Raw genomic sequence first — 112,071 nt, forward strand, 5'->3', positions numbered from 1 at the left:
CTTGGCCAACCCCCTTCTGTGCTCAGCTCGGGATTTCACTCCCGCGAGTTCTATCAATCCATGTGGAGGGCCATTGGTCATAAGGGGCGCTGGGAGGGACTGGTCTGGAATCGGCGCAAGAACGGCGAGACCTATCCACAGTGGTTGATGATCTATCCGGTTGAGCATGAAAACCATCGGTTTTACGCCGGCGTTTTCATGGATGTCGGTGATATGACGGCTGACGATGAGCGCCTCGCCTCGCTGGCCTATTACGACCCGTTGACCGAGCTGCCCAATCGCGCGCTGTTTCAGGAGTTCCTCAAGGCGCGTGTCTCACAGAGGGTAAAGGACGGTCAGGCGTTTGCGGTGCTCTATATCGACCTGGATTTCTTCAAGTCCGTAAACGATTTGCATGGACATGATTGTGGTGACCGGGTTTTGCAGCAGGCAGCTCTATGTATCCAGAGTGTGCTTCGCCGCGGGGATGTCGTGGCCCGCCTGTCGGGTGACGAATTCGCCGCTATCATCGAGCTGCGGAATGATGATGACCTTGAGAGCGTGTGTCAGCGGATGGTTCAGAGCTTCAGGGCGCCAGTGATTGTCGATCATCGCGAGTATTTTTTGTCGTCATCTGTTGGCGCCGCCGTCTATCCGGACCATGGCAGTCAGGCATCCGAGCTTCTGCAGAACGCGGATCGGGCCATGTACGCAGCAAAGCTTGCGGGGCGGGCCTGTTTCCGGATTTACGATGCGGTCGACACCGAACAGGGTCGGCAGGCCGAGCTGCTATCCGAGGCGTTAATTGTTTCACTGAAAACGGCACCGGAGGAGTTCACGGTTGTTTACCAGCCACAGTACCACCTCGATACCGGCAAGATGGCCGGGCTGGAGGCACTTCTACGCTGGACCCACCCCGAATTCGGTGCCGTGTCACCCGCTGATTTTGTGCCGATCGCCGAACAACGAGGCCATATCCACGAGCTCACAGAGCATTTGGTCCGTTGCATTGAGTCGGATCTCTCCGAATTCCCCGCCTCATTTCTCCGTGGTCTGCGGCTTGCTCTCAATATTTCGGCCCGGCAGATCACGGACTCCCGTCTTGAAGCCCTCTTGAATCCACTGTTCGAGAGAATTCGAGCAGTGGGGTGGCGCCCTGAAATCGAGATTACCGAAACCCATTTAATGAATCTTTCACGTCAATGTCTCGACAGGCTGGCGGAATTCTGTGAGCAGGGGGTTGTCGTCGCCATTGATGATTTTGGCACAGGTTACTCTTCGCTTGCCTACCTTCACACGTTGCCAGTTCAGGTGCTGAAAATTGATCGTCAGTTTACTCAAAGACTGGGTGGGGAATCGCGAGATTCACGCATCGTCTCCGCGATTTTGGCAATTGCCGATGCCCTTGAACTGGAGGTGGTCGCTGAGGGAATCGAGAACGCCGAGCAGCACGCAAAACTGAGAGAATTGAAATGCCAGAGAGGACAGGGATATTTGATGGCGCGGCCGGCTCCCTGGAGAGTATGGAGCGCCAATCTGATTGACCACAGTCAAGAGAAGAGCAAATAACCCTAAAATTCACAGGGTTTTGCAAGATATGGCTAGTGGGAAAGTGTTGCCTCCTATAGAAGTAGCCCAATATTTTGTTTCAGGGCTCAAATGAGAAAGACATCTCCAAAACCGGATCTGGACGCGTATTTGAGGCTGAATAACGCCTCATTTGAGGAGTGGATCACCGCTCTCCGCGTGCTGTCTGGCTGCGACGATATAAAATGCCGCCCGCATTCGGGCGGCGGCAGTATTGGTTCTCTCTCTGCTCTTGATAGTGCGCGCGGTCGGGTTATTTCGCTCAAAGCCAGCAAAGGGATAGACGTGTCGGGTTTTCGTTCAACCGAATCTGTCCTGTTGTTACCCCGGGAAGGGGTGCCGGAAATCGCCATTCGGGGAGGCCTCTGGCGGCCTCTGGACCGACTGCTTGTACTTGTTCCACAAGACAGGTTCGAACTTCGTCTGGCACCTGGAACAAAGGTTATGATCCTGAGGCCAGATGTTGGTGCTCTGGGTGACTGGATCGCGCAATCATCTGATCAATGTCTTACCGTTCTTGAAGCAATAATTGACTGTTACCTGGAACGTTTGCCATTTGTTCGGGGAGATGAACAGGCCAGGCAGTTGACGAACCGCTTTTTCGATACGTTGGCGACGCCCTGGACACCCCGGAAGGCAGCTGTGTGTTCGGAACGCAACCTTGACCGCCGTTTGCAGCGAGTGGTCGAAAAAATCATGCAGGATCCTGCCTGGGAGTTCGACCTCAAGGAACTGGCAAGTTACGCCGGGGTCAGCGAGCGGAATCTCTACTACCTGATGAAGCGGGAAACGGGTATTACGCCTTATCGGTTCTATCAGAGGGCTCGTTTGACCCGGGTTCGGGAGCGGTTGGTTGACTGTCAGTGTGAGGTGCCACACATCTCCTGGTACGCCGCGGATGAGGGGTTTTCCCACCTTGGCCGATTTGCCGCCATGTACCGTGAGCATTTTGGGGAGCTGCCCAGCGAAACCGTCCAATGGCGCCGTAACCTGCTGCGACGCAGCGTTGCGTCCGCGGAGGAACTTGTAGAGACGTGATTGTCTCACGCAAAAAAAGGCCCGGCGCACGTTGCCGTGGCCGGGCCTGATACCTTGCTTCTTATCAGTGGGCCGGAGCTGACTTTTCCTCAGGTCCGGAGCCGTTACCGTATTCCTCGGAGGCTGAGCTGTGATGATCACGGCCCAGCAGGATATAGAACGCCGGTAAGACAAAGATAGTGAACAGGGTGCCGATACCAAGACCTGCGCTGATGGTCAGGCCGATGGCAAAGCGGCTTTCTGCACCCGGGCCGATGGCAATCAGCAGAGGCACCATGGCAAAGATCAGCGCCAGTGATGTCATGATGATTGGCCGCAGACGAATGGCGGCAGCCTCGATGACCGCATCCACTTTGTTAAGCCCACGCTCCTTCTGCAACTGGTTGGCGAACTCGACAATCAGGATACCGTTCTTGGACACCACCCCGATCAGCGTGATCAGACCCACCTGGGTATAGATGTTCATGGTGGCAAACCCGAGCACGATGAACGCCATTGCCCCGGCTACCGACATGGGCACCGAAACCAGGATGATGAACGGGTCCCGCCAGCTTTCGAACTGGGCTGCCAGAACCAGGTAGATGACCAGCAGCGACAGGAAGAAGGTCACCATCAATGCGCTGCCCTGGGTGGCCAACTGTCGTGTCTGGCCGGTGTAGTCGTAGGTGTAACCCTGCGGGAACACATCGGCGGCGGTCTGCTCCATGAAATCCATGGCGGTGCCAGCGGCCACCCCGGGCATAACCACACCCTGAAGGGTCAGCGAGTTCTGCTGGTTGAACTGGGTCCGGTTGGACGGTTCAACGTCCTGGGTGAAGCTGACGACGCTGCCCAGCGGCACCAGTTCGCCGTTGTCTGCCCGAATGTAGTACTCATTGAGCGCCTGGGCGTCCAGCCGGAACTGCTGATCTACCTGCGGAATGACCTGGTAGGAACGGCCCTCCATGCTGAACCGGTTGATGTAGCCGCCTCCGAGCATGCTCGACAGGCTCTGGCCGACGTCCTGCATGGACAGGCCAAGGTCCGCCACCCGGTCCCGATCAACGTTGATACGCGTGATCGGACGATCAAAGTTGATGGACTTCTGCAGGAACATGAAGTTACCGCTGCCCATGGCTTTGCCGAGCAGTTCGTCAGCCACCTGGTCCAGCTGTTCATAGTTGTTGCCGGTGGTGATTACGAACTGGAACGGCAAACCGCCGCCGGAGCCCGGCAGTGAGGGGCGCGGGAAGACTGCGGTTTGCAGCCCGGTGACGTTTTTGAGCTCGGCATCAAGTTTGGGCTGGGCCTCAAACTGGCTGATTTCCCGCTCGCTCCAGGGCGCCATCTTGAAACCACCGAATACGGCATTCGGGCCGGTGATCCCGATGATCATGAAGTCTTCGTTGTAGCCCGGAACCGTCGACATACGCTCCTGGATTTCATCGCCGTGCTCCAGCAGGTAATCCAGTGTCGACGTCTGTGGGCCAAGGCCCTGATAGAACAGAATGCCCTGGTCCTCGGTGGGAGCCAGCTCGTTCTGGCTCATGGAGACCATGAAATAGATTGAGCCCAGGACCACGACGGCGAAGAAAACCACGACCGACTTGGTTTGCATCAGTGAACTCAGGGCCGACTTGTAGGAGGCGGCGAGGCCGTTGAACGTTTTCTCTACCAGGTTTTCGAATTTACCCGGGTTGCCGTGGGGTTTGAGAACCTTGCCCGACAGCATCGGAGAAAGCGTCAGGGCAACAATGCCGGAAATAACCACGGTACCGGCCAGCGTGAAGGCGAACTCCGTAAACAGGGAGCCAACAAGCCCGCCCATGAAGCCGATCGGGGCGTACACCGCCACCAGGGTAGTGGTCATGGCAATGATGGGAACCGCCATTTCCCGCGCACCATTGATTGCGGCGTCAAAACGGGATTCTCCCTGCTCAATGTGCCGGTGAACGTTCTCTACCATGATAATGGCGTCATCCACAACGAGACCGATGGCGAGAACCATCGACAGCAGGGTAAGCAGGTTCAGCGAGAAACCGAACATCAGCATGATGAAGGCGCCGCCAATCAGTGACAGAGGCACCGCAACCGACGGAACAATCGAAGCCCGAACCGAGCCAAGGCAGAGGAACACCACCACGAGAACGATGATCATGGCTTCCAGCAGTGTCTGGATAACCTCGTTGATGGAGTCTTCGATAAAGTCTGAGGCGTCGTAAGCCAGGCGAACATCCAGGCCCGAAGGTAGTTGGCTTTCGATGTCCGGCAGCTCGTCCTTCACCAGGCCGGCGACGGTCAGCGGGTTGGCTCCGGGGGCCAGTTCAATCGCCACGTAAGTGGCAGGCTGTCCCTTGTAAAGAGCCAGTTGATCGTAGGTCTCAGAGCCCAGTTCGACTCGGGCGATGTCCTGCAGTCGGATCTGGGTGCCTTCGGACTGTTTGACGACCAGGTTGCGGAACGCATCCGGATCAGCGACGTCGGTGTCGCTGGTCATGCTGATTTCGGTGTAGGTGCCCTTGGTGTTACCTACGGCAGCCTGATAGTTGTTGGCGCGGAGCTTTGCGACTACCTCCTGCGGTGTCATGTCGACGGCCGCCAGGCGCTCCGGATCCAGCCAAACCCGAAGGGCAAATTTACGCCCCAGCAGTTCGGCCTTGCCGACACCGGAAAGCGCCTGCAGTCGGGGCTGGACAACGCGGGTCAGGTAGTCGGTGATCTCGGGCACCGCCAGCTCGTTACTGTAGAAGGCGATATACATCAGGGCGGTTGAGTCACCGGTGGTGGAGGTGATGACCGGGTCCTGGGCCTCCGCCGGCAGCACGTTGCGCTGGCTCGCCACCTTCGCCTGGATTTCAGCAAGGGCTGCGTTGGCGTCATAGTTCAGCACCATTTTGGCTTCAATGGTGGAAGTGCCCTGCGAGCTTGTGGATGTGAGATAGTCAATGCCACTCGCCTCGGCAATGGCCTGCTGCAGCGGCGTGGTAATAAAGCCTTTGATCAGGTCGGAGCTGGCACCGGGGTAGGCCGTTGTTACGGTCACCGTGGTGCTTTCAAGCTCAGGGTACTGCCGAATTTCCATTTCCATGGCCGCGCGGGCGCCCAGGAGCAGTATCAGCAGGCTGACCACCGTCGCCAGCACGGGACGGTGGATAAAAATGTCGGTGAAGCGCATTACTCAGACGCCCCCTGCTTCTGCTCTTCGTCCTGAATGGCAACTTTCTGACCTGCGCGCAGGCGCAGCAACCCCTTCTCTACAACGGTTTCACCGGCTTCCAGCCCGGACAGAACGGCTACGCGGGTGTTGCGGGTTTCGCCGGTGGTTACCGTGCGACGATTAACCACCAGATTCCCGTCGTCATTCTCTTCAACGACAAACACAAAGTCGCCGTAAGTGTTGTAGGAGATGGCGGTGCGCGGCACCGTGACTACCTCGTTGTCTTCCGGTTGCTGCGTCAACACGGTGGCAAACATGCCCGGGCGCAGGAGGTTGTCCGGGTTAGACAGCGTGGCGCGGACTCGGACAGTCCGGGTCTCCGGGTTAACCGAGGTGTTGATTGCGCTGACGGAACCCTCGAAATCCTGCTCCGGAACAGCTGCGACGGTGGCGACCACCGGGTAGCCTGTTGCTACGTTCGGCAGGTTTTTCTCGGAGAGGGTATAGTCGACATAAATCGGATCCAGCATGTTGATCTCGACAATTGGGGTGCCGGTGGCAATGTATTCGCCCTGGTCGACCATCCGGATGCCGAGCGTGCCATCGAAGGGCGCGCGGATGATTTTCTTGCTCAACTGGGCCTCGGCTTCATTGACCCGCGCACGGGCGGCGTCGAAATTGGCCTTGGCTTCATCGTATTGGGACTGCGACACTGCGCGTTTGGGTAACAGGTCGGATACCCGTTTGAATTCCTGCTCGGCCAGTTGCGCCTCGGCACGGCGAGTGCGAAGGGCAGCCTCATCAATGGCGGCGTCGATGCGGATCAATACATCGCCCTGTTTGACCACGTCGCCGGATTCGAAATTGATGGCCTCAATCACACCGGGTACCTCATTGGCAACCCGGATGCCGTTAATGGCTTCAACACTGCCCACGGCCTTGATGGCCGGTGTCCAGGCTTCGTTCTGAGCCTCAACGGCGGAAATCTGCGCCGGCGGTTGGGGCTGGGACATCTGCTCTTGCATCTGGCCAAACTGGTAGAATTTGTAGCCGAAGATGCCTCCGAGCACTACGCCGAGAAATATAATGACGATCAGAAAGCGGGAAGCAGTGCGCATGATTCGGGTCCTGAGGATCTGTGTCAGATTTTGGGAAGCATAGCATCCTACAAAACAGGGTCGCTAATGTCACCGGGTTGTAAGTATTTCTATCTAGACTTCGGATTGGTCAGATTTGACAGATATCATGGTCGTTTTCTTGGCGGGGGGTTTTCCGCGCAGGGCACTGGTAATGTAACAGGCGACAGTGACAGAATTACGACGGTATTCAGGGTGAGGATCAACAATGCAGTGGATTCTGGGAATCGCGTTGGCAGCCGCCGTGTTTGTGATTCTGAAACAATGGGGTGCGTTGTCCGCCGAAAAGAAGAAGGCGGCCACCTGGAAAGTTATCCTGGTCGTGGGCGGCGCACTGCTGGTGTTTATGGTGCTAACGGGCCGGATCCATGTGCTTACAGCGGCGGTGGCGGCCGTTATTCCGCTGTTGCGCAAACTCCCCGCCTTGTTGAAGTTTGCCCCTGAAATCAACCGGTTCATGGGGTCGAAACAGCGGGAAGACGGGCATGCGCAGGGGAACGATCACGCTGGTCCGGGCGCTGATCTGGTCGGCCAGATGTCAGAGCGCGAAGCCTGCGATATCCTCGGCGTGAAAGCCGGTTGTGCCGAGGAGGACATCGTGATGGCCCACCGCCGGCTCATGCAGAAACTGCACCCGGATCGCGGCGGGAACGACTACCTGGCGGCCAAACTGAACGAAGCCAAGCAGGTCCTGCTGGGCAAGCGCCACGCCTGATATCAGGGCAAAACGTCGACCCGCACTTCAAAACTCCGGTTCTCGGACCGACTGCTGTTCACCTGATAGGTAATGCCACTGCGCTCCTGGGTTGATCGGGTTGCGGTGCTTCCCAGTGTTACCCACTGTCCCGGCTCCACACGCCGGATGGTGACTACAGCCTCCGTTTCGTAGCCGTTCAGGTTTGCCGGTTCTTCCTCGAAGGAAACAATGCTCAGTTCGACCGCCTGATCAGAAATAACCTGGGGGCTGACCAGAAAGCCACTGCGCGTTTCGACCTGCTGTAGAAAGGCAGCAGGATTTCGGCCACCACGAACAGCGACGGGGATTGTCCGGACCTGGCCCGAGGTGATGTGTGCCGACTGGCCATCCTGCATGATCACTGATCGTTCCTGAGCGCTGCCGGTACTGGTAACGCGACGCTCTGCGGATATTCCTGCCTGCCCGTTGGACGCGGAGATGCCGGCACCTGAGCGCTTGCCGCCGCTGTCGGTTCTGGAGCGAACGGTGATCCGAACCTGGACTGGCGCTACATCCAGCGTTTCGACAAGCCGTCCGATTTCCTCCAGCAAGGGCGGTTCGCCGCGCACCACCAGTTGTTGCCCCCTTGCAGTCACGGTTACGGGCGAGCCCTGATAGAGCTCGCGGATCTGCACCGCCACATCGTCGCCCGGCCTGTTGTTGAGCTGGTAGGTGCGGGACTCGGCCTGGGCCAGAACCTGGCTGGAGATCAGCCCAAGCAAGAACGCCAGGGCCAGCTGCAGAGGATATCGTCGGACAAAATAGACCATTGATTGCTCCCAACCCTGATGTCGGTGGTGAAAAAACTCCGGCATGCGGGTTGCCAAGGTGAAAACCGTGGGTATATATTGAAAAGCATGAAGACGACACACGCGACCTGTCAATTGAATGTTTTGCAAGCTTTCGGCGCCAAGCCGGCGGCTGCAGTCGCTGCTGTGTTTTTCTGGTGGTTTGGTTATGGCTTTTATTTTAGCCAGAGCCGGGGCCGCCCATAGGATCTTCATCGAACGAATAACGAGGAAGGCAGCCCGGCAGAAAACCCAGGCTGCCACCGGACTCGAAAAGCCCCGACTGGTAGCCCACCAGCCGGGGCTTTTTTGATTCTGACGCAGGGAAACGGAAGCACTGACATGAATATGTCCTTGAACACTGAACTGACACACCAGGTAGTCGGATCACCGGCCACCCACCGGGAAGAAGTGGTTCTGCCAACGCCGGCGGAGCTCAAACTTCAGATGCCGGCCAGCGACGACATTGTCCGGCAGGTCGATGAACACCGGCAGGCAATCCGGCGGATTCTGCAGGGCAGCGACACGAGAACGCTGATCGTCATGGGGCCCTGCTCCATCCACGATGAGGTGGCCGCACTCGAATACGGGGAAAAGCTGAAAGCCCTGGCGGATGAAGTCAGTGATCGCTTCCTTATCGTTATGCGGGCCTACCTGGAAAAGCCTCGGACCACGGTGGGTTGGAAAGGGCTGTTGTACGACCCCGAGCGCACGGGTGCAGGCGATCTGCATGAGGGTCTGCGTCGCTCCCGCCGCCTGCTCCTGAATCTGGCTGCCATGGGGCTGCCACTGGCCACCGAAGCCCTGAGCCCGTTCGCCATGGATTACCTCGGGGATCTGGTGAGCTGGACGGCTATTGGTGCCCGAACCACCGAGTCGCAGGTGCATCGGGAGATAGTCAGTGGGCTACCCATGCCGACCGGCTTCAAGAATGGCACCGATGGTGGTATCGCTGTCGCTACCAATGCCATGAAGTCGGCGTCCCATCCCCATCATCATCTTGGGGTTTCGGCAACAGGCGCGCCGGTGATGATTACCACCCGGGGCAACCCCGACACCCATCTGGTGTTGCGCGGTGGCCGCGGTATCACCAATTACGATGCGGCCAGCATTGAGCAGGCCGTGGGCGCCCTGGCAGAGGCGGGATTGTCCACAGCCGTCATGGTGGACTGCAGTCACGACAACGCCTGCAAGCAGTCAGAACGACAGCTGGATATTGCCCAGGACGTGATGGCGCAGCGCCGCGCCGGTAACCACCATATCCGGGGTCTGATGCTGGAAAGCTTCCTGGAGCCGGGGCGTCAGGACGACGGCGAAGATCTGCGCTACGGCTGTTCGATCACCGATCCGTGTCTTGGATGGGCGCAGACGGAGGCTCTGATCCGCTCACTGTAGACAGCAGTAGCTGTCCGGCCAGCAACAGGAGAACGCCGCCCATCAGCCGGTCGAGCCAGTGCCCGAACCGGTTAAACCCGCGGCGGACGCGGGGCAGGGTAAAGAAAATGGCAACCATGGCGAACCAGAGTGCCGTGGCCAGGGCCATGTAAATGCCATAGCCGGCCTGGAGCACAATGGGTGTGCCTGGGCTGATCACAACAGAGAAAAGGGACACAAAGAACAGCGTTGCCTTGGGGTTCAACGCGTTGGTCAGAAAGCCCAATCGCAGGGCTGCGATACCGGACTGTCCACCCGTCGGATCCTGTTCCACATGAATGCCGCCGGCCCTTGCCCGCAGGCACTGGACGGCAATCCAGGCAAGGTAAAGTGCCCCCAGCACCTTGAGAACATTGAAGAGCACGATCGATTGCTGGATCAGCAGGCCAATGCCCAGCAGTGAATAACACACATGCACCAGAATGCCCCCGCCGATACCAATGGCGCTTAGCAGCGCGTTTCGCCGGGTCTGGCACAGAGCCTGTCTGAGCATCACGGCAAAGTCCGGCCCGGGACTGGCCACTGCCAGCAGGTGGACAAAGGCTACCGTCAGAAATTCCGGCCAGTAACTCTGCATCTTCCCAATTCCTCCGTTGAGACGTCCGTTGCCTGAAAAGTCTGACAGCATAGGCGGAATCGGTGCGTTTTTCATCGTGTGGGTGAAACTTGTCACGGCTTCTATACTGGGGGCACAGCCGTCCCAATCTTCCCTGTTCCCGATTCCGGGAATGCCTGTCAGGAGACCCTTGTATGGAAAAGCGAACCGTAGACGTTGCCATTATCGGAGCTGGAACCGCCGGTATGGTGGCTTACCAGCGCGTGCGCAAACTAACCGACAAGGTTGTGCTGATCGAAGGCGGCCATTATGGAACCACCTGCGCCAGAGTCGGGTGTATGCCGAGCAAGTTGTTGATCGCGGCCGCTGATAACGCTCATCAGATGCAGCTTGGTGAGCTTTTCGGCGTGTCTGCCGGGGATATCAGAATCGACGGAAAGCGTGTGATGGAAAGGGTGCGAAGCGAACGGGACCGCTTTGTTGCTTCGGTGATTGATTCGGTCGAGAAGTTTCCGGATGCGCATCGAATGGAAGGCCACGCCCGGTTTGCCAGCCCGAATCGTCTGGTCGTCGACGGCAATGTCGAGGTTGAGGCGGGGCGTATCATCATCGCCACTGGCTCCCGACCCAATGTTCCCGGGTTCCTGAAAGATGCCAAGGATCGGCTGGTTGTAAACGACGATATCTTCGAATGGCAGGATCTTCCCGATTCGGTGGCAGTCTTTGGCCCGGGGGTGATTGGTCTGGAGTTGGGCCAGGCCCTGAGCAGGCTGGGTGTGCGTGTCCGTATGTTCGGGGTTGGCGGTTCGGTTGGTCCTATCCAGGATGAAACCATCCGGAATTACGCGCTGAAAACGTTTAATGAAGAATTTCCTCTGGATCCGGATTCGGATGTAAAGAAGGTTGAACGTGTTGAAGAGGGCGTTGCCATTACCTTTGAGAGTGGCAACGCCGGTGCAACGACGGAAACCTTCGATTACCTGCTGGCGGCTACCGGGCGTCGTCCTAACGTCGACGGGCTGGATATCCAGAACGCCGGTATTGAGCTGGATAAAAAGGGAGGGCCCCTGTTTGATCCCCATACCCTGCGCTGTGGCCAGAGCCACATATTTATCGCAGGCGATGCCAATAACAGTCTGCCGCTGTTGCATGAGGCAGCCGACGAGGGCCGGATCGCGGGCGATAACGCCGGGTCATACCCGGATGTGCGAACCGGGCTTCGCCGCACGCCGTTGGCCGTGGTCTTCACCGATCCGCAGATTGCGACGGTGGGGCTGACGATTCACCAGGTTGATGAGCGCTGCCGCGGCTGTTTCGCCGTTGGAGAGGTGTCCTTCGAGGATCAGGGCCGCAGTCGGGTTATCGGCAAGAACCGGGGCCTACTCAGAGTTTATGGAGAGCATGGAAGCGGCCTGTTCATGGGCGCAGAGATGTTTGGTCCGGCCGCGGAGCATATTGCCCACCTGCTCGCATGGTCTGCCCAGCGAAGGCTGACCGTCACCGAGATGCTGGAAATGCCGTTTTATCATCCGGTTATCGAAGAAGGCCTGAGGACCGCGCTCAAGGACCTGAACCGCAACCTCAGCATCGGACCGGCGCCAGAGGAGGGTTGCACCGATTGCGGGCCGGGTGTCTGAGCCGGCCCTTAAAAGGAATCAACAGATATGAGGCCTCGCCTCGCTCAGTGTTCCCTCTGGAACCCTTGCATTTCGCTGGCGCCGCGCCCAGATCTTTTCGTGGAAGAAATAGGCAACCGTGTTGATGGCCGGTTCCACCATGGCTATGAGGCTTCCGATGAGCAGGTCACCAGTGAGCAGGTAAGCCACGGTAAAAGCGACGGTAAAATGGGTGAGGGCGAACGTTACCGTCTTTATCAGCGACTGGTCGCCATTCGTGCCATGGTTGTGTACGAATAGTTTTAACGCGCTCATGATTGTCTCCGGTGTCGTTCTTTAATGCGATCATTAGACGCCGGGTGAGAATGATTGTTAAATGAAATGTACTTAGATGATTGATAGGTTAGGGCTATCTTTATTTCTTCTTCTATAGTGTCATTCATCAATCCTATCATCGAGATTAGCAAACTAAACTTCCTGACGTCCGCCGATCAGGCGTATATTCATATATAAACCTGTTATATAACCGCGAAGGAGAAGCGTTATGGGTAAGAATTTCATTGGTCTTGATACCGAGAAAACGGCAAAGCTTGCTGATTCCCTGAATGATCTGCTGTCCAACTATCAGATCTTTTATATGAATGTTCGCGGCTACCACTGGAACATCAAAGGCGACAACTTCTTTGAGCTGCATGTAAAGTTCGAGGAGCTCTACGACGATCTGCTACTCAAGATCGACGAGATTGCAGAGCGGGTTCTGACGCTGGGCCATCGCCCGGCTCATGCCTACAGTACCTACATAGAGCGTTCGGAAGTGCCGGAGCGAAAAGATGTTTCCGACGGCAAGGAAGCGATGGACAACATTGTCGAAAGTTTTGCCAAGCTGATCGGCAAACAGCGGACACTGCTCAGTCTGGCCGGTGAAGCGGACGACGAGGGTACCGTTGCCCTGATGAGCGACTATATCTCCCAGCAAGAGAAGACGGTGTGGATGTATCGCAGCTACCTCGGTCACTGAGCCGAGTGCGCTGAATGAACGGCGACCCTGCGGGGTCGCCATTTTTTTGTCGCTGCAATGCGTTTGTCATCAGATTGTCTTCTGTCTGACGCAGTTATGTCACCTTGCCTCAATAACGTGTGTCGTGAACCAACACACTTTAAAAGACGAGGCGAATATGGAACTGCGTAAATCCCTCCTTGGTACCGCCATACTGGCAACAGTTCTCGGCCTTGCCGGCTGTGACGGCGACGACGGCACAGACGGTGCACCTGGCACCAGTCAGACGCTCATTGAGCTGAATGTGGTGGGCTCCTATCAGGCGGAAGGAGAGGTTTTTGACGAGAGTGCTGCCGAGATTGTCGCCCACGACCCCTCGAATCAGCGACTATTCGTAGTGAATGCCCTCGCCAGTACGATCGATGTGCTCGATATCAATGATCCAGCGATGCCTGTGAAACTGAGCACGATTGACGCCACAGCTGAGGGTGCTGCTGCAAATAGCGTCGCGGTTTATGGTGATCTTGTCGCCGTAGCCATTGAAGCCGAGAACAAGCAGGCAAATGGCAAGGTTGTGTTCTACAACAGCACGGACCTCAACAAAGTTGGTGAAGTTGTGGTTGGCGCGCTGCCCGACATGGTGACCTTCACGCGTGATGGCATGAAAGTGCTGGTTGCCAACGAAGGCGAGCCGAGTGACGACTATAGCGTCGATCCTGAAGGCTCAGTCAGCATTATTGATCTGTCCAACGGCGTAGCGTCTGCCACCGTGACCACCGCCGATTTCACCGGTTTCAATGCTGACCAGGCCGACCTGGTAACCGCGGGCCTGCGGGTCTTCGGCCCAGGCGCCACACTGGCCCAGGACATGGAGCCGGAATACATAGCCGTATCCATCGACAACACCAAAGCCTGGGTGGCCCTGCAGGAAAATAACGCCGTTGCCGAACTGGACATCGCTGCCGGTGAAATCACGGCCATCGTGCCGCTTGGCTTCAAGGACCACAGCATCATCGGCAACGAACTGGACGCCAGCAACCGTGACAGCGGTATCAACATTCGCAACTGGCCAGTGAAAGGCATGTACATGCCCGACGCCATCGCAAGCTACGGCTACAACGGTAAAACCTACTACATCACCGCCAACGAGGGTGATTCGCGGGATTACGATGGCTGGACCGAAGAATTCCGCATGGGCGACCTGACCTTGAACCCAGCCGGTGAGCTGGCGGCCATAACCAATCTGTTGGAAGACGAAAACCTGGGTCGTCTCAACACCACCTCCACCATGGGCATCAGCAACGGCTGCGACCCATCACAGCTGCCCGCTGAACTCGGCGACCTGAACGGTGACACCAATGTGGACGTGGACGACGTCAAGTTCTACGTGGAAAACAGCTGCGAATACGACACCCTGTACAGCTATGGGGCACGCTCATTCAGTATCTGGAGCGCTGACGGCCAGCGTGTTTTCGACAGCGGCAGCGAATTCGAACGAGTCACCGCTAGCCTGATCCCCGACAACTTCAACGGCAACAATGACGAAAATTCCTTCGACAATCGATCGGACGACAAGGGCCCTGAGCCGGAGGCGGTGGCCGTAGGCATAATCAATGGCCAGACTTTCGCGTTTATTGGATTGGAGCGAGTTGGCGGCATCATGGTCTACAACGTTACTAATCCCCAGAATCCGGAGTTTGTCCAATATCTGAATAATCGAGATTTTTCGGTATCCCAGGCGGATCTGGAGGCGGGTATGGCCGGTGATCTTGGACCGGAAGGCCTGGCGTTCATTTCTGCGGATGACAGCCCCAGCGGTAAGCCAATGCTGGCGGTTGGCAACGAAGTGAGCGGCACCACGACGCTGTACAGCATCGACGTAATTGAACTGACTGCAAACTGAGTTCTGACCCTGAAAGAAACCCGGAAGCATCATGATAGGTGCTCCCGGGTTTTGCTTTTCGCCTCAGACAGCAACTTTCAACGGTGGCACCTCCTGGTGCAGGAACCACTTCTCTGTAACCACCTTGCGGGTAAACCAGTGGGAGCGAATCAGGCTGCTGGCCAGAGGCATCTTGACCCAGTCAGGAACCTGCCAGCCCTGGTCTGGCTCGGAGGCGCGAGTGCCGAAGCGTTCGGCAATGGCATCACCGTAAATCTGCAGGGAGGAGGCTGAGTAGTCGGTGGCCTCGCCAATCACATCGGCTGCCAGAAGGGCGGATTCGATCGCCGGCCGTATACCCTCGCCACTCTGGGTGTAGGCAAGGCCAGCGGCGTCGCCAATCAGCATCACACCGTCGTCCACCAGGGGTCTGTCGGCATGGGCGTAGAGCAGATAGGCGTGGCCCTTGAAGCGTCCGGGCAGGTCTTGTGGAATCCGGCCGGTGGATTTCATTTCCTCGACAAACGCTTCCAGATGCCCTGTCAGCTTGTGGTTGTCTTCCCGGCCCAGGCCAATATTCAGGAAATTGCCCTTACGGAACACCCAGGCATAGCCCTTCAGGTCCCGACAGAACCAGAGTTCGGGCGTATCGCCCCGGGCCAGGCAGGCTGAAGCCTGGTCCGGTGTCATTTCAAATTCAACCTCTTTGGCCGCCACAACGGTTTCATGGCCACCGGGGCCATCCCCCAACAATCGCGCAACCGGGCAGAAGTGACCGCCGGCACCGACAATAAGAGGCGCTTCCCAGGTGTCATTGACGACCCAGTTGCCGTCTTTACGAACGATGGATTTGACCGGCGTGGCCAGCTGTTTCGGAGCGTTGACGCGGCTGAGCAGGTAGTCGTCAAATTCACACCGGCGAATACCATAGCTGACTACGTCGCCGTGATCGTTCTCCACGGCCGGCTGGCCCATCATTCCGATGCGAAACCGCCGGATGGGTTGCAGGGTTCGCCCGCGGGAGTATTCCTCCGGGTCAATGTTCAGGGTCTCCATCACGGCAGGCGTAACCCAGCCTGCGCAGGTTTTGTCCCTGGGGAAGTTCTGTTTATCAATGATCAGCACTTTTTTGCCGCTGTTTTCGAGGGCGCTGGCCAGGGTGGATCCAGCAGGGCCAGCCCCAACGATGATCAGGTCGTAGTAGTCCATCAGGCCTCCTCGGGTGCCGCAGGAAAGTCGTAAAGATCCCGTCTGTTCCGGGGAAGTTGGTTATTGTCGCCATGGCTGAAGACCACCTGGAACAGCTGCAGAGAACCTGCCCGGAAGGCGGCGATGGAACCGGCCAGATACATGCGCCAGGCCCGGGTGAAGTGACCGTCGTACATGGCAGTGACCTTGTCCTCGTTCTGGTTGAAGCGCTCCATCCAGTGACTCAGGGTCTGGGCGTAATGCAGGCGCAGGTTCTCGACGTCCAGGACTGAAAAATCGCCGTGCTCACAGATCTGCATGAATTCGCCGATGCTCGGCGGATAGGCACCCGGGAAGATGCGTTTCTCGATCCATGCGTTCATCAGCATCGGGCGGTTGCGGCCAATGCTATGCAGCAGGGCAATGCCGTCAGGCTTGAGGCTGCGTTTGATCAACTCGGACAGAGCCTCGTAATTCTCCTTGCCCACGTGTTCGAGCATGCCGATGGATACGAAGGCGTCGTATTGCCCGCTGATGTTCCGGTAATCGTCCTCGATATACTCCACCAGATGATCGAGCTCCTGCTTGCGAGCTTCTTCTCGGGCAAACGCGAGCTGTTCCCTCGAGATGTTGTAGGAATGGACCTTCACGCCGTAATTGCGGGCCATGTAGCGGGCCAGGCCACCCCAGCCGCAGCCGGCCTCGACCACCGTCATGCCTGGCTTTAACCGGAGTTTGCGGCAAACGTGCTCGAGTTTGGCTAGCTGGGCCTGTTCAAGGCTCAGATCCGGCGTCTCGTAGTAGGCGCAGGTGTACTGCATTTCGGCGCTGTCCAGCCAGAGCTGATAGAACTCGTTGCCCAGATCATAGTGATGGTGAATGTTTTCCTTGGCTTCCGGGATGCCGGTGGATCGGGGGTTGTGGTTGCGCCACAGGGCCTCCAGCCATTTCGGCCACTTCTGACGCGCCTGGTGAACGGACCGGTAAAGGGTTTCCATCAGGTCCGGCAGGTCGCCTTCCACCTCCAGGCGACCGGCGCTGTAGAGGTCTCCGAAAGCCAGGTTGGGATTGGTTACCAGCGCATACAGGGCTTTGGGGTCGGTCAGATGCAGGGTGAACTGCGCGTGTTGGCCCTCCGGTTCGATCACATCGCCGTTCCAGAGCCGGAAGCGCAGCGGCGGTGATCCCGCCATCCGCATGAGCTTGGCGATCAGCCAGCGCTCGTAAGTGTGCGGTGACCGGTCCACGTGGGTATTTTCCAGTGGCAGGGTCAGAACATGGCTTTTGGATTCTTGCCCGTTGTCACGGGTTTTCTGGGCAGTGCTCTGGTTCATGGACTCCGCTCTCCCTTGATAACCTCAACATCAATGTTTTTGTCGATGCGCGCGCGCCAGGGTTCCCGAATACCAGTCTGAGAATCGCCGGTTGTCCGTTCAGTATAGAAAACAGTGAGATTTTGTCAGGTTGGCTGAAAATAGAAGAAAACTATTGGAAGGATAGCGAAGAGCGAAAATAGGCGGATAAAAAAATGCCGGGCCCAGCGCCCGGCATTATTCGGGTCAGTATGAGGAGCTCATACCAAACCATTCAGGGAAAATCACAATCAGCGCCAGCACGAACATCTGTATCAGGATGAAGGGCAGTACGCCTTTATAAATATCGGTCGTTCGCACTCCCGGCGGTGCGACGCCTTTGAGGTAGAACAACGAGAACCCGAACGGTGGCGTAAGGAAGCTCGTTTGCAGGTTCATGGCGATCAGGATGGCGAACCAGAGCATGTTGATGCCCATAGCTTCCGCCACCGGGGCAAGGATCGGCACGATGATGAAAGAGATTTCAACGAAGTCGATGAAGAAACCCAATACCAGAATGACCACCATGGCCAGAATGATGAAGCCCCACTTCTCGCCGGGCAGCTGGAGCAACCATTCTTCCAGCAGATAGTCGCCGCCGGTGTAGCTGAACACCATGGAGAAGGCTGTTGCACCAATCAGGATCGCGAAGACCATGGCGGTCACCTTGACCGTATCCTTGGATGCATCCCATACCATCTTGAAGGAAAACTGGCGGTAGATGATGGCCAGAACCACGGCGCCAACGCCACCCAGAGCGGATGACTCGGTTGGCGTGGCAATGCCGGTGAAGATCGAGCCCAGAACCACCACAATCAGTGCCAGAGGCGGGATGATCGCCAACAGCGCATTGAAGACTTCCTTTTTACGGGAAACGCCTGGCTCATCCGGCATGGCCGGCGCGGTTTCAGGTTTCAGCCTGGTCAGCACCAGGATGTAGATGATGTAGAGCCCCACCAACACAACGCCGGGCCAGACCGCGGCCTTGAACAGATCCCCAACCGGAAGGCCAAGGACATCGCCCAGAATAATAAGGATGATGGATGGCGGCACGATCTGACCGAGGGTGCCGGACGCACAGATGGTACCGGTGGCCAGTCTCTTGTCGTATTTATGCGCCAGCATGACCGGCAGCGAGATCAGACCCATGGCAACTACGCTGGCGCCTACAACACCGGTAGAGGCGGCCAGCAGTGCACCGACCAGAATCGTCGAGATAGCCAGGCCACCGGGCAGGCCACCGAACAGACGGCCCATGGAGGTGAGCAGTTGTTCCGCCAGCCTGGTGCGTTGGAGCACCACGCCCATGAAGATAAACAGCGGTACTGCCATCAGAACGGTGTTCTGCATCACGCTCATGATGCGATAGGGCATGAAGGCAAAGAGATCCATGCCCTCGGCGAAAATTCCGAAAAACAGCGCAACGCCACCGAAGGTGAATGCAACCGGGAAGCCCAGCATCAGCATCAGCAGGGCCACACCGAACATAATCATACCGATCATGCGAGGCCTCCTCCGCTGTGTTCACCTTCATACTCCTTGTCCCCCGCCATCACTCGTACGGCGTAAGTCGCCATATTGAGGCCGGCAATACCGATGAAGACGGCACTGACAGGGATGACGGATTTGATAATCCAGCGGTGCGGCAGCCCGCCCGGATCACCGCTACCTTCACCCATGCTGTAAGAGTCGAGGGCGAAATCGTAGCCGTAAATGCCGATCAGATAAGCGAAGGGAATGACGAAAATGAAGGCGCCAACAAGGTTGACCCAGGCCTTGGCCTTGTTGCTCCATTTGGTGTAGAAAACGTCGACCCGAACATGACCATCCGTGCGCAATGCGTAGGGAATACCCAGCAGGAACACCACAGAATAGAGGTGCCACTCCATTTCCTGCATGCCGATTGAAACGTTGTTAAAAGCGTATCGGGCCACTACGTCGTAAAAGACGTTGGCTGCCATCAGTATCATCGCGACACAGGCAACCCAGCCACAGAAGATGGACAGCCGGGCAAGCCCGTCGTCCAGTTTGATAATCCACCGCATTGATGATCCCCCGCCAGACGGACTGGCGCTTTTATCCGTTGCTATAAACGACAAAACCGGGATCACTCAGAGAGCGATCCCGGCTCCGTTAAAGCCTATATCTTACTCGACTTCGGCCATAGTGTTGAGGTAGGCGCGCTCAGAAATGTTGGTGTAAGCGCGGCTCTGCTCAAGATAGTTCTGCTGGGAGTCGATAATCTTGGCAGCCATATCGCTTTCAGCAGCTGCTTCTTTCAGCAGCTTGTTGTTGGCTTCGTACATGGCGTCAAAGATTTCGTCTGGGAAACGCTTGATCTGGACATTCGGGTACTCTTCGCGAATATTAGCCCAAGCTTCTGCGTTGGCGTGCTGGGAGTGAACCAGCATGTCGTAGGACGCAGTGCGCATGGCAACACGCATGATCTCCTGCAGGTCCGCTGGCAGCTTGTCCCAAACCCGCTTGTTCACAAGGAACTGGAGTTCGGTCGCAGGCTCGTGCCAGCCGGTATAGTAGTAGTCGGCGATCTGCTGGAAGCCGAGACGCAAGTCCAGGGCAGGACCTACCCACTCAACAGCATCGATGGTGTTGCGTTCCAGAGCAGTGTAAAGCTCGCCCGGGGCGATGTTGGTCGGGTTAACGCCAACTTCTGCGAACACTTCACCAGCGAAGCCAGGGATGCGCATTTTCAGACCCTGAAGGTCTTCCAGCGAGTTAATTTCCTTGCGAAACCAGCCGCCCATCTGAACGCCGGTGTTACCGCCCGGGAACGACAGCATGTTGTGCGGCTCGTAGACTTCCTGCATCAGCTCCATGCCACCGCCGTGGTAGAACCAGGCGTACTGTTCCATGGCGTTCATGCCAAACGGCATACTGGTGAAGAACAGGGTCTCTGGAACCTTGCCTTTCCAGTAGTAGGATGCGGAATGGCCCATGTCGTACTGACCAGCCTTGACCATATCAAACACGCCCAGCGGGGCTTTGTGCTTGTTGGCGGAATCGATGCGGACTTTCAGGCGTCCGTCAGACATTTTCTCGACGGTTTCGGCAAAACGCTTGGTGGTGTCACCGAAAATCGGGAAGTTTGGCCCCCAGGTTTCTGCAAGGCGGAGTGTGAAGGTATCTTGGGCGAGCGCCTGCGAGGAGGCAAAGGTTGTTGCCACAGCCAGCACAGCCGCGGAAAGAACAGAACGGATCTTCATTGCTCTTCTATCCTCTTATCTTTTTTGTGGGTCGAGCGTCTCCCCTTTTGGGGAAAATCACTCTTAATGCTAGTTCACGTTAGCAATTATCGTTAACAAACGAAATCAAAAACCGCTTGGTGTACGACCTTGGTCGTACGGCGGATCAGATGTCGTCCATGCGGCTGATCTGGCTCGACAGTCGCATGGCCTCGTGCTCTTCGAGGGAAAGCAGATCCTCAAGCAAGGCCTTGGCCTCGGGAATCTCTGCCTTGCCAATCAGGGAATCGTAGAGATCCATCACCTGGTCGTGGAACTGGAAGATTTCTCTGGCAATATCCTGAAAGCTCATTGACGCGTAGTGCGTGTAGGAGTCAGCACTGGCCCTGATCGGTTTGTGGTTCAGGTAGTCGTACATGCGGGTATTGAGAGCCTTCGGATCAGCCTGTTTCTCGAATTCCCGTACGGCTTTCTCGAGAATGGTTTCGTGGCTGGACACGTAGTCGAGGAGGGCGCTGGCTCGCTCGTCGTTGTTGAGCTTGGCGGACTCTTTCAGGCACCTTGCAAGATGCGCGTGCAGTTGCCTCGTCCATTCGATGAGATCCTCGAACGTTTTTATTTCCATTGATTTGCTCCTTGTCGGGCAGTTCGGTTGTAGTTGGCTTTACTGGTAAGTCTAGTCAAACTTGGAGGTTACAGGGTACCTGAACCGGGCCCGGGAACCAGCGGAGCGGAAATCGGCCATGGCAACGACACTCGGCATCATTGAAGGATTTTACGGCCCCATGTGGACCTGGCAGGAGCGGCGGCAACTGGTTCGCACCCTGGCGCCCCATGGTTACGGATTTTATCTCTATGCCCCGAAGGCGGATGTTTTTCTGCGTCGGAAGTGGCAGCAGCCGCACCCGCCGGCGATGGCCGCGGAGCTGGCCGATTTCTCGCGCTTTTGCCGTAGCGAAGGCGTTCGTTTTGGTGTCGGCCTGAGTCCGTTCGAGGTGTTCAACCGGTTTGACGACGAGGCCAGGGCGGCGCTGGCAGAAAAACTCGCCCTGCTGGAGCGCATCGGGATAGATGAGTTGGCGATTCTGTTCGATGACATGCAATCAGACACTCCGGACCTTGCCGGTACCCAGGCGGACATTGTGCACTGGGTCCGTGACCGTACTTCAATCAAACAGCTGAGTGTCTGTCCCAGCTATTATTCCGATGATCCGGTTCTCGACCGCGTGTTCGGGGAGCGTCCGGCGGATTATCTGGAGACGCTCGGGCGCAAGCTGGACCACTCGGTGAACGTGTTCTGGACCGGAGAGGAAGTGTGTTCCCGGGAAGTGTCACCCGGCCATCTGAAACGTGTCGGAGACCTGCTTGGCCGCAAGCCGGTGCTCTGGGACAACTACCCGGTCAACGACGGCGACCGGATGTCGCAACATCTGCACCTGCGAGCCTTCACCGGGCGACCGGCGGCCAACGCGGCGCACCTTGCCGGCCATGGTATCAATCCGGCCCTGCAGCCAACGCTGACGGCCATCCCGGCTATCACGCTGGCGGAGTCCTATCGCCTGGGGCCCTCCTATCAGTACGGCCAGGCATTCCGCCATGTCGCCCGCGAGGTGCTGGGCAGGGAGTTGGCAGCGCAGCTGCATGCGGATTTACTGGTGCTGCAGGACGCCGGCCTGGGCCGGATCAGTGATGAAAAGCGCCAGAGCCTTCAGCACACCTACGATGCCTTTGACCACCCTGCAGCCAACGAGATTCTGCGCTGGCTGGCGGGTGAATATCAGGTGACCGATGAGATGGTGGCCACGCAGTAGGCGGTTGGCCTAGCGAAGGTAATATTCGACGGTTGAGACTACCCGGACGGTTTTTACCGGCTGTTGCTGCTCCATAATGCCCGGCGCCTGATCCCGGGCCAGAATCTGGAAAACGCCCTGATTGGCGCGTCGCAGCCCCCCGAGTTCCGCTTTCGCATCCTGGGCGAACTGGTCGGCAGCTTCCCGGGCCGATGCCGTTGCCTCGGCAATCATCTCCGGCTTGATGTCGTTGAGCCCGTTAAATACGTACGTCGGGCCGGGCGGGCCGTAGTCCGAAGACAGCATCACTCCGGAGTCCACCAGTTCACTGACACCCTGGGCTGCCTGCCGGATCCGGTCGATGTCAGTACTGCGCACCATCAGCGTCTGGCTGATGATGAACTTCTGCTCTCCGTTGTTGGCCTGGTAGGGGTTGGCCCGGGTATCGGTAACATCCAGGCGCTGGAGTTCGACCGCATTCTGGTCAATGGCCTGCAGTTTGAGGAACGCCATGATCGCGTCCCGGCTGCTTCTGGCCCTTTCCTGGGCTTCACTCAGGGACGCACCGGTGGCGACAAAGCGGATCGGCCACAGGGCCAGATCGGCATTCACTTCCCGTTCAGCCACACCTTTAACGGTCACGTAGCGGTCGCCGGTGCGCAGATCGGTCAGGCCATTGCCAATCAGGGCGGCAGAAATGATGGCACTGACGCCGAGAATCACTGAGGCAAAAAGTTTCATGGGGTGTCCCTGTATTACGTCACCGGAATGTTCCGGAAAGCATCCGGTGTCTGGCTGCTATCCTGAGATCATGGTCAAGATTAGCGTTTCACGCCCCAAGCGAAAAGGAAGGAAACATGACGGTTGTGAAAGTTGAGTGCATCAGAGGAAACATTGCTGAACAGCAGGATATGGATGTGATCGTCAATGCCGCCAACGCCGAACTGTTGCCAGGGAGTGGCGTGGCAGGCGCCATACACAGCGCCGCCGGACCGGGGCTGGCAGAGGAATGCCGGGCTCTGGCGCCGATCAGGCCGGGGCAGGCAGTTATCAGCTCGGCTCACGAGCTGCCAAACCAACACGTAATCCATTGTCTGGGGCCGGTTTACGGGGTCGACGAGCCATCCGACCGTTTGCTGGCCGAGTGTTTCAGAAATGCCCTGTTGCTGGCAGATCGGCATAAGCTGACGTCCATCGCTTTTCCTGCCATCTCCACCGGGGTTTTCGGCTATCCACTGCAGGATGCGGCGGCAGTGGCCATGAAGGCGGTGTCTGACACGCTGGCGGAGCTCAACTCTGTTCGCCTTGTCCGGTTTGTGCTGTTCAGCGACGAGGACCGGAAGGTGTTTGAACAGGCACTTGAGTTGGAATCGGGCCTGTCAGGCCGGTAGCCGGCCGTTTCAGTCACAGCTTTTGTCGGTCGAGCGGCGAAAGCGGGCTGTCATCGCCTCACGTTCCCGCTGGGCGTCCCGGAATTCGTCGGGCAGAGGCTGGATAAAGTAGATGAAATCACCCTTGGCGCGATTATTCTCCAGGGGCGCTTCGTTGACGTCCCAAGGCCAGAAAGCCGGGCTTACGATGGCGACTGAGATTTCAGGCGCGCGCTGTTTCAGAAACGCCACGGTGCCCAGGCCATTTTCACTGTGAAAGGTGCCAGTCACGTGCAGTACCTGGTGCTCCGGGTGCTCTGTCCGCGCCTGAAGAATACGTGTTGCCATGGCGTTGTCCCTGAGCAACTGGGCCTTGTAGGTGTTGTCCATCCGCTCGCTCATGGTGTCGTCTGCCTGGTGGCTTGCACCGATGGCCGCCATGAACTTTTCCCGGTATTCCGGGGTGTCCATGAAGGGTTTGGCGGGTAATTTCTGTCTCAAGGTGTCTGAAATACGGTCGAGATAGCCCGGGCCCTTGCGGCCAACGCAGCGGACCACGTCGGCCGGCGCATTGGACGCGATCACCGGAAGGTCGTGCCGGCGTGCAAACTCCACCAATGGACGATAGGAGGCACGGTAATTGTCCCAGGCTTCGGCGTCTTCGATCATTTCGGTTTCGCCCGTCTCTCCCCGCAGATAACGGTTCAGTTCGTCCTGACGATCCAGGTTGAACTGCTCCATGCTGAGAATCTGCTCCGGCCGCAGCCGAAACAGGGCGCTCTGAAGCCGGGATTGCAGAAGGTGTGAGCCATGGTGCCCGTGGTATTCCCCGACAACCACAACATCGACGTCGGCTAGTTGCTGCGCCAGTTCTTCCGGAGTCAGCGCGGTCTTGTTTGCCGGGTTTACGAGCAGGGCATCGTACTGGGTTTGCGGTGCCGAATTCAGCGTGTCGGGGGCTTTCGATGAAGGCATGGCAGTGCATCCGTTCATAACAGACAAAGTGGCAAACAGCAGGATTGGCGCGATAGGTTTCATCATAGTCTTTACGTAATGAACCCCGTCAGGATTTCTTTTTACGATCTTCGCGCCAGTCCGATCCCAGTCTTTCTTCCACGTATTCCCGAATGAACTGGCGCACTTTCTGGGATGGCGTCACATCTTCCTGCTTGCACAGTTCTTCAAAGGCGGCCTTTTTCTCGGGATCGATCAGCAACGTCAGGCGGGCAGTGCGGTTTTCCATTGGGTTTTTCTTTACCTCGGGTGGCTTTCGATGATGTTAACCGTATTAACATTGAATGCAGATATAATGAGCATATAATTAGTCGTTAAAAGTTGCAATTAACGAGTCACCCATGCCGCATCGAGCCCACCTTTTTTCTCTCCGGATGGCCCACGCATTCCGGGAAGCGTGTATTGATGAGCCCTACCGGGGCCGCCGTTTCCTGCGCGATGTGATGGCGGGTTTGACGGTGGGCATTATTGCCATACCCCTGGCCATGGCATTGGCGATCGCCAGTGGTGTTGCACCCCAGTACGGCCTCTACACCGCCATTATTGCCGGGTTTGTGATCGCATTGACCGGTGGCAGCCGGTTCAGCATCTCCGGCCCCACCGCTGCTTTCGTTGTCATTCTGTACCCCATCGCCCAGAGCTATGGGCTGGGCGGTCTGCTTTTGGCCACCTTGATGTCGGGCGTTTTGCTGATTCTGATGGCTCTGATGCGACTGGGTCGTTTTATCGAATACATTCCAGAATCGGTAACCCTCGGGTTTACCGGGGGGATCGCCGTGGTGATTGCCACCCTGCAGATCCGGGATTTTCTGGGCCTTCAGGTTGGCGATATGCCCGAGCATTATTGGGACAAGCTGGCCCTGCTGACCGGTGCGCTGCCGGAATTTGATGGTATGAGTACCCTGGTGGCCGGTGTCACCCTTGCCTGCATGTTGCTCTGGCCACGCCTGAAAACCCCGGTGCCCCCGCATCTGCCAGCGGTGGTGATCGGAAGCCTGCTTACGCTCTGGTTGAATGCCCAGGGTGCTGCTATCGATACCATTGGTTCAAGGTTCAGTTATCTCCTGCCGGACGGCACCGAGGGAGCGGGTATTCCGCCGTTCTTGCCGGAATTCGCCTGGCCGTGGCAGCAGGCAGGGGCATCGGGCGAGCCCGTCGGGCTGTCATGGTCGCTGGTCCGGGATCTGCTGCCGGCAGCTTTTGCCATTGCCATGCTTGGGGCCATCGAGTCTCTCCTGTGCGCCGTGGTGCTTGATGGCATGACTGGCAAACGCCACAGCGCCAACAGCGAGCTCATGGGGCAGGGCCTTGGCAACATCATCACGCCGTTTTTCGGCGGCATTACCGCCACGGCCGCCATCGCCCGCTCGGCGGCCAACTACCGGGCCGGCGCCGAGTCGCCGGTCTCCGCAATGGTGCATTCGCTGGTCGTTCTGCTGGCGCTGGTTTCGCTGGCGGGCCTGCTGGCGTATCTTCCCATGCCGGCCATGGCCGCCCTGCTGGTGATGGTGGCCTGGAATATGAGTGAGGCCCCCAAGTCCCTGCATCTTCTGAAAACCGCGCCGCGCAGCGACATCCTGGTTTTTCTCACCTGCTTTTCACTGACGGTATTGCTCGACATGGTCATTGCCATCACCACCGGCGTCCTGTTGGCGGCGGTCCTGTTCATGCGGGAAATGGCCCAGATGACCCGGGTTACAGATATCACCCAGAGCAAACGGATTGCAGAATCCCGGCTGCCCGATGGCTGGCAGGTGTTCAAGATAAACGGCCCCCTGTTTTTTGCCGCTGCGGACCGGATTTTCGGGGAACTGGCAGTGCTCGCCCGGAACGCCCGCGGATTCATTCTGTACATGGACGGCGTGACGATTCTCGATGCCGGCGGGCTGTCCGCTTTGAACAAGCTTATTGCTACCTGTGAACGGGACGGTACACAGATTGTGATTGCCGATCTTCAGTTCCAGCCTTTGCGCACCCTCGCTCGTGCCGGGGTTGCGCCGATAGCTGGCGTTAGCCGCTATACTTCCTCCCTGGACGAAGCTTTGCGTCTGATCAGTTGCCCTGCGTCTGAAACTGATCGGGCTTCCGGATAAAAACCTGATTCCATCCGTTTCCGGATGGTCTACCCTGACGCGACGAAAATACTCTCTTCAAGAGGACTGCCATGCTGCCTTTCCGGCTGATCGACCGAGTCAAATTCATACTGGAACGCCAGCTCGTCAAAGGCGCGGGATTTCAGCTTCTCGTGGTCGGTGTCTTCATTGGCCTGATCTCGTTAATCGGTGGCCTGCTTGTGGTTCCCCAGGGCGGCGACTTCGAAGATCCGGGCTCTGCAATCTGGTGGGCGTTTCTTCGGTTGACCGATCCAGGTTACCTGGGTGACGACGTTGGCACCTGGCAGCGCTTTGTTTCGACCCTGCTGACTATTAGCGGCTATGTGGTGTTCATGGGCACTCTGGTGGCGATCCTGACACGGTGGTTGATCGCTAAAATGGCGGATCTTGAGAGAGGCCTTACGCCGGTTACGCTGAAGAATCATGTGGTGGTGCTGGGCTGGACCAGCCAGACCCTCCCGTTGCTCTCCGAGCTGTTGGGCTCCAGTGGCCGGGTGCGCCGTTTTCTGGAAAAGCACGATGCCCAGAAGCTCAACCTCGTGGTGTTGTCTGAGGAGGCGTCTGCAGCCCAGGTTCATGAGTTGCGCACCGAGCCTGGTATCGGGCGCCGGGCCCGCCAGATCATCCTGCGATCGGGATCCGCAATCCAGCCGGATGCCCTGCACCGGGTGGCTTGCCTGGATGCAGCGGCGGTTATCGTGCCCAGCGCGGCCCACGAAGCTGGCAGCCTGGTCACATCGGACGTGGAGACGGTCAAGGCGCTGCTGTCCATAGCCGCGCAGGCAAGGCATTTTCAGTCCTCGTTGCCGTTTGTGGTGGCCGAGATCCAGGACGTCCGCAAACTCCCGGTGATAGAGCGGGCCTACCCCGGGGCCGTGGAGGTCGTGGCAGGCGATGCCACCATCAGTCGCCTGATGGTGCAGAACATCCTTCATCCTGGCCTGTCTGAAGTGTTCAACGAGCTGCTGACAGCCGGTGAGGGTAACGAGATCTATATCCGCGGAGGCGAGTCGCTGGCAGGCATGACGCTGGGCGAGCTGGCGGCCGCCCGGCCCGAAGTCATCGTGCTGGGGCTGTTGAAACCCAGCGGTTCAGGATGGGACGTCCAGTTGCTGGCGCCCTCAGACTCACCCATTGCATCGGCTGATCGGGTGGTCATCATGGCCCGGGATTACTCCGAGACCGAGCCGAATCCCAAAAAGGCGCCCTTGCCTGCCTTGGTGAGAGGGCAGGCGGTGCGGGTTGAGCGGCCCGTGGACCAGATGAATCACCGGGTTCTGGTCTTAGGCTGGAACCGACGCGTGCCCAGCCTGATCGCGGAGTTCCTCAGCTATGGCCACCGTCATTTTGAGGTGGATCTGGTCTCCGTGGTTCCCAAAGCCGAACGGGAACAGGCCATTGCACGCTATGTCGACAATTCGGGCCGCCTGACCTGTCGGCATATCGAGGCGGACTACATGGTGGAGGGGGAGCTCCGCCGGATAGGGCCGGCGGGCTACGATACCGTGATCCTGCTGAGCAGTGACCGGCTGGCTTCTGGTGAAGAGGCCGATGCCCGGGCGATGGTGGGGTACCTGCAGCTTGAGGACATCCTGGCCGATTTTGCCCGGAGGCCTCAACTGATCATGGAGTTGAGCGACCCCGACAACCGGCACCTGCTGGATGGGCATCAGAGCGAGATGATGATCAGCCCCATGATTCTCAGTCATGTTCTGGCGCAGGTGGCGTTGCGGCGCGAGCTTCGCATCGTGCTGGATGAACTGTTCACCGTTGGCGGTGCCGAGATCCAGTTCCGGGATCCGGCGGATTACCCTTTGCCCGCCAGTGCGACGTTTCAGGTGCTGGAAAAAACGGTGGCGGCCGAAGGTGAACTGGCACTCGGGATATTTCGGCACCGTGCCAATGAAAGCGGGCGCCACCTGCAGCTGAACCCGCCCCGCAAGGACTACCTTGAGTTACAGCCGGGTGACCGGTTGGTGGTGCTTTGCATGACCTGAATGCCGGTCAGTCGATGCTGTCGAGCAGGGCCGCCATGATGTCGTCCATGACCACAAAGCCTTTGAGATCATTGTCGGCCAGCACCAGAAGGCGCTTTACCCGGTATTTGCTCATCAGGCTGGCAGCGTGTCGGACGTTCAGATTCTCGCCAACGCTGATGACAGGCTTGGCGCAGGCGTCGTAAACGTTCAGAAGGTCGATGTCGCCGTCTTCGGCAATAACCGTTTTCAGCACGTTGGTATAGGTGATCAGACCCCAGGCATCGTGCTCGCTCGTTTTCTCCACCACCAGCGATTTCACAGAGTGCTGTTTCATCTGTGACAGCGCCTCACGGATGCTGGCAAACGGAGAGATGGTCATTACATCCCGCACCATCACATCTTTGACCAGTTTCATGGCTGTTCTCCGGTTACAGTGAATCTTTCAGATGTTGTTCGAATTTTGCGACCTGGGACATGTCGATCCCGCCCAGGTGTTCCAGGGGAAGTGTGAACACCAGTCCCCTGGAATCGTTATGGTCGGGCATGAGTATCTTCTGGATAACCTTCAGAATATCGAGCGAGAGGCCCTTCTCCAGCACCATCAGCAGAACGCTTTGGCTGCCGTCGTAGGTCAGGCCGAAGAAGGTTTTTTTCGCGGTGTTGCTGATGCCGCGGCCGGGAATCACCGTGATACCACCGGCGCCAAGGTCCCTCGCGGCATTAACGCAGTCCTGTTCCTGATCCTCTGGAACAATTGCTACCAGAACCGAAAATTTCATGAGTCTGTTTTCCTCTGCTTGGCAAGCATTTCAACAATGATGGCGTAGCCCATCACCGTCACGATCGGAAAGATGGAGGCGAAGGCAATCAGGCCGAACCCGTCGATCAGCACGTTACGGCCTTCAATGCTGCTGGCCAGACCAATACCCAGTGCGGTTACCAGAGGTACGGTAACCTCGGAGGTGGTAACCCCGCCAAGATCGTACGCCAGCGGGATGATGTATCTCGGGGCCAGCGCGGTCAGGATGATGACCAGAATATAGCCGCCAATGATGTAATGGTGAATGGAGTCGCCACTGATGATCCGGTGGACGCCGAGGGTGATCCCGACAGCGACCCCGACCGCCACGATAATCCTGATGGCATTGCCGTTTATGGTACCGGCCGCGGCCTGTTCCGCCTGGTGTCCGATTGCGATCAACGCGGGTTCGGCCATGGTGGTGGCGAACCCGATCATGAAGGCGAAGAGATAGACAAAGACGAAGCCCTCCATGCTCATCAGTTGCCGGGCCATACTGGTGCCGATCGGGAACAGGCCGAGTTTCAGACCGACCACGAAGGCATAGAGACCGAGCACCACCAGCGCAAACCCGAACAGGATCTTGCGCGGGTTGGTCAGCCCCCGGCGCAACACCAGGTACTGGAAAAAAAGGATGGTGATAATGATCGGAAGTACATCCCGGATCATGCCGGCAAGATCGAGCAGCATCGTCAGCAGAACGGGAGTCTGATCGGCGGTTCCATTGTGTACCAGGGTTGGCACCGTGGTCGGATCGGTGGTAACACCGGAATAGACAAAAATCCCGTAAAGCTGAACGGTAATCATGGGAACCATCACCGCGAGGGCAACCAGTCCGAAGCCGTCCAACAAGGGGTTTCGACCCCGAATGGAAGCCGCGAGACCAATGCCCAGGGCGGCAATCAGGGGAACGGTGACGATGTTGGTGGTCACGCCACCTGAATCGTAGGCAAGACCAACAATCTCGGGTGGCGCGAACCAGGTAATGATCACCACCACGATGTAACCGATGATCATGAACCAGTGCAGCGGGTAACCAAATATGGTTCTGAACACGCCCAGGGCAACGACGAGGCCAACGGAAACGGCCACCAGTATCCTGAGTGTCAGGGCCTTTATCTTGCCCTCGCTGATTTCCTCCGCCTGCTGGGCCACGGCAATCAGTGCCGGCTCTGCCACCACCGCAGAAAAGCCCATTGCGAAGCCGAACGAGAGCAGAACCGGCACAGAGCCCCTGCGGGCAAACTGATTGGACAGACTTTTGCCAACCGGGAAGATGCTCAGCTCAAGGCCCTGGAGGAACAGGGCAACGCCGACAGCCACGATCAGCAGACCCGCTGCCATCGCAAACGTGTTGTCCGGCATTTGCCGGAGAATAACAAGCTGGAAGAAGACAACGACGGCGATGATCGGAACCAGGTTCTTCAGGGCATGCACAAGGGAGTGGCTGAAAGCTCGCAGGTAGAACACTGTTTGCGCCTGATGGGGTCGGGTGATGCTTGCTCACTGTTAACAGTAACAATAGCCACTTTTCCGATGTTGATCCAACTCAAGAATAAGGGGTTCTTACCATTCACCAGGAAAATGCCGAAAATAGATTATATAAATTTCAATTATAAATTTGAAACCACTAAAGTAACCATCAATGTCAGCGCTTCGCTCAAAAAGTGAGCAGGTTGTTGGCTTCGGAAGTTGCTGTACGCTTCTCCGCATCGACTTAGAAAACCAACGTAGAAAGGATTGAGACAATGCCCTACGCACAAGACGTTGACCAGATTGCTTCCCTGTTGAAGCAGCACCCGACCTGGAATGCTATCAACCCGAAGCACGCCGCTCGCATGCGCGCCCAGAACAAGTTCAAGACTGGTCTGGATATCGCGAAGTACACCGCCAGGATCATGCGCGAAGACATGGCGAACTACGATCAGGACACCGCCCAGTACACCCAGTCCCTGGGCTGCTGGCACGGCTTTATCGGTCAGCAGAAGATGCTGTCCATCAAGAAGCACTTCGGCACCACCAAGCGTCGCTACCTGTACCTGTCTGGCTGGATGGTTGCTGCCCTGCGTTCCGAGTTCGGTCCGCTGCCTGACCAGTCCATGCACGAGAAGACTGCCGTATCCGGCCTGATCGAAGAGCTGTACACCTTCCTGCGTCAGGCAGATGCCTGGGAACTGAACCACCTGTTCCGTGCCCTGGAAGAAGCTGAGAAAGCTGGCGACAACGCCAAGGCTGAAGAACTGATCAAGCAGATCGACAACCACGAAACTCACGTTGTGCCGATCATTGCCGACATCGATGCTGGTTTTGGTAACGCCGAAGCGACCTACCTGCTGGCCAAGCAGATGATCGAAGCCGGTGCCTGCTGCATCCAGATCGAGAACCAGGTGTCTGATGAGAAGCAGTGTGGTCACCAGGACGGCAAGGTAACTGTTCCCCACGCCGACTTCCTGTCCAAGATTAACGCCGTTCGTCTGGCGTTCCTGGAGCTGGGTGTGGACGACGGTGTTATCGTTGCCCGTACCGACTCCCTGGGCGCTGGCCTGACCCAGAAGATCGCCGTAACCGAAGAGCCGGGCGATCTGGGTGACCAGTACAACAGCTTCATCGACGGTGAAGTGATCGAGAAGGCTGAAGACATCAACAACGGCGACGTTGTCATCAAGCAGAAGGGCCAGCTGGTTCGTCCGAAGCGTCTGGCTTCTGGCCTGTTCCAGTTCAAGCCGGGCACTGGCGAAGACCGTGTTGTGCTGGACTGCATCACCAGCCTGCAGAATGGTGCCGACCTGCTGTGGATCGAAACCGAGAAGCCGCACGTTGGTCAGATCGCTGCCATGGTTAACCGCATCAAGGAAGTGGTGCCCGACGCCAAGCTGGTCTACAACAACAGCCCGTCCTTCAACTGGACCCTGAACTTCCGTCAGCAGGTATTCGACGCATGGAAGGAAGAAGGCAAGGACGTTTCTGCCTACGACCGCGACAAGCTGATGAGCGAAGAGTACGACAACACCGAGCTGGGTCAGCTGGCCGACGAGTGGTGCCGTAACTTCCAGCGTGACGGTTCACGCGAAGCGGGTATCTTCCACCACCTGATCACTCTGCCGACGTACCACACTGCGGCCCTGTCTACCGACAACCTGGCCAAGGGCTACTTCGGTGACGAAGGCATGCTGGCCTACGTTGCCGGTGTACAGCGCAAGGAAATCCGTCAGGGTATCGCCACCGTCAAGCACCAGGATATGGCTGGTTCCAACATCGGTGACGACCACAAGGAATTCTTCGCTGGTGACGCGGCCCTGAAGGCCGGTGGTAAAGACAACACCATGAACCAGTTCGGTTAATCGAAGGTTCAGATGTTGTCGAAGCGGGCCCGAGGGTTCGCTTCAATCCCCAAAACCCCGCCTAGAGCGGGGTTTTGTTTTTCTGACACTGCGAATTTCACGTAAGTGTCTGAGACGACGCGATAAAACGTACGTATCCTCCTTTTTGTTTGCCCTCCCTGTTTCATTCCTGAAACAGTTTCAACGGTGCCAGGGCCCGTTGATTTTCGATTGAAAAAAAGAAAACCCTTTAAAAACATGCGCCTGATTCCAGTTTCTCAATTGTGGCACGGGAATCGCTACTTTGTTCTGGCGGGTCTGAACCTTGGCTTACCCGAAGGCTAGCGGGTTGGGTCGGATCCCTTAAAAGCCAATAACTTCAAAGGAAATGACATCATGAACACCAAAAAAACACTGCTAGCAGCTGCCATCGCCATGACAATGGGCGTTTCCGGTTTTGCCTATGCGGACCAGGGCGGAGACGGCGATCCGAATACCAACGCGGACAACACCTCCACCGCCAACAATGACCAATCCGGCAATACCGACTCCGGTAATGACAACTCCACTGACAGCTCGGACAACAGCACAGACGTGGCTGATTCGTTCAAGATTGCGGACAGTGGTAACGACAACTCCACGGATAGCTCCGATAACTCAACCAATGTTGCGGACAGTGCGAACGACAATTCCGACAACAGCACCGATGTGGCTGATTCGTTCAAGATCTCCGACAGCGGTAATGACAATTCGGACAATTCCACCAACGTTGCTGACAGCGGTAATACCGCTGTGGCCGATAGCGGAAATGACAACTCCGACAACTCCACCAATGTGGCAGACAGTGCGAACGACAGTTCGGACAACTCCATTAATGTCGCAGACAGTGGGAATGACAGTTCGGATAATTCCACCAACGTCGCCGACAGCGGGAATGACAGCTCCGATAACTCCACGAACGTCGCGGATAGCGGAAACGACAATTCCGACAACTCCACGAATGTTGCTGACAGCGGCAACACCGCCGTGGCCGATAGCGGAAATGACAACTCCGACAACTCCACCAATGTGGCAGACAGTGGGAATGACAGCTCCGATAATTCCACCAACGTCGCGGATAGCGGGAACGACAACTCCGACAACTCCACCAATGTAGCCGATAGCGGTAATACCACCGTCTCGGATAGTGGCAATGACAGCTCCGACAACTCAACCAACATTGCCGATAGCGGGAACACCACTATCTCCGACAGCGGAAATGACAGCTCCGACAACTCATTGGCCCTTGATCTGGATGTGTTCCTGAACAACGCCGATCTCGATGGCAGTGTATCGGGCTCTTCAACCAACTACGGCGATGCCAACGGCAGAGCGTCCTACACCGATGCCCGGAACCGCAACGAAATCTCTGGCGGTTCCGCGAACTTCACCGGTGTTGGCGCCTTTGCCCAGAATGCAGGCAATGGCAACGTTACACAGGCGAATGTCAGTGTAATGTCCAACCTGTCCACCGGTGGTGGCACCCAGTAAGGAATCCCGGCCGCGCCTTAACGGGTGCGGCCCGGTTATTCCGGGAGAACTGCCATGGGTTACGTCATCAGATGGAAACTGAAGGCTGCCTTGCTGGCGTTACTGTTCGCGGCAGCGGGATTTGTTTCAGCTGAGGAGTGGCTGGATGCCGCGCCGATGTCGGCGGATCAGTTGGCGGATGCAAGTGGTCGCCAGGGAATCCCGATGCAGTGGCAGATTAACGACAACCAGCAAAATGCAAATGTGTCCGATAATCTGCTTTCAGGAAATGTCGTCACAGGTGATAACAGTATTTCCGACAACGCGTTCGGCAACATGAGTGGGGTTGCCACGGTTATCCAGAACACCGGCAACCAGGTGGTCATTCAGGACAGTACCCAGATCAACATACTGATCAATCACTGACGGAGGTGGGCCATGACCAGGAAGGTTCTTGTCGCGGTTTGCGCGAGTGCCGGGCTGCTATGGTCCACCGCATTTGCCGGCTCGGTCATGGTGCCGGGTATTGGCGGTGATGTTCAGGTAAACGTTACCAGTTTTGAGAGTCGCCGGTTTGATAGTGTGATGCGCCAGCAATACGACTTCAGTTGCGGCTCCGCAGCAGTTGCTTCCTTGTTGTCCTTTCACTACCAGGACCGGGTAACAGAACACGATGTCTTCATCGAGATGCTTGCTTTGGCAGATGAGCAGAAGGTACGCCAGAACGGATTCTCCATGCTCGATATGAAGCGCTATCTGGAGGCCAGGGGGTACCAGGCCGACGGTTTTCGCATGCCGTTGACCGGCCTTAAGGAGAAGGTGCGCCTACCCATGATTGTGTTGTTGGACATTGATGGATTCCGGCATTTTGTCCTGATCAAGGGTATCAGTGACAGTGAGGTTCTGGTGGGCGATCCGGCGCGGGGGTTGAAGGTCTATTCCTACTCAAGATTCAGCGAGTACTGGAACGGTACCGCCTTTGTTATTCGCAGTCATCTTGTACAGGGGCGGGACGGGTTTCTCGGTGACGGACATTGGCCGCAAGTGGCCAGGGCGCCGATGCAGAAAGGCCTGAGTGGTCCTTCGCTCGGGCACACATTGCCCTACTGGCCCTCCACAAGGGAATGGTGATGATCATGATGTCCCGGATGCCTGCCATAGCGTTACTGGTTGCTTCATTTGCAACGGTGTCACTATCTGCGCGAGCAGAGCTGGTGCTTGGTGTCATGCCCCTGAGTGATGCGCAACTGTCTGAATATCGGGGTGGTTTCCTGATGGATAACCTGGAGATCAGTATCGGCCTGGAACAAGTTGTCGGCATTAATGGTGACACCCTGGTGGTCAATCGCCTGACCATTCCCAACCTCAACCAGGCGGTCAACGGCGGATTGGTGGACCATCAAACGGAAACTGTACTGGAAGTGATCAGCGCGAACCGCAGCGGCGGTGCGCGGGTAGCCAGCCAGATGGCGGGTCCCAACGGCTGGATGACTGTGGTTCAGAACAGCCTTGATAGCACTGTGATACAAAATATGCATCAGCTGAATATCGAGCTGAACAATCTGGGTGTCGGGCATCAGTTCCCGGCCCGCTTCAGTGATCAACTGATTCAGTTACTTGGTCGCTGAGAGATTCTTGATTCCTCCCTAGAGACTGATCGGAAGCTTGAGTGTGATCTCGCTGTTAGGCGCGTTTTCAGTAACACCAATGCTCACCGTCAGGCTAAGAGATGTGGACTGCGACAGGCGCTGGGACAGCCCGAATGACAGTGATCCGATCTGAATACGGTCGAAATTGGATTCGAAGAGATCAATGTCTCTCTCGAATGTAGTTTTGCGAATGATCGAGTGGTCATAGCCCAGGCTGAATGACGTGCGATCGTTAAAGGCGAACCCCATCCCGAAGCCAAAACGCACGATATCGCCGGGGTCGACCGTGCCTCCGTTTTCAAAGCCTTGCTCCTCTTTGAGAGTCCAGACATAACTCAGATTGCCAAACAACACGGCCGGGTCGGTCGGATAGATAAATGAGAGTCCGGGTTCGAAGGCCCAGAAGCCTGAACCTGTTGGCCGGCTTTCCAGCTCTATGCCAATCGGATTGCCCTGATTATCCTCGATGACCCTCTGGCCAACGTCGTAGGGGCCCTCGCCAGTTGGCGCTCGCACGCGCAGCCCGCCGATCACGTAGGGCCAGCCGCCCAGGCCATCGGTTAACTGATAGCGAGCTGAAATTTCAACATCACCGAGACCCTCTCCGGAGGATTCTCGCAGTGTATCCACCGGTGTGCCCTGGAAAACCTCACGCTCTCTCAGATCCTCATTGATGCTCAGGTAGGGCACGCGTACCGCCGCTTCAAATTTGCTGGTAAAGCCGTATTTGAGTGACATGGCACCGACAAAAATATCGCGCTGGATCTCCGAAATGTTGATCAGCCCGATCAACAGGGCAGGGATCACCGTGTAACCTTCGATCGCGACTGCCGTTGAGTTGCTGTGGGCATGGGAAAAGGATGGTTCGATGGTAAACCGACCCGGCCGGGTGACGATGCCCCGATCCGCGGTAATGGAGGCAATATCGGTTGCCGGGTCGTGGCCTTCTTCAGGTGCTGTGCGGATATTCGTCGGGGCGGGCGAGGCATCGTCGTCGGCCTGAGCGGCTTCCGCCAACATTGAGTAGCCCAGAGAAAAAAGCGGGATGACCCAAAGTATGTTTTTATTCATGTGGCAATCTCCTTCAATAGTCCTTCTTCGGCTGGGTTGCGGAACCATGCGGCACGCGGTGCTTATCCATAAGCCGGTAGAGCGAAACCCGTGAAATATTCAGAAGCCTGGCAGCTGCTGACACGTTGTTGTGGGCAAGCGCGAGACTTACCGAGATCGCCTGTCTGTCCGCTCTGGAGCGAAAAGCGTCTAGTGAGAGTTCTCGGTTGCGGTCGTGGTTATCGTTTGGGTTGGGGATGAAACCCATGTCTTCGGCGCTGATCTGTGGGCTTTCTCCCAGCAATAATGCCTGGCGCAAGCGGTTCTGCAGCTCCCTGAGGTTGCCGGGCCAGGGGTGTTCAGCCAGGCAGATCATTGCAGCGTCACTGAGCCGCCGGGCGCCATTAGCTGAGGGTGTGGCCGAGAGCATCCGGTTGGCCAGTACGGGAATGTCTTCCCTCCTGTCGCGTAGTGGGGGCAAAAACACATGCAGGCTTCCAAGTCGATAAAACACATCGCTTCGGAAATCCCCGGTCTTGACCAGCTGTTCAAGCGGTTTCGTGCTTGTTGCAATGAGCCGGGTATCGACGCTGATGGGATGATTTGAGCCCAGGCGCTCAATCAGGCCCTCCTGAAGGAAGCGCAGAATGGCCGATTGCTGCTCTGGGCAAAGTTCATCGACACCAATCAGTAAAAGAGTGCCGCCATTGGCCGCCTCGATTCGCCCTTTCTGGGCACTCATGGCATGGGTGAAAGCCCCTTTTTCGTGTCCGAAGAGCTCATTCTGGGTCAGAGAGCGGGGTAGGGCTGCACAGTTCACTGCAATCATTGGCTTGTTTTTTCGGGGCGAATGGTCGTGAATGAAACGGGCTGCGGCTTCCTTGCCGGTTCCGTTCTCGCCATAGATCAGTACGGACTCTTCAGTGCGGCCGAATTTCTGCAACAGCTCTCTGACATGCCGAATAGCCACGGATTCTCCCTCCAGAGCAAAGTCGTGGTAACAAGCGGGTTTTGCCCGGGACGCAGTTGCCTGCAGTTCAGACATTCCCCACAGGTGACCGAGAATTGCATTGAGCCGCTCGGCTTGAAGAGGCAGTGTGTGGTAGTCCTTGCAGTAACGGTTTATAAGAGCACAGATTTCAGGGCTCTGAATCTGGTGAGGTTCCAGTGTGGCGACCCAGTGCTGGACCGGGACAGTGTCCAGCCAGTCGGGAAGACGAGTCAGTTGATCCCCTTTCAGAGAGGCGAGGTCGAAGACGCCCACTCTGGCTCCACCCTGGGGCATCCCGCCTGTGTGGGGTTTGTCTGAGGCAGAGACATGAATAAGCTGCCAGTCCCTGAGCAAGGACCCGCTCGCAGCCAAAACCGGGTACACCGCCGACAACCAAACAAGCGGTCGTTTTTCCTTCATGGCGACTCTCCCAGAGAATGTGCCTGGAAAACGAACTGCTGAACGTTCAGTAAATGCTGGTAATACCGGAACTGCTCGATCCGATCACTGCCCTGTGACCGCATACGGCTGGGGAAACAGGCAAACAACTCCTGCTGGCAGACATTCAGTTTGTATGCCAGTTTATACACTTGTAGGCCTTTCAGGAGCTTAAGGACAGAGGATTCTGTCATCCCCGGCTTCCTGTAAAGTTTACCGACACGGGCTGCAAACCAGGCGGACAAGGACTGAAAGCATGGAGTTACAGTGAGCGCCAGTCAGGCAGTTGTTTTTTCGATACTGGGGATCGCCCTGGTGCTGTTCGTCTGGAATCGAATCCGGTTCGACCTGGTCGCCCTGCTGGCGCTTCTCGCCGTTGCCGTCGCCGGGATCGTGCCGGCGGATCAGCTATTCGATGGCTTTGGCCACCCGGCGGTTGTGACTGTGGCGGCGGTTCTGGTGATCAGTCAGGGACTGGTCAATGGCGGTGTGGTTGACCGCCTGGCCCGCCTGCTGGGCAAGGTCGGACACCGGCCGACTCTGCAGGTGTTGATGCTGACCTCGGTGGTGGCTCTCTGCTCGGGCTTTATCAATAACGTCGGTGCGCTTGCACTTCTGATGCCGGTGGCAATCTGGATGTCCAGGGAAGCCGGTCGGTCGCCCTCGCTGCTGCTGATGCCCCTGGCGTTTGGCTCCCTGCTGGGTGGGACCATGACCCTGATCGGCACGCCTCCGAATATCATCATTGCCAGTTACCGGGAAACGGGTTCCTTTGGCATGTTTGATTTCGCGCCGGTGGGCCTGGCGATAACCCTGGCTGGCATCGCCTTTATCACTCTGGCGGGGTGGCGTCTGACGCCCAGACGGGGGAAACCCGATGACGGCGGCAAGCTGTTCAGCGTGGGGGATTATGTTACTGAGCTTCGGGTTCCGGACGATTCCTCGCATATTGGCGCAACACTGCATAGCCTGCTGACACAGGCTGACGCCGAGAAGGATGTGGTGGTGCTCGCGCTGATCCGGGATGACAAGCGGTCACTGGCACCATCGACGTTTTCCGTGCTGCGCGGCGGCGATCTGCTATTGGTGGAGGCAGATACCGATGCTTTGCAGGAATTTCTGGACAGCACCGGCCTTGAGTTGGCGAATGTCGAGGAGTCCTCCTCCGAAGAGTCCGACGAAGATGAGAGTGCACCGGAAAAACCGCACGAAAAGTCACTGTCGGAGGGTGATGTCCGCTTGATGGAAGCGGTGATCACGCCGGAATCCGGTTTGATCGGGAAAACCGCCAACAGGTTGAATCTTCGTGAGCAGAATGGTCTCAATATTGTTGCTGTTGCACGTCAGGGACAACGGTTGCAACGACGCCTGGGTGACATCAGCTTCCAGGCCGGTGACATTCTGCTCGTGCAAGGTGAGGAGGAAGCCTTGCGCGTTACCCTTCAGGGGCTGGGGTGCCTGCCTCTGGCAGAGAGGGGGCTCAGGTTCGGCCGCGAACGCAACGCGCTTCTGGCTAGCGGATTGTTTGTAGCTGCCATTGCCGTGATCGTCGTTGGCTGGTTGTCGCCGCCCGTCGCGCTGGTTGCCTGCGCCGTTGCCATGGTTCTCAGTGGCGTTCTCAGCAACCAGGAAGCCTACCGGGCAATCGACTGGCCCGTTATCGTTTTGCTTGCGGCAATGATTCCAGTGGGACAGGCCCTCGAAACCACCGGTGGCGCGGAGCTGATTGCTTCCTGGATGCTGATGCTCGGCTCCGGGGGCGATGCCTGGGTGGTCGTTGCGATTGTTCTGATGGGCACGATGTTGCTCTCGAACGTTGTGAACAATGCAGCGGCCGCCATTCTGGTTGCACCCATTGCCCTGAGCCTTTCGGGTCAGCTGGGCATTGCCGCAGATGCCCTGTTGATGGCGGTTGCCATTGGCGCATCCTGCGCCTTTCTGACACCGGTAGGACACCAGTCCAACGCGCTGGTCATGGAGCCCGGTGGCTACCGGTTTGGCGATTACTGGCGCCTGGGGCTGCCGTTGTCTCTGTTGGTAACCCTGGTGGCTGTTCCTGCCATTCTGGCTGTTTGGGCGTGAGAGCGTTTAACCCGGTTCTGAACTCTCTGGTATGCTGACGAAACCGTTTGACGATAAGTGGTTGGCGAGATGACAGCGATTGAGCAAATCGATGCGGCAAAGGCGGAATTGCTGGATCAGCTTGAATGGACACGGAAGCGTACCGAAAGTCTTGTCTGTTCTCTTCCGGAGACCGCGCTGGACGTTCCCTACCATCCGGGCGTCAATCCACCGCTCTGGGAAATGGGGCATGCGGCCTTCTTTTACGAAGTCTTCGTCTTCAACCTGCTGGATGGCACACCGAGCCATGATCCTGCCATGGACGACCTGTGGGATTCGTTCCACATCGAACACCGGGATAGATGGAACCGGGAGTTGTTTCCCGGGCGACAGAAAACCTTAGAGTACTTCAATCTAATCTATGATCGCGTGGCCGAGCGGATCGAAAAAGAGCCGTTAACCGACCAGGCTCGTTACCTGTATCGCTACGCAATCTACCACCAGAACATGCACATCGAGTCGATGATCTGGTGTCGCCAGACTGTCGGCTACCCGGCGCCGCCGGGCACCGATCTTTATCGGCCGGCACCGGGCGATCCACATGGGGGAGACGCGGTAGTGCCGGCCGGGGAGTGGCTGATCGGAATGCCGGGTGAGTCAGAACGTTACGCCGGTGAAGACTTTGGCTTTGATAATGAAAAGCCACGGTTTGCCGTGAAACTGGAATCGTTCGCCATTTCGAAATGCCTGGTCAGCAATCGCCAGTTCATGGAGTTCGTGGAAGACGGTGGCTACCGACGACCCGAGCTCTGGTCTTTTGGTGGGCAGAAGTGGCTTCAGACCGAAACCGACGTGGCTCTGGTTCATGGCAGTGACGCGCCCATGTTTCGGGCGCCCCGTCATCCGTTGTACTGGCGCTGGCACGATGACCAGTGGCAGGAGCGTCTGTTTGATCGCTGGCAGCCCGTGAACCCGGACGCACCGGTCACCCATGTGACTTACTGGGAGGCGGAGGCCTGGTGCCGCTGGGCAGGGCGTCGTCTGCCGACGGAGTATGAATGGGAAGTGGCAGCCCTTGGCAATCGACCGGGCGAGCCATTCCGGCACTTTCCCTGGGGCAACTCGACACCGGATGAGCGCCTGGCTGATCTGAACGGGCGCGCCATGGCCCAGAATCCGGTGTTTGATTTTCCCGATGGTGACAGCCCCTTTGGCTGCCGCCAGATGACAGGTACGGTCTGGGAGTGGACCAGTGATCAGTTCCTGCCTTACGACGGCTTCAAGGTGGATATGTACCCTTTCATGTCCACCCTGCAGTTTGGTGATCACAAGGTCACCAAGGGCGGTGGTTGTGCAACATCATCCTGCCTGATCAGGGGCACCTATCGGCAGGCTTACCTGCCCCTGCGTAACGATGTTTATACCGGGTTCCGTACTTGTGCCCTCGGGGAAAACTAGCCTGCTTGCCGCGCCCAGAGGCCAGGCTATACGGATTTCTTCACAGTGAGGGATGGCGTGGCCGGTTTCTTGTCTAACAGGTGACTGGCCAGGGCAACACCCGTTTCACTCATGGTGAGATAGGTATCATCGGCGCCGGCTTCGCAGATTTGCTTTGCTTCATCGGCATACAACGTGTGCGCAACAATATAGCCCTTGAACCCCAGCTTTCTGAGCATTCGTGCGGCAATCAATTTGCCCTCAATATCGCTCATCGCGAGAATGACTGCTTCAACGGATGGCATGTGCAGCCCCTCCCAGAAGGTCGTGTCCTCTGCGTCGGCGAATACGGCATTTCGACCGGCTTTCTGGTGTTTTTCGACTTTTGCGGGATCCGAGTCCAACCCCATCAGGTTCTGTTCGGATTCTTTCAGCCAATCGTAGGCGGCGGTTCCGGTTCGCCCCATTCCCATTACCAGAAAACGGGTGTTGGCCAGGGAGATCGGTTGTTCGTCCGGATGGCGTTTGTGACTTTCAAAGGTTCCAAGTCGATGGCTTATCCGCTCGAAGAGTGGGTGGGCAAACCGGTTCAATGGTGCGGATATAACGAATGACAGCGACACCGTAATTGCCAGGGGAACCAGCCACTCGGGCAAGGCCACGCTCGCAACAATTAACCCGAACTCGCTGTAGTTGGTCAGTGACAGGGCCGAGAGGAAGCTGCTTCGCGAGCGCAGCCGGAACAGAATCAACAGGAAGAAGAACAGAATGCCTTTGAGGGGCAATACCAGTGCCGCAATCACGGCAAACATGATCGCTTCCTGGTCCGGCAGACCACCGATTCCGATTTGCAGGAAAAATCCCACAAGGAATACTTCCTTCACGCTCCATAGGGATTTGGCGAGTTCCTGAGAGCGCGGATGGTTTGCCAGCATGGCACCGAAAACCAGTGCGCCCAGTTCCGAGCTGAGGCCGACCGCCTCGAAGCCAAGCCCGCCGACAACAAGCGCAAGCAGAAGCCCCAGGAGAACCAGCAGTTCATCGTGGCCACTGGCATCCAGCAGCCTGAACAGGAGAGGTCGAAGCAGCGGCAGCCCGAACACAATCAGCGCCCACTCGGAGGGGGTTTTCCCGGCCGCCAGGCTCATAACGACCAGGGCAATCAGATCCTGCATGATCAGGATGCCGATGGCGACCCGGCCGTGGAACGCCCGCAGTTCCCGTTTGGATTCAAGCACCTTGGCTGCCAGGACTGTGCTCGAGAAGGACAGGGCAATGGCCAGCATGAACGCCGTTGACCACCCGATATCCATGAGCAGGTACAGCCCGGGTGTAAAGACCGCGCAGGTAATCCCGAAATGCAGCAGGCTGCCGCCAATAACCTCCGGGCTGACGATGGAGCGAAGCTTAAGCTTCAGCCCCACGGTAAACAGCAACAGGAGTACGCCAAGATGCGCAATGTGCTGGAGAACGTCGGTCTCCTCGATCACCACACCGGTGGCTTCGGCGATGCCACTGAGCACAAAGCCGGCAGCCAGGTAGCCAACAAGAGGGGGGAGGCCAACAAGCTTGACCAGCAGGCCAAGGCCGAAGGCAAAGGTAATCCAGATCGCTTCAGGCATGGGATATCAGTTCGGACGTCAAAAGCACAATGGTTGTTAGGCTACCCTGTTTTGCGGTGCCCTTGTAGTCGCTGAAGGTGGAATGCGGAAACTATTGCTCAAATGAGCCTCACTCGACCGGCTGCCCGATAAAGGTCCGGAACAGTTCTGCGGATTCCGCCGGGGCCTCCACCATCGGTGCGTGGCCGATACCGTCCATCAGTTCCAGCCTGGCATTCGGGATTGCTGCTGCGAACACCTCGCCGTTTCGGTAGTTGATCACCCGGTCTTCCTTGCCCCAGATGATCAGGACCGGGGCCTGAATCCTGGTGATGGCATTGCGGAAGTCCGACTCGAAACCGGCATCACGAATGGCGGCAAAGATGACCTCGTTGACCTCCCGGTTGGCGATGGCGCGCTCCTCCAGCACGCCCATAATGGGCCAGGGCACAAACGGTTTTTTCTCCAGTGCGAAGTCCATCAGGCGTTCAAAGTCACCGGGCTGTTTCGGAATCAGGGGGTTGTCACCGGCCTTAACCAGATCCACCAGTTCGCTCTCGTATTCCAGGATGCCGGCGGGACTGAACAGTACCGCTGATTGCACCTTGTCCGGATGATTGGCGGCGTAAAGCGCGGTAATCGCCCCGCCCATGGAGTTACCCATGACGTGTGCCTCATCAACCGACAGCGCGTCGAGGATGCGTGCGACATAACCGGCCTGATCTTCCAGGCGGTAGCCGATGTCGAGGGGCTTGCTGCTGTCACCATGCCCCGGCAGATCGATCGCATAGACATTGAAGTCGTCGGTCAGGTGGCCGGCCAGACGGGTCCAGTTGTCCTTGTTGGCCCCGAAGCCATGGATCATGACGATGGTGTCGCCTGCGCTCATTTCCTGGTTCCTGAGATAGGCGATGTCAAGGTTGCCCACTGCCACGCTCGCCGCCTCCAGACCCGCCGATGATCGTTCAAAATCAATCGCGGTCTGGTAGATGTCCTGACGAGAGCAGGCACTGAACAGCAGGGAAGCGGCCAGTATGATCAGCAGGTATACCGGTGACGGGCGGCGCATCGAAGGGACTCCTTTGGGCGATGTGGTCGGAACTTTGTGTCCGCAGTCTACCTTACTCTCGGGCCGGAGAATGGGAATTGCTTCCCCTGCCCGGCATAAAAAAAGACCCGGCCAACGGGCCGGGTCTCATCAGTGGGCCATTCACAGCGGGTTCGCCCGGAAACCAGGCCAACCCGGTCATTCGTCAGAAATTAACGCTTAACCCCAGTGAAGCGGTGCGCGGCAGGTTCGCCATGGCGCCATCGGGCAAACGTGAGACAATTTGCTGTTCATCGAACAGGTTGTCCACTTTCAGGAAGACATCGGCACTGGCGGTCAGTGCGTAGCGGCTGATGAAATCGACCAGGAACAGGGACTCGGTCTCGTCCAGTTTCGTGGCGGTGTTGTTGCATCCCGCGCTGACACACATCTCATCGACGTAGGTGGCCACAAGGTAGTTGTCCCAGCCACTCGGGTGTTCCATGCCTGTCCGGAAGCTCATCTGGTTTTCAGGTACGTCCTTGAGCTGCTCGCCTTTTTTCAGGCCCGAAGCGGCATTGTCCTTGCTGATTTCCGCCTGGGTAAAGGTGTAGGTAAGGCTGACCGGAAGGTAGAACTCGCCTGCCCGGGTGCCGGTCTGGAGCTGGAACTCAACACCGGAAATTTCAGCCTCGCCGGTTACAAAACTGCCAGAGGTGGCGCCATTGCTGCACGGCGAGCCCACGGAACAGTTTTCGGCCTTGTTGGAGAAGTCGCTGTAGAAGCCGATCATTTCCGCGAAGAACGCATTGCCAAAGTACCGGAGGCCGGCCTCCCAGTTCTTGCTGGTTTCCGGATCTTCGTTTGCCTTGGCACCACCTCCGAGAGGGGAGAAACCCCGGTGCACGCCACCCAGAACCTGCCAGCTTTGGGACAGGTCATAGGTAAAGGAAGCGCCGGGCAGGAGTTCAGCACTGTCATTGGCGCGGGTGCTGTCGACGGTTGTGCGGCCGGGATCCGCGTATTGGGTGCGGCTGGTCTGTACATCCTCGTAGCGCAGGGCGAGGTTAACGCTGAGCTTGTCCGTCGCCTGCCAGGTGTCGAGCGCCCAGAAGCTCAGGGCTTCGCCGGTCTCAAAGCGATTATTGCTGCCCGTGGGGGCGACAGTGTTCTGGAACACCAGAGAGCCGTTGACCTGGTCATAAACATCGACCGGCTGGAAACGATCCATTTCATCTTCGTGGTAGCGGGCGCCGAAATCAAACTGGTGGCTGCCCATGTCGACATCAAAGTTTACCTGCACGCCCTCGGACAGGTAGTCCCTGGCGTTGTTTTTGTAATCCAGGCCGCTGGCGTCAACTGTGCCGTCCAGAATACCCTGGGCATTGGCGTCGCCGCCGTTTGCCGAGTCGATGATGCTTCCGCCGCCGCTGAGCTTGAACCAGTTCCGCTTGAAGTCGTTGCGATAGAGGGTGGCCGTGCTGCTTACGGTATTACTCCAGTCGAACTGATGGGTCAGGCTGATACCGGAGTGGGTATTGTTCATCTGGTCGATGCTGGACAACCCGTAACGCCGGTTCGGATCCTGGCTGAAGTCCGCATCGGTCAGGCCGAGGTAACTGGAGTTGGAGGTTTCCTCGGAGTATTGCAGCTTGGCGGTCACGCTCTGGCGCTCTCCCTGCCAGCGCAGCTTGCCGACATAGTCTTCGATATCAAAGCCGGTATCGCGGTTACTGCGGTCAATCTCCTTGAAGCCTTTCGCGGAGCGCTGGACGGTCTCAAGCAGGTAGCCCCAGTCGCCGGCCGTGTCACCATAGGTTACATGAACGTCGGTGGAGCCGCGGTCGTTGGTGACTGTCTCAACATAGCCCTGCCGCTGATCGGGAATGGGTGTGGAAATCAGGTTGATGACACCACCGGTGGTTTGCGGGCCATAGCGCAGCAGCGGGGCACCCTTGAGTACTTCCAGCGAGGACATGCGCTTCAGTGTCGGAAAATAATAGGCGGCCGGATTGGAGTAGGGCGCCGGTGCGATCAGAATGCCATCTTCCATCAGGGTAATATTACTGCTGCGCTCGGCCGTGGCGCCGCGGATGCCGATATTGGGGCGCAGGCCCAGGCCTTCTTCTTCCCGCACATAGACGCCCGGGACGGTTTTCAGCACCTGGTTGATGTCGGTCTCAACCTCGGTTTTCAACTGCGCCTCACCAACGACGTAGCCTGACCCTGGCAAGGTCTGGGCTGCGGACGCATCGCCAATGATTTCCATGGGTTCAAGCATCTGGGGCTGATCATCGCCGACTGCCCAACTGGCGCCCGGGGCAAGGCTGACAGCCACGGCCAGTGATAAGCGGGAAGGTTTAAACATGTGGTTAATCTCCATTACCATTTGTTTTTCGAAATGTAAGTGACAATCATTACTATTACGTTCGGGCGAAACTTTACGGTTCCGTAACTATAAAGTCAATAGTCAGTGCTTATGACGCAGGCAGGTGTCAGGTCAGGCGAAGAAATCCCCGGTCGGCCGGGGATTGAGAATAGGATCGGATCGGTCGGCCAGGCTCAGTGGGTCTCGCGGCCGATGGCGCGGTGGCCGATGTCCTTGCGATAAAACACGCCATCCCACCGGATCCGGGAGGCCAGCTCATACGCACGCTTCTGTGCTTCGGTGACGGTATTGCCCAGAGCCGTGGCGCAGAGCACCCGACCGCCGTTGGTAACCACCTGGTCTCCGTTGAGACGGGTGCCGGCGTGAAACACTTTCTCGCCTTCGGTCTCGGTGTCCGGCAGGCCGGAAATGGCGTCGCCCTTGTTATAGCTGCCCGGGTAACCCCCGGCTGCCAGCACGATACCGACGGAGGCGCGGTCATCCCATTCGGAATCGCACTGGTCGAGCTTGCCGTCGATGGCCGCGTCGCAGAGTTCCACAAGGTCCGACTTCATCCGCAGCATGATCGGCTGGGTTTCCGGGTCGCCAAAACGGCAGTTGAACTCGATCACCTTGGGGGTGCCGCTGTTGTCAATCATCAGGCCGGCGTAGAGGAACCCCTTATAGGGATGGCCCTCGGCCGCCATGCCGCGCACGGTCGGATAGATCACTTCATCCATGATGCGCTGATGAACATCCGCGGTCACCACCGGGGCCGGCGAGTAGGCGCCCATGCCACCGGTATTGAGACCGGTGTCGCCGTCGCCCACGCGTTTGTGATCCTGGGAGGTGGCCATGGCCAGAACGTGCTCGCCATCCACCATCACGATAAAGCTGGCTTCTTCGCCTTCCAGAAACTCTTCGATGACGACACGGCTACCGGCATCACCAAACGCGTTCCCGGCCAGCATGTCGCGGATGGCATCTTCGGCTTCTTCCAGGGTCATCGCAACGATCACGCCTTTGCCGGCAGCCAGGCCATCGGCTTTGACGACGATTGGAGCGCCCTGCTGGCGAACATAGGCCAGGGCTTCGTCCACATCAGTGAAGTTGCCGTAGCCGGCTGTCGGGATTTTGTGGCGCGCCAGAAAATCCTTGGTGAAAGCCTTGGAGCCCTCAAGCTGGGCAGCGCCGGCACTCGGGCCGAAAACCCTCAGGCCACGCTGCTCAAATTTGTCGACGATGCCTGCAACCAACGGCGCCTCCGGGCCGACGATGGTAAGCCCGACATGATTGGTGGCGGCGAAGTTGGCGAGACCGTCCAGGTCCATCACGTCGATGTCGACATTTTCCAGGCCGGTTTCCCGTGCCGTGCCGGCGTTGCCGGGCGCCACGAAAACACGGTCTGCCTTGGGGGATTGCGCGGCTTTCCAGGCCAGGGCGTGTTCGCGGCCGCCGGAGCCAATAACGAGAATATTCATGGTGATAACCCCTCAGTGCCGGAAGTGGCGCATGCCGGTGAAGACCATCGCGATGCCGTGTTCGTTGGCCGCATCAATCACTTCCTGATCGCGCATGGAGCCACCAGGCTGGATGACAGCGGTGATACCAGCCGCCGCAGCAGCGTCAATGCCGTCGCGGAACGGGAAGAAGGCATCGGACGCCATGACCGACCCTTTCACTTCCAGGCCCTCGTCGGCGGCCTTGATACCGGCAATCTTCGCGCTGTAAACACGGCTCATCTGGCCAGCGCCGACGCCGATGGTGCGACCCGCCTTGGCATAGACAATGGCGTTGGATTTGACGTATTTAGCCACTTCCCAGGCAAACAACAGGTCGTTGAGTTCCTGCTCGGAGGGCTGGCGCTCAGTGACCACCTTGACGTCCTCCATGGCCACCATGCCCAGGTCCCGGTCCTGAACGAGCAGACCACCGGTTACACGCTTGTAATCCATGGAACGGGCACGGTCGCCGTCAAACTCGCCGCACGCAAGCAGACGCACGTTCTTCTTTGCGGCTACCAGTTCCACTGCTTCCGGAGCAACGGTCGGCGCGATGATCACTTCCACAAACTGGCGATCAATGATGGCTTTGGCAGTTTCCGCATCCAGCTCACGGTTGAAGGCGATGATGCCACCAAAAGCCGATGTGGGGTCCGTGGCGAACGCCAGGTCGTAGGCCTGACGGATATCGGCGCCGATCGCCACACCACAGGGATTGGCATGTTTGACGATCACGCAGGCCGGATCCGCGAAAGGCTTCACGCATTCCAGGGCGGCATCGGTATCGGCCACGTTGTTGTAGCTGAGCTCCTTGCCCTGAAGCTGTTTGGCCGTGGCCACGCAGGCTTCCTTGGGGTTGCGCTCGGCGTAGAATGCGGCGCGCTGATGCGGGTTTTCGCCATAACGCATGTCCTGGACCTTCACGTACTGGGCGTTGAAGGTGCGGGGGAAATCAGCGTTGTCGTTATCCGGCGTGCGGCCGCCCAGATAGTTGGCGATGGCGCCATCGTAGCCAGCGGTGTGCTCAAACGCTTTTACGGCCAGATCGAACCGGGTGCTGTAGGTCAGTTGGCCATCGTTGGCCTCCAGTTCCTTGAGGACCCGGCTGTAATCACTGGCGTTGACCACGATGGCGACGTCGTTGTGGTTCTTGGCAGCAGCGCGAACCATGGTCGGACCGCCGATATCAATGTTCTCGATAGCGGTCGCCAGATCACAGTCCGGCTTTGCAACGGTCTCCTCGAAGGGGTAGAGATTGACCACAACCATATCGATAGGGCTAATGCCATGCTCGGACATCACCGCATCGTCAGTGCCCCGGCGCCCGAGAATCCCGCCATGAATCTTCGGGTGCAGGGTTTTTACACGGCCATCCATCATCTCGGGAAAGCCGGTGTAGTCGGAGACTTCGGTTACCGGGATGCTGTTTTCTTTCAGGAGCCGGTAAGTGCCACCGGTGGAGAGCAGCTCAACGCCGCGTTCGGTCAGGGCACGGCCGAAATCGACGATGCCGGTTTTATCACTCACGCTGATCAAAGCGCGACGGACGGAGGTGTTAGCCTGGTTTGCCATGGGTCACTTTCTTCGCTGGAGATGAACGAATAAGGGCCTCGCGAATGGTGTCCGGGAGGCCCTCTTCAAATCAGGGTGTCTGGATTATAGCAGACCGTACTGCTTCAGCTTTTTGCGCAGGGTCCCGCGGTTCAGGCCCAGCATGGTGGAGGCCTTGGTCTGGTTGTTGCGGGTGTATTTCATCACCTGTTCAAGCAGCGGGGCTTCCACTTCGGAAAGCACCAGCTGGTAGACCTCGGTCACCGGAGCGCCGTCCAGTTGGGCGAAGTAGTTTTTCAGGGCGACCTCAACGCTGTCGCGCAGGGTGACGGTGTTGCCGCTGCTGTTCACCGTCTGCAACTGATGGATATCATCGTTGGCCGGGGTGCTCAGGTTGTCGTTTGCCAAAGTCTCAGCGCTCATGCTGCGAATACCTCTCCATTTCGTAAGCCTGCAAAATACCGTTGAATCGTGTCTCTCTGCTCCAGCGCATCGTCGATCGCGTTGAAGCGTTTGCGGAACTGTTTACCCGGATCGTGGGACTGCAGGTACCAGCCCACGTGTTTTCTGGCAATACGCACGCCCATGGTCTCACCATAGAAAGCATGCAACGCCTGGAGATGCTCGGTCAGAATTTCCTCGACCTCATCAAGCTCCGGTGCGGCCATGTGGCTACCGGTTTCCAGGAAATGCCGGATTTCCCGGAAAATCCAGGGGCTGCCCTGGGCAGCGCGGCCAATCAGCAGGCCGTCGGCGCCGGTATGGCGAAGGACGTCCCGGGCTTTCTCAGGCGATGTAACATCCCCGTTGGCAAACACCGGAATGCTGATGCGGGATTTCACATCGGCGATGGTGTCGTACTCGGCATTGCCCTCGTATTTGTCCGCACGGGTCCGACCGTGAATGGCCACTGCCTGAATGCCGGCATCCTCCGCCATTCGGGCAATAACCAGTGCATTGCGGTTTTCCCGGTCCCATCCGGTTCGCATCTTGAGGGTGACTGGGACATCAACCGCCTGAACCACCGACTCCAGAATGTCGCGAACCAGGGCTTCATCTTTCATCAGGGCGGAACCGGCGGCCTTGTTACAGACCTTCTTGGCCGGGCAGCCCATATTAATGTCGATGATCTGGGCGCCGAATTCCGCATTCTGACGGGCGGCATCGGCCAGCATTTGCGGATCGCCGCCGGCAATCTGCACCGAGCGGGGCTCAGGCTCGCCTTCATGGTTCAGGCGGGTCTGTGATTTGCGCGTATGCCAGAGTTTGCTGTCCGCTATGACCATCTCCGACACCGCCAGACCCGCGCCCAACCTCCGGCACAAAAGACGGAAAGGGCGGTCTGTCACGCCAGCCATGGGCGCAACAATCAAGGGGTTGGGCAAAGTGTACGGCCCGATTTTTGCCGTTGGCAGCATGATCTGAGTCCGTGTCACAGCGGGTTAAGCAAAGGTCGGGCTGAGCGGTTGTTCAATAAGTAACCGATCCAGCATCCGAAGGGCGGTAATGATACCGCCGGGTGGACAATGATTGAAGGGGCTGGGCGGTGAAAAAACTGATTATTTTTCGCCCTTTCTGGTTGACTTTTGTTCTGTACGATGACCGTCGGAAATGGCTGTCGAGTGAATACTTGCTTACGGCATCAGGGTGCGTGGGGGCGGAAGAGGATGTTGTAATTCACCGCGTCACGGCCCGGATCCCGAATGTTGATGGCAATGCGAACGGGAGTATCCGTGGGCATGGCGTCCAGCTCCCGACCTTCGCCGGCCAGGTACTCCTCAGGCGTGAACAGACTCTGTGCCACCACATCGCCATTCAGGTTGGAAAAGGTGAGGGCAATGGCGGGAAAGGGTTGCTCGAAGTCGGCCCGGTTAATGATCACGGCATCGACCACCAGTTGCGAGCGATTATCCGGATCGGTCCGCACCACCAGTTTCCGGCTCTGGATGGCTTCCACATTGATCAGCGGTTTGAGTTCGCAGCCGGCCAGTTCACAGCCTTTCTCATAGAAGGGGCGCAGCTCGGGGATGGCCGACAGTCGATCGAACTGGAACCAGGTTACCTGGGCGATCAGAACACCGATCAGACCCAGTACAATCACGCTCCACACGATCGTGCGGACGCCACTTCCACCGGAATCGACAGCAACCGGCTCCCGGCGTAGATCCCGGAAGGGCGGGTCGGCATGGAACGCGTCGGCCGGTCGCTCCGGCTCATCAAAATCGAAACCGGATTCGTCCACAAAGTCATCGAACGGATCAGAATCTTTGGCCGGCCCGGTCGCCGCGGAGGAGGGTGTTCCGGTCTGCTCAAACACCGGTTCTTCCTCCAGGCTCAGCTCAGGGCGAGGTGCTGGCCTCGGCTCCGGTTCGGGAGAGGTGTCTTCAGGTTCCGGTTCGGGGGCAGGCTCGGGGCGCTGGGGGGCAGAAGGTTTTCGGGATGCTGGCTCGTCATCCTGAAGAATGGCTTCGGCCCAGCTCTCATCGACTTGCTCATCGGGGCCGTCGGTGTCAGCGTCTTTGTAATCTGTTTCGTCGCGCTCATCAAAGCTGCGGAAACTATCGCTTAACTCGTCATCGGAGAAGGTCAGCTTGGTGCCGGCGTAAGGCCCTTCCGCCGCATCTTCTTCCGGGTTATCGGCGAAGACAAAATCCTCCTCGCTGACGCCGGAGCCGGAGGTAGAGCCGGCAGGCGATGATGCACCTGCGGGTTGTGCCGGGGTGGCGGGGGTTCGTGGTTTCTCGCCACCGCCTGGGATAACCTGGTGCTCAATGGCATTGAACACCTTCATGCAGTTCCCGCAGCGCACTTTGCCCTTGGCAATGCCAAGCTGTTCTTCGGTTACCCGGAAGCGGGTCTGGCAATTCGGGCACTGTGTCTGCAGGCTGCTCTGGGTCATGCTTCTTCCTGAAAGCGACTAGGCTACGAGTTTCGGAGTTTAGTCGTTAAGACCGGTTTCGTCATCTGTCGTGGCGCCGTCCTGTGAGGCGTATCCACTCTTCCCGCTGCTCGGGCTCGTCCATGACGAACCATGGCTCATAGGCGGCCATTACTTCCCGGGCCTGGTTAGACAGGATGCCGGACAGCACCAGATCGCCGCCGGGCCTGGTCCGCGAGGCAAGATGGGGAGCAAGGCCGATCAGGGGCTGGGCCAGGATGTTGGCAAGCATGATGTCGGCTTTGGTCTCGGGCTCGTTGTCTGGCAGGAACAGGTCCAGCTTGCTGTCTTCGACACCGTTGCGGCGGGCGTTTTCCCGGCTGGCTTCGAGGGCCTGCGGGTCGGTATCGACACCAATCACATGGTCTGCGCCAAGGAGCAGGGCCGCAAGGCCGAGAATGCCGGAGCCACAGCCGTAATCGATCACCTGCTTGCCATGGGGATCCTGGCCATCAAGCCATTCGAGGCAGAGGGCCGTGGTTGGATGGGTGCCGGTACCGAAGGCCAGACCGGGGTCCAGCATCAGATTCGCCGCATCCGGGTCAGGTGCGTCATGCCAGCTCGGGACGATCCAGAGCCGCTCGCCGAATTTCAGGGGCTGGAAATCGTCCATCCAGGCCCGTTCCCAATCCTTGTCCTCAACCAGAGTGACGTCGATTTCCGGAAGGGCCTGCTGGGTTTGCTGGTGCCAGGCATCCCGGATATCGGCGCAGAGCTGCTCGATATCCCGGCCGGAATCGAACAGCCCGGTCACCGTTGTCTGGCTCCATAAAGGGGTGGTGCCGGGGTCCGGCTCATAGAGGGGCTGGTCGGCGGCATCTTCCATGGAGACGGCGTCAGAGCCCATCTCCATGAGCAGATCCTCCAGCTGATCCGCGTTGTCCGGATCAGCCGGGATCTGGAGTTGTATCCAGGGCATGATTAATCCCGCATCAGTTTCTCAAGGTAGTGGATGGTGAAGTCTACCTGTTTAAAGCCACCATCGCGTACCAGTTTCCGATGCAGTGGTTGATTGGTCTTGATGCCCTCGACCACCAGTTCGTCCAGCGCGTTCTTCATCCGGCGCCGGGCAATGTCCCTGTCGTCGCCCCAGGTGATCAGTTTGGCCACCAGGGAATCGTAGTAGGGGGGAACCGTGTAACCGCTGTACAGGTGAGAATCCACCCGCACACCATTACCGCCCGGGGCATGGAAGTGTTTAACCTTGCCGGGGCTGGGGATAAAGGTTTTCGGATCCTCGGCGTTGATCCGGCACTCCATGGCGTGGCCGGAAATCCGGATGTCGTCCTGAGTGTATTGCAGCGGAAGGCCGCTGGCAATGCGGAGCTGTTCGCGGACGATATCAACACCGGTGACCATCTCGGAGACCGGATGTTCTACCTGGACACGGGTGTTCATTTCGATGAAATAGAACTCGCCGTCCTGATACAGGAACTCGAACGTACCGGCGCCCACATAACCGATTTCCTTACAGGCATCGGTACAGGCTTTCAGGGTGCGTTCCCGGGATTCCGGATTGATGTTCGGAGCCGGTGCTTCCTCTATTACCTTCTGGTTCCGGCGCTGCATGGAGCAGTCGCGATCGCCCAGGTGAATGCAGTTGCCATGCATGTCGGCAAGTACCTGCACTTCCACGTGACGCGGGGCTTCCAGGAACTTCTCGAGGTAAACCGTCGGGTCGCCGAAGGCATTTTTGGCCTCGCTCTGGGTGATCTGGACACCCTTGAGCAGGGCCGCTTCAGAATGGACCACCTGCATCCCGCGGCCGCCGCCACCGGAAGCCGCCTTGATCATGACGGGGTAGCCAATTTCCTTGGCAATCCTCAGGGTCCGCTCTTCATCGTCGTCCAGCGGGCCATCGGAGCCCGGCACGGTCGGAACGCCGGCCTTGATCATGGCGTTGATGGCGGACACCTTGTTGCCCATCAGCCGGATAGTCTCGGCCTTGGGGCCGATGAAGCGGAACCCGCTCTTTTCCACCTGTTCGGCAAAATCGGCGTTCTCGGCAAGGAAGCCGTAGCCGGGGTGAATACCCACGGAATCGGTTACCTCGGCGGCGCTGATGATGGTAGGGATGTTCAGGTAGCTGTCGGTCGCGCTGTTCGGGCCAATACAGACAGACTCGTCGGCAAGCCGTACGTGCATCAGGTCGCGATCGACCTGGGAATGCACTGCCACTGTCTTGATGCCCAGCTCCTTGCAGGCGCGCAGAATCCGGAGGGCAATTTCACCCCGGTTTGCGATCAGAACTTTTTCTAACATGGCCATGAGTAGCTATCACCGCGTTCAGGAAATGACGACCAGGGGCTGGTCAAACTCAACCGGCTGGCCATTCTCGACCAGGATGTCCTGGATGGTGCCGCTCTTGTCGGCCTCAATCTGGTTCATCATCTTCATGGCTTCCACGATGCAGATGACATCACCCACATTGACGGTCTGGCCAACTTCCACAAACGCCTTGGCGGTGGGCGAGGGTGAGCGATAGAAAGTGCCTACCATGGGAGACTTCACGCTGTGTCCGGCCGGGGCCGCTGGCGCAGAGGACTCTTCCGAAGCCGGAGCGGACGCTGCCGGCGCCGGAGCTGGCTGCTGGGCAGGCGCTGGCGCAGGGTAGTGGCTCACGTACTGGGTGCCGGCAGCCGGTTCACGCCGGCGGGAGATGCGTACCGAATCGTCGGCCTCGTGAATCTCCAGCTCCTCGACGTCAGATTCCTCGAGCAGCTCAATCAGTTTCTTGATTTTACGAATATCCATAGTCAGTCCAGTCCCGTTTTGTCAGGTCTATCGGTGAATGCGTTTCAGGGCTGCCTGGAGTGCGAGGTCGTACCCCTGGCTACCCAGCCCACAGATAACGCCTTCGGCGATATCCGAGAAATAGGAGTGATGCCGGAACGGTTCCCGGGCATGCACGTTCGAAAGATGCACTTCTATAAATGGAATTCCCGAGGCCAGCATGGCGTCGCGCAGGGCAACGCTGGTATGGGTGAAGGCGGCGGGGTTGATGATGATGAAGTCCACGCCTTCCGCCCGCGCCTCGTGAACCCGCTCAATCAGTTCGTATTCGGCATTTGATTGCAGGTGCAGCAGATGATGCCCATGCTCTGCTGCCAGTGAGCGCAACCGGTCGTCGATGTCTGCCAGTGTCTCGTAACCATAGACCTCCGGCTCGCGGGTACCGAGCATGTTGAGGTTGGGTCCGTGGAGCACGAGAATTGTCGACATGGTTCTGTCTGCCTTGATGTCTTTTTACAGGATCGCCGATTTTAACGGCATGTTCCCCCAATGGTGCGTGCTTGTTTTGTTCAGATCAACACTTTTTGACAATCGTTCCTGTTGTCCATTGGTCGTAAAAAGCCGGCAAATGAATCGAAACGGGATCTTTCCGCTGATGACAATCATTGTCGTGAACGGCGGAACGAACTTCCATACGACGTTGGTTTCATAAAAGGTAGCAGCCGGGCAGTGACTGAGCCATGCCCGACCGAAAATTGTCTGAAAAGTCTGGGGGGAGGGATTCGGGCCGCGGCACGGCCCGGATTCAGGAATCTGCCAGGGTTACGCAGTTGCGGCCAAGCTCCTTGGAGCTGTACAGCGCACGGTCGGCCCGCTCGCACAGTGCCTGGGAAGTGTCGTCGTCCCAGGCTGCGATGCCACAACTGAAGGTGACATTGAATTCCCGGTCGCCGGCCGGTTGCTGCAACTCGGAGAATCGCTCCCGGATTTCATTGAGAACGTTCCGGGCATCGCTCGGACGGGTGTTGGGCAGGATGATGGCAAATTCCTCACCACCGTAGCGTCCGATGTGGTCGGTCTTGCGCAGGCGTTGTTTGAGGAACATCGACAGGCTGCGCAGTACCCGGTCGCCGATCGGGTGGCCAAAGGTATCGTTCACCTTCTTGAAATAGTCGATGTCGATCATCGCAAAGCACAGCGGCTGTTGTTTCTGGCGCGCCCGCACGATCTCCTGGTCCAGCAGGTGGAGGGTGTGGGTGTGGTTGAACAGGCCCGTCAGGCTGTCGCGAATCATCAGGGCCAGCAACGAGCGGGCGCGTCGCCCGCGATTGTGGATCGTGGCAATCAGGTGTTTCGGGTCGATCGGTTTGGTCAGGAAGTCGTCGCCGCCCAGGCTCATGGCATGGAGCTGTTTCGTCACGTCTTCCTCGGCCGAGAGGTAAATGATGGGCACGCTGTGAAAACGGTCCTGCTGGCGGATCACCCGGGCGATTTCCATGCCCGTACAGCCCGGCATATACATGTCCAGGATGATGATCTCCGGCGAGAACTCCTCCAGGGCGTGGATGATCTGCATCGGGTCGGTGATGATGTGGGCGGTCATACCCGCTTTCTTCAAAACCGTTTCCATATATTTCGCCTGGGCCCGGGAATCATCCAGAACCAGGACCTTGTAGGGCTCCACGGTGTTGCCGTGGGTGTAGGTCTCGATCTTTTCGATCAGTTGCCCCGGATCGACAGCAGGGTAGAAGAACTCTTCCCCGCCGCAGCGGGAAGCCTGCAGACGGGTCTCGATAGAACCGTCCTCGTCACTCATGAAAATAATCGGAATCGGCGTATCGTGTCGTTCCTGCAGGCGTTCGATGGTGGTAATGCCGGCATTGGGCGAGCCGCCAAAATTGACGTCTACCAGGATGGTTTCCGGCTTGTGCAGTGCGCAGGCTTCGGTCAGTTCATCGGCATTGGCAAAAGCGGATGCCCGGAAGCCGAAGAATTCCAGCTGCCGGATCAGGCGGGCTGCCATTTCCTGGTTGGCCAGGGCAATGTAAACCGGGGTTCGACGAAATTGGTGGGGCGCTTCAGAACTGTTGAGGTCGGTCCTGCGCAGAGTGCTCTGGGACAAGGTCTCGATGGCATCCTGCAGTTGTCGCTCGAGGCTCTCGTTCAGGGCAGATCCGGGTTCCCACTGGTTGATCAGCGCCAGCGTGGTCTGACCGGCCCGGGCGTGGCTGTCCATTTCAAACCGCTGGGCGTAGCGCACCAGTTTGTCCGTAGCCGCGGCGAACTCGTTGCGGTGGGCCGAAGCCTTGTCCCGGTCCTCGTGAATTTTCTGCCAGGTATCCAGAACAACCCGGGCCTGGGTTGTCACACGGCGTGCGAAATGCTGCCTGAGTTTTTCTTTCTGGCTTTCGTCGTTCATGTTGCTCGGGCCTGTCTCTTTTTCATTATTGGTCGTCCTTTCCCGGTGTGGACGATTTTTCAACCTTAGTCCTTTTTCAGAGTCTATAGTGTTTAATGTTGTCGGCGTAGGTTGCGCTATGTAAATGTTTGTCAACTCTGCGGTGCAGGTCACAAACACCTGGCCGGCTGGCTCACAGCCAATGCGGAGAAGCTCCCCATGGCACGGAAGCACATCCCCCTGAAGCAGACGCAACAGGGTGCGGTCACATTGCGAACCCTGCTTCTGGTGTTGACCGGAAGTCTGCTGGTTACCCTGTTGGTTGCGGTGTTTATCACCAGCTACGGTTATTTCCGGGACTATGTCTCGGATCAGCTGGCAGGTCATGCCCGTGACGGGGCCACGGCCATCGGGTTGTCCCTGTCCAATGCCATCGACGGCCGCGATCCGGTCGCCTCCGCCTCCCTCATTGATGCGGTGTTTGATAGTGGCCGCTACCTGTCAGTCAGCTATCTGAATCATCAGGGCGAGCAGGTTGCCGGTCGGGCCATGACGCTCAATAAAGTGGCTGTCCCCGCCTGGTTCCGCGACCTCGCAGATCTTCCGCTGCCAGTTGCCGAGGCAGAAGTCGTCCGTGGCTGGAGCCGTCTGGGAACCGTGCAGGTAATCAGCCATCCCGGTCGCGCCTATGAGGACCTCTGGCGAATCACCGTCGGGTTGACTGCCAGTACTGCCGTCATCGGGGGGATTGGACTGTTTGCGGTTTTCCTTCTGCTTCGTCGTACCCTGCGCCCGCTTCATGCACTGGAGGATCAGGCAAAGGCCCTCGGGCAGCGGGATTTCAGGAGGCGGGTCTCTATCAAGTCGACCCGCGAGATCAATCAGGTGACCGACGCCATGAACCGGATGGCGGATGACCTCGGCCAGCTCTTCGAAGGCCAGGCGAAACTCATTCAGCACCTGCGCCGGGTAAACAACGAGGATTCGGTCACCGGGCTGGCCAGCCGGAGTGCCTTCGACCAGCGCCTGAAGGTGGAGGTGGAGTCCGAGGAAAAGGCGGCACCCGGAATTCTCATGCTGATTCAACTGGCCGACTTTTCGGGATATAACCAGGCCTATGGCCGGAGCGAGGCCGACCGGTTGCTGCTGAGGGTAGCAACCTGGATTGGCGAATTCGTCATGCAGCATGCCGGGTCGTTTGCCGGGCGCCGAACGGGCGCCGAATTTGCCATTTTTCTGCCCGGTGCGATGCCGGCTGATGCCGGTGTCTGGTGTCGTCAGTTGGTCACGGACCTCGATGGGGTCTATGCAGATCTTGCTTCGCCGATGGACACCTCTGTTCATGCCGGGCTGGCGAGAACCCTTGAGGGGCGTGGTGCCCGGGATCTGATGGCGGCCGCGGACGAAGCATTGCGCGCTGCCCAGAGCAGGGCCGAGAGTGGCTGCCATCTGGCTGACCCTGAGAAAGACGGCCATCACAACCTCGAAACCTGGCGGGTGATTATCAGTCAGGCGATCCGCCGGCAGGCCCTGTCGCTGTGGCTCCAGCCTATGGTGAACGAGGGCCGGCTCATGCCGGTCTATCATCAGGTGTTTTCCCGGATCGATTCCGCCGAAGGGGCCTTGAAGGCAGGCACTTTTGTACCAATGGCTGAGCGTTTCGGGCTGATCTCGGAACTTGATCGTCTGCTGGTCCAGCGGGTGCTCGATTGCCTGAAACAGAGCCCGGATCAGCCGCTGGCGGTCTCGCTTGGTAATGCCTCCGTGGCCAGCGAGGCATTTCGCACGGATTTGCTGGACCAGCTGCGGCAGGCTGGTTCGCCGGCAAGGAATCTCTGGATCGGTATTTCAGAACAGGCAATCCATCACCACCGGACCGCGGTGGGCCTACTGGTCCGGGCGTTGGGGCGACTCGGTGTTCCGGTACTGGTCGACCGCTTCGGGGTGGGAGGCGTACCGTTCAGTTACCTGAGAAATCTGAGGTTTCAGGCCCTGCGTATCGACAACAGCTTCATCCACAATATCGACACCCATGAAGATAACCGCTTCTACCTTGAGTCTGTGGTGGCCATCGCTCACAGTCGTGGCGTGAAAGTCTTCGCCACAGGAGTGGAAACTGCCGCGGAATACTCGGTACTCTGTAAACTGGGTATCGACGGGGCCATGGGTTACCATCTGGGCAGGCCGTTTGCCGCTGACAATCAACAGACAGGGGATTAAAAGTCATATGCCAGGCAAAATCAGACAGTACTTCAAGGACAAGAAAGACGATGTTCAGGATTATGCCGGCGGCAGCGGCGTAATTGGCAAACTGATTCTGGCGTTGGTTGTGGTCTACCTGCTGGTGGCGCTGGTGCTCGGCATGATCTGGAGCAGCGAGCCGGACACCTTCTCGGTGCGCGAGCACACGAGGTCGGTGGCCAACACGATGGAAAGGGAGCCCATTACCGGCTTTGCCACCACGGTCACCATGATTCGTATCGCAGAAACCCTGCTGGACAAGCCTGGTGGCTATATTTCCAACGACATTTTCCCGCCAGGACTGTGGCTGGATAACATGCCGAACTGGGAGTACGGCGTTCTGGTTCAGCTTCGGGATCTTTCGCGCGCCATGCGCAAAGACATCAGCCGCTCGCAAAGTCAGTCCGCGGAAGATCGGGATCTGACGATCGCCGAGCCCCAGTTCCATTTCGACAGCGAGAGCTGGGCAATCCCGTCTACCGAGGCCGAGTACCGTCGGGGTATTACCGCTCTGAAGCGTTACCTTGACCGGCTGTCGAGCCCGGAACAGGCCGACGCCCAGTTTTTCGCCCGAGCGGATAACCTGAGCAACTGGTTGGCGGACCTGGAGACTCGCCTGGGAAGTCTGTCCCGTACACTTGGTGAGAGTGTCGGCAAGGCATCGGTATCAGACTCGGTGATCACCATGAACTCCGGTGATCCTCTTGCTGAGGAAGCGACCGGAGAAGACGTGAAGACACCCTGGACCAAAATTGATGACGTTTTCTATGAGGCCCGCGGCAGCTCCTGGGCGCTTCTGCACATCTTCCGGGCAATTGAAGTGGATTTCCGGAAAGTGCTGCAGGACAAGAACGCCATGGCCAGCGTACGGCAGGTGATCATCGAGCTTGAGGGCGCTCAGGGCGAAATGTGGAGCCCGGTGATTCTCAATGGCAGCGGCTTTGGCGTACTGGCCAACCACTCGCTGACCATGGCCGCCTACCTTTCCCGCGCCAACTCGGCGATCAGTGACATGCGGGACCTGCTGTCCCGGGGCTGATGACAGGAGAGTTCGATCCAGAAACAAAAAAACCGGGCGCTAAGCCCGGTTTTTTTATGCCATCAAACCAAGAAGAGTCCGGCTTAGCCTTTGTAGGCGTTAACGGAATCCACGATGGCTTTCCTGGCGGCGTCGGCGTTGTCCCAGCCTTGCACTTTTACCCACTTGCCGGGCTCGAGCGTCTTGTAGTTCTCGAAGAAATGCTTGATCTGGTCGCGCAGCAGCTCGGGCAGATCGTCAATTTCCTTCACGTCATGGTAAGTGGTGGTCAGCTTGTCATGGGGAACTGCAACCAGCTTGGCGTCGCCACCGGCTTCGTCTTCCATGTTCAGCACACCCACCGGGCGGCAGCGAATCACGGAACCGGCCTGGATCGGGTAGGGGGTTACAACCAGTACGTCCAGGGGGTCACCGTCGTCGGCCAGGGTGTGCGGGATGAAACCGTAGTTGGCCGGGTAGAACATGGGGGTCGCCATGAAGCGGTCTACCAGCAGGGCGCCCATGTCTTTGTCCAGTTCGTACTTCACCGGGGAGCTGTTGGCCGGGATTTCGATAGCAACGTAGATGTCTTCAGGCGGGTTCTTGCCTGCGGGGATGTTGTCGAATTGCATGTGCGATCCTTCCTGGTACGTTAAAGGTACGTTTAACTGCGGTTAAAAAGTGGGCGCAATTATACGGGAGTATCCTGCAGTTCGAAACTAAACCTTGGTCGTTGAGTTGGGTGCACGCGGCTATCTGGCGGGGCTTTCCGAAAAACGCCCGTGAATACGTCCCTGTAGGGCTCGGTCGCGCCATCCCTGGCGCTCCACGTTTTCGGAAAGCCCCGCCAGATACCCGCCCGAACCTTTGAGGAAAACCGTTGAAGTAAACCCGAAACAAAGAACGCAATATTCAACACGAGGATTGCAAAGTGTTCGAACGGGGCGTGTCAGTGGCTGTTCCAAAACTGTAGAGGGCCATGGATGGCCCGAAACAAGCGCACATGGATGTGCTCGTAGCGTGTTTTGGAACAGCCACTGACATGCCCCGCCACCAAAACCCAGCAAGCTGGGTCAGGACAAGAGGGCGAACGCGGAACCCACAGCTCAGAGCTTGATCTGCTTGGCAATGAGTTCCTTCATGATCTCGGTGGTGCCGCCGCCGATGGAGAGAATCTTGGCATCCCGATAGAGGCGCTCGACGACGGTTTCCCGCATATACCCCATGCCACCGAACAGCTGCACCGCTTCCCGGGTGACCTTTTCGCAGACATCCACCGAGAAGTTCTTGGCCATCGCCACTTCCTTGATGGGGTTTTTGCCCGCCTGCATCAGGGCGGCGCAGCGGTAGGTGTATTCCCGGGCTACGTCGATCTGGGTCGCCATATCCACAAGCTTGTGGCGGGTCACCTGGAAGCCCGTGATATTGCGGCCGAACGCCGTGCGTTGTTGGGTGTATTCCAGCGCCGCTTCGTAGGCCAGTTGGGCGGTCATGTAGGCCATGATGGCCAAGCTGAGACGCTCGAACAGGAAATTGCTCATGATGGCGATGAAGCCGGCGTTTTCGGCGCCGATCAGGCGGTCGGCCGGCACGCGGCAGTCCTCGAAAAACAGCTCGGCGGTATCGCTGGCCCACCAGCCCATTTTTCGCAGTTTCTTGCCGGTGGAGAATCCGGGCATGTCCCGGTCGATCAACAACAGGCTGATACCGCCGTGGCCTTCTCCACCGGTGCGTACAGCAACCGTATAGTGGTCGGCGCGGATGCCGCTGGTGATGAAGGTTTTGCTGCCGTTTACAATGTAATGGTCGCCATCGCGGACGGCCCGGGTTTTGAGGTTGGCGACATCGGAACCTCCGCCGGGTTCGGTCACTGCCAGGGCGGCAATTTTTTCGCCCCGCAGCACCGGCGGCACGATCTGTTCACGGATGTCCTTTTTTGCCCATCTGGCGACTGGCGGCAGCCCGATATCCAGAGACCCCAGGCCAGCGACGAGACCGCCTGATGTGGAGCGCATAAGCTCTTCAGAAACGGCTACTTTCAGGAAAATGTCGCCCTCTCCGATGCCCCCCAATGCTTCCGGAAAGCCAATGCCCAACAAACCTGCATCCCCGGCTTTTTTGTAGAGATCCCGGGGAAATTCACCCGCTTCTTCCCAGTCGTCGATGTGCGGCAACACGTGGGTTTCGATGAACTTGCGGGCGGTCGCGCGGACCTGCTGATGGGTTTCGTTGAAGTATTCGGACACGGTCTGGCTCTCCCTGATCGGAATCAATGGGAAGCAGTGTCGCCTAAATATTATTACCAAGCAAGCGCTTGGTTGTTCGTTCATTCAGGCAATAAAAAAGCTGGCCCGAAAGGCCAGCTTCGACATCGAGGAGCGACAGAAGTCGGTCAGGCGCCTTCGCTGGAGATGCTTTTCACGCCGTCCTTTGTTCCCAGCAGCAGGAGATCAGCGCGGCGGCGGGCGAACAGGCCATTGGTGACCACGCCGACGATGTTGTTAAGCTTTTCTTCGACTCGGATCGGTTGGGAAATGTCCATGTTGTGGACGTCGATGATAATGTTGCCGTTGTCGGTCACTACCCCTTCCCGATAGACCGGATCACCGCCCAGTTTCACGATTTCCCGGCCAACATGGCTCCGGGCCATGGGAATGACTTCGACCGGAAGCGGGAATTTGCCCAATACGCCGACCATCTTGGAGTCATCGGCAATGCAGATGAAGGTCTTGGCAACCGCGGCCACGATTTTTTCCCGGGTCAGCGCGGCACCGCCGCCTTTGATCAGTTCCAGGCGGTCGTTGGTTTCGTCAGCGCCGTCCACATAGAACTCCAGTTCTCCGGCACTGTTAAGGTCGTAAACCGGGATGCCGTGGCTTTTCAGACGCTCGGCGGTGGCCTCCGAGCTGGCAACGGCGCCGTCAAACTCGGTCTTGAGTTCCGCGAGCATGTCGATGAAGAAATTGGCCGTGCTACCAGTGCCCACACCGATCACGCTCTCGCTATCAAGACGAGGAGCAATGTAATCAATGGCGGCTTTGGCGACGGCTTTTTTCAGTTCGTCCTGGTTCATCATTGGCTCCGGCTGCAAATCAGGTTGGCTTTGCCGGCATTATAGCGCTTAAGAGCCCTCTGCTTATAGACGGCTGCCGTGCAAACTTTCTACACTGTGGGTTTTTCTCAGCCAGTCATCACTCACACATCGACCAAAAGCCGGAACTGCTATGCCGCAACGCTACATCAAGAAGATTCTCGATGCGCGCGTCTATGACGTGGCCATCGAAACACCCCTGACTGAAGCCCGCAGTCTGTCCAAGCGCTTTGGCAACAATATTCTGCTCAAGCGTGAAGACCTTCAGCCGGTGTTTTCCTTCAAGATTCGTGGTGCCTATAACCGGATTGCGCAGCTTTCCGAGGAGCAGAAGGCCAAGGGTGTCATTTGTGCGTCGGCCGGAAATCATGCCCAGGGTGTGGCGCTGGCTGCCAAGAATCTCGGGATCAAGGCGGTAATTGTGATGCCGCAGACCACGCCGGAGATCAAGGTGCGTTCGGTACGGGATCACGGTGCCAAGGTGGTTCTCAAGGGCGATGCCTTCGACGAGGCGGCGGCCCACGCTCAGGAGTTGATCGCAAAGCACGGCTACACCTACATTCCGCCGTACGATGATCCCGATGTGATCGCCGGCCAGGGCACGGTGGCCATGGAAATTATGTGGCAGTTCAGCAAGCCGATCCACGCCATCTTCATCTGTGTTGGTGGCGGCGGGCTGATTGCCGGCATGGCCGCTTACATCAAGTATCTGCGCCCCGAGATCAAGGTGATTGGTGTCGAACCGGAGGACTCCAACTGCCTCCAGGCCGCCATGAAAGCGGGCAAACGCGTGGTGCTCGATGAAGTGGGCATCTTTGCTGATGGTGTGGCAGTCAAGCAGATTGGTAAGTACCCCTGGGAGATCTGCAAGGACCACGTGGACGAGGTGATCACCGTATCCACCGACGAAATCTGCGCGGCCATCAAGGATGTGTTCGAGGATACCCGCTCCATTGCCGAGCCGGCCGGTGCCCTGGGTGTGGCCGGCATCAAGAAATACATCGAGCGCGAGAAAGTCGAGGGCGAGAACCTGATTGCCACCCTGAGCGGTGCCAACATGAACTTCGACCGTCTGCGCTACATCTCCGAACGCACGGAAGTGGGCGAGAAACGCGAGGCCATCCTGGCGGTGACCATTCCGGAGAAACCGGGCGCGTTCAAGACCTTCATCAACGCCCTGCACAAGCGCAGCATCACCGAGTTCAATTACCGCTACGCCGATGCTACCAATGCCACGATTTTCGTTGGCATCCAGATTGCCGCGGGTGGTCACGGCCGCGAGGATCTGGTTCAGGATCTTCGGGAGAGCGGATACTCGGTGGTCGATTTAACCGACAGCGATCTGGCCAAGCAGCACATCCGTCACATGGTGGGCGGCCACGCGCCGACCATCACCAACGAAAAGGTGTTCCAGTTCGAGTTCCCGGAGCGTCCGGGGGCGTTGCTGAAGTTCCTGATGTCTCTTGGTACCCGCTGGAATATCTCCATGTTCCACTACCGCAACCACGGTGCAGCCTACAGCCGTGTTCTGCTGGGCGCCCAGGTGGACGACGATGAGGTGCAGGATTTCGAGAAAATGCTGGATAAGGTCGGCTTTCGCTATGAAAACATGACGGATAATGAGGCCTATCAGTTGTTTCTCGGGCAAGGAAATGCACGATCGAGCTAACGTAGAGTAGGTCAGGGTCTGGTAGAGCTTTCCAAAACTGTGCGGAGCCATGGGTGGAGCGCGAAAGCGCTTCACGGGTAGGCCATGGATGGCCTTCCCAGGACCCTCAGCGCGACGCAGGAGCAAAAAGCGCTGAGGGGCGGAGCCAAGCGTACAGGGATGTATCCACAGCGTGTTTTGGAAAGCCCTGCCAGACCCTGGCCGGTCCCCGAATGCAAAGCTTACTGAATTTTAATCTGTGAAAAATTGTAAAAGTACAGATAGGTGTTAGTCTTTCTTCTGATTCTTGAAGTCAAGAATAGCTATCTGATTTCCCGACACTTTTAAAACCGCATTTTGAGGAACTGAAGCCATGGGCGGCAAGCCTGACATCATCAAAGCCATTGTGCTGATTTTTGCCATCGGCCTTGTGATTACTGGTTTCACATCCATCCACGCCTCCGAAGATAAAGACGCACGAGCGGCCAATCTGGTTGGCTCCGTTCAAGTCATGAATCAGCCGCTGAACCGGTAACGTCGCTTATCGGTCACTACGCTGTGAAGGGGCACGTCCCAGGGCTCTATTGGCAGCTTCTTAACTTTCTGGAAATCGTGGGCCAGGCCAATCAGCTTCGGCGCCAGCCTTGGCCGTATCCGGCTGAAGGCAAACGTTCTGTCGTAAAAGCCTCCTCCCATCCCCAGTCTTCCGCCCTGTTCGTCAAACCCCACTAACGGAAACAGTACTGCATCCAGTGCCCAGGCCGGGCGCCGCAGGCCTTTGCTGAACCCTGGCTCGGGAATGCCAAACCGGTTGGCGGTGAGTTCCACGCCATCGTAGTAGGGGCTGAACACCAGCCTGCCTTCATGAATCGGATGGAGTACCGGCAGGTAGAAGCGGATGCCCTTGCGCCGGGCGATGTCCAGGTATACGTGGGGGTCAATTTCGCCGTCGTTGGGCAGATAAATGGCAATGTGCCGGGCCCGGTGCAGGTCTGGATTCTTCAGCAGATTGAGGGCCAGGTGCTCGGCGGCCTGTTGCTGTTTTTCAGCGCTCAGGTCGCGACGATTCTGCCGCAGGCGTTTGCGAAGTTCACTGCGCGACAGGGTATCAGGGTGGGACTGGAACGGTTGAGGCTCGATAAACTGGCTCAAAATAAAGCTTCCCGGGCTGCCGTTATCGGATGTGGCCCTTGAACCCAAAGTTCAAGGTCGGTGGCCGCTGTGACATATTAGGCTTTCCCCTGTCGGGGACGTGCTCACAATGCCCTGAAGTAGCCACCTGGGTAGTGCGCATCGGCTCGAGGACGTATCCGACTATCCCGAACAGCCCAGGAAGTTGTTCTCATTATACGGGCAGTGTCGGGGCCGATTGCAACACCTGTCTGAGATTCTCCGGGGATTTAACGACCGGAGCCATCACCCAGCGCTCCGTCCAGTTTGTTGTCCATGGCTCGCAGCAAGGTGCTGGTGGCATCGGACATGGTGTCGCGCTCGAGCAGTTCGTGGGTTATGTTGAGAGCGGCCATTACAGCAATGCGCTCGGTACCAAAAACCTTGCCGCCGGCGCGGATTTCCCGCATTTTGTTGTCCAGATGCCGGGCGGCACGCAGCAGTGCCTCCTGTTCTTCCTCGGGGCAGGCGACCAGGTATTCCTTGTCGAGGATTTTCACCTCAACCGTGGTGGATTGCTGTGCCATCAGTGATGCTCCAGGGCCCTAAGGCGGCTGATCATGGCTTCGATCTTGTGCTTCGCGTGATCGTTCTTCTGCACCAGCTGGGCCCGTTCCCGGTTCCAGTCGTCCTGCAGTTCCCGCAATGTGGCGTTGTCCCGCTCAAGTTTCTGACAGCGTTCAATCAGCCTGTCCAGCTTGTCCGCTAATGCCTGTACTTCGGACTGTTCCATGACGTGCCCAGCAGTGGTTTTATGATATTAAGCTCAACTATAAGTGTGGACGCTAAGTCGGTCAATTTACAGGCTTGTCATTGCGTTCCCTGCGTGATGCCCATCACTGATCTGCTGCCTCGCCAAAGCCCAGCCGGCGGCTCTGGCGCCATGTGTTGAAGGCGGGTATCAGCGCCACGGTGAAGGCGGCAACCGGAACCAGGGCCATTAACGTCCATTCCTCGGGCGTTAATGGGCGAAGCTCAATCTGCAGGCCATAGTTGGCCAGTAACCATGGGCTCGCCAGTGCAAGGCCCGCCATGCCAAGGGCCAAAGCCATCACGCAGGCGGCAAGGGCAAGAGCCACGCACTCGAGGATGTAAAGTGAGGCAATCAGCGCCGGAGAGGCACCGGTTGCCCGCAGCACCGCAATTTCATGGGCCCGCTGGCTCTGGAGGGTCAGAAGTACGGCAATCAGTCCGATCAGGCTGGTTACCACGACAAAACCGGTTATGCCCAGTAGTGCTCGCTCAAACTGGCCCATCAGCCGCCAGAGTTCACTGAGGGCTACTCCCGGAAGTATGGCCGAGAGCGGCTCGCCGGCAAACTGGTTGATTTCCCGCTGTATGCGGAAGGTCAGGATTTGCCGGTCGATACCAACGAATACGGCGGTAATGGCATCGGGTGTGAAATCTCGGCCCTTTGCCTGCTCCGGTGTGATTGTCCGTCCGGGGATGGCGACCCCGGATTCCCAGCCTACGTGCATGGCCTCCATGCCATCCAGGCTGATATACACGGCCTGGTCCACCGGCGTGCCAGTGGGCGCCAGTATGCCGGTGACGGTAAACGGCGTGTCTTCGTGGTTGGAGAAACTGGTGCGTCCACCGCCATGGGATAGCACGATCGGCTCGCCCACCTGATGCGCCAGCGAGCGGGCAACGCCGGCACCCAACACTACATCAAAGACGCCTTCAAACCACTGGCCTTCATCCAGTTCAAGGGGCAGGTCGCGGCCGTAGCGGAAGTGCTTGAAAAAGTTCTCATCTGTGGCGACCACACGATTACCCCGGTAGCTGTCTCCCAGGGAAATCGGAATCAGCCAGGCCAGGCGGTTATCCTGTTTCAGGCCCTGATAGGTCGACCAGCGAATGTTGTTGGTGGCATCGCCAATATGAAACACGGTGTACAACAGCAGGTTCAACTGGCCACTTCGGGCGCCGATGATCAGGTCTGTACCGCTGATGGTGCTGGTGAAGGACTGTTTGACCTCCGTGCGGAGGTATTGGATGCCCAGCAACAGGGAAACGCTCAGGGTCAGGGTCAGGCACACCAGGGCCAGTACTTTTTTCCGGTGCCAGAGGCTGGCCAGGGCGAGTGTCAGGGCCAGGCGTGCTTTCATGTCCGGTCACCCTGCAGTTCCAGCTGATTATCGAAATGGCGGGCCAGGGACTGGTCGTGACTGACGAACAGAACCGAGGTGCTGTGCCGGTGCGCAAGAGTTAGAAGCAGTTCCAGGAACCGGTCCCGGTTGTCGGCATCCAGTGCGGAAGTCGGCTCGTCCGCGAGAATCAGGCCGGGCGCGCCAATCAGCGCCCGGGCGGCTGCGATACGTTGCTGCTGGCCAATACTTAGCCTGGTGACTTTCCTCTGCCAGTGGTCCGCGGGGATGGACAGGGCGGCAAGCAATCTCTCAGCCTCGTCTTCGACGGTCGGTTCGGTGCGCTCTCTGCGCAGTTCAGAAAGTCCGCAGGGCAGGGTGACGTTGGCTCGTGTGCTCAGGTAGGGCACCAGATTGAACTGCTGGAAGATCACGCCCATGTGGTCGGCCCGGAACTGGTCGCGGGCGCCGGCACCGAGCCGGTGGATATCGGTTCCGAGTACGCGGACAGTGCCAGAGGCCGGCCGAAGCATGCCTGCCAACAGGCTGAGCAGCGTGCTTTTGCCACTGCCGCTCGGGCCGTGCAGGAAAAGGTGTTCGCCGCGTTTCAGTATGATGTCCGGAAAGCTGAGGCGGGGCTGGACAGGATCCCAGGAAAAGCCGAGCCCGCTGACTTCCATCGCAGTTTCTGTGCTTCGGGAACTGTTGCTGGCTGAGTCTGTCTTGCTGGTCATGTTGGTTGCCGTCGGCCCGGTGTATGATGGCGGTTTCCGGATAGTAATCTCAGGAGTCTTTGGTCCAATGATGTCTGCCCCGGCACGTTCGCGCTTTGCGCTGCCTTTTTTCATCGCGCTTACCCTGGTGTGTGTACTTCCATCAACAGGCCGGACTGAAACCCGGGAAATCGACTGGCTTGAACTGATGCCCGCCGAGGATCTGGCGCTGCTGGAGAATATGCCAGAGATTGAGCACGAGGGCGATGGCCCGCCGCTGCTGCCGGACGAGATCATGACCGGTCGGGTTGTGCCGGAAATGGGCAATGTTGAAGGCCGCATTCCCGGCTTCGTGGTGCCCCTCAAGACAACCGAGGACATGCGCATCCTGGAGTTCTTCCTGGTGCCCTACTACGGCGCCTGTATTCATGTGCCGCCACCGCCCCCCAATCAGATCATTCACGTCAAGTACAAGGAAGGTTTCACGCTCGAAGCCCTGTACGATCCGGTGTGGATCGAAGGCGAGCTGGTCATTGATCGCACCGAAAACGACATCGGCACGTCTTCCTATTCTATGGTCGCAACCGGGGTTGAGCCGTACGAAGAATAGACGCTGTCATTGGCTGCGGAGTTCAAACGTGCTTTGTCCGTGGCCCAGACGGGCTGATCCCTGACCTTCTGGCCATACCCACTGAACGCCGAGATGCTCTATTCCGGAAAACCGGGTTGTAATGGGTGTTGCAAGCGCCTGGGATGAGCTCAGGCCCGGACAGCTCAGGGTCTGGGTGACTTCGAAATCCGAGTGGGATGATTCGTCCTGGTGATCATGGTCATGCCCATGACTGTGTCCGTGATCATCGCCACCTGCCTGATGATGCACTACCGCATTCATGACGGTGCAGCCCCCCTCACTGGTGTTCGCAAGGGGGGTCTGTCCAAGCCAGTTGGTTACGTCGTTAACCAGTGCTTTCTGGTCGTCCGAACGGGCACGATGCTCGAACCCCAGCAGGTTGTAGGCCGGCGATGTGAACAGGAGATCAATCTGCTCTCCCTCGATGGCCAGTTGTAGTTCGGCATGACCGTGCTGGTGAGCACCTGGATTGTCGCTGGCAAACGCAGGGCCAGCGCTTGCAATAGCGGCGCCAGCCAGGAAGAAGCAGGTTTTGGCTCGTAAGGACATGGCTTTATCTCTCGGCAAAAATGATACGTTATAACATATTGTTCGCTTGCCGGATAAAAATCAACAGGCAGTGCCTTGGCACCGCCTGAATGCTAGGATAGACCTCTAATCCATTAACACAGGATCCGCCTGTTTCATGTCAGAAACCGACACTTCCGGTGCTGCCCGCGCCGCAGAATTCGAGCGCTGGGCCAACGTTTTTACAGCTCACAAGGCATTCAGCCACCCATCCGAATTGCACGGCGCGCTCTGTGGTCGCCTGGCGGCCGGATCGCGTATCGAAGAGCCGGAGTGGCTGGCGATGGTGTGTGAACACATGGGGCTGGCCGAGAACGCGGCCGAAGAGTCCGATGATCTCGCTCCGTTCATGAACAAAGCCTATGAACAGACCCTCGAGCTCTTGAAATCAGCAGACATGAGTTTCCATCCTTTATTGCCGGATGACGACTATGCCATTGAGCAGCGGCTGGAAGCCCTGGTTTCCTGGGTGCGGGGATTTCTCGAGGGTATGGCACTGTCAGCCGGCGAGTCACTCGGCCAGGCGCCGGACGAGATCCGGGAGCTGATCGAGGATATGGTGGCCATCAGCCAGCTATCCGAAGAGGAAGAAGCGGACGACGAAAGCGAGCAGCAGTTGCTGGAGATTACCGAATACATCCGGCTGGGGGCGCTCGCCGTGTTCACTGAATTCAACGCCCCTGAACCACCGAAGTCTGATTCGCCGACCCTGCACTGAGCCGGGTCCTGATTGCAGGAGAGACTATGAACTCCATGATTCCCGTAAAGGAGTTTGCCGAGCGCCGTCGCAAGCTGATGGAGCGTATGGCGCCAGACAGCATTGCGATTATTCCGGCCGCCCCGGAGCGCGTTCGTAATCGGGACGTGCTGCATCCGTTCCGCCAGGACAGCGATTTTCATTACCTGTCCGGTTTTGGTGAGCCGGAGGCCGTCCTGGCGCTGATTCCGGGCCGTGAACACGGGGAATCGGTACTGTTCTGCAAAGAGCGCAATCCGCAGAAGGAGCTCTGGGACGGTTTCCTGGTTGGCCCGGAAGGCGCCATCGAACGCTACGGCCTGGACGATGCGTTTCCGATTGCAGACATCGACGATATCCTGCCGGGCATGATCGAGGGTCGCAGCCGGGTGTATTATCCCCTCGGCAAGGATGATCATTTTGACGCCCGTGTCATGGACTGGGTGAAGATGATTCGCAGCAAGGTTCGCAGTGGCGCCCACCCGCCGGGCGAGTTCGTAGCCCTCGAGCACCTGCTTCATGACCTGCGGCTATACAAGAGCGCCAATGAGATCAAGATCATGGCCAAGGCCGGCCAGATCAGTGCCGAGGCCCATTGCCGGGCCATGAAACGGGCCCGCAAGGGCGGCTTCGAATACAACCTCGAGGCCGAGCTTATCCACACCTTCATGGAGCATGGCGCACGGTCTACGGCCTATCCCTCCATCGTGGGCGGGGGCGCCAATGGCTGCATCCTGCATTACATCGAGAACAGTGCGCCGCTGAAGGACGGCGATCTGGTGCTGATCGATGCCGGCTGTGAATACCAGTGCTACGCCTCCGACATCACGCGCACCTTCCCGGTCAGTGGAAAGTTCAGTAATGAACAGCGGGCCCTCTACGAGGTGGTGCTGGCGGCGCAGTATCGGGCCATCGAGGCGGTCTCGCCTCAAAATCACTGGAACCGGCCCCATGAGGCTGCGCTGGAAGTACTGACCCAGGGCCTGATTGATCTGGGGCTGTTGTCCGGCACCCTGGAAGATGCCATTGCCAACGAAACCTACAAGCCCTTTTTCATGCACCGAACCGGCCACTGGCTGGGGCTGGATGTACACGACGTCGGCGATTACAAGGTCGGTGACGCCTGGCGCCAGCTGGAACCCGGCATGGCCCTGACCGTCGAGCCAGGCCTGTACATTGCGCCGGATAACACCGACGTGGATGAGAAATGGCGCGGCATTGGCATACGCATCGAAGACGATGTGGTGGTGACCAAAGACGGCTGCCGGGTCCTGACCGAAGCAGTGCCGAAAACCATTGCCGAAATCGAAGCCCTGATGGCGGACTGACAGCCTGTGACCAAGCCTGATACCGATCTGATCATTGCCGGCGGTGGCCTCGCCGGAGCGACCCTGGCTCTGGCGCTGGCACGGATGGTGCCGTCACTGCGCGTGACCGTGGTCGAGGCCTTCCCGCTCTCGCCCGACGCCCTGCCGGAGAGTTACCAGCCGAGTTACGATGCCCGTTCAACCGCACTGGCGTGGGGCTCCCGGTTAATCTTTGAGGAGCTGGGGCTGTGGCAAAGGCTGGCCGAACATGCCACACCCATCGAACATATCCATGTTTCAGATCGGGGCCATTTCGGCGCCACACGGTTGCATGCTGCCGAGCATGGCCAGGCGGCGCTCGGGTACGTGGCTGACAATCGCTGGATGGGGCTGTGTCTGATGCGTGAGCTTCTGGATACCAACGTCCAGTGGCGGGCGCCGGCAGAAGTAACGGACATGACGCCCATTCCCGGCGGCGTCCGTGTTCAGCTCTCAGAAGAAGGTGAAGAGACCGCGGAACTGAAGGCCCGTTGCCTCGTCGTTGCAGATGGCGGTCGTTCCGGTCTGCGGGAAAGGCTCGGGTTCCGGCCGGATCGTCACAGCTACGGCCAGAACGCACTGATCGCAAATGTCTCTACCAGTGACAGCCACGGATTCACTGCCTTTGAACGATTTACCGATGCCGGTCCCATGGCTCTCTTGCCCCATGGATCACCGACCAGAGCCGGACATCAATCGGCACTGGTCTGGACGCTATCCGATGAGGTTCTGCAGCAGGTTCTGGCGCTGCCCGACGACGAGAAATGCCGTTGGCTTCAGGACCGGTTTGGCTGGCGTCTGGGCCGGTTTACCCGCATCGGCGCCTGTCACCATTACCCGCTGACCCTGACGACGGTGGACGAGCCGGTACGCCCTGGGGTTGCCCTGGTGGGCAATGCGGCCCATGCCCTGCATCCGGTCGCCGGGCAGGGCTTCAATCTCGCGCTGAGAGGGCTCATGACGCTGGTCGAACAGTTCCGCCTGGCTGAAGAGCATGGCAGGTCGATTGGCGATCTCGAGGTCCTGAAGCGCTACCAGGCTCTGCATCGGGAAGACTGGCAACAGACGGTGCGCTTCTCCGATTCGCTTGTTCGTTTGTTCGGGCATTCCATGCTGCCGGTTGCGGCGGCCCGCGATGCCGGCCTGGTGGGTCTTGATCTGTTGCCTGGGGCAAAACGCTGGTTTGCCCGCAAGGCCATGGGCCTGGGCGGCCGCAGGGCCGTGATTGAACGGCCCGGAAACCTGAACCGGGAGGCGCCGGCTAATGAGTGAGGCGCAAACGTTCGATATTCTTGTGGCTGGCGGTGGCATGATCGGTTCCGCCCTGGCTCTCGGGCTGTCACGACAGGGTTGGCATGTGGGGCTGGTGGAAGGTTCCGGCCATGAGTCTCTGGTTGAGGCGCCGGACTCCGCCACCACCGTTGCCGATTTTGAACCACGGGTCAGTGCCATTTCGGTGGCGAGCCAGCAATTGCTGGAGCAACTCGGAGTCTGGTCCGAGGTGACCGCCGGTCGGCACTGTCCTTACCAGACCATGACGGTCTGGGATGGCGACGGCACGGGGCGTATACAGTTCGAGGCCGCCGAGCTTCAGGCGCGGGCTCTCGGAACGATTGTCGAGAACCGCAGCATCGTGCGATCACTGTTCAGGGCCCTGGAACAAAGTCCGGTCGAACTGATTGATGGCGCGAGGATTACTGGCTGTAAACGGTTGTCTGGAACTTATACGGTTGAGCTGGAGGATGGTCGATCCCTGTCGGCGGGGCTACTGGTAGGGTGTGACGGTGCCAATTCCCGTCTGCGCCACTGGGTTGGCCTGCCAACGCGTGAGTGGGACTACGACCAGCAGGCAATCGTATGCACGGTGAAAACCAGCCAGAGCCACCGTTTCACCGCGTGGCAGCGATTTTCGACGACCGGGCCGCTGGCGTTTTTGCCCTTGCTGCCAGAGTCCGGAGATGAGCATTTCTGTTCCATTGTCTGGTCCCAGGATACCGGGGAAGCGCGGCGTCTGATGGCTTTGGACGACACCGACTTTGCCGCTGAACTTGAGCGTGCGATTGAGCGCGAGCTGGGATCGGTGGAGTCCATTTCCGGCCGCTTCGCCTTTCCGCTTCGACAGCGCCACGCGAAGGACTACATTGCCCCCGGTTTTGCCCTCGTCGGCGATGCGGCCCATACCATCCATCCGCTGGCGGGACAGGGTGCCAACCTTGGCTACGGAGATGTACGGGCTCTGCTCGATGAGCTTTCGCGAGCCAAAAAGGCGGGCCTGAGTCCAGCCAATGAGCTGGTTCTGGCGCGCTATCAGCGCCGCCGGAAAGGCGAGAATCTCGCCATGATGGCCGCCATGGAGGGCTTCAAGCAGCTGTTCGGCCGTGAGGAGCTGCCGGTCCGCTGGCTGCGAAATACCGGCCTGCGCTGGCTCAACCAGATGGGGCCGGTGAAAAATCGTATAGCTGCCGAGGCCATGGGGCTTAACGGCTGAATAAAAAAGGAATTGTCCAATGGCAGGAAGCAGCCTTCTGGTTCTGATCGATGACATCGCCACCGTTCTGGACGATGTTGCCCTGATGACAAAAGCCGCCACCAAGAAAACCGCAGGTGTTCTGGGGGATGATCTGGCGCTCAACGCCCAGCAGGTGACCGGTGTAAAGCCTGCCCGGGAACTGCCAGTGGTCCTCGCGGTTGCCCGCGGCTCCATGATCAACAAGGCCATCCTGGTGCCGGCGGCCCTTGCGATCAGTTTTTTCATGCCCTGGCTGGTAACGCCTCTGCTGATGCTCGGCGGTGCCTTTCTGTGTTTTGAGGGCTTTGAGAAACTGGTGCACAAGTTTTTGCACCAGGAGCAGGACCAGAAGCGCAAGGGCGAGCTGCGTGAAGCCCTCAAGAGCCCGGACGTCGACTTGCGGGCGATCGAGAAAGACAAGATCAAGGGCGCCATCCGCACCGACTTCATTCTGTCTGCCGAAATCATTGCCATTACCCTCGGAACGGTAACGACCCAGACCATCGGCATGCAGTTCATGGTGCTGGCGGTGGTGGCGATTATGATCACAGTCTTTGTTTACGGCCTGGTGGCTGGGATCGTAAAGCTGGACGACGGCGGCCTCTACCTCAGTCAGCAAGAGAACCCGGTGCTCCAGCAATTGGGTTCAGGCATTCTCTGGCTGGCCCCCTATCTGATGAAGACACTCTCCATCCTGGGCACTCTGGCGATGTTTCTGGTGGGTGGTGGCATTCTTACCCACGGACTGACGCCGGTATACGACGCTATTCATCACTTTGCCGAGGGTTTCAGTGGTGTGGCTGGTGTGCTCGTGCCAACGGTGGCCAATGGCCTGTTCGGTGTGCTGGCAGGTGCGCTACTGGTGGCCATTATCACGCCACTGACGCGATGGTGGCAGGCGAGGAACGGCTGAGAAGACCGGGGCTCTAGAGGCAGGCGTCGAACAGCCGGCTCACCAGTACCGGTACCGCGGTTTCGACCCGCAGAATACGGGGGCCGAGATGCACGCTCTGGCAGCCGGCTTCTTCCAGTTTTCCCACTTCGTAAGCCGTGAAGCCACCTTCCGGGCCAATGCAAAGCACGGTCGGCTGGTTAAGGTGCACAGGGCAGGGGGTGGTTGTGCCGGGATGCGCTACCAGGGCTCGTTTATCCGCCAACAGCGCCGGCAACTCATCTTCCACGAAGGGTTTGAACAGCTTGCGGATCTGCACACGGGGCATCAGGGTATCTTTTGCCTGTTCCAGCCCCAGCGTGAGGTTCTCCCGAAGCTGTTCGTCTGAGAGCCACGGTGTCTGCCAGAAGCTTTTCTCCACCTTGTAGCTGTTGATCAGCCAGAGGTCCTTGACGCCCAGGGCAGCGCAGGTTTGCAGGATGCGACGGAACATCTTGGGCCGGGGCATGGCCAGAATCAGGGTGAGCGGCAGAGGAGCCGGCGGAGTCTGATCCAGCGTCACTCGCAGTTCTGCCTCGCTATCGGTAAGTCGGACGACTTCGCCGGTTCCAAGCCGGCCATCCGAACGGCCTACGGGAATGGTGTCGCCAGCAACGACCTTGATAACGGACTGCAGGTGGGCCAAGCGCCGACCGCGTAGAACGGCCCGGTCAGGCGCTACGAAATCCTCGTTAAACAGTAACGCCAGATTCATTGGCCGGCAGGCTCATCGCTTTCCGGGTCTGCGACTTCCCGTTTTGCCAGCCGCCCGAACAGGATGCCAACTTCGAACAGGATCCACATGGGAACCGCGAGAAGGGTCTGTGAAATAATATCCGGCGGGGTCAGCATCATGCCGATGATGAAGCACCCAACCACCACGTAGGGGCGTTTGGCTGCGAGATCGGCCGGCGTGGTGGCGCCGGTGAGGATCAACAGCACTGTGGCGATCGGAATTTCGAAGGCCACACCGAAGGCGAAGAACATTTTGAGCACGAAATTGAGGTAGCTGGTAATGTCCGGAAGTTCGACGATGCCTTCGGGGCCTATCGCAGTAAAGAAGCCGAACACCAGCGGGAAAACCACGTAATAGGCAAACGCAGCGCCCGCGTAAAACAGGATGACCGAGGTAAACAGCAGCGGAAAGGCCAGACGTTTTTCGTGGGCGTAGAGGCCCGGGGCAATAAAGCTCCAGAGCTGGTAGAGAATGATCGGAATGGCAGCGAACACAGCCAGAACCAGGGCCAGCTTCAGCGGTGCGAAGAAGGGCGACGTAACATCCGTTGCGATCATGGTCTGGCCAACGGGCAACAGGGAACGGATGGGCTCCGACAGCCACAGGTAAAGTTCGTTGGCAAACGGATAAATGGCAGCGAAGCAGACCAGCACCGCAAGAACCATTTTCAGAAGGCGATTACGCAGTTCGAGCAGGTGCTCGATCAGTGGCATTTCCTGCTGCTCCGGAGGCAGCTGGTTGCCGTCGGGTTTTGCATTCATGAACGATTATCCGGCGGACTTTGCGGGGTTTCGCGTTTGGGTTGTTCGTTTCCGTCAGAGCCGGAATCTGGCGTCTGCGAGGAGCTACCAGCATCGGGCTGATCCTGCGCTGGAGCCTCAGAGGCCTTTGGCTGGCCGGATACCCGCCGTGTCGCAGGTGCAGGCCTTGGCTTCTGGGTCTCGTTCTCGGGCAGGATCATGTGCTCGTATTTCCTGGCTTCGTCCAGGGCGCCACGCACGGTTTTCTGAACGTCGTCGAGGCCAACATCTCCTGCCTTGCGAAGCTCGTCGCGGAGTTCGCCGGCTTTTAGCTCCCGGTCCAGTTCCGAGGTGAACTGGCCAACCATGCGCCGTGCACCACCCACCCAGCGGCCAGCCGCACGGGCGGCCGCAGGCAGGCGCTCGGGGCCGAGTACCAATAGCGCTATGACGCCGCAGATCAGCAGCTCAAGAAAGCCGATATCGAACATTCAGCCTGGTCTCAGCTGTGGGACTTGTCCCGGGGCTTGTCTTCGGCCGCCGCTTGTTGCTGTGGCTGCTCCCCTTCCTTGCCTTCCAGGGATTCCTGGTTCTCGGCCTTGGAGTCCTCATCGCTCATGGACTTCTTGAAGCCGCGAATGGCACCACCGAGGTCGCTGCCGATGTTGCGAAGCTTCTTGGTTCCGAACAACAGAATGACAATGCCGAGTACGATAAGTAATTGCCAGATGCTGATACCCATTACGGGGTCCTCATTTTAATGTTTCTGTTCAATGACATTGTACGTTACCAGAACCGTTACGCGGAAACCCCTTTAGAGGTATTACCGCTCACTTGTTCCTCGACGCTTTTTCTTCCAGGCCTGACAGATCGAACCGGCTGGCCAGTTCGTCCAGGATGTCCTTCGGGCCAAGGCCCAGTCTCGACAGCATGACCATGCTGTGGAACCAGAGGTCGGCGGTTTCATAAACCACGTCCCGGGTTTCCCCGGAATGCTCTGCGTCCTTGGCTGCCAGCAGGGTTTCCGTGCACTCTTCCCCCACTTTTTCCAGGATCTTGTTCAGGCCCTTGGCGTGGAGGCTGGCTACATAGGAGGTTTCCGGGTCTGCCTCTTTCCTGGCCTCCAGAACCCTCGCCAGGTTTTCCAATACATCGCTCACAGTCCGTGCTCCTCAGTTGCTGCCGTAAATAGTGCCGGGGTCCTTGATCACCGGGTCAACGCTGACCCACTGACCGTCTTTCAAAGTCCGGTAGAAGCAGCTGCGTCTGCCAGTATGGCAGGCGATGCCGCCTTTTTGTTCTACTTTCAGCAGGATGACGTCCTCGTCGCAGTCCAGTCGAATGTCCCGGATGACCTGTTGGTGCCCCGAGGTTTCCCCTTTGCGCCAGAGCTTGCCCCGGGAGCGCGACCAGTATACGGCGTGGCCTTCTTCGGCGGTCAGCCTGAGCGACTCGCGGTTCATCCAGGCCATCATCAGGATGTCGCCGGTGTCGGCGTCCTGGGCGATGGCCGGAACCAGGCCGTCCTCTGTCCAGCGAATGGCATCCAGCCAGTCAGGGGTCTCGACGTTATCCGAGCTATTTTGCATTTTTGTGAATCCTGAAATCTTTATCGGTTATCGGCTGCCCCGGAGCATGAGCCCGCCGGCGACGGCAAACAGGGCCCAGCTCCAGGCAGGCACGCTTTCAATCCACTGCCGGCTCTCGGGCTGAGTGCCCAGAAAGCCGCCGGCAATGAGCAGTACCGCCAATGTCGCCCGCCGCCAACGCCGCTCGGTACGGATCTGCTGCTCCCGGAGCAACGCCAGTGTTGCCCGGTTCTGGGGCTCGGTGGGCCCCGCCTGCCGCAGTTGCAAGAGCGCATCGTGCACCAGCTGGGGCATTTCCGGCGACTGTTCCAGCCAGGAGGGAAGGTGCGACTGCAGCGACTTGATCAGCCCCGAAGGGCCAATGCGTTTGCGCATCCAGGTCTCGAGGTAGGGTTGCGCGGTGCTCCACAAATCCAGATCCGGATACAGCTGTCGGCCCAGACCTTCAACGTTCAGGAGGGTTTTCTGCAGCAGAACGAGCTGGGGCTGCACTTCCATATTGAACCGCCGTGCCGTCTGGAACAGGCGCAACAGGAAGTGGCCGAACGAGATATCCTTCAACGGCTTCTCGAAGATGGGCTCGCAAACAGTACGTATGGCCGCCTCAAACTGGTTCACTGGCGTGTCGGGCGGTACCCAGCCGGACTGAATATGCAGCTGCGCAACCTGCCGATAATCCCGGCGGAAAAAGGCCAGAAGGTTTCGGGCAAGATAGCTCTGGTCATCCGGTGCCAGGGTGCCAACGATGCCGAAATCGATGGCGATATATCGGGGATCCGAGGGATTGGACGTATCCACAAAGATGTTGCCCGGATGCATGTCGGCATGGAAGAAGCTGTCCCGGAACACCTGGGTAAAGAAAATTTCCACGCCTTTTTCAGCCAGTACCTTCATGTCGACGCCGGCGGCCTTCAGAGCCGCAGTATCGGCAATGGGGATGCCGTGAATCCGCTCCATCACCAGCACGGATTTGCGGGTGTAGTCCCAGTCGATAAAGGGAATGTAGATCAGCGAGGAGTTTTCGAAATTCCGGCGCAGCTGGCTGGCGTTGGCGGCCTCGCGCTGGAGATCCAGCTCATCGTGAATGGTGGAATCGTAGTCGGCTACCACTTCCATCGGGTGCAGGCGCTTGCCTTCGGACCAGTATTTTTCCAGCAGGCCAGCCATCAGGTACATCAGGGCCAGATCCTGACGGATTACCTTCTCTATGCCCGGTCGCAGAACTTTCACGACTACCTTCTGGCCGTTGCGCAGGGTGGCTGCATGCACCTGGGCAACCGATGCCGAGGCAAGCGGGTCCGGACTGAATTCGGCAAACAGGTCCGAAACCGGGGCACCGAGGGAGGTTTCGATAATGCTCCGGGCTTCATTGCTCGGGAACGGCGGTACCCGGTCCTGGAGATTCTTCAGGGATTCCGCCATGTCGTCCGGCAGAAGATCCCTTCGGGTAGAGAGGATCTGGCCGAACTTTACGAACACGGGGCCCAGTTCCTCCAGCGCCAGCCGAAGGCGGTCGCCACGATCGAGCTTCGGTTGCGGGAACAGGTGCCAGGGCGCCAGCAGGAAAAACACCTTCAGGGGCGCGGGCAGCTCTGCGATAGGCAGGAACGTGTCCAGCCGGTAACGGCAGAATACCCAGGCAATTCGGAACAGGCGTTGCAGGCGGGTCACAGGTTCTCCGATTCGTCAGTCTTGCCGCGGTTTTCAATCAGATTAAGCCGCGCTTCCAGTCTTTCCGTGCGCAGGTTCAGTTCGTCGATATCCTCGAACGTAGCTTCCAGCTCCCGCCGACCGGGCAGGGCGCGACTTTCCTCGTGCACATACTCCTCGATGTTGGCATTCAGGGACTGAAAGGCCTGTCGACTCCATCGGATAGCGCCGCGAACCCGTTGGCCGAGGAAGTGTGCGGGCACATCGCCGATGTGCCGGGCCATGGCGGCTTCCCAATCCGGTTCAAGCTGGTTCAGAGCTCGTTGCAGCTGATGGGCCAGCGCTGTGTCGCCGGTCACGTCAAGACGGCCGTCGGCAAAGACCCGGTCATCGCCGGTGGCCAGCGCTGCAAAGGCGATGGGTTTGCCGGTGATCTCGAGCGCTGGCTGTTCGACCGGCTGACTGCCGACGCGGACGCGGTTTCCGGCCCGGTCCAGGGTGTAGGTCAGGGCAATCGGGTCGGTGATATTGAACTGAACCGGCCCCGCCAACGCTTCCATCAAGGCACTATGCCCCGCCTGATCCAGTTCCAGTGCCCGGTTCAGGGCACTTTCCAGGATAGCGGAGACAGCGGAAAGCAGGGTGGGGCCGGGAAACATCAGGGCTTGATTCCCACGTGCAGGGCGACGATACCGCCGGTCATGTTGTAGTACTTGCAGTTCACCAGGCCGGCGTTCTCCATCATGCCCTTGAGGGTGTCCTGGTCGGGATGCATGCGGATGGATTCGGCCAGGTACTTGTAGCTTTCACTGTCGCCGGCGATGAGCTGGCCCATCAGGGGCAGGGCGGAAAAGGAGTAGGTGTCGTAGGCCTTGCTCAGCAATGGATTGGTCGGCTTGGAGAATTCCAGGATCATCAGCTTGCCGCCGGGCTTGAGAACCCGGGTCATGTCGCGCAGGGCCTGGTCTTTATCGGTGACATTGCGCAGACCGAAGGCGATGGATACCGCATTGAAGTTGTTGTCCGGAAACGGCAGATGCTCGGCATCCGCCTGTACGTATTCAATGTTGCCCGCATAGCCGCGATCGGTCAGCCGGCTGCGGCCCACCTGCAGCATGGAGGCATTGATGTCGGCCAGCACCACCTTGCCGGACGGACCCACAAGGTCTGAAAACTTCATGGTGAGATCGCCAGTGCCGCCGGCAATGTCCAGCACCTGGTGGCCGGGACGCACGCCCGAAAGCTCAATGGTGAAACGTTTCCAGAGCCGGTGAATTCCCATGGACATCAGGTCATTCATGAGGTCGTACTTGCCCGCCACACTGTGGAACACCTCGGCCACCTGGCTCGCTTTCTGGCTCTTGGGCACATTGCGAAACCCGAAATGGGTTACGTCGTCCTGGCCGTTGCTGTTTGCGGCCTGGTTGGCTGGCGTTTGCTGCTCGCTCATGGGGCATGTCCTGTCAGAATCTGAACCCCGTATTCTAACCGCTGACGGGGTTGCTACAAGGGTGGCGGTGAGTTAAATAGCGCCCTAAACTGTAAATCTATCCAAATCCGAGAGAAAACCGCTTCATGTCTGTAATTGATGTACATCGCCCGCACACCCTGGATCAAGAACACGCAAGGCAGGCCGCAGAATCCCTTGCCAAAGACCTGTCCAGTCAGTTTGACGTGCATTATGAGTGGGAAGGCGACCACCTGAAGTTCAAGCGCAGTGGCGTCAAGGGGCACCTGAACATCACGCCGACAGACCTGCACATTCACCTGGAGCTGGGCATGATGCTGCGGCCCTTCAAATCGCGGATCGAGCAGGAAATCCACTCCCAGCTGGACCAGATCATCAAGGCCTGAGCCAGCCAACTATCCCCGGCTCAGAGGTTTTCCGGCAGGCTGAACGGGTCCGGGTGATGGTCGAGAATGTTGCGCATTACCCGCTGCTCCCGGGAAACCAGCCGGTCGATCAGTAGCTCCACATCGTCCATCTTCCGGAAGGCGGAATAGCCCCGGTGCAGGAAGCTGTGCAGATCCGTCAGATCGGCCATCTCTGCCGGGCCCCGGGTCATCGATAGCAGCCATCCAAGGGTGCGGTTGCGGACATAGCGATCAAGTTGCTGGCCAACGTCTGCCACCAGGGTAATCTGTTTCTCTCTCTGCGCCAGCCGTCGGCTCTCCCGGTAGGCTGCACAATAGGCGTCCGTGGTGATTGCCCGCGCAGACACACCTTGCTGATGGAACAGTTCGGCGAGCTCCAGGTCCAGCTGTTGGGTGATCAGGTTCAGTTCCACGAGGCCGGCGAAGGTGTCCAGCAGATTATCTGGCAACCACTTCACCATTTTGGGAAACACCCGATCAATATTGTCGTCCCGGCGGGTCATGCCGGCCGGGGCGTAGAGGTCGGTCAGCAGAAATTCGAGGCCGTGGTGATATCCGGGATGGCGATAAAGATCCTCATGGGTCGACTTCAGCCGCTCCGCCTGCCAGTCGGCGACGGAGACGGCGTGTTCCATCAGCGGATGCTCGGCTTTCAGGCGCCGGAAATCATGGTAGTCCAGAAGCAGTTGCTGCAGCCGGCGAGCGCTTTCAGAGCGGGCTTCGGTAGCGACGAGGCGCTCACGGTACATGGGCGATGGCTCCACTAAACCTGAGGAAAAGAGCGTAGTTTAGCGGAGCTGCAGTGGTCTTGCAGCAGGGTGCAAGCCGGGCGTCAGCCCTGCGCGGCTGTCGGGAGCGTTTCGAACCCCGGAACCCATTCCTTGCTGTCCAGCGTAATGAAGTGGCTCGGTGCCTCGGTTTCCACGATGCGCATGGTGGTCGGGCTCTGGCGGGCGCTGGCCAGCATGGATGAGCGATCGAGAATGCGATCCACGGCAGGGATCAGGAAGGTGCCGTGGCGCACATGGCCGTAGACACTGCTGTCCGTCCGCGCCATCCAGTCCATGATGTTCTCGATGTTACGAACAATGGTCAGGTGATCCTTGGTGGCTGAGAACAGCTTGCTCAACAGCTGCTTCTTGCGCGGATTCATCTTGCCGAAAAAGGTCTGGCCATAGGCCGACGACGGAGCGCTGTTGATCAGACGGATCAGCCAGGGCCACATGCCGTGACTGACCGGTTCCAGAATGGTGGTTACCAGAGCTGAGAGCTTGCCGTTGGGGAGTACCGGTGCCTCCAGAACCACTTCCACGTCATCATAGAGCTCGGGCCATTGCTTGATGGCCTCGAGAATGACCGCTCCGCCACGGGAATGTCCATGAACCCGGATGTTCTGAGTAGTCGGGAGGCTGGAGAGCGCCTGGTTAAGAATGCAGGCGTCGTACTCGATCGTGCCTTCCAGCTGCTTGATCGGCACTTCCCATTCCGGCGTTTCCGGCGTAACGCCGTTTACCGGGATGTGGTAGTTGCTGCAGGTGAGCAGGATCAGTTCAGTGGTCGGCGCTTCATAGGCCTGGGTGAAGTAGCAGTGATTTTCCAGAAAGCCGTGCACGCCAATTACGGTCTGCTCCGCTTTGCCGCTGTGGTTGCGAACGGAAACAGCGCCCTTGCCGACGCGATACACATGCCCGGAAAACATTTCCGAGTAGGCGCTTTCAATCGGTTTGATCAGCTTGCGAACATGGCTCGCTTTCATAACTGTTCTCCCACCCAGCACGGCAATGGCCTGTTGTTGGAATTTGGTTGTGCTGGTAAGCCTTTTGTACCCCGATCATCTCGTTATGTTACTGGCTCTGAGTACGGATTTTTTGATGTCCCAGGGCCAATCGATCACGGATCGGCAGCGTTTAATAACCATTGCACCAAGGCTTATAACCAGTATAGGACTGAACAGTTACTCACGTGTAATTTTTTGTAACAGCGTGCGCTGGTGCCGCATATGGAGACGGCGCGGCTTGTCTGGCACAATGCGGAGTTAGGTTTTTACTTAGGGCGCCTCGTGCTTGGCATTGGATCCAGGGCCCCTTTCTTCATTACTTCTCCAGGGACGTTCGGGTTTGAGTCACGAGCAATCGCATCTCCTGCTACCTGCTGATTCGGCCTGGCTGGCCCTGGAGCGCCCGGAAAACCCCATGACCATCACCGTGATGTTGCGGGTTGATGGGCTTACTGCGCCCCGTTTCAGGGAGTTTCTGCGGGTGTACTGGATGGCCTGGGAGCGTTTCCGGTACATGCCCGTCAAGCGCTCACCTGCCTGGTGGTGGGAGCAGGATCCGACGTTTGATGTTAGCCACCACCTTGATGTGGTTGTGGATCGTTTCACGCCCGACAGCCTTCAGGAATGGGTGTCCGCGCGTCTGAACCAGCCTCTGCCCATGTATCGCCCGCGCTGGAAATTCTGGCTTGCGCCCAATGCCGAGGGTGGGGCGGTGCTACTGCTGCGCATTCACCACTGTTACGCCGATGGCCTGTCTCTGCTGGGCATCTTTGACCGACTGTGCCCGCCCTCTCCCCAGCAGCATCCCGCCATTTACGGCGCCCCCGAAATCGCGGAGCTGTCACGCTGGACGGCTGCGGCAAAGGCCTGGTTCGGGCAACTGATGGCATCCGAAGAGCCTTCTGAAGAATCCCACGGTGCTGGCAATGCAGACCGGTCCGCCGGTAATCAATGGCAGGACGCGGGTCGCTTGCTGGAGCGGGTCGCCCAGAAGAGCCTGAAGCTGGTCAATGAATTTTCGGAGTTCCTGGTGGAGCCGGAAGACACGGCGACGGATCTCAGGCAGCCGTTGCTGGGGAGGCGACATTGTCGCTGGTCCGAGCCAGTGCCCCTCGACCGCTTCAGAAACATTGCCCGAGCTACCAATGTAACCATCAACGATGTGTTGCTGAGCTGTGTGGCGGCGGCTGTGCGCACCCGCCTGGGCATTGAAGGCGAGGACCTCGATGAAGCCGTGCTGCATGCCGCCGTACCGGTGGATATTCGCAGTCGCCTGCCCGAGGAGCTCAAGCCGGCACCCGGCGCGCTGGGCAATTATTTTGGCACCGTGTTTGTACCTTTGCCGGTGGATGGTGAAAGTCCCCTCGAGCGACTTTTCCGCATCAAGCACGAAACCCGCCGTCTTAAGAAAAGCTGGCAGCCCGGCATTGCCTGGGGTCTCGCGGCCAGCGCCACGATTGTTCCAGAGCCTTGGCGGGAGCCGTTGGCCGAGGTGTTCTACCGCAAGGCCAGTGCCGTGGTGTCCAACGTGCCCGGCACTCCGGAGGCCCGGTATATTGCCGGCTGCCGGATAACCGAACAGATGTTCTGGGTGCCCCAGGCCGGGGATATCGGTTTGGGCATCAGCATTGTCAGCTACGCCGACCAGGTGCAGTTTGGCGTCGTTGCCGATGAGGCCGTCATGGCCGACCCCGAAGACTTCCTCAACGACTGCCTGCAGGAACTGGCTCAGTTCCCCGGCGACTGATCCGCCGGGTCGTACTCCCAAAGTTTCAATTCAAGTGCCTCCCAAATGAGCAGAAAACCTGCTCCGTCGAAGCATTTTCCCCCTCCCTCGCATCACCGACCATGGAATTCAGGCGACAGACCGCGCCTGGGGCGTCCGGATGATCCGGGCCTCCGATCCCAGATTTCCAAAAACAACCGGGGGAACTATGAAAAACAATAACGTCAGAAAGTCAGGGTTAGCGATTGCCATGGCAGCGGCCATGGGCGCCAGCGCAGGAGCCAATGCCGCTGTTGAGCTGTATAACCAGGACGGCACCAGCTTTTCCGTGGATGGCTACTTCAACGCATTCTACGTAAACCGTGACGACAAGCAGAACGACGTTCGGGATTCCCGCATCAAGATGGGCTTCCTGCCGAACACCATCGGCTTCAATTTCAGCAAGGATATGGGTGATCTGACCCTGGGCGGACGTTCTTCGTTCTGGACCACCATCAATGACAGTCTTGATTCACCCACAGACACCGCCATCGACGTGCGTCAGTTCTATGCCACGGTAGACGGCGATTTTGGTCAGGTGCTGATTGGTAAGGACTTCGGCCTGTATGCCCGCTCCAACATTTTCCTCGACGAAATCCTGATGGGATTCGGTTCCCCGGGCGTTGCCGGTGGCGTTTCCTTCGGCAATATCCGCGCAGGCTATCCTTACCCGACACCCTCCGCCCAGATTACCTATCGCTCGCCGGATATGGGCGGCCTCAAAGTCGCGGCCGGTGTGCTGGATCCCGCCGATACGGTCACCGGCGCCAACGATGAAAACGCCGCACCCCGCTTCGAGTCCGAGGTAACCTATAACGCCAACCTGAACGACGTGGCCCTGACCGGCTGGGTGAACGGCCGCTACCAGTCTGCCGAGAACGGCACGACAACCGTCGACAGCACGGGCCTCGGGTACGGTATCAAGGCGTCGGTCGCGGGACTGACCCTGGCTGCTTCCGGTTTTACTTCCAAGGGTGACAACCCGGTTCTGATCGGCAACGGTGCGGTGACCGAAGACGATGCCGACGGCTTCCTGGTTCAGGGCTCCTATGCCTTCGGTGCCAATCGCGTTGTGCTTTCCTACGGCGAGACGGACGCTGAAATCCTGAATCTGGAAACCGAGAGCACAACGCTCGGGTTCTTCCACGATGTAAACAGCAACTTCAAGCTGGTTGCCGAGTACAACATGTACGAAGACAACAACCGCACCACCGGTGCAACCACCACTGAGGCGGACACCATCGCCCTTGGCGCCATCGTGATGTTCTAAGCCCTACCTGGCGTTGCGGGTGGCGGGAGGCCCCTCGCAGCGCCGGTTTGTCTAAGACTAAAGTGCCGGTTTGCCTGGACGGAAACCGGCAGCGCCACCAGGCATTGATTCAGGAGGCAGTTTAATCAATGGCTTACGATCATTTTGGCGCGCCTATTAAAAGCACTGAAGTCGCATTGGCTGCGTTTACGGATGCCGTAGAATCGGTGAAAAGTCATCCGTTTTCGGGAACCGCGTTTATGAAGCCAGCGACGACCCTGCCTGCGGTCCGGGTAGCGAGCTCCAGCGTTCGCGATCCTATGTTGGCCGCCACCAATCTCGCCAGCCAGCTCAGCCACGAGCATCTTGGCTGTGTGCTTTTTTTCTGTTCTGCGGAATACGACCTGGGTCGACTTGGTAGTGCCCTCGAGCACAGTTTTCAGGGTGTGCGTGTCTGCGGCTGCACTTCGGCCGGGGAGATCACACCGGACGGCTACGGACGTGGATACATCACCGCCATCGGCTTTGACAGCCGCTATTTTGCCATCGATTGCGCCCTGATCCGGGAACTGGACCGGTTCACCCTGCAAGATGCCCAGGGCGTAATCGACGGCCTGCTTTCAACCTGTCGGGACGCCAGGCTGGCGCCGGTCAAGGGCAACACCTTTGCCATTACGCTGCTGGACGGTCTGTCGAGTCGTGAAGAGCTGGTGCTGGCAACGCTCAATTCGGCGCTCGGCACCATTCCCCAGTTCGGCGGCTCCGCCGGCGACGATGAGCGCCTGGCCAACACCCATGTGTTCTACGATGGCCAGTTCCACACCGGAGCCGCCACGGTGTTGCTGGTGAACACACCGCTGGATTTCCGGGTTTTTTCCACGCACCACATGGTCGAGCGCAGTGAAAAGCTGGTCGTGACCGACGCCTGCGCGGAAAGCCGCACGGTGTATGAGCTTAATGCAGAGCCGGCAGCTGATGCCTATGCCCGCGCCGTTGGTGTGGATGTCGAAGCACTGGATCGCAAGGTCTTCGCACTCAGGCCCATGGGAGTAAAAATCGGCGGTCACTATTTCGTCCGATCGGTGCAGCGGGTGAATCCGGACAAGAGCCTGACTTTCTACTGTGCAGTGGAAACGGGAATCGTGATGACGGCGATGGCGCCGGAATCCCTGCTGGACAGCGTTCGCACCCAGATCGAGGCGGCAGAGCAGGTCGTGGGGCCGCCCCTGGTTACGATTGGCTGCGATTGTTTTCTGCGACGGCTGGAGGCTGAACTGACCGGGGAAGTGGAGGCAGTCTCGGAGTTCCTTCGCCATCACAAGGTGATTGGCTTCAATACCTATGGCGAGCAGTTCGACGGTATGCATATCAACCAGACGTTTACGGGGGTGGTCATTGGCCAGCCTGATGTCCGTTCCGGACAAGATTGAAGCACCCGTCGAGGACGAGCGGGACCAGCGAATTGCCGAGCTTGAGGCGGAGAACGAGCGTCTGAGGCGGATTCGCGATGCCCTGATTGTCCGGGTGGAGTCCGGCTCTGCCCATAAGCCGGAGCCCTACGCGGCCTTCGAGCACTCGGTGGTGCTTGCCGAGCAGGTTCGGGAGCGAACCGAGGCGTTGAACCAGGCCATGGAACAGCTCAAGGGCAGCAACAAGGCCCTGAATCGGGCCCGGGAAGAAGCCGAGACAACCCGCCAGAGGTTGAGCGATGCCATCGAGAGCATTGCCGACGGCTTTGTGCTGTTTGATAACCAGCATTGCCTGATCCAGAGCAACAGCCGGTTCCGGAGCTACTGGCGGCATGCCGGTGTTGAGGCGCCAGGCCAAGGCACCTGGATTTCAGACGTGAAGCGGCAGGCGGTGGCCTGCGGTCTGGTTCTGGAGGAACACAGCCATCCGGATTCGGAAGGCGTGGTGTTTCTGCTGGCCAACGGCCGCTGGGTTCAGGTTACCGAGAGACCGACCCGGGAAGGCGGGTTGGTCGTGCTCTACTCCGACATCACCGATGTGAAGAACAGCGAAATGGCCCGGCGGATCAAGGCGCTCGAAGAAAGCGAGCGCTGGATTCGGGTGGTGACCGACCATGTTCCGGCGCTGATTGCCTACATCGGGGCCGATATGACCATCCAGTTCTGCAACAAGGTCTACGAGTCCTGGTACGGGCGCAAAGGTGAGTCGCCACTCGGCAAGCGCCTCAACGAGGTACATTCGCCCGAGTTCTACCAGCGCCTACTTCCCCAGATCCTCGATGTCATGGACGGCCACAATGTCACATTTGAATTCGAGGAGACCGGTGAGCAGGGTGAGGTGCGCCACATGCTGCGCTCCTACGTTCCCAATTTCGATGAGCAGGGAGACATCATCGGTTTCTTTGTGTTGATACGGGACATCACCGACCGCCGCAAGACCGCCCTGGCACTGGAACAGGCCTATGACAACCTGGAGCGACGGGTGAAGGAGCGCACCGCGGCCCTGACCGGCCTGAACAACCAGCTGCGCCAGGAAATCACCGAACGGGCTGCCGTAGAAGCCCGGCTTCGGGATGCCAAGCTGGAGGCCGAGAGGGCCAATCTCTCGAAAACCAAGTTCCTCGCTGCGGTCAGCCATGACTTGCTGCAACCTCTGAATGCCGCACGGTTGTTTACCAGTGCTCTGCTGGAACAGTCGTTCGGGCCCAAGGCGGAAGGCCTGGTTCGGTCGGTCAGTACCTCTCTGGACGACGTCGAAAACCTTCTGGGCACCCTGGTGGATATTTCCAAGCTCGATGCCGGCGTTATCAAACCGGATGTCACCGCCTTTGATCTTCGGGACCTGCTCAATAACATCGCCCGGGAATTCCGGCAGATGGCCACGGCCGAGGGGCTGCAACTGGATTTCGTTGCCAGCTCCGCGATTGTGGAGTCGGATTCCCAGCTACTGGCTCGGATCCTCCGGAATTTCCTGACCAACGCCATCCGTTATACCGGCAACGGCCGGATTCTGCTTGGCTGCCGTCGACAAACGGACCATGTCCTGTTGCAGGTGTGGGATACCGGCCCCGGTATTCCCGAAGACAAGCTCACCGAGATCTTCCAGGAATTCAAACGCATCCGTCCGGCCGGCTCACAACCCGATAAAGGCCTGGGGCTTGGTCTGGCCATTGTGGACAAGATATCGCGCATGCTTGGGCATGAGGTGACGGTGAATTCCATTGAGGGCAGGGGATCAGTGTTCAGCGTCCGGGTCCCCATTGGCAAACTGAAGCCGAGGCAGCCGACGGCCGACCAGAATCGAGCCGCGTCTTTCGATAGTGGTCTTGGCGGTGCCCGGATCTGGGTGATCGACAATGACCAGTCTATTTGCCAGGGCATGCAAACCCTGCTCGAAGGTTGGGACTGCCAGGTGGTGACGGCGGTGTCCCTTGAGGATCTCGAGCGTCAGCTGGATCCGGCTACCAGTGCAGTGGACCTGATCCTGGCGGACTATCATCTGGACAACGATGAAAACGGCGTGGATGTGGTGGCGGAGATCAATGGCCGCCGGAGATGTCCGGCGCCAGTGGTGATGATTACGGCTAACTACACCAATGAACTCAAGCAGCATATCCGCGAACTTGGGCACCTGCTGATGAACAAGCCGGTGAAGCCTCTGAAGCTGCGCAGTGCGCTGAGTCATCTACTGAGAAGCTGACTGCGGTCTCATACGAAAAGGGTCAGATGAACATGTCACCTGACCCTTTTTGCTTTTAGCCTGTCAAACCCTGACCTTATTACCGCTTCAGATACTGACTGAAATCCACATCGCTGGCAGAGAGAATCGCCTGCACGCGGTTGTGAACCCCGAGCTTGCGAAGTATCGCTGATACATGGGCCTTCACCGTGGTCTCGGCGATGTTCAGGTTATAGGCGATCTGCTTGTTGGATTCGCCCTTGGACATGCGCTCGAGCACCAGCAGCTGCCGACGTGTCAGTGAGTTGAGCAGCTCCGGTGAAATCGGGTTGTCTTCATTGCGACTACGACGAGTATTGCTCTCCTTGCCGGTTCGGATGATGTCCGAAGGCAGATAGACATTGCCGTTCAGGATCTGCTGGATGGCCTCGGTCATCTGGGCCCTGGGCGAGGACTTGGTAATGAAGCCGCAGGCGCCGTAGGTAATGGCCTGCAGCACCACCTGCTTGTCTTCCTCGGCAGAGACAATAACCACCGGAATCGTCGGGGCTTCGTTGCGCAGGGTGATCAGGCCGTTAAGACCATGCATGCCGGGCATGTTCAGGTCCAGCAGGATCAGGTCCAGGTCGTCATTCTCACGGGTAATGTCGAGAGCGCTGTCCAGATCGTCGGTTTCGATGATCTCGCTGCCCTCAAAGCCAGAGGCGATAACGCTGCTGATGGCTTCCCGGAACAGTGGGTGGTCGTCGGCAATCAGGATCTTGTAAGCCGGCTCCATGGATGGGTCTACCTGTTTGTTTTCAGTGTCGGGAATGGCTTCCGAATCATGATAACGGTTTTCGGAAGAGAGTGCGGCATCGAGCTCGTTCAGCATAGCGGCCTCCTGTGCAGAGAATCGCCGGAGTCGGAGTCGATCCTCTGTTTATTATTGTGATGGTTTCATTACACGCCATCCTGGTGTCGGGTTGAATGCGACCATCGCACCAAAAAACAGGCACCAAAGTACTATTCTTGCCGGGCTGTGGGCTTCGTATCGTGGAGCAATGAGCCTACAACCAACAATAACTCTAGTCTCCCAACCCTCTCTTGCCGATCGCTGGATCAAAAAGGGAGTGACCGCCCTGGTGTGTCTTATCTTCAGCCTCGCAGGTGGTGCCCAGACCGGGGAGGGAGCCTCTGAGCTGCCCGTACTGTCCGTCAGCGTATTGCAGTTCGGCACGGCCCACTGGGAGCTTGACCATATCCTGCATCGGGAACTGGATCGGGAGAATGGCTATCGGCTGGACCTGAAACCGGTGGCCAACCTGCCGGCCTCCAGGCTCGCGGTCACCAGCGGTTCGGTGAATGGCGCAGTGGCCGACCTGCTGTGGGCGCAGTCCAGGTTTCAGGCAGGAGCGCCCTACCTTTATGTGCCTTTTTCATCCCAGATCGGCGATATCGTTGTCGCCGAGACTTCCCCGATCCGCTCGGTGGCGGATCTGGCGGACAAGCGCATCGGCGTAGCCGGCGGGCCGGACAGCAAGGGCTGGATACTGCTCCAGAAAGTCGCGGAGCGGCAGGGTATCAATCTGGACGAATCCGCAGAGATCCAGTTCGCTGCTCCGCCGCTGCTCAGCCAGGCTCTCAAGCGGGGACAGGTAGACGTGATCGTCACCTACTGGCATTTCGCGGCCCGTCTCCGGGGTGAGGGCGGCTGGCGGTCGGCCTTCAGCATGGCCGATCTGCTCACTGAGCTGGACCTGGATCGCAACCTGCCGGTGCTGGGTTATGTCTTCCCTGCGAAATGGGCGACCGATCATGGATCGTTGATAGATGGTTTCGCGGCCTCCCTTCAAGAGGCCAAAGCCGAGCTGGCGGACAGTGAATCACCCTGGCAACGCTTGCGTCCCCTGATGGGTAATCCTGAAGATGGCGTCTTCACGGCATTGCGCGAGGGCTTCGTCGCCGGCACGCCTGCGCCACAAACAGAACAGCGTATTGCAGACCTGCAGCGATTGATGACCCTCACAGGTGCCGACCCGGACCGCCTGATGCCCGCCAATCTGTTTTACCGGAGCCAGCCGTGAAAGGCCCTACCGGCCGCCCGCCGCTCTGGAGCTACTGGATAGTTCTGCCCTCGTTTGTCGTGCTCTGGGCGCTGACGGCCTGGCTGCTTCAGTCGCCCCTTTTACCAACGCCGGCGAACGTACTGGACACCATGGTTCGGGAGTCGGCGTCCGGCGAGCTCTGGCATCACCTGGGGGCGACCCTGGCCCGCGTGGTGGTCGCCTTTGTTCTGGCCATGGCGATTGGCACCGCCATCGGCATTGTGATGGGCCGGTCACAAACCACCAATGCCCTGTTCGATCCCCTGCTGGTGTTGTTACTCAACCTGCCGGCGCTGGTCACCATCATCCTTATGTACGTGTGGTTCGGCCTGGTGGAAGTGGCTGCCGTGATGGCGGTGGTGATCAACAAAGTGCCCAACGTTGCGGTGACGGTTCGCGAAGGCGCCCGCAGCCTCGACTACCGGCTTGAGGAAATGGCCACCGTTTACGAGTTCACCCGCTGGCAACGGTTGCGTGAAGTGTGGGTGCCGCAGCTGTTTCCCTACCTCATGGCCGCCACCCGGGGTGGTCTTGCCCTGATCTGGAAGATTGTCCTTGTGGTGGAACTGCTGGGCCGCTCCAGTGGCGTCGGCTTCCAGCTGCATATGGCGTTTCAGGTATTCGACGTGGCCGCCATTCTGGCCTACAGCCTGGCCTTTATAGCCGTCGTCCAGCTGATCGAGCTGGCCATCCTGCAGCCCCTCGAGCGTCGATCCAGCCGCTGGCGCCAGCCGGAGGCCGCTCATGCTTGAACTCAGAATCGCCGGCCGTGATTTCGGCCAGCCGGTGCTCGGAGAGGTATTCGCAACCGTTTCGCGAGGCGACCGCATCTGCCTGCTGGGACCCTCGGGAATCGGCAAGACCACGTTACTGAACGCCATTGCCGGTCTCGATAAATCGGTGCCAGAGAGCGCCGTTATCGGCCGGGAGCAGCTCCGGGTGGGCTACCTGTTTCAGGAGCATCGCCTGCTGCCATGGCGGACTTTACACGCCAATCTCAGGCTGGTTGGTGCCAGCGATGACGAGGCCGGGACGTTGCTGGGCCAGGTTGGCCTGGCCGGATACGGCCATTATCTCCCGGACCAACTGTCACTCGGTATGGCCCGAAGAGCCGCCCTGGCCCGTTGCCTGGCGGTGAAACCGGACTTGCTCTTGCTGGACGAGCCGTTTGCCTCGCTGGACCCCATCATGGCCGGCGAACTGAAAGCCTTGATCGCCGGAATCCTGAACTCGCAACCTGATATGGCGATGATCTGCGTTACCCATGATGGCGGTGATGCAGCGATATTGGCGAACCGCCTGTGGTATCTCGACGGCAAGCCTGCGCGACTGCAGTGGGACGATGTATTGGCAGAGCCTGGGCTGGTCGATGGGCTTCTTGGGCGCCTTCGTGATCTGGATTTGACGGGCTCTTAGGTTGATCGAGGGTGTCCGCAGTCTGTCGGATTACGCTTTGCTAATCCGACCTACCTGTGTTGGCGGTTTGCACGGAGTATGGGTGGTCAGCGGGGAGAAGGTTTCCAAAACTGTGCGGAGCCAGGGATGGCGGAGCCCAAGCGTCACAGGGATGTGCCGTAAGGAGCGTGTTTTGGAAACCTTCTCCGCGCTGACCACTGGCACCAAATCAAGCCGGCTTGGAAGCCCCAATTATCCTGGTGCGTTGGGGCCGGAAGCCTGCCGTGGCCAGTAGCGCTAGCACCGCCGTCACACCGGCGGTAATCCCGTAAGCCATCGGATTCCACTCCAGGTACAGCGAGAAGCGGATCGCCTCGACCGCGTGGGTGAACGGATTGAACTGGCAGATCCAGTACAGCCAGGGGCTGGCCTCGTTCATGCGCCAGAGCGGATAGAGCGCCGAGGACATGAAGAACATCGGGAAAATGACAAAGTTCATCACCCCGGCGAAGTTCTCCAGCTGTTTGATCCAGGTGGCGATCAGCAGGCCCAGAGCGCCAAGCATCAGACTGGTCAGAATCAGCGCTGGCAACACCGCGAGGTAACCCCATAGCGGTGGCTCCACATCCACCAGCAGTGCCAGCAGCAGGAACACATACACCTGGCCAATGGACACCACGCCCATGGCCAGCAGTTTGGTGACCAGCAGGAACGGCCGGGGCAGGGGGCTCATCAGAAGCACCCGCATGCTGCCCAGCTCCCGGTCGTACACCATGGACAGGGCACCCTGCATGCTGTTGAAGAGGATGATCATGCCGCACAGCCCCGGGGCGATGTAGGTCTCGTAGGTGATGTAGGTTTCGTAGGGCGGGATGATGGAAATACCCAGCACTGCCCGGAACCCGGCGGCGAACACCACCAGCCAGAGCAGTGGCCGCACCAGGGCGCTGGCGAAGCGGGTGCGCTGCTGCCAGAACCGCAGCCACTCCCGGGTCTGGATGCCCACAAAACAGTGCCAGTAGTGTGCTGCCTTCATATCAGCCGGCTCCGGTCAGGGAATGGAAAGTTTCGGCCAGATCCCGGGTGCCTTCGGCTTCGCAGATGGCCTGGCCATTGCCGTCGGCCAGCAACTGGCCCTGGTGCAGGATCAGCACCCGGTCGTCAGTGCGAACTTCTTCGATCAGGTGGGTGGCCCAGAGTACGGTCAGGCCGTCTTCTTCGCACAGGGTACGCACGTGCTCGTTGAGCGCTTTTCGGCTTGCAACGTCCAAACCCACCGTGGGTTCGTCGAGTAACAGCAGCGAGGGTTCATGCAACAGGGCTCGGGCAATTTCCACGCGCCGGCGGTGACCGCCGTTGAGCTGGCGGACGGCATCGTTGGCCCGGTCCAGCAAGTTGAAGCGTTCCAGTTCCCGGTCACCGCGGGTGCGGGCTTCTTTGCGGGACAGCCCGTGTAACGCCGCGTGGTATTGCAGGTTCTGGCGAACGGTCAGGTCCAGATCCAGGGCATTCTGCTGGAACACCACGCCAATCTTGCGCATGGCCTCCGCCGGCTGCTTTTTCAGTGATTGGCCACCCAACAGAATATCACCCTGCTGCAGGGCCAGCAGCCGGGTGAGCAAACCAAAAAGGGTGGATTTACCCGCCCCGTTTGGCCCGAGCAGGGCGTGAAAACGGCCAGAGGTCAGCACAAAGCTGACCTCCCGGAGCACCGGCTTGTCGCCGTAACGAAAGCTGAGGTTGCTCGCTTCGATGGTCATGACGTCGGATCGATGACCACACCCCAGGGGTAGCGGCCCACCTTGATGGATTTAATGACCTTCATGTCCTCCAGATTGATCACGGACACGTCCCCGGAAACGCCATTGGTGGTGTACAGATGCGTCTCGTCCTTGTCGAGATCCAGCTGCCAGACGCGTGCACCCACCAGCAGGTAATCCAGAACCTCATAGGTTTTTGCGTCGACTACCGCCACATGATTTGAGGGGCCCAGCGCCACAAACGCGTACTTGCCGTCAGACGTCAGCTCAATACCTACCGGTTGGACCCGATCCTGATTCACACCGGGCACCTTGAAGGACATCTCGTGGATCTGCTCCAGGTTTTCGACATCGATGATGTGCACGGTGCCGCCAATTTCCGCGGAGGCCCAGGCAGTCTTGCTGTCCTTGCTGAACTCCACGTGGCGCGGACGCTGGCCCACTACGATGTTCTTCTCGATCTCGAAGGTCTCGGTGTTGATCCAGTGCAGCATGCTGGTGGTTTCGGAGGTGTTCACGGCCCACTTGCCATTCGGGCTCACCGCCATGCCCTCCGGCTCGATACCTACGTCAATCTGGGCGAGCACCTCTTTGCTGTCGACATCCACCACGGTCACGATGGCGTCGTCCTCGTTGGCGATGTACAGGTGCTTGTTATTCGGATGCAGCGCGAATTGTTCCGGATCTTCACCGGAAGGCAGGGTGTCGACAATCTTGCGGGTAGCCAGATCCAGCACCTGAACCGTGTCATCGTCGCTGGCGCAGATGTAGAGCTTGGTATAGTCCTTGGAGAGCAGAATGCCCCGGGGCCGCTGGCCGACGTCGATGGTTTCAATCACTTTCTGCGTTTCGGTATCGATTACCGACAGGGTGTTGTCCTTCTCGTTGGACACATAGGCCACGCTGGCCAGGGTCGGTGTCGACAGACCAATCATCGTGGCCAGGGCAGCGCGCTTGATCAGGGTTTTCATGGTATCGCTCCTTTTTGTTGTAACCGGTAAGGCGGTATCGGTTTAGCCGTTGATCCGGCACTCGCTTTCTGGCCGGTCGAAACCGAGGGTGTCCATCTGGCTGTTGGGGTGGAGAAAGCCTTCGAAGGGTGCGCGCGCCACCAGTCCCCGGGGATGAACCAGCGGAATCGGTTGTCTCAGCTGGCCATTCCAGTCGCGGAAAGTGAGCTTACGGCCCTTGAACGCAGCCAGTTGGAACTTGTCACTGAACAGGTAATTCCGGATCTCGGCGGGACTGGCGGAGTTCAGGTCGGTGATGGCGGTACCGATGGAGCGAACGGCTGTCCAGGCGGCGTAGTCCTCGCTGTTCATGTCCCTGCCTGCCAGCTCGCGAAAACGATTCTGGAGCTGGGCAGCCCCCCAGCTCTCCACTACCCGGTGCCAGGTAACGGGTGACATGCCCTGTGTACCCACCACCGGTCGCGGCAGCCAGGTATTGAAGGGCACGTACTCGCCAAAATCCCCGCGTACATCAGCAACCACCACAGCGTCGTAATCGCTGGCCTGGGTGAATAGCGGCAGCTCCTTCGAGGCGGTTCGGCGCAGGTCGGCGTCAAAGGTCCAGGGCTTGTCTTCGACGATCTCCAGCCCGAAGCGCTTCGCTGAACGGTGGAAGGCATCGGCCCAGCCTTTGTCGGCTTCGGTTGGCCCGGTAATCAGGAACACCTCATCCCAGCGTCGCTGGTTCAGCCACTGGCCGAGGGCATCGGTGAGCATCGAATAGCTGGGCATTGTGTGCAGCAGGTTCACGTGGCACTGGCCGGTGCGCAGGGCGTCGTCTTTGGCGCCGGCATTGAAGATCAGGGTGTTGTCGCCTGCTTTTTCCGTGAGGGTTTTCAGGGTCGAGGCCGGCGCGTTCACCACGAACAGGTCGAGACCGCTTTCGCGCATGGTCTCAAAGGCCGCGATAGCCGCTTCTTCGGTATCGGCAACGTCACTCTGGAGTGAGTAGGTCTGGCCCAGAAATTTACCGGTGGTGCTGTTGTCGTTCATGGCCAGTTCGGCACCCCGAAGGCCGGCATCGTCCGGCTCCGGGATCACGTTGGAAAGTACCGGTCCCTGGTCCGGAATCCACTGTAGATAGCCAATCCGCACGTCCAGGGATTCCGCCTGCAGCGGGCATGCTGCTGCCATGGTGATTAATAAAGTGGCCGCTGTCCGGGACAGAAAAGACATGGGGTTCTCCGGTTTGTTGTTGTGCTTCCAGCTTATGGAAGGGGGAGAAGCCCGGAAATATTCAGAAAGTAGGAATCAGGCAATACCAAAGGATGAGATTTCCGCTCGGGGACCAAAAATCTACTACCAAGGAACTAAACCAAAAACCTTAAAGTGGCATTCGGATTGGGCATCGGGATTCCTAGACTGGTGATCAGCAAGTTGGCAAATGACAAATCCAATAGCCAACCACGGGGAATCCAATAACAGAGGTAAGACCAATGGCAATGTCCTTTTCACTCAAAGCAATCGTGGCTTCGGCCATGTTTGGCCTGGCCGGCTTCGCTATCGCGCATGGCAATGTCACACCACAGGAAGTGGATACGGGCAATCTGCCGGAGCTGGGCGATGAGGTGCGCATCGAGAACCCCTTCCGCGAGGGCAATGAATTCGGCGAGTTCAACGCCCAGGCCGCGAAAATCGGCGAGAGTGCCTACGCTGGCAACTGCGCCGCGTGCCATGGCATTCGGGCGATGTCCGGCGGTCTCACGCCGGATCTTCGCGAACTGACCGAGTGGGATGACGAGTACTACATCGGACGCGTTATGAACGGTACCGATCGCGGAATGCCGTCCTGGAAAAAGAGCATGGACCAGAACGCCATGTGGGCAATCCGCACCTATGTGGAATCCCTGCCCAAGCCGGAGTGATGAACTCGGCCCCTGTCAAAACGAGCGCCTGAATTCGGGTCGGCCATCTGCCGGCCCTTCGTCGTTGGGAGAAAAGGTGGGAGAAAACAATGAAAAGTCTACTTCGAATACTTGCCCTGTTGCTGTTCGCCCAGGTGGTCATGGCCCAGGAGGTTAACGACGGAAACGAACTGCTCAACCGGCCTGCGGAGCGCACCTACGACATCATTCTGGATTCCGGCTATCTGAAAGTCGGCGTCTACGAGGATTTTCCACCGTATTCCTACCAGGTTGATGGTGAACCACGAGGCATCGACATCGAACTCGGGCGACGGATTGCCGAGGAAATGGGCGTTGAGTTCAAGGTGCACTGGATCATCCCCGACGAGAATCTCGGAGACGACTTGCGTAATAACGTCTGGAAAGGGCACTACCTGGCCAAACAGCGGCTTGCTGATGTGATGCTTCGGGTGCCCTACGACAAGACCTACGCCTACATGCAGGATTCCACCGGCGAATACATCAACGAACAGGTCGTTCTGTTCGGCCCCTATCAGCAGGAAACCTGGCAGATTGCCTACAACCCCGAAAAGCTTGATGCCGTCGAAACCGTGGCGGTTTTTCAATACAACCGTATTGGCGTCGAGATAGATACCTTGCCTGATTTTTATCTGACCTCCGCGTTCGGCGGTCGCATGCGGGAACAGGTTCGCCATTACACCAACGTGGCGGACGCGTTCGAGGCCATGCGCAAGGGTGAGGTAAGTGCCGTGATGGGTATGCGCTCGGAGATCGATCACGAACTGGCCAAATCCGAGAACGCCATGTTCGAAGCCGCTGGAAACGGGTTTTCGGGTATCGGCAAGCAGGTATGGGATGTGGGTATGGCGATCAAACACACCCATCGCCAGCTGGGCTATGCCCTTGAAGCCATCATCGACAGGTTGGTGAAGACCGGCGAGATGAACGAGCTGATGGCCAGCCAGAAACTCCGATACAGCGTGCCGGGTTATTACCGGGAATTTCTGGATGAGCAGTCTATCGCCAGGGCTGAAGGGGATCTCTGAGGGTTTGCCCCGAACGCCGGGGCCGGAAGATCCGGTGTAGTCGTACTACCAAGTGATGAGAAAACCTGTTCCGGCGAGCAATTGTTGGTTTTTTCCACAAAGCGAAGAATCGTGTCAGAGGCGGGAAAAGTTCCCGGTTCGGCCTGAAACGAACTCAAGAGAACTGAAAACAAGAGACTTGGAGAGCGCAACCATGAGAACCAACAAGTTCGGGATTCGCATTGCGGCCAGCGCCCTGGCCATGGCAGTTTCCTACGGGGCCCATGCGGTAACCGACGAAGACATCATCAACGATCACAAGACCCCTGAAGACATTGTCAGCTACGGCATGGGTACTCAGGGACAGCGCTACAGCATCCTGGAAGATCTGAACACCAACAACGTCCAGTATCTGCAGCCGGCCTGGGCGTTCTCCTTCGGCAGCGAGAAGATGCGTGGGCAGGAGTCACAGCCGCTGATCAAGGACGGCGTCATGTACGTGACAGCCTCCTACTCCCGGATCTATGCCGTTGATGCCAGAACCGGCGAAGAAATCTGGCAGTACGATGCCCGTCTGCCCGATGGCATCATGCCCTGCTGTGACGTGGTTAACCGCGGTGCCGCCATCTACGGCGACAAGGTGATCTTCGGTACCCTGGACGCCAAACTGGTTGCCCTGAACAAGGACACCGGCAAGCCGATGTGGATCAAGAAGGTGGCCGATTACCAGGCCGGTTATGCAATCACCGCCGCGCCCATGGTCATCAAGGGCAAGGTCATTACCGGCGTTTCCGGTGGTGAATTCGGTATTGTCGGCAAGGTGGAAGCCTACGATGCCAATACCGGTGATCTGGTATGGACCCGTCCGACGGTAGAAGGCCATATGGGCTATGTCTACAAGGATGGCAAAAAGATCGAAAACGGCATTTCCGGTGGCAAGGCAGGCGTGACCTGGCCCGGCGAGATGTGGAAGAACGGCGGCGCGGCTACCTGGCTGGGCGGCACCTACGATCCGGACACCGATTCCCTGTTCTTTGGTACCGGTAACCCGGCGCCCTGGAACTCGCACCTGCGCCCCGGCGACAACCTGTTCTCCTCAAGCCGACTGGCGATTGATCCGGACGACGGCAGCATCAAGTGGCACTTCCAGACCACCCCGAACGATGGCTGGGACTATGATGGTGTTAACGAACTGATCTCCTTCAACTACGAAGAGAACGGTAAAACCGTGAAAGCAGCGGCCACCGCCGACCGTAACGGGTTCTTCTACGTACTGAACCGCGAGAACGGTGACTTTATTCGTGGCTTCCCGTTCGTGGACAAGATCACCTGGGCAGAGGGCCTGGATCCGAAGACCGGCCGTCCGATTTACACCGAGGGCGGACGCCCGGGCAATCCTGCCGATATGGAAGGTGGCAAGGGTGAAATGGTTCTGGCTCAGCCAGCCTTCCTCGGCGGCAAGAACTGGATGCCCATGGCCTTCAGCCAGCAGACCGGTCTGTTCTACGTGCCCTCGAACGAGTGGTCCATGGATATCTGGAACGAGCCTGTTTCCTACAAGAAGGGCGCTGCGTTCCTGGGTGCAGGGTTCACCATCAAGCCGGCCAACGATGACTACATCGGCGTACTTCGGGCCATGGATCCGAAAACCGGTGAGGAAGTCTGGCGTTACGAGAACACCGCACCGCTGTGGGGTGGCGTGATGACAACGGCCGGTGGTCTGGTGTTCACCGGTACGCCCGAGGGCCATCTGAAGGCGTTTGATGCCAAGACCGGCGAAGAGCTCTACCGCTTCAACACCGGTTCCGGTGTCGTGGGCACGCCCATCACCTGGACCATGGATGGCGAGCAGTACGTCTCTGTGGCGTCCGGCTGGGGTGGCGCGGTTCCGCTCTGGGGTGGCGAAGTGGCCAAGGTAGTGAAGGACTTCAACCAGGGCGGTATGGTCTGGACCTTCAAGCTGCCGAAGGATCGGGTTGCCAGCAACTGATCCAAGCGAAAGTGAAAAAAAAGGTCGCCCTGGGGCGACCTTTTTTATTGAGCTGTCCGTTAGATCAGGCGGCCTGATTACGGGCTGTCTCGCTGACCGACTGGTGAATGTCTTCGAACAGTTTTCGATCTGTCTGCCCGATCGGCAAGTCGTAGGTGATGGTGGCACCAAATGCCTGTGGGTCATGGGGATCGTTGCGCACCTTGTCGAACACCAGCAGTCGGGTGCCCAGGTAAAAACCTTCCTTCAGATCGTGGGTCACCATGAAGATGGTGGTGCCGGTTTCCTGCCAGAGTTTCAGCAGCAGGTCGTGCATGTCACCGCGAATCCCCGGGTCCAATGCGCCAAAGGGCTCGTCCAGCAACAGAACCCGCGGGCGCATGATCAGCGACTGGGCGATAGCTAGGCGCTGCTGCATGCCGCCCGACAGTTCGTGGGGCCATTTGTTGGCGGATGGGCTCAGGCCCACCGACTCCAGCATGTCGTCCACTTTTTCGAGAGCTACCTTGCGGGCGCCGCCGAACAGCTTGCCCAGCCAGGGTTTCTGTTCGAGTTCCAGGCCCATCAGCACGTTCTGGCGCACTGTCAGGTGCGGGAACACAGAGTAGCGCTGGAATACGATACCCCGGTTTCTGTCCGGCTCGCCGGGGAAGGCCTCGCCCTCCAGTAGCAGTTCGCCGCGGGTTTGGGTTTCCTGGCCCAGAAGCATTTTCAGGAAGGTGGACTTGCCGCAACCGGAGGCGCCCACGAGGGTGCAGAACTCGCCCTGTTTCACGCTCAGGTTCAGGTTCTCCAGGATCACCTGATCGCCGTATTCCTTCCAGAGATTGTTAACGGTAATAAAGCTCATCAGTGGCCTCCTGCGTTGTACCAGGGGAACAGCCTGCGGTTTGCCAGACGCAGGCACTGGTCGATAACAATGGCGAGAATGGTGATCCAGATGACATAGGGCAGGATCACGTCCATGGCCAGGTAGCGCCGCACCAGGAAGATCCGGTAGCCGAGGCCTTCGGTGGAGGCAATCGCCTCGGCAGCAATCAGGAACAGCCAGGCGGGGCCAAGGCTAAGGCGCACGGCGTCGATCAGGCGGGGCAGCACCTGGGGCAGGGCCATGCGGGTGATCACCTGCCAGGAATTGGCACCCAGGGTCTGGATCTTGATCAGTTGCTCGCCGGGAAGTTCGCGGACCCGCTGGGCCACATCCCGCATCATGATGGGCGCGGTTCCGATTACGATCAGCATGACTTTGGAAAGCTCGCCCAGCCCGAACACAATGAAGAGAATCGGTAGTATGGCCAGCGGCGGCACCATGGAAAGGGCAGAAACCAGAGGAGCAAGGTTGGCCCTGACCAGTGGCAGCACTCCATTGAGAATACCGACCATCAGCGCCAGCGAGGCGGCGATACCGACGCCCATTCCAAGGCGCGCCAGACTGGCGGTCGTGTCCTGCCACATCAGGTAGTCGCCGCTGCGACGGTCCTCCTGAAAAGCCATGCGATCCACGGCCGCGGTCATCTGCTCCAGGCCGGGAAGGAGTTTGTCGTTGGGGTTGTCTGCCAGGCGCTCCTGGGAGGCCAGGCTGTAGATGAGCATGATCAACAGAAAGGGCAGCAGGCCCAAGAGGGTAGCGGAAACACGCCCGGGGTGATGGTTGATCATTCGCATGAATCGTCTCCTCTGGTTACACAACACGGCAAGGTCATCGCGGGTAACAGCGTCCCTTGCGATTCAGTCTCCCGGGCTTTTGTCCCGCCGTGTAACCTCCCCAGAGGTCGGTAACTCTCGGACCAGCCATCCGGGAATCTTGACTGCCCGGACCGGAACCCTAGTCACCCATTTTGTCCGTCGCTCTGTCTGCGGTGTTGTGAACAGTGCTTTGAACGGATCGGGTTTTTGAAAACCGTCAGTCGGAAACAGTGCAGATGGCATGCCAGATCCGAAGAGCGGGCGAAAACGGGTCATCCCGGCAAAAGCATCGGCAAAAATATGCACCGGGTTGGTGCGGCATAGGTTCGGATGCTCGATCATGACGCCTTTCCCGAGAGCAAGGCCCGGGCGGCCGCAAGGATGCGATTGTGGCTTGCAGCCTCCCGGCCCGCACCACCGGCAACGTGGCCCCAGTCCGATTCCAGCGATTCCACGGTTGCGCCGGGCATCCGGCGGCCATCCTCACTGGCGTCCTCCTCGGTAAAGTAGAGATCGGTGGTGCAGGGCATCATCCGGGTAGGCATGGCAATGGCAGAGAGCGCCGCTTCGTAATCCATGCCAAATACGGGGTTGTCGCTGATATCACCGTTCTGCCAGGTGTTCAGTACGGTGAGCAGATCATTGGCGTCCTGGCCCAGATGATCCTGCTCCCAGAATCGAAGCAGCTCTTCAATGGAGCCAAAACCCTGTTCGCGCCAGAGCTCGTGACGGAAAAACGCCTGGGAATAAGCCCAGCCCGCATAAACCCGGCCGAAGGCCCGGAGTCCGCGTTCGGGTGGACTCCGGTAACGGCCATTCTCGAAGGCGTGGTCACAGGTCAGTGCCGCCTTTACGCCCTCAAGAAATACCCGGTTGTGGGGATAGCACCGTGCGGTGCAGCAGGTAGCCAGCACCGCGCGCACCTGCGTCGGAAACAAACAGCCCCACTGCAGTGCCTGCATCCCGCCCATGGACCAGCCCATTACCAGCGCGATCCGGGCGTCTCCGAAGATGTCCTCCACCAACCGCTTTTGTAGCATCACGTTGTCATTCAGGGACACGGCAGGAAAGCCCGGGCCGCGCTGCGCTCCGGCGGTGTTCGAGGGTGAGGATGATTCGCCTGCGCCTAACAAAGCGGGAATAACGATGCAGTAACGGTCTGGATCGAGGGGGCTGTTGCCTTCAACCCACGGGTGATTACCCGCGGCTGCACCACCGTAGTACGTGGGCAGCATAATCAGGTTGTCTTTTGGTGCGTTCAGCTCGCCGATGCGGTGGTACCGCAATCTCGCGGAGTGCAACGTTTCGCCGGAAGTCAGAGGCAGGTCACCTGCTTCGTAATCTTCTACAAGCCATTGCTTCGACGCCATTTTCCCCTCTCTTTCAGGCTGACTGTTTGCCTGAAGTCTCTCGCCTTCGCTCTTATATATACACGCTGGCATGTAAGTTGAATGGCAAAAACAAAGAAAGAAACGTGCCAGAACCCAAACTGATTGCCCGCATGACGGGCCGGAGAAAAACAGGATGACGGAATTGACCAACACCCAGGCCCTGAAAGAGAAGCTCACAGAGGAAGGTGTGAAATACGCCATTGCCAGCTACGTGGACATCCACGGTGTGACCAAAGGCAAGTTCGTGCCCGTGGCTCACTTGGGGCAAATGATGGAAGGCTCGGAGCTTTACACAGGCGCCGCCCTGGATGGCGTGCCCCAGGATATCTCCGACGACGAGGTCGCCTCCATGCCGGATGCCGATGGGCTGGCCATCTGCCCCTGGAATCGCCAGCTGGCCTGGTTCCCGGGCAATCTGTTCCTGAACGGCGCGCCTTTCGAAGCCTGTTCCCGGAATATTCTACGTCGTCAGCTGAGTGCGGCGGCCGATATGGGGTATCGCTTCAATCTCGGTATTGAAACCGAGTTCTTCCTGTTCCGGGATACCGAGGATGGCGGCTTTGCCCCGCTGAGTGATCGCGACAACCTGGGCAAGCCCTGTTATGACCCCCGCACGCTCATGGATAACCTGCCCATCATGGATGAGCTGGTAGACGCCATGAACGAGCTGGGCTGGGATGTGTACTCGTTTGATCACGAAGACGCCAACGGCCAGTTCGAAACCGACTTCAAATATGCCGACGCACTGACCATGTCCGACCGCCTGGTGTTCTTCCGGATGATGGCCAACGAGATTGCCCGCAAACATGGCGCTTTCGCGAGCTTCATGCCCAAGCCCTTTGCCGACCGCACCGGCAGTGGCGCCCACTACAACATGTCGCTGGCGGATCTGAAAACCGGCGAAAACCTGTTCGAGCCCAAGGGCGACGATCTGCACAACTGCGGCATCAGCAAGATCGCCTATCACTTCACTGCCGGTGTGCTGAAACACGGCGCGGCCATCAGTGCCGTGATTGCACCGACAGTGAACAGCTACAAACGGCTCGTTCGCCAGGGCAGCATGTCCGGTTCCACCTGGGCACCGGTATTCATGTGTTATGGCTCCAACAACCGCACGAATATGATCCGGATCCCCGGCATGGGCGGGCGTATCGAATGCCGTGCCGCAGACATTGCCTGCAATCCCTATCTTGGCAGCGCGCTGATTCTCGCTGCAGGGTTGGAAGGCATCCGTGAAGGTCTGGACGCGGGCGTACCCCACCACGAGAACATGTACAACTACAGCGATGCTGAAATCGCCGAGCAGGGCATTGAGTATCTGCCCCGGAACCTGGGCGAGGCGGTGGAGGCCTTTGAGGCCGATCCGCTGGCGAAAGAAGTCTTCGGTGAAGCCATGTTCAAAAGCTTTATCGACTTCAAGAAAGGCGAGTGGGAGAGCTATCAGAACCACGTCTCTTCCTGGGAAGTGGATCGTTACCTGAAGATGTTCTGATAGCCCGTCCGGGGCTTATTCCGTGGCGGTTTCGGCGTCCTTGTAAAGCGACTTTACCGGCTGGGCAAAGACCCTGCGCACCATGGGTTCGAAGAACTCGAGGGGCAGGGTCTCGCCCTCGGGATTAAAGGCCGGGGAGTCGTATTTGCTGACAAATTCGATGGTGCGCTCGAAGTGGGGGTGATCCCTATACTCGTTACGCATGTCCCGGTCCATGCCCAGGTAATGGAAGAAGTAGTAGCCCTGGAAGATGGCGTGATGCTTTACCATCCAGTGATTGGCTTCACTGACAAAGGGCTCCAGCAATACGGCTGCCACATCGGCGTGGTTGTAGGTGCCCAGGGTGTCGCCGATGTCGTGTAGCAGCGCACAGACCACGTATTCGTCATCCTTGCCATCCCGGTAGGCCAGGGTAGCCGTCTGCAGGCAATGGGACAGCCGGTCGATCGGAAAACCGCCAAAATCGCCCTCCAGCAGTTTCAGGTGCTCCAGGATCCTGTCCGGAAGCCCTTTGGCAAACTGTCCGAATGACTTTGCGATGGTCTGCCAGTCCTCCGCCGTGCCGTCTTTCATATGGGTGAACTGCGCCTGGGGCGCATTGACGTCACTCATGCTGTATTTCCTCCGAAATTAATCTCTGAAACCGGAATCAATGCGATCCAGCTTGCGCAGCAGTCCCGGCCAGGCGAGGTTGCCGCCCATACCCTTGGTGACCTGCTTGGCCTGTTCTCGGATCGAACTGAGAATGCTGTCCGGAATCTGCACCAGCGGCTGGCCCCCGGACATGGCCTGGATCTGGACTTCGCAGGCACGCTGGAGGATGTACATGCCCAGGAAGGCTTCGGCTACGCTGGGCCCGGTGGTCAGCAGGCCGTGGTTGCGCAGGATCATGAAACGGGTGTGGCCCAGATCCGCCTGCAGGCGCGCTTTTTCGTCTTCCCTCAGAGCCACGCCTTCGTAGTCGTGGTAGGCAAGACCCGAGAGCGGGAACAGGCTCTGCTGGGACAACGGCAGCAATCCTTCCTTCTGCGCTGAGACAGCCACGCCGGCAGTGGTGTGGGTGTGCATTACGCAGGCGGCATCCTCACGAATCGCATGGATGGCACTGTGAATGGTGAACCCGGCCGGGTTGATGTCGAAATCGTCAGGATTGACCTTGTTTCCTTCCTGGTCGATGCGTACCAGGCTGGAGGCCGTGATTTCCTCGAACATCATGCCGTAGGGATTGATCAGGAAATGGTGCTCGTCACCGGGGATCCGCAGGGAAATATGCGTGAAGATCAGATCGTCCCAGCCGTAGAGGGCAATCAGGCGGTATGCGGCGGCAAGATCAACGCGCAGTTGCCATTCTTCAGCACTCACCTGTTCTTTCTTGGACGGAATCGATAAGGGTTCAGACATTCGGGTGACCTCTGGGGTGTCCGGTTGTTGTTGGAATGGATCAACTCCGAGTCTAGGCCTATTTATGGTCAACAAACTGTCAAATGGTTTACATTTGATGGGGTTGTCTTGCCAGTTTTGGAGATTGTTGATGGCGGTGCCAGACGTGGAAGCGGTGATGCGTTCCTGCCCTTTATTGGCGGGCTTCCCGGATACGGCGTTTCGGGAAGTGGCGGCCATGGCCCGAACGCGACGGTTTGGCGCCGACGATCCCATTTATGACCGGGGATCGATGCAGTCAACACTCTGCGTGATTGCCAGCGGAACCGTGCGGATCACCTCGGTGAATGCAGCGGGCCGCGAGGCGACCCTGATCATCTTTGATGCCGGCTCCTGGTTCGGGGATACCGTCTTCTCGCCGGGTATGCCCAGAGTTTATGGAGCGACCGCCCACGAGGAAGCTGTCATCGTTGAGTTGCCTGGCGAAGGGTTCCGGCAACTCATGGCAAGCTACCCTGAGAGCTATCCGATTGCTCTGGACCTTGTCAGCCGGCGACTCTGGTCAGCCATGTCGATTATTGAGGATGACGCCCTGCGAGGCGTGACCGCGCGGATTGGGCGGCGCTTGCTGTTCCTGGCGGAAATCCAGGGCGTGCGCACGTCCTCGGTGGAACCGGTCGCCCTGAAACTCACTCGCGAGCAGCTGGCCAACATGATGGGCATGACCCGGCAAGGGGTGCATAGTCGTATCAAGGCCCTCGAAAACCGGGGCTTGCTCGCCTTGGGCTACGGACAGATCACCCTTTGCAGTCCCCGGGCCTTGCAGGCGTATATCCAATCGCTTGATTAATGGCGCGTGATCACCGCAAGAAACGGATGGCAGCGCCGGCTGCAAACGCGCATCCTTTCAACGAATGGTCGGATGCAGATAAAGGAGTCATCACATGGCCCGCAATGAACGCTCGGCGGTGGACCGCGAACCGGAACTGTCTTCCAGTGCGCCCGATAGAATGGTTGAGCTGGCGCGGTTTATTGAAAGCCGGCCGGATGAGCGTCTGACACTCGAAGACATGGCGGCATTCATAGGGCTCTCGGCATCCCACGTGCAAAGGGCGTTCAAGAAAACCTTCGGAGTTTCGCCAAAGGCCTATCAGGATGCATTGCGCCTGAAGACATTCAAACAGGCCCTCAAGCATGGTCAAACGGTGACCGACGCCATATACGATGCCGGCTTTGGGTCGGTCAGTCGCGTTTACGGAAAGGCGGACCGACAGGTCGGCATGTCGCCGTCCCGTTACGGCAAGGGTGGGGAGGGTGAAACCATCACCCATGCCTGCCGGCAAACCTCACTCGGCCTGTTGATGATGGCCGCCACCGATCAGGGCGTGTGTTTTGCCGAATTCGGGGATGACGAAGCGGCGCTTCAGGATCGATTGCAGAGAGAGTTTCCGAAGGCACGACTGGTTCCCTCTGAGGCAAAGGCATCGCCGGAGCTGGATGCCTGGATTGCCGCTCTGGACGAACACCTCAGCCAGAACACGCCTCGCCCGGATGTACCTCTGGATATCCGCGGCACCGCTTTCCAGACACGCGTCTGGAAACTCCTCCTGAGCGTCCGCGAAGGTGAGGTGGTGAGTTACACAGAGTTGGCAAAGCGACTGGGTGAGCCCAGAGCCGTTCGAGCTGTGGCCTCCGCTTGCGGGCGAAACCGCATCGCCGTGCTGATTCCCTGCCATCGGGTGCTGCGCAGTGACGGCTCCCTGGGCGGTTACCGTTGGGGGCTGGATCGTAAACGGCAACTGCTTGAGAGGGAACGTTCTGGTTCTTAATCGTGAGCGTAACCCCAAACAAAGCGAACCCCGGCTAACCGGGGTTCGTCAGTAATTCGAGAGCCCGCGTTACGGGCCCTGATTGAGCAGAAGCTACCTGCTTTACTGCGGCGCCTCAGTAACTTCAGTGATGAACATGAGATCCATGTCACCCTGATAAACCAGCGTGGTGTAGGGGCTGCTACCTTTAATCGGCAGGTAGGTCCATTCCGCACCGCCCTCCACGTAAGTGAGGGAGCCTGAAGTCAGGACGGACCAACCGTTGGTGTCGATTTGGTTTTGGTCGCCAGAGACATCAAAGTCCATGTAACCACTGCCATCCTGGTTCAGCACCAGGTCAATGGTCGCGCTGTCCGGAGCATCCATGTTAAAGATGCCATCCTCGGCTGGCGTTCGGCCATCGATATCGGCAAAGCTGAGGGTCTGGGTAACCCCACCGATAAAGTCGTTGCCGCTGGCCTCGACGTAGACCTGCTTGGTATCGCCCTCGAAGTCCTTCAGCGTGACCGCATAGCGACCCAGGCGACGGAGGGTGAATGGCTCGCCTCCTTCAGCAACCGGAAGGTTGTCGGATAATGTGAGCTGTCCGGTCGGGTGGAGCTCCGCCGGACCATTGACGAAGCCATTTCCGCCGTCGTCTTTCGCTGGGTCGTCAAACAGTCCTCCAGGCCCGTCCAGTTCGGCCGATACTGAGGTTACCGCAAACGTGGAACCGTTGAAGCTGTAGGTGCCCCACTCGGAGGAAACCGCCTCAACGATGTCGCCGTCGTAAACTTCGCCATTGTCGTTGTGAACAATGACGTAGGTGCTGTCATCGAGAATGGTCAGCACGTTGTGACGATCGATTTGTTTCTGCTCGTTAAAACCTTCGCCGAGGTACCAGCTGCCGATCAGGCTGTCCTGGGTATTGCGCACGGCTTCAAACCGGACTTCTTCGCTTTCTTCGACAGACGTCAATACGAGTGCGCCGTCGCTCAGCTGCACTGTCCAGGTTGCGGGGGAGTTGCTGTCGATCAGACCACCGCTGAGGTCTGACTCATCAACCAGAGTCAGGTCCAACTGACCGGAAGCACTGTCCCAGGTGTAGGTGCCGTACTCTGCACTGGCGGCCCGCTGGTCACCGTCATCAGCTTTGGAGTGGGCAATAAGGTATTCACTGTCATTCAGGAACGTC

General features: G+C 58.4%; 106 protein-coding genes, 1 other RNA gene and 1 riboswitch (2 of these 108 running past the window's edge). Of the genes, 42 read left to right on the plus strand and 65 right to left on the minus strand.

From position 1 onward, the window contains the following. Positions 1-1,548: the 3' portion of a putative bifunctional diguanylate cyclase/phosphodiesterase gene (locus tag MDHKLMBL_RS11380; protein WP_008173342.1), read on the plus strand. The gene continues 141 nt to the left of window position 1, outside the view; the window shows 1,548 of its 1,689 coding nt (coding positions 142-1,689); its start codon lies beyond the left edge, outside the window; it ends in the stop codon at positions 1,546-1,548. Positions 1,549-2,010: 462 nt separating this feature from the next. Further along, entirely contained in the window at positions 2,011-2,604 is a 594-nt protein-coding gene (locus MDHKLMBL_RS11385) for an AraC family transcriptional regulator (protein WP_227497821.1), read from the plus strand. Between the two features lie 64 nt (positions 2,605-2,668). Here the strand turns inward: MDHKLMBL_RS11385 and MDHKLMBL_RS11390 are convergent, their stop codons facing one another. Both MDHKLMBL_RS11390 and MDHKLMBL_RS11395 read right to left on the minus strand, forming a co-directional pair. Continuing rightward, positions 2,669-5,758: an efflux RND transporter permease subunit gene (locus tag MDHKLMBL_RS11390; RefSeq protein ID WP_104270822.1), complete on the minus strand. Its 3,090-nt coding sequence runs from the start codon at positions 5,756-5,758 to the stop codon at positions 2,669-2,671. Further along, positions 5,758-6,858, minus strand: a complete 1,101-nt coding sequence (locus tag MDHKLMBL_RS11395) for an efflux RND transporter periplasmic adaptor subunit (RefSeq protein ID WP_008173339.1) — start codon at positions 6,856-6,858, stop codon at positions 5,758-5,760. Before MDHKLMBL_RS11395 ends, MDHKLMBL_RS11390 begins: the two co-directional genes overlap by 1 nt. 226 nt (positions 6,859-7,084) lie before the next feature. On the opposite strand from MDHKLMBL_RS11395, the gene MDHKLMBL_RS11400 reads away from it, so the two are divergent. Further along, on the plus strand, positions 7,085-7,591 hold the full coding sequence (locus tag MDHKLMBL_RS11400; protein ID WP_008173338.1) for a J domain-containing protein: 507 nt from the start codon (positions 7,085-7,087) through the stop codon (positions 7,589-7,591). A gap of 2 nt (positions 7,592-7,593) precedes the next feature. Here the strand turns inward: MDHKLMBL_RS11400 and MDHKLMBL_RS11405 are convergent, their stop codons facing one another. Beyond that, positions 7,594-8,382 (minus strand): secretin N-terminal domain-containing protein, encoded by a 789-nt coding sequence (locus tag MDHKLMBL_RS11405; protein WP_008173336.1) that lies wholly within the window; start codon positions 8,380-8,382, stop codon positions 7,594-7,596. A gap of 360 nt (positions 8,383-8,742) precedes the next feature. Here MDHKLMBL_RS11405 and MDHKLMBL_RS11410 point away from each other — a divergent pair, with 360 nt between their 5' ends. After that, a complete protein-coding gene (locus tag MDHKLMBL_RS11410) occupies positions 8,743-9,795 on the plus strand; it encodes a 3-deoxy-7-phosphoheptulonate synthase (protein WP_014578460.1) in 1,053 nt (350 codons plus the stop codon). Here MDHKLMBL_RS11410 and MDHKLMBL_RS11415 read toward each other — a convergent pair. Further along, positions 9,740-10,411, minus strand: a complete 672-nt coding sequence (locus tag MDHKLMBL_RS11415; RefSeq protein WP_053113149.1) for a LysE family translocator — start codon at positions 10,409-10,411, stop codon at positions 9,740-9,742. The genes MDHKLMBL_RS11410 and MDHKLMBL_RS11415 overlap by 56 nt on opposite strands. 173 nt (positions 10,412-10,584) lie before the next feature. Here MDHKLMBL_RS11415 and MDHKLMBL_RS11420 point away from each other — a divergent pair, with 173 nt between their 5' ends. Beyond that, on the plus strand, positions 10,585-12,027 hold the full coding sequence (locus tag MDHKLMBL_RS11420) for a dihydrolipoyl dehydrogenase (protein WP_008173330.1): 1,443 nt from the start codon (positions 10,585-10,587) through the stop codon (positions 12,025-12,027). Between the two features lie 18 nt (positions 12,028-12,045). On the opposite strand, the gene MDHKLMBL_RS11425 is transcribed toward MDHKLMBL_RS11420, so the two are convergent. Further along, a complete protein-coding gene (locus MDHKLMBL_RS11425) occupies positions 12,046-12,321 on the minus strand; it encodes a DUF2061 domain-containing protein (protein WP_175497340.1) in 276 nt (91 codons plus the stop codon). A gap of 229 nt (positions 12,322-12,550) precedes the next feature. On the opposite strand from MDHKLMBL_RS11425, the gene MDHKLMBL_RS11430 reads away from it, so the two are divergent. Then, complete coding sequence (locus tag MDHKLMBL_RS11430) at positions 12,551-13,024, plus strand: Dps family protein (protein WP_014578457.1); 474 nt, start codon at positions 12,551-12,553, stop codon at positions 13,022-13,024. Positions 13,025-13,181: 157 nt separating this feature from the next. Further along, the gene (locus tag MDHKLMBL_RS11435) at positions 13,182-14,906 is read left to right on the plus strand and encodes a choice-of-anchor I family protein (protein WP_053113147.1); all 1,725 of its coding nucleotides are present in this window, start codon (positions 13,182-13,184) and stop codon (positions 14,904-14,906) included. Between the two features lie 63 nt (positions 14,907-14,969). On the opposite strand, the gene MDHKLMBL_RS11440 is transcribed toward MDHKLMBL_RS11435, so the two are convergent. The 6 genes from MDHKLMBL_RS11440 to MDHKLMBL_RS11465 all read right to left on the minus strand — a co-directional run bounded on the left by MDHKLMBL_RS11440 (position 14,970) and on the right by MDHKLMBL_RS11465 (position 21,253). After that, the gene (locus MDHKLMBL_RS11440; protein ID WP_104270823.1) at positions 14,970-16,094 is read right to left on the minus strand and encodes an NAD(P)/FAD-dependent oxidoreductase; all 1,125 of its coding nucleotides are present in this window, start codon (positions 16,092-16,094) and stop codon (positions 14,970-14,972) included. Then, positions 16,094-17,407 (minus strand): SAM-dependent methyltransferase, encoded by a 1,314-nt coding sequence (locus MDHKLMBL_RS11445; protein ID WP_062786137.1) that lies wholly within the window; start codon positions 17,405-17,407, stop codon positions 16,094-16,096. The genes MDHKLMBL_RS11440 and MDHKLMBL_RS11445 overlap by 1 nt, the downstream gene beginning before the upstream one ends. 225 nt (positions 17,408-17,632) lie before the next feature. Next, positions 17,633-18,928 (minus strand): TRAP transporter large permease, encoded by a 1,296-nt coding sequence (locus tag MDHKLMBL_RS11450; RefSeq protein WP_053113144.1) that lies wholly within the window; start codon positions 18,926-18,928, stop codon positions 17,633-17,635. Next, positions 18,925-19,470, minus strand: a complete 546-nt coding sequence (locus MDHKLMBL_RS11455; protein WP_008173316.1) for a TRAP transporter small permease subunit — start codon at positions 19,468-19,470, stop codon at positions 18,925-18,927. The genes MDHKLMBL_RS11450 and MDHKLMBL_RS11455 overlap by 4 nt, the downstream gene beginning before the upstream one ends. A 102-nt stretch (positions 19,471-19,572) precedes the next feature. Next, positions 19,573-20,649, minus strand: coding sequence for a TRAP transporter substrate-binding protein (locus MDHKLMBL_RS11460; RefSeq protein WP_008173314.1), 1,077 nt, complete (start codon positions 20,647-20,649; stop codon positions 19,573-19,575). A gap of 145 nt (positions 20,650-20,794) precedes the next feature. Further along, entirely contained in the window at positions 20,795-21,253 is a 459-nt protein-coding gene (locus MDHKLMBL_RS11465) for a hypothetical protein (protein WP_062786140.1), read from the minus strand. A gap of 118 nt (positions 21,254-21,371) precedes the next feature. Between MDHKLMBL_RS11465 and MDHKLMBL_RS11470 the strand changes: the two genes are divergently transcribed. Next, positions 21,372-22,439 (plus strand): beta-N-acetylglucosaminidase domain-containing protein, encoded by a 1,068-nt coding sequence (locus MDHKLMBL_RS11470; RefSeq protein ID WP_104270824.1) that lies wholly within the window; start codon positions 21,372-21,374, stop codon positions 22,437-22,439. 9 nt (positions 22,440-22,448) lie between these two features. On the opposite strand, the gene MDHKLMBL_RS11475 is transcribed toward MDHKLMBL_RS11470, so the two are convergent. After that, positions 22,449-23,159, minus strand: coding sequence for an SIMPL domain-containing protein (locus MDHKLMBL_RS11475; RefSeq protein WP_104270825.1), 711 nt, complete (start codon positions 23,157-23,159; stop codon positions 22,449-22,451). A gap of 116 nt (positions 23,160-23,275) precedes the next feature. Here MDHKLMBL_RS11475 and MDHKLMBL_RS11480 point away from each other — a divergent pair, with 116 nt between their 5' ends. Next, positions 23,276-23,809, plus strand: a complete 534-nt coding sequence (locus MDHKLMBL_RS11480; RefSeq protein WP_008173304.1) for a macro domain-containing protein — start codon at positions 23,276-23,278, stop codon at positions 23,807-23,809. 9 nt (positions 23,810-23,818) lie between these two features. On the opposite strand, the gene MDHKLMBL_RS11485 is transcribed toward MDHKLMBL_RS11480, so the two are convergent. Both MDHKLMBL_RS11485 and MDHKLMBL_RS11490 read right to left on the minus strand, forming a co-directional pair. After that, entirely contained in the window at positions 23,819-24,763 is a 945-nt protein-coding gene (locus tag MDHKLMBL_RS11485) for a ChaN family lipoprotein (protein ID WP_104270826.1), read from the minus strand. A gap of 88 nt (positions 24,764-24,851) precedes the next feature. After that, a complete protein-coding gene (locus MDHKLMBL_RS11490; RefSeq protein ID WP_008173301.1) occupies positions 24,852-25,031 on the minus strand; it encodes a ribbon-helix-helix protein in 180 nt (59 codons plus the stop codon). A gap of 112 nt (positions 25,032-25,143) precedes the next feature. On the opposite strand from MDHKLMBL_RS11490, the gene dauA reads away from it, so the two are divergent. Continuing rightward, positions 25,144-26,895 (plus strand): C4-dicarboxylic acid transporter DauA, encoded by a 1,752-nt coding sequence (dauA, locus tag MDHKLMBL_RS11495; RefSeq protein ID WP_053113142.1) that lies wholly within the window; start codon positions 25,144-25,146, stop codon positions 26,893-26,895. A 71-nt stretch (positions 26,896-26,966) separates the two neighbouring features. Next, positions 26,967-28,913 (plus strand): CASTOR/POLLUX-related putative ion channel, encoded by a 1,947-nt coding sequence (locus tag MDHKLMBL_RS11500; RefSeq protein ID WP_104270827.1) that lies wholly within the window; start codon positions 26,967-26,969, stop codon positions 28,911-28,913. A 7-nt stretch (positions 28,914-28,920) separates the two neighbouring features. Here the strand turns inward: MDHKLMBL_RS11500 and MDHKLMBL_RS11505 are convergent, their stop codons facing one another. From MDHKLMBL_RS11505 to MDHKLMBL_RS11515, 3 genes are read right to left on the minus strand one after another with little or no spacing between them, the layout of a single operon-like run. Next, on the minus strand, positions 28,921-29,310 hold the full coding sequence (locus tag MDHKLMBL_RS11505) for a CBS domain-containing protein (RefSeq protein WP_014578444.1): 390 nt from the start codon (positions 29,308-29,310) through the stop codon (positions 28,921-28,923). A 13-nt stretch (positions 29,311-29,323) separates the two neighbouring features. Further along, positions 29,324-29,674 (minus strand): hypothetical protein, encoded by a 351-nt coding sequence (locus MDHKLMBL_RS11510; protein WP_014578443.1) that lies wholly within the window; start codon positions 29,672-29,674, stop codon positions 29,324-29,326. Beyond that, entirely contained in the window at positions 29,671-31,164 is a 1,494-nt protein-coding gene (locus MDHKLMBL_RS11515) for a DUF1538 domain-containing protein (protein WP_104270828.1), read from the minus strand. Before MDHKLMBL_RS11515 ends, MDHKLMBL_RS11510 begins: the two co-directional genes overlap by 4 nt. A 278-nt stretch (positions 31,165-31,442) precedes the next feature. Between MDHKLMBL_RS11515 and MDHKLMBL_RS11520 the strand changes: the two genes are divergently transcribed. The 5 genes from MDHKLMBL_RS11520 to MDHKLMBL_RS11545 all read left to right on the plus strand — a co-directional run bounded on the left by MDHKLMBL_RS11520 (position 31,443) and on the right by MDHKLMBL_RS11545 (position 36,151). Continuing rightward, a complete protein-coding gene (locus MDHKLMBL_RS11520; protein ID WP_104270829.1) occupies positions 31,443-33,035 on the plus strand; it encodes an isocitrate lyase in 1,593 nt (530 codons plus the stop codon). A 375-nt stretch (positions 33,036-33,410) separates the two neighbouring features. After that, on the plus strand, positions 33,411-34,544 hold the full coding sequence (locus MDHKLMBL_RS11530; protein ID WP_104270831.1) for a hypothetical protein: 1,134 nt from the start codon (positions 33,411-33,413) through the stop codon (positions 34,542-34,544). A 54-nt stretch (positions 34,545-34,598) separates the two neighbouring features. Next, the gene (locus MDHKLMBL_RS11535; RefSeq protein WP_104270832.1) at positions 34,599-34,949 is read left to right on the plus strand and encodes a hypothetical protein; all 351 of its coding nucleotides are present in this window, start codon (positions 34,599-34,601) and stop codon (positions 34,947-34,949) included. A gap of 12 nt (positions 34,950-34,961) precedes the next feature. Continuing rightward, positions 34,962-35,654, plus strand: a complete 693-nt coding sequence (locus MDHKLMBL_RS11540; protein ID WP_104270833.1) for a C39 family peptidase — start codon at positions 34,962-34,964, stop codon at positions 35,652-35,654. Then, positions 35,654-36,151: a hypothetical protein gene (locus MDHKLMBL_RS11545; RefSeq protein ID WP_241956221.1), complete on the plus strand. Its 498-nt coding sequence runs from the start codon at positions 35,654-35,656 to the stop codon at positions 36,149-36,151. Before MDHKLMBL_RS11540 ends, MDHKLMBL_RS11545 begins: the two co-directional genes overlap by 1 nt. Before the next feature lie 18 nt (positions 36,152-36,169). Here MDHKLMBL_RS11545 and MDHKLMBL_RS11550 read toward each other — a convergent pair whose 3' ends face one another. The 3 genes from MDHKLMBL_RS11550 to MDHKLMBL_RS11560 are packed head-to-tail and all read right to left on the minus strand — an operon-like array spanning position 36,170 to position 38,845. Next, positions 36,170-37,243: a transporter family protein gene (locus tag MDHKLMBL_RS11550; RefSeq protein WP_104270834.1), complete on the minus strand. Its 1,074-nt coding sequence runs from the start codon at positions 37,241-37,243 to the stop codon at positions 36,170-36,172. A gap of 13 nt (positions 37,244-37,256) precedes the next feature. Continuing rightward, on the minus strand, positions 37,257-38,633 hold the full coding sequence (locus tag MDHKLMBL_RS11555; protein ID WP_104270835.1) for a sigma-54 dependent transcriptional regulator: 1,377 nt from the start codon (positions 38,631-38,633) through the stop codon (positions 37,257-37,259). Then, on the minus strand, positions 38,630-38,845 hold the full coding sequence (locus MDHKLMBL_RS11560) for a hypothetical protein (protein ID WP_104270836.1): 216 nt from the start codon (positions 38,843-38,845) through the stop codon (positions 38,630-38,632). The genes MDHKLMBL_RS11555 and MDHKLMBL_RS11560 overlap by 4 nt, the downstream gene beginning before the upstream one ends. A gap of 73 nt (positions 38,846-38,918) precedes the next feature. Here MDHKLMBL_RS11560 and MDHKLMBL_RS11565 point away from each other — a divergent pair, with 73 nt between their 5' ends. Further along, the gene (locus MDHKLMBL_RS11565) at positions 38,919-40,733 is read left to right on the plus strand and encodes an SLC13 family permease (protein WP_104270837.1); all 1,815 of its coding nucleotides are present in this window, start codon (positions 38,919-38,921) and stop codon (positions 40,731-40,733) included. 69 nt (positions 40,734-40,802) lie between these two features. Further along, complete coding sequence (gene senA / locus MDHKLMBL_RS11570) at positions 40,803-42,170, plus strand: selenoneine synthase SenA (RefSeq protein ID WP_104270838.1); 1,368 nt, start codon at positions 40,803-40,805, stop codon at positions 42,168-42,170. Positions 42,171-42,196: 26 nt separating this feature from the next. On the opposite strand, the gene MDHKLMBL_RS11575 is transcribed toward senA, so the two are convergent. From MDHKLMBL_RS11575 to MDHKLMBL_RS11635, 13 genes are all read right to left on the minus strand, one after another. Then, the gene (locus MDHKLMBL_RS11575) at positions 42,197-43,771 is read right to left on the minus strand and encodes a cation:proton antiporter domain-containing protein (RefSeq protein WP_104270839.1); all 1,575 of its coding nucleotides are present in this window, start codon (positions 43,769-43,771) and stop codon (positions 42,197-42,199) included. Positions 43,772-43,880: 109 nt separating this feature from the next. After that, positions 43,881-44,819, minus strand: a complete 939-nt coding sequence (locus MDHKLMBL_RS11580) for an alpha/beta fold hydrolase (RefSeq protein ID WP_053113138.1) — start codon at positions 44,817-44,819, stop codon at positions 43,881-43,883. A gap of 184 nt (positions 44,820-45,003) precedes the next feature. Beyond that, positions 45,004-47,145, minus strand: coding sequence for a TonB-dependent receptor family protein (locus MDHKLMBL_RS11585; RefSeq protein ID WP_053113137.1), 2,142 nt, complete (start codon positions 47,143-47,145; stop codon positions 45,004-45,006). A 194-nt stretch (positions 47,146-47,339) separates the two neighbouring features. Next, a complete protein-coding gene (purD, locus tag MDHKLMBL_RS11590) occupies positions 47,340-48,626 on the minus strand; it encodes a phosphoribosylamine--glycine ligase (protein ID WP_008170931.1) in 1,287 nt (428 codons plus the stop codon). A 12-nt stretch (positions 48,627-48,638) separates the two neighbouring features. Continuing rightward, positions 48,639-50,219, minus strand: a complete 1,581-nt coding sequence (gene purH, locus MDHKLMBL_RS11595) for a bifunctional phosphoribosylaminoimidazolecarboxamide formyltransferase/IMP cyclohydrolase (RefSeq protein ID WP_008170932.1) — start codon at positions 50,217-50,219, stop codon at positions 48,639-48,641. 84 nt (positions 50,220-50,303) lie between these two features. Next, positions 50,304-50,621, minus strand: coding sequence for a DNA-binding transcriptional regulator Fis (fis, locus tag MDHKLMBL_RS11600; RefSeq protein ID WP_008170934.1), 318 nt, complete (start codon positions 50,619-50,621; stop codon positions 50,304-50,306). Continuing rightward, the gene (dusB, locus tag MDHKLMBL_RS11605) at positions 50,618-51,616 is read right to left on the minus strand and encodes a tRNA dihydrouridine synthase DusB (RefSeq protein WP_008170935.1); all 999 of its coding nucleotides are present in this window, start codon (positions 51,614-51,616) and stop codon (positions 50,618-50,620) included. Before dusB ends, fis begins: the two co-directional genes overlap by 4 nt. Positions 51,617-51,840: 224 nt before the next feature. Further along, a complete protein-coding gene (locus MDHKLMBL_RS11610) occupies positions 51,841-53,097 on the minus strand; it encodes a DUF3426 domain-containing protein (RefSeq protein WP_092030463.1) in 1,257 nt (418 codons plus the stop codon). 61 nt (positions 53,098-53,158) lie between these two features. Next, positions 53,159-54,055: a 50S ribosomal protein L11 methyltransferase gene (gene prmA / locus MDHKLMBL_RS11615; protein WP_008170937.1), complete on the minus strand. Its 897-nt coding sequence runs from the start codon at positions 54,053-54,055 to the stop codon at positions 53,159-53,161. Between the two features lie 2 nt (positions 54,056-54,057). Continuing rightward, entirely contained in the window at positions 54,058-55,404 is a 1,347-nt protein-coding gene (gene accC / locus MDHKLMBL_RS11620; RefSeq protein ID WP_014578428.1) for an acetyl-CoA carboxylase biotin carboxylase subunit, read from the minus strand. 18 nt (positions 55,405-55,422) lie between these two features. Next, positions 55,423-55,890 carry an acetyl-CoA carboxylase biotin carboxyl carrier protein gene (gene accB, locus MDHKLMBL_RS11625; RefSeq protein ID WP_008170940.1) on the minus strand — a complete coding sequence of 156 codons (468 nt, stop codon included), beginning with the start codon at positions 55,888-55,890 and terminating at the stop codon, positions 55,423-55,425. A 27-nt stretch (positions 55,891-55,917) separates the two neighbouring features. Next, positions 55,918-56,358, minus strand: a complete 441-nt coding sequence (aroQ, locus tag MDHKLMBL_RS11630) for a type II 3-dehydroquinate dehydratase (RefSeq protein WP_008170941.1) — start codon at positions 56,356-56,358, stop codon at positions 55,918-55,920. Positions 56,359-56,674: 316 nt separating this feature from the next. Next, on the minus strand, positions 56,675-58,288 hold the full coding sequence (locus MDHKLMBL_RS11635) for a diguanylate cyclase (protein WP_008170942.1): 1,614 nt from the start codon (positions 58,286-58,288) through the stop codon (positions 56,675-56,677). A gap of 198 nt (positions 58,289-58,486) precedes the next feature. Between MDHKLMBL_RS11635 and MDHKLMBL_RS11640 the strand changes: the two genes are divergently transcribed. Both MDHKLMBL_RS11640 and MDHKLMBL_RS11645 read left to right on the plus strand, forming a co-directional pair. Next, the gene (locus MDHKLMBL_RS11640) at positions 58,487-60,487 is read left to right on the plus strand and encodes a bifunctional diguanylate cyclase/phosphodiesterase (protein ID WP_092030461.1); all 2,001 of its coding nucleotides are present in this window, start codon (positions 58,487-58,489) and stop codon (positions 60,485-60,487) included. 7 nt (positions 60,488-60,494) lie between these two features. After that, complete coding sequence (locus MDHKLMBL_RS11645) at positions 60,495-61,547, plus strand: DUF2333 family protein (protein ID WP_014578424.1); 1,053 nt, start codon at positions 60,495-60,497, stop codon at positions 61,545-61,547. A gap of 83 nt (positions 61,548-61,630) precedes the next feature. On the opposite strand, the gene ppa is transcribed toward MDHKLMBL_RS11645, so the two are convergent. From ppa to rpiA, 3 genes are all read right to left on the minus strand, one after another. Continuing rightward, the gene (ppa, locus tag MDHKLMBL_RS11650; protein WP_008170949.1) at positions 61,631-62,158 is read right to left on the minus strand and encodes an inorganic diphosphatase; all 528 of its coding nucleotides are present in this window, start codon (positions 62,156-62,158) and stop codon (positions 61,631-61,633) included. A 474-nt stretch (positions 62,159-62,632) separates the two neighbouring features. Then, positions 62,633-63,772 (minus strand): acyl-CoA dehydrogenase family protein, encoded by a 1,140-nt coding sequence (locus MDHKLMBL_RS11655; protein ID WP_053113132.1) that lies wholly within the window; start codon positions 63,770-63,772, stop codon positions 62,633-62,635. A gap of 146 nt (positions 63,773-63,918) precedes the next feature. Then, entirely contained in the window at positions 63,919-64,599 is a 681-nt protein-coding gene (gene rpiA / locus MDHKLMBL_RS11660; protein WP_053113131.1) for a ribose-5-phosphate isomerase RpiA, read from the minus strand. Positions 64,600-64,750: 151 nt separating this feature from the next. On the opposite strand from rpiA, the gene ilvA reads away from it, so the two are divergent. Next, on the plus strand, positions 64,751-66,286 hold the full coding sequence (gene ilvA / locus MDHKLMBL_RS11665) for a threonine ammonia-lyase, biosynthetic (protein WP_006169768.1): 1,536 nt from the start codon (positions 64,751-64,753) through the stop codon (positions 66,284-66,286). 352 nt (positions 66,287-66,638) lie between these two features. Further along, the gene (locus MDHKLMBL_RS20990) at positions 66,639-66,800 is read left to right on the plus strand and encodes a hypothetical protein (RefSeq protein ID WP_008170953.1); all 162 of its coding nucleotides are present in this window, start codon (positions 66,639-66,641) and stop codon (positions 66,798-66,800) included. On the opposite strand, the gene MDHKLMBL_RS11670 is transcribed toward MDHKLMBL_RS20990, so the two are convergent. The 6 genes from MDHKLMBL_RS11670 to MDHKLMBL_RS11695 form a co-directional block, all read right to left on the minus strand. Then, entirely contained in the window at positions 66,782-67,417 is a 636-nt protein-coding gene (locus MDHKLMBL_RS11670; RefSeq protein WP_008170954.1) for a 5-formyltetrahydrofolate cyclo-ligase, read from the minus strand. The two genes, MDHKLMBL_RS20990 and MDHKLMBL_RS11670, sit on opposite strands and share 19 nt — an antisense overlap. Positions 67,418-67,421: 4 nt before the next feature. Next, a non-coding RNA gene (gene ssrS / locus MDHKLMBL_RS11675) (6S RNA) lies at positions 67,422-67,603 on the minus strand. A 62-nt stretch (positions 67,604-67,665) separates the two neighbouring features. After that, positions 67,666-67,962, minus strand: a complete 297-nt coding sequence (locus MDHKLMBL_RS11680; RefSeq protein WP_008170962.1) for a cell division protein ZapA — start codon at positions 67,960-67,962, stop codon at positions 67,666-67,668. Beyond that, entirely contained in the window at positions 67,962-68,168 is a 207-nt protein-coding gene (locus tag MDHKLMBL_RS11685) for a TIGR02449 family protein (RefSeq protein ID WP_008170964.1), read from the minus strand. Before MDHKLMBL_RS11685 ends, MDHKLMBL_RS11680 begins: the two co-directional genes overlap by 1 nt. Before the next feature lie 103 nt (positions 68,169-68,271). Then, positions 68,272-69,546, minus strand: a complete 1,275-nt coding sequence (locus tag MDHKLMBL_RS11690) for an ABC transporter permease (RefSeq protein WP_104270840.1) — start codon at positions 69,544-69,546, stop codon at positions 68,272-68,274. Beyond that, positions 69,543-70,259: an ABC transporter ATP-binding protein gene (locus MDHKLMBL_RS11695; RefSeq protein ID WP_104270841.1), complete on the minus strand. Its 717-nt coding sequence runs from the start codon at positions 70,257-70,259 to the stop codon at positions 69,543-69,545. Before MDHKLMBL_RS11695 ends, MDHKLMBL_RS11690 begins: the two co-directional genes overlap by 4 nt. 67 nt (positions 70,260-70,326) lie before the next feature. Between MDHKLMBL_RS11695 and MDHKLMBL_RS11700 the strand changes: the two genes are divergently transcribed. Continuing rightward, on the plus strand, positions 70,327-70,848 hold the full coding sequence (locus tag MDHKLMBL_RS11700; RefSeq protein ID WP_104270842.1) for a DUF3299 domain-containing protein: 522 nt from the start codon (positions 70,327-70,329) through the stop codon (positions 70,846-70,848). A 6-nt stretch (positions 70,849-70,854) separates the two neighbouring features. Here the strand turns inward: MDHKLMBL_RS11700 and MDHKLMBL_RS11705 are convergent, their stop codons facing one another. Then, positions 70,855-71,418, minus strand: a complete 564-nt coding sequence (locus MDHKLMBL_RS11705) for a ZrgA family zinc uptake protein (RefSeq protein ID WP_104270843.1) — start codon at positions 71,416-71,418, stop codon at positions 70,855-70,857. A 136-nt stretch (positions 71,419-71,554) separates the two neighbouring features. Here MDHKLMBL_RS11705 and MDHKLMBL_RS11710 point away from each other — a divergent pair, with 136 nt between their 5' ends. The 5 genes from MDHKLMBL_RS11710 to MDHKLMBL_RS11730 are packed head-to-tail and all read left to right on the plus strand — an operon-like array spanning position 71,555 to position 76,940. Continuing rightward, a complete protein-coding gene (locus MDHKLMBL_RS11710; RefSeq protein ID WP_014578413.1) occupies positions 71,555-72,154 on the plus strand; it encodes a UPF0149 family protein in 600 nt (199 codons plus the stop codon). 26 nt (positions 72,155-72,180) lie between these two features. Next, on the plus strand, positions 72,181-73,500 hold the full coding sequence (gene pepP, locus MDHKLMBL_RS11715; RefSeq protein ID WP_104270844.1) for a Xaa-Pro aminopeptidase: 1,320 nt from the start codon (positions 72,181-72,183) through the stop codon (positions 73,498-73,500). 6 nt (positions 73,501-73,506) lie between these two features. Then, the gene (gene ubiH, locus MDHKLMBL_RS11720) at positions 73,507-74,790 is read left to right on the plus strand and encodes a 2-octaprenyl-6-methoxyphenyl hydroxylase (protein WP_104270845.1); all 1,284 of its coding nucleotides are present in this window, start codon (positions 73,507-73,509) and stop codon (positions 74,788-74,790) included. After that, complete coding sequence (locus MDHKLMBL_RS11725) at positions 74,783-76,006, plus strand: FAD-dependent monooxygenase (RefSeq protein ID WP_104270846.1); 1,224 nt, start codon at positions 74,783-74,785, stop codon at positions 76,004-76,006. Before ubiH ends, MDHKLMBL_RS11725 begins: the two co-directional genes overlap by 8 nt. A gap of 19 nt (positions 76,007-76,025) precedes the next feature. Beyond that, a complete protein-coding gene (locus MDHKLMBL_RS11730) occupies positions 76,026-76,940 on the plus strand; it encodes a DUF808 domain-containing protein (RefSeq protein WP_104270847.1) in 915 nt (304 codons plus the stop codon). 13 nt (positions 76,941-76,953) lie between these two features. On the opposite strand, the gene MDHKLMBL_RS11735 is transcribed toward MDHKLMBL_RS11730, so the two are convergent. From MDHKLMBL_RS11735 to ubiE, 9 genes are all read right to left on the minus strand, one after another. Then, a complete protein-coding gene (locus MDHKLMBL_RS11735; RefSeq protein ID WP_104270848.1) occupies positions 76,954-77,673 on the minus strand; it encodes a 16S rRNA (uracil(1498)-N(3))-methyltransferase in 720 nt (239 codons plus the stop codon). Beyond that, positions 77,670-78,455, minus strand: coding sequence for a twin-arginine translocase subunit TatC (tatC, locus tag MDHKLMBL_RS11740; protein ID WP_104270849.1), 786 nt, complete (start codon positions 78,453-78,455; stop codon positions 77,670-77,672). The genes MDHKLMBL_RS11735 and tatC overlap by 4 nt, the downstream gene beginning before the upstream one ends. Beyond that, complete coding sequence (gene tatB, locus MDHKLMBL_RS11745) at positions 78,452-78,925, minus strand: Sec-independent protein translocase protein TatB (protein WP_014578406.1); 474 nt, start codon at positions 78,923-78,925, stop codon at positions 78,452-78,454. The genes tatC and tatB overlap by 4 nt, the downstream gene beginning before the upstream one ends. A gap of 11 nt (positions 78,926-78,936) precedes the next feature. Continuing rightward, positions 78,937-79,176, minus strand: coding sequence for a Sec-independent protein translocase subunit TatA (gene tatA / locus MDHKLMBL_RS11750; RefSeq protein ID WP_014578405.1), 240 nt, complete (start codon positions 79,174-79,176; stop codon positions 78,937-78,939). Positions 79,177-79,264: 88 nt separating this feature from the next. Continuing rightward, positions 79,265-79,594 (minus strand): phosphoribosyl-ATP diphosphatase, encoded by a 330-nt coding sequence (locus MDHKLMBL_RS11755; protein WP_014578404.1) that lies wholly within the window; start codon positions 79,592-79,594, stop codon positions 79,265-79,267. Between the two features lie 12 nt (positions 79,595-79,606). Next, positions 79,607-80,023: a phosphoribosyl-AMP cyclohydrolase gene (gene hisI / locus MDHKLMBL_RS11760; protein WP_008170988.1), complete on the minus strand. Its 417-nt coding sequence runs from the start codon at positions 80,021-80,023 to the stop codon at positions 79,607-79,609. 27 nt (positions 80,024-80,050) lie between these two features. Continuing rightward, the gene (gene ubiB, locus MDHKLMBL_RS11765) at positions 80,051-81,694 is read right to left on the minus strand and encodes a ubiquinone biosynthesis regulatory protein kinase UbiB (protein ID WP_104270850.1); all 1,644 of its coding nucleotides are present in this window, start codon (positions 81,692-81,694) and stop codon (positions 80,051-80,053) included. Beyond that, the gene (locus MDHKLMBL_RS11770; RefSeq protein WP_104270851.1) at positions 81,691-82,332 is read right to left on the minus strand and encodes a ubiquinone biosynthesis accessory factor UbiJ; all 642 of its coding nucleotides are present in this window, start codon (positions 82,330-82,332) and stop codon (positions 81,691-81,693) included. The genes ubiB and MDHKLMBL_RS11770 overlap by 4 nt, the downstream gene beginning before the upstream one ends. Beyond that, on the minus strand, positions 82,332-83,123 hold the full coding sequence (gene ubiE / locus MDHKLMBL_RS11775) for a bifunctional demethylmenaquinone methyltransferase/2-methoxy-6-polyprenyl-1,4-benzoquinol methylase UbiE (protein WP_014578401.1): 792 nt from the start codon (positions 83,121-83,123) through the stop codon (positions 82,332-82,334). The genes MDHKLMBL_RS11770 and ubiE overlap by 1 nt, the downstream gene beginning before the upstream one ends. 125 nt (positions 83,124-83,248) lie before the next feature. Here ubiE and MDHKLMBL_RS11780 point away from each other — a divergent pair, with 125 nt between their 5' ends. After that, on the plus strand, positions 83,249-83,527 hold the full coding sequence (locus tag MDHKLMBL_RS11780) for a polyhydroxyalkanoic acid system family protein (protein ID WP_014578400.1): 279 nt from the start codon (positions 83,249-83,251) through the stop codon (positions 83,525-83,527). Between the two features lie 20 nt (positions 83,528-83,547). Here MDHKLMBL_RS11780 and MDHKLMBL_RS11785 read toward each other — a convergent pair whose 3' ends face one another. Continuing rightward, positions 83,548-84,297: a DUF8198 family protein gene (locus MDHKLMBL_RS11785; protein WP_053113119.1), complete on the minus strand. Its 750-nt coding sequence runs from the start codon at positions 84,295-84,297 to the stop codon at positions 83,548-83,550. Positions 84,298-84,380: 83 nt separating this feature from the next. After that, positions 84,381-85,304 (minus strand): alpha/beta hydrolase, encoded by a 924-nt coding sequence (locus MDHKLMBL_RS11790; RefSeq protein ID WP_014578398.1) that lies wholly within the window; start codon positions 85,302-85,304, stop codon positions 84,381-84,383. Between the two features lie 361 nt (positions 85,305-85,665). Between MDHKLMBL_RS11790 and MDHKLMBL_RS11795 the strand changes: the two genes are divergently transcribed. The 4 genes from MDHKLMBL_RS11795 (at position 85,666) to MDHKLMBL_RS11810 (ending at position 92,008) form a co-directional block, all read left to right on the plus strand. After that, on the plus strand, positions 85,666-87,072 hold the full coding sequence (locus tag MDHKLMBL_RS11795) for a WS/DGAT domain-containing protein (protein ID WP_092030609.1): 1,407 nt from the start codon (positions 85,666-85,668) through the stop codon (positions 87,070-87,072). A gap of 187 nt (positions 87,073-87,259) precedes the next feature. Beyond that, positions 87,260-88,360, plus strand: coding sequence for a porin (locus MDHKLMBL_RS11800; protein ID WP_104270852.1), 1,101 nt, complete (start codon positions 87,260-87,262; stop codon positions 88,358-88,360). A gap of 239 nt (positions 88,361-88,599) precedes the next feature. After that, positions 88,600-89,769: a nitric oxide-sensing protein NosP gene (gene nosP / locus MDHKLMBL_RS11805; RefSeq protein ID WP_425269242.1), complete on the plus strand. Its 1,170-nt coding sequence runs from the start codon at positions 88,600-88,602 to the stop codon at positions 89,767-89,769. Beyond that, positions 89,747-92,008 carry a hybrid sensor histidine kinase/response regulator gene (locus MDHKLMBL_RS11810; RefSeq protein ID WP_104270895.1) on the plus strand — a complete coding sequence of 754 codons (2,262 nt, stop codon included), beginning with the start codon at positions 89,747-89,749 and terminating at the stop codon, positions 92,006-92,008. Before nosP ends, MDHKLMBL_RS11810 begins: the two co-directional genes overlap by 23 nt. Positions 92,009-92,087: 79 nt before the next feature. Here the strand turns inward: MDHKLMBL_RS11810 and MDHKLMBL_RS11815 are convergent, their stop codons facing one another. Beyond that, positions 92,088-92,765: a response regulator gene (locus MDHKLMBL_RS11815; RefSeq protein WP_062786421.1), complete on the minus strand. Its 678-nt coding sequence runs from the start codon at positions 92,763-92,765 to the stop codon at positions 92,088-92,090. Positions 92,766-93,099: 334 nt separating this feature from the next. Between MDHKLMBL_RS11815 and MDHKLMBL_RS11820 the strand changes: the two genes are divergently transcribed. The 3 genes from MDHKLMBL_RS11820 to MDHKLMBL_RS11830 are packed head-to-tail and all read left to right on the plus strand — an operon-like array spanning position 93,100 to position 95,490. Beyond that, positions 93,100-94,053: an ABC transporter substrate-binding protein gene (locus tag MDHKLMBL_RS11820; RefSeq protein WP_092030426.1), complete on the plus strand. Its 954-nt coding sequence runs from the start codon at positions 93,100-93,102 to the stop codon at positions 94,051-94,053. Beyond that, positions 94,050-94,826, plus strand: a complete 777-nt coding sequence (locus MDHKLMBL_RS11825) for an ABC transporter permease (RefSeq protein ID WP_092030425.1) — start codon at positions 94,050-94,052, stop codon at positions 94,824-94,826. The genes MDHKLMBL_RS11820 and MDHKLMBL_RS11825 overlap by 4 nt, the downstream gene beginning before the upstream one ends. Continuing rightward, positions 94,819-95,490 (plus strand): ATP-binding cassette domain-containing protein, encoded by a 672-nt coding sequence (locus MDHKLMBL_RS11830; protein ID WP_104270854.1) that lies wholly within the window; start codon positions 94,819-94,821, stop codon positions 95,488-95,490. Before MDHKLMBL_RS11825 ends, MDHKLMBL_RS11830 begins: the two co-directional genes overlap by 8 nt. A 208-nt stretch (positions 95,491-95,698) precedes the next feature. On the opposite strand, the gene MDHKLMBL_RS11835 is transcribed toward MDHKLMBL_RS11830, so the two are convergent. The 4 genes from MDHKLMBL_RS11835 to MDHKLMBL_RS11850 are packed head-to-tail and all read right to left on the minus strand — an operon-like array spanning position 95,699 to position 99,415. Further along, on the minus strand, positions 95,699-96,505 hold the full coding sequence (locus tag MDHKLMBL_RS11835; protein ID WP_092030421.1) for an ABC transporter permease: 807 nt from the start codon (positions 96,503-96,505) through the stop codon (positions 95,699-95,701). 1 nt (position 96,506) lies between these two features. Next, the gene (locus MDHKLMBL_RS11840) at positions 96,507-97,229 is read right to left on the minus strand and encodes an ABC transporter ATP-binding protein (RefSeq protein WP_092030419.1); all 723 of its coding nucleotides are present in this window, start codon (positions 97,227-97,229) and stop codon (positions 96,507-96,509) included. After that, a complete protein-coding gene (locus MDHKLMBL_RS11845; protein WP_104270855.1) occupies positions 97,226-98,200 on the minus strand; it encodes a YVTN family beta-propeller repeat protein in 975 nt (324 codons plus the stop codon). Before MDHKLMBL_RS11845 ends, MDHKLMBL_RS11840 begins: the two co-directional genes overlap by 4 nt. Before the next feature lie 42 nt (positions 98,201-98,242). Then, entirely contained in the window at positions 98,243-99,415 is a 1,173-nt protein-coding gene (locus MDHKLMBL_RS11850) for an ABC transporter substrate-binding protein (RefSeq protein WP_104270856.1), read from the minus strand. A 260-nt stretch (positions 99,416-99,675) separates the two neighbouring features. Between MDHKLMBL_RS11850 and pedF the strand changes: the two genes are divergently transcribed. The 3 genes from pedF to MDHKLMBL_RS11865 all read left to right on the plus strand — a co-directional run bounded on the left by pedF (position 99,676) and on the right by MDHKLMBL_RS11865 (position 103,119). Then, complete coding sequence (gene pedF, locus MDHKLMBL_RS11855; RefSeq protein ID WP_053113110.1) at positions 99,676-100,104, plus strand: cytochrome c-550 PedF; 429 nt, start codon at positions 99,676-99,678, stop codon at positions 100,102-100,104. Positions 100,105-100,193: 89 nt separating this feature from the next. After that, entirely contained in the window at positions 100,194-101,150 is a 957-nt protein-coding gene (locus tag MDHKLMBL_RS11860; RefSeq protein ID WP_104270857.1) for a substrate-binding periplasmic protein, read from the plus strand. Between the two features lie 193 nt (positions 101,151-101,343). After that, entirely contained in the window at positions 101,344-103,119 is a 1,776-nt protein-coding gene (locus MDHKLMBL_RS11865; RefSeq protein WP_104270858.1) for a PQQ-dependent methanol/ethanol family dehydrogenase, read from the plus strand. Positions 103,120-103,183: 64 nt separating this feature from the next. Here the strand turns inward: MDHKLMBL_RS11865 and MDHKLMBL_RS11870 are convergent, their stop codons facing one another. From MDHKLMBL_RS11870 to MDHKLMBL_RS11885, 3 genes are all read right to left on the minus strand, one after another. Continuing rightward, on the minus strand, positions 103,184-103,969 hold the full coding sequence (locus MDHKLMBL_RS11870; protein WP_053113107.1) for an ABC transporter ATP-binding protein: 786 nt from the start codon (positions 103,967-103,969) through the stop codon (positions 103,184-103,186). After that, on the minus strand, positions 103,969-104,784 hold the full coding sequence (locus tag MDHKLMBL_RS11875) for an ABC transporter permease (RefSeq protein ID WP_104270859.1): 816 nt from the start codon (positions 104,782-104,784) through the stop codon (positions 103,969-103,971). Before MDHKLMBL_RS11875 ends, MDHKLMBL_RS11870 begins: the two co-directional genes overlap by 1 nt. Positions 104,785-104,850: 66 nt before the next feature. After that, positions 104,851-104,959: riboswitch (guanidine-I (ykkC/yxkD leader) on the minus strand. Positions 104,960-105,143: 184 nt separating this feature from the next. Then, complete coding sequence (locus tag MDHKLMBL_RS11885) at positions 105,144-106,175, minus strand: alpha/beta fold hydrolase (RefSeq protein ID WP_104270860.1); 1,032 nt, start codon at positions 106,173-106,175, stop codon at positions 105,144-105,146. 154 nt (positions 106,176-106,329) lie between these two features. On the opposite strand from MDHKLMBL_RS11885, the gene glnT reads away from it, so the two are divergent. Beyond that, entirely contained in the window at positions 106,330-107,688 is a 1,359-nt protein-coding gene (glnT, locus tag MDHKLMBL_RS11890; protein WP_104270861.1) for a type III glutamate--ammonia ligase, read from the plus strand. Positions 107,689-107,703: 15 nt separating this feature from the next. On the opposite strand, the gene MDHKLMBL_RS11895 is transcribed toward glnT, so the two are convergent. Then, entirely contained in the window at positions 107,704-108,300 is a 597-nt protein-coding gene (locus MDHKLMBL_RS11895; RefSeq protein WP_104270862.1) for an HD domain-containing protein, read from the minus strand. A gap of 18 nt (positions 108,301-108,318) precedes the next feature. After that, on the minus strand, positions 108,319-109,089 hold the full coding sequence (locus MDHKLMBL_RS11900) for a class II aldolase/adducin family protein (RefSeq protein ID WP_104270863.1): 771 nt from the start codon (positions 109,087-109,089) through the stop codon (positions 108,319-108,321). Positions 109,090-109,219: 130 nt separating this feature from the next. On the opposite strand from MDHKLMBL_RS11900, the gene MDHKLMBL_RS11905 reads away from it, so the two are divergent. Further along, the gene (locus MDHKLMBL_RS11905) at positions 109,220-109,918 is read left to right on the plus strand and encodes a Crp/Fnr family transcriptional regulator (protein WP_104270864.1); all 699 of its coding nucleotides are present in this window, start codon (positions 109,220-109,222) and stop codon (positions 109,916-109,918) included. Positions 109,919-110,012: 94 nt separating this feature from the next. Further along, entirely contained in the window at positions 110,013-110,897 is an 885-nt protein-coding gene (locus MDHKLMBL_RS11910) for a bifunctional transcriptional activator/DNA repair enzyme AdaA (RefSeq protein ID WP_104270865.1), read from the plus strand. A 102-nt stretch (positions 110,898-110,999) separates the two neighbouring features. On the opposite strand, the gene MDHKLMBL_RS11915 is transcribed toward MDHKLMBL_RS11910, so the two are convergent. Next, positions 111,000-112,071, minus strand: partial view of a hypothetical protein gene (locus MDHKLMBL_RS11915; protein WP_104270866.1) — the 3' portion only. It continues 641 nt past the right edge of the window; the window shows 1,072 of its 1,713 coding nt (coding positions 642-1,713); its start codon lies beyond the right edge, outside the window; its stop codon occupies positions 111,000-111,002.

It is taken from the genome of Marinobacter flavimaris (assembly GCF_002933295.1).
In the GTDB taxonomy this organism is placed as follows: Bacteria; Pseudomonadota; Gammaproteobacteria; order Pseudomonadales; family Oleiphilaceae; genus Marinobacter; species Marinobacter flavimaris.

Bases quoted from the DNA above. Each gene is read 5' to 3' on its own strand.
- pepP (WP_104270844.1), top strand. From the start codon at position 72,181: ATGAACTCCATGATTCCCGTAAAGGAGTTTGCCGAGCGCCGTCGCAAG.
- MDHKLMBL_RS11400 (WP_008173338.1), top strand. From the start codon at position 7,085: ATGCAGTGGATTCTGGGAATCGCGTTGGCAGCCGCCGTGTTTGTGATT.
- MDHKLMBL_RS11430 (WP_014578457.1), top strand. From the start codon at position 12,551: ATGGGTAAGAATTTCATTGGTCTTGATACCGAGAAAACGGCAAAGCTT.
- ppa (WP_008170949.1), bottom strand. From the start codon at position 62,158: ATGCAATTCGACAACATCCCCGCAGGCAAGAACCCGCCTGAAGACATC.
- MDHKLMBL_RS11700 (WP_104270842.1), top strand. From the start codon at position 70,327: ATGATGTCTGCCCCGGCACGTTCGCGCTTTGCGCTGCCTTTTTTCATC.
- MDHKLMBL_RS11485 (WP_104270826.1), bottom strand. From the start codon at position 24,763: ATGCCTTCATCGAAAGCCCCCGACACGCTGAATTCGGCACCGCAAACC.
- MDHKLMBL_RS11470 (WP_104270824.1), top strand. From the start codon at position 21,372: ATGGCAACGACACTCGGCATCATTGAAGGATTTTACGGCCCCATGTGG.
- MDHKLMBL_RS11390 (WP_104270822.1), bottom strand. From the start codon at position 5,758: ATGCGCTTCACCGACATTTTTATCCACCGTCCCGTGCTGGCGACGGTG.
- ilvA (WP_006169768.1), top strand. From the start codon at position 64,751: ATGCCGCAACGCTACATCAAGAAGATTCTCGATGCGCGCGTCTATGAC.
- MDHKLMBL_RS11730 (WP_104270847.1), top strand. From the start codon at position 76,026: ATGGCAGGAAGCAGCCTTCTGGTTCTGATCGATGACATCGCCACCGTT.
- MDHKLMBL_RS11860 (WP_104270857.1), top strand. From the start codon at position 100,194: ATGAAAAGTCTACTTCGAATACTTGCCCTGTTGCTGTTCGCCCAGGTG.
- MDHKLMBL_RS20990 (WP_008170953.1), top strand. From the start codon at position 66,639: ATGGGCGGCAAGCCTGACATCATCAAAGCCATTGTGCTGATTTTTGCC.
- MDHKLMBL_RS11460 (WP_008173314.1), bottom strand. From the start codon at position 20,649: ATGAAGATCCGTTCTGTTCTTTCCGCGGCTGTGCTGGCTGTGGCAACA.
- MDHKLMBL_RS11560 (WP_104270836.1), bottom strand. From the start codon at position 38,845: ATGACAGAATCCTCTGTCCTTAAGCTCCTGAAAGGCCTACAAGTGTAT.
- MDHKLMBL_RS11440 (WP_104270823.1), bottom strand. From the start codon at position 16,094: ATGGACTACTACGACCTGATCATCGTTGGGGCTGGCCCTGCTGGATCC.
- MDHKLMBL_RS11425 (WP_175497340.1), bottom strand. From the start codon at position 12,321: ATGAGCGCGTTAAAACTATTCGTACACAACCATGGCACGAATGGCGAC.
- MDHKLMBL_RS11540 (WP_104270833.1), top strand. From the start codon at position 34,962: ATGACCAGGAAGGTTCTTGTCGCGGTTTGCGCGAGTGCCGGGCTGCTA.
- MDHKLMBL_RS11555 (WP_104270835.1), bottom strand. From the start codon at position 38,633: ATGAAGGAAAAACGACCGCTTGTTTGGTTGTCGGCGGTGTACCCGGTT.
- dauA (WP_053113142.1), top strand. From the start codon at position 25,144: ATGCCGCATCGAGCCCACCTTTTTTCTCTCCGGATGGCCCACGCATTC.
- fis (WP_008170934.1), bottom strand. From the start codon at position 50,621: ATGAGCGCTGAGACTTTGGCAAACGACAACCTGAGCACCCCGGCCAAC.
- MDHKLMBL_RS11450 (WP_053113144.1), bottom strand. From the start codon at position 18,928: ATGATCGGTATGATTATGTTCGGTGTGGCCCTGCTGATGCTGATGCTG.
- MDHKLMBL_RS11480 (WP_008173304.1), top strand. From the start codon at position 23,276: ATGACGGTTGTGAAAGTTGAGTGCATCAGAGGAAACATTGCTGAACAG.
- MDHKLMBL_RS11845 (WP_104270855.1), bottom strand. From the start codon at position 98,200: ATGAAAACCCTGATCAAGCGCGCTGCCCTGGCCACGATGATTGGTCTG.
- MDHKLMBL_RS11635 (WP_008170942.1), bottom strand. From the start codon at position 58,288: ATGAACGACGAAAGCCAGAAAGAAAAACTCAGGCAGCATTTCGCACGC.
- MDHKLMBL_RS11830 (WP_104270854.1), top strand. From the start codon at position 94,819: ATGCTTGAACTCAGAATCGCCGGCCGTGATTTCGGCCAGCCGGTGCTC.
- MDHKLMBL_RS11690 (WP_104270840.1), bottom strand. From the start codon at position 69,546: ATGAAAGCACGCCTGGCCCTGACACTCGCCCTGGCCAGCCTCTGGCAC.
- MDHKLMBL_RS11895 (WP_104270862.1), bottom strand. From the start codon at position 108,300: ATGAGTGACGTCAATGCGCCCCAGGCGCAGTTCACCCATATGAAAGAC.
- pedF (WP_053113110.1), top strand. From the start codon at position 99,676: ATGGCAATGTCCTTTTCACTCAAAGCAATCGTGGCTTCGGCCATGTTT.
- MDHKLMBL_RS11435 (WP_053113147.1), top strand. From the start codon at position 13,182: ATGGAACTGCGTAAATCCCTCCTTGGTACCGCCATACTGGCAACAGTT.
- MDHKLMBL_RS11735 (WP_104270848.1), bottom strand. From the start codon at position 77,673: ATGAATCTGGCGTTACTGTTTAACGAGGATTTCGTAGCGCCTGACCGG.
- MDHKLMBL_RS11585 (WP_053113137.1), bottom strand. From the start codon at position 47,145: ATGTTTAAACCTTCCCGCTTATCACTGGCCGTGGCTGTCAGCCTTGCC.
- MDHKLMBL_RS11410 (WP_014578460.1), top strand. From the start codon at position 8,743: ATGAATATGTCCTTGAACACTGAACTGACACACCAGGTAGTCGGATCA.
- tatB (WP_014578406.1), bottom strand. From the start codon at position 78,925: ATGTTCGATATCGGCTTTCTTGAGCTGCTGATCTGCGGCGTCATAGCG.
- purH (WP_008170932.1), bottom strand. From the start codon at position 50,219: ATGGCAAACCAGGCTAACACCTCCGTCCGTCGCGCTTTGATCAGCGTG.
- MDHKLMBL_RS11725 (WP_104270846.1), top strand. From the start codon at position 74,783: ATGAGTGAGGCGCAAACGTTCGATATTCTTGTGGCTGGCGGTGGCATG.
- MDHKLMBL_RS11405 (WP_008173336.1), bottom strand. From the start codon at position 8,382: ATGGTCTATTTTGTCCGACGATATCCTCTGCAGCTGGCCCTGGCGTTC.
- MDHKLMBL_RS11905 (WP_104270864.1), top strand. From the start codon at position 109,220: ATGGCGGTGCCAGACGTGGAAGCGGTGATGCGTTCCTGCCCTTTATTG.
- MDHKLMBL_RS11800 (WP_104270852.1), top strand. From the start codon at position 87,260: ATGAAAAACAATAACGTCAGAAAGTCAGGGTTAGCGATTGCCATGGCA.
- MDHKLMBL_RS11490 (WP_008173301.1), bottom strand. From the start codon at position 25,031: ATGGAAAACCGCACTGCCCGCCTGACGTTGCTGATCGATCCCGAGAAA.
- aroQ (WP_008170941.1), bottom strand. From the start codon at position 56,358: ATGTCGACAATTCTCGTGCTCCACGGACCCAACCTCAACATGCTCGGT.
- tatA (WP_014578405.1), bottom strand. From the start codon at position 79,176: ATGGGTATCAGCATCTGGCAATTACTTATCGTACTCGGCATTGTCATT.
- MDHKLMBL_RS11475 (WP_104270825.1), bottom strand. From the start codon at position 23,159: ATGAAACTTTTTGCCTCAGTGATTCTCGGCGTCAGTGCCATCATTTCT.
- accB (WP_008170940.1), bottom strand. From the start codon at position 55,890: ATGGATATTCGTAAAATCAAGAAACTGATTGAGCTGCTCGAGGAATCT.
- MDHKLMBL_RS11415 (WP_053113149.1), bottom strand. From the start codon at position 10,411: ATGCAGAGTTACTGGCCGGAATTTCTGACGGTAGCCTTTGTCCACCTG.
- MDHKLMBL_RS11510 (WP_014578443.1), bottom strand. From the start codon at position 29,674: ATGAAATTTTCGGTTCTGGTAGCAATTGTTCCAGAGGATCAGGAACAG.
- MDHKLMBL_RS11455 (WP_008173316.1), bottom strand. From the start codon at position 19,470: ATGCGGTGGATTATCAAACTGGACGACGGGCTTGCCCGGCTGTCCATC.
- purD (WP_008170931.1), bottom strand. From the start codon at position 48,626: ATGAATATTCTCGTTATTGGCTCCGGCGGCCGCGAACACGCCCTGGCC.
- accC (WP_014578428.1), bottom strand. From the start codon at position 55,404: ATGGCCATGTTAGAAAAAGTTCTGATCGCAAACCGGGGTGAAATTGCC.
- MDHKLMBL_RS11875 (WP_104270859.1), bottom strand. From the start codon at position 104,784: ATGCGAATGATCAACCATCACCCCGGGCGTGTTTCCGCTACCCTCTTG.
- MDHKLMBL_RS11445 (WP_062786137.1), bottom strand. From the start codon at position 17,407: ATGAACCAGAGCACTGCCCAGAAAACCCGTGACAACGGGCAAGAATCC.
- MDHKLMBL_RS11870 (WP_053113107.1), bottom strand. From the start codon at position 103,969: ATGAGCTTTATTACCGTTAACAATCTCTGGAAGGAATACGGCGATCAG.
- MDHKLMBL_RS11780 (WP_014578400.1), top strand. From the start codon at position 83,249: ATGTCTGTAATTGATGTACATCGCCCGCACACCCTGGATCAAGAACAC.
- MDHKLMBL_RS11770 (WP_104270851.1), bottom strand. From the start codon at position 82,332: ATGTTTCCCGGCCCCACCCTGCTTTCCGCTGTCTCCGCTATCCTGGAA.
- MDHKLMBL_RS11575 (WP_104270839.1), bottom strand. From the start codon at position 43,771: ATGCCTGAAGCGATCTGGATTACCTTTGCCTTCGGCCTTGGCCTGCTG.
- MDHKLMBL_RS11685 (WP_008170964.1), bottom strand. From the start codon at position 68,168: ATGGAACAGTCCGAAGTACAGGCATTAGCGGACAAGCTGGACAGGCTG.
- hisI (WP_008170988.1), bottom strand. From the start codon at position 80,023: ATGCAAAATAGCTCGGATAACGTCGAGACCCCTGACTGGCTGGATGCC.
- MDHKLMBL_RS11395 (WP_008173339.1), bottom strand. From the start codon at position 6,858: ATGCGCACTGCTTCCCGCTTTCTGATCGTCATTATATTTCTCGGCGTA.
- MDHKLMBL_RS11465 (WP_062786140.1), bottom strand. From the start codon at position 21,253: ATGGAAATAAAAACGTTCGAGGATCTCATCGAATGGACGAGGCAACTG.
- MDHKLMBL_RS11680 (WP_008170962.1), bottom strand. From the start codon at position 67,962: ATGGCACAGCAATCCACCACGGTTGAGGTGAAAATCCTCGACAAGGAA.
- MDHKLMBL_RS11910 (WP_104270865.1), top strand. From the start codon at position 110,013: ATGGCCCGCAATGAACGCTCGGCGGTGGACCGCGAACCGGAACTGTCT.
- MDHKLMBL_RS11580 (WP_053113138.1), bottom strand. From the start codon at position 44,819: ATGCGCCGCCCGTCACCGGTATACCTGCTGATCATACTGGCCGCTTCC.
- MDHKLMBL_RS11785 (WP_053113119.1), bottom strand. From the start codon at position 84,297: ATGTACCGTGAGCGCCTCGTCGCTACCGAAGCCCGCTCTGAAAGCGCT.
- MDHKLMBL_RS11695 (WP_104270841.1), bottom strand. From the start codon at position 70,259: ATGACCAGCAAGACAGACTCAGCCAGCAACAGTTCCCGAAGCACAGAA.
- MDHKLMBL_RS11840 (WP_092030419.1), bottom strand. From the start codon at position 97,229: ATGACCATCGAAGCGAGCAACCTCAGCTTTCGTTACGGCGACAAGCCG.
- ubiE (WP_014578401.1), bottom strand. From the start codon at position 83,123: ATGAGCGAGCAGCAAACGCCAGCCAACCAGGCCGCAAACAGCAACGGC.
- MDHKLMBL_RS11850 (WP_104270856.1), bottom strand. From the start codon at position 99,415: ATGTCTTTTCTGTCCCGGACAGCGGCCACTTTATTAATCACCATGGCA.
- MDHKLMBL_RS11535 (WP_104270832.1), top strand. From the start codon at position 34,599: ATGGGTTACGTCATCAGATGGAAACTGAAGGCTGCCTTGCTGGCGTTA.
- MDHKLMBL_RS11385 (WP_227497821.1), top strand. From the start codon at position 2,011: ATGATCCTGAGGCCAGATGTTGGTGCTCTGGGTGACTGGATCGCGCAA.
- MDHKLMBL_RS11640 (WP_092030461.1), top strand. From the start codon at position 58,487: ATGGCACGGAAGCACATCCCCCTGAAGCAGACGCAACAGGGTGCGGTC.
- nosP (WP_425269242.1), top strand. From the start codon at position 88,600: ATGAAGCCAGCGACGACCCTGCCTGCGGTCCGGGTAGCGAGCTCCAGC.
- senA (WP_104270838.1), top strand. From the start codon at position 40,803: ATGACAGCGATTGAGCAAATCGATGCGGCAAAGGCGGAATTGCTGGAT.
- MDHKLMBL_RS11790 (WP_014578398.1), bottom strand. From the start codon at position 85,304: ATGAAAGCGAGCCATGTTCGCAAGCTGATCAAACCGATTGAAAGCGCC.
- MDHKLMBL_RS11710 (WP_014578413.1), top strand. From the start codon at position 71,555: ATGTCAGAAACCGACACTTCCGGTGCTGCCCGCGCCGCAGAATTCGAG.
- MDHKLMBL_RS11550 (WP_104270834.1), bottom strand. From the start codon at position 37,243: ATGAATAAAAACATACTTTGGGTCATCCCGCTTTTTTCTCTGGGCTAC.
- MDHKLMBL_RS11520 (WP_104270829.1), top strand. From the start codon at position 31,443: ATGCCCTACGCACAAGACGTTGACCAGATTGCTTCCCTGTTGAAGCAG.
- rpiA (WP_053113131.1), bottom strand. From the start codon at position 64,599: ATGAACCAGGACGAACTGAAAAAAGCCGTCGCCAAAGCCGCCATTGAT.
- MDHKLMBL_RS11810 (WP_104270895.1), top strand. From the start codon at position 89,747: ATGTCCGTTCCGGACAAGATTGAAGCACCCGTCGAGGACGAGCGGGAC.
- MDHKLMBL_RS11835 (WP_092030421.1), bottom strand. From the start codon at position 96,505: ATGAAGGCAGCACACTACTGGCACTGTTTTGTGGGCATCCAGACCCGG.
- dusB (WP_008170935.1), bottom strand. From the start codon at position 51,616: ATGCTGCCAACGGCAAAAATCGGGCCGTACACTTTGCCCAACCCCTTG.
- MDHKLMBL_RS11645 (WP_014578424.1), top strand. From the start codon at position 60,495: ATGCCAGGCAAAATCAGACAGTACTTCAAGGACAAGAAAGACGATGTT.
- MDHKLMBL_RS11505 (WP_014578444.1), bottom strand. From the start codon at position 29,310: ATGAAACTGGTCAAAGATGTGATGGTGCGGGATGTAATGACCATCTCT.
- MDHKLMBL_RS11530 (WP_104270831.1), top strand. From the start codon at position 33,411: ATGAACACCAAAAAAACACTGCTAGCAGCTGCCATCGCCATGACAATG.
- glnT (WP_104270861.1), top strand. From the start codon at position 106,330: ATGACGGAATTGACCAACACCCAGGCCCTGAAAGAGAAGCTCACAGAG.
- MDHKLMBL_RS11500 (WP_104270827.1), top strand. From the start codon at position 26,967: ATGCTGCCTTTCCGGCTGATCGACCGAGTCAAATTCATACTGGAACGC.
- tatC (WP_104270849.1), bottom strand. From the start codon at position 78,455: ATGAATGCAAAACCCGACGGCAACCAGCTGCCTCCGGAGCAGCAGGAA.
- MDHKLMBL_RS11420 (WP_008173330.1), top strand. From the start codon at position 10,585: ATGGAAAAGCGAACCGTAGACGTTGCCATTATCGGAGCTGGAACCGCC.
- MDHKLMBL_RS11815 (WP_062786421.1), bottom strand. From the start codon at position 92,765: ATGGAGCCGGCTTACAAGATCCTGATTGCCGACGACCACCCACTGTTC.
- MDHKLMBL_RS11610 (WP_092030463.1), bottom strand. From the start codon at position 53,097: ATGACCCAGAGCAGCCTGCAGACACAGTGCCCGAATTGCCAGACCCGC.
- MDHKLMBL_RS11865 (WP_104270858.1), top strand. From the start codon at position 101,344: ATGAGAACCAACAAGTTCGGGATTCGCATTGCGGCCAGCGCCCTGGCC.
- prmA (WP_008170937.1), bottom strand. From the start codon at position 54,055: ATGCCCTGGATACAACTCCAGATCCCGGCTGATCCGGACAACGCGGAT.
- MDHKLMBL_RS11900 (WP_104270863.1), bottom strand. From the start codon at position 109,089: ATGTCTGAACCCTTATCGATTCCGTCCAAGAAAGAACAGGTGAGTGCT.
- MDHKLMBL_RS11885 (WP_104270860.1), bottom strand. From the start codon at position 106,175: ATGGCGTCGAAGCAATGGCTTGTAGAAGATTACGAAGCAGGTGACCTG.
- MDHKLMBL_RS11705 (WP_104270843.1), bottom strand. From the start codon at position 71,418: ATGTCCTTACGAGCCAAAACCTGCTTCTTCCTGGCTGGCGCCGCTATT.
- MDHKLMBL_RS11545 (WP_241956221.1), top strand. From the start codon at position 35,654: ATGATCATGATGTCCCGGATGCCTGCCATAGCGTTACTGGTTGCTTCA.